General features: G+C 72.1%; 94 protein-coding genes (1 of these 94 running past the window's edge). 51 read left to right on the top strand and 43 right to left on the bottom strand.

The features are described 5' to 3' along the window. On the bottom strand, nt 1-884 hold the 5' portion of the coding sequence (locus ABGB21_RS21770) for an RNA-guided endonuclease TnpB family protein (RefSeq protein WP_347652506.1). The gene continues 325 nt to the left of window position 1, outside the view; 884 of the gene's 1209 nt are visible here — the first part of the coding sequence; its start codon is at nt 882-884; its stop codon lies off the left edge, out of view. 240 nt (nt 885-1124) lie between these two features. On the opposite strand from ABGB21_RS21770, the gene hpnH reads away from it, so the two are divergent. Further along, on the top strand, nt 1125-2129 hold the full coding sequence (hpnH, locus tag ABGB21_RS21765; RefSeq protein WP_347679243.1) for an adenosyl-hopene transferase HpnH: 1005 nt from the start codon (nt 1125-1127) through the stop codon (nt 2127-2129). Nucleotides 2130-2212: 83 nt separating this feature from the next. Here hpnH and ABGB21_RS21760 read toward each other — a convergent pair whose 3' ends face one another. The 3 genes from ABGB21_RS21760 to ABGB21_RS21750 form a co-directional block, all read right to left on the bottom strand. Next, nucleotides 2213-2974, bottom strand: coding sequence for an SDR family NAD(P)-dependent oxidoreductase (locus ABGB21_RS21760; protein WP_347652504.1), 762 nt, complete (start codon nt 2972-2974; stop codon nt 2213-2215). 125 nt (nt 2975-3099) lie between these two features. Then, nucleotides 3100-3939, bottom strand: coding sequence for a helix-turn-helix transcriptional regulator (locus tag ABGB21_RS21755; RefSeq protein ID WP_347652643.1), 840 nt, complete (start codon nt 3937-3939; stop codon nt 3100-3102). Nucleotides 3940-4304: 365 nt separating this feature from the next. Continuing rightward, the gene (locus ABGB21_RS21750) at nt 4305-4541 is read right to left on the bottom strand and encodes a DUF397 domain-containing protein (RefSeq protein ID WP_347652503.1); all 237 of its coding nucleotides are present in this window, start codon (nt 4539-4541) and stop codon (nt 4305-4307) included. A 466-nt stretch (nt 4542-5007) separates the two neighbouring features. Here ABGB21_RS21750 and ABGB21_RS21745 point away from each other — a divergent pair, with 466 nt between their 5' ends. Next, nucleotides 5008-5907 (top strand): GGDEF domain-containing protein, encoded by a 900-nt coding sequence (locus ABGB21_RS21745; RefSeq protein WP_347652502.1) that lies wholly within the window; start codon nt 5008-5010, stop codon nt 5905-5907. Nucleotide 5908: 1 nt separating this feature from the next. Further along, the gene (locus tag ABGB21_RS21740) at nt 5909-6190 is read left to right on the top strand and encodes a hypothetical protein (protein WP_347652501.1); all 282 of its coding nucleotides are present in this window, start codon (nt 5909-5911) and stop codon (nt 6188-6190) included. A gap of 69 nt (nt 6191-6259) precedes the next feature. Here ABGB21_RS21740 and ABGB21_RS21735 read toward each other — a convergent pair whose 3' ends face one another. Further along, the gene (locus tag ABGB21_RS21735) at nt 6260-6658 is read right to left on the bottom strand and encodes a hypothetical protein (RefSeq protein WP_347652500.1); all 399 of its coding nucleotides are present in this window, start codon (nt 6656-6658) and stop codon (nt 6260-6262) included. A gap of 218 nt (nt 6659-6876) precedes the next feature. On the opposite strand from ABGB21_RS21735, the gene ABGB21_RS21730 reads away from it, so the two are divergent. From ABGB21_RS21730 to ABGB21_RS21710, 5 genes are all read left to right on the top strand, one after another. After that, nucleotides 6877-7818, top strand: coding sequence for a hypothetical protein (locus tag ABGB21_RS21730; protein WP_347652499.1), 942 nt, complete (start codon nt 6877-6879; stop codon nt 7816-7818). A gap of 5 nt (nt 7819-7823) precedes the next feature. Next, nucleotides 7824-9410, top strand: a complete 1587-nt coding sequence (locus ABGB21_RS21725) for an asparagine synthase-related protein (RefSeq protein ID WP_347652498.1) — start codon at nt 7824-7826, stop codon at nt 9408-9410. A gap of 111 nt (nt 9411-9521) precedes the next feature. Continuing rightward, nucleotides 9522-10709, top strand: coding sequence for a hypothetical protein (locus ABGB21_RS21720; protein WP_347652497.1), 1188 nt, complete (start codon nt 9522-9524; stop codon nt 10707-10709). Nucleotides 10710-10955: 246 nt separating this feature from the next. Then, on the top strand, nt 10956-11549 hold the full coding sequence (locus tag ABGB21_RS21715) for a response regulator transcription factor (RefSeq protein ID WP_347652496.1): 594 nt from the start codon (nt 10956-10958) through the stop codon (nt 11547-11549). A gap of 142 nt (nt 11550-11691) precedes the next feature. After that, entirely contained in the window at nt 11692-12297 is a 606-nt protein-coding gene (locus tag ABGB21_RS21710) for a response regulator transcription factor (protein WP_347652495.1), read from the top strand. A gap of 31 nt (nt 12298-12328) precedes the next feature. Here ABGB21_RS21710 and ABGB21_RS21705 read toward each other — a convergent pair whose 3' ends face one another. The 6 genes from ABGB21_RS21705 to ABGB21_RS21680 form a co-directional block, all read right to left on the bottom strand. Next, the gene (locus tag ABGB21_RS21705) at nt 12329-13810 is read right to left on the bottom strand and encodes a carbamoyltransferase C-terminal domain-containing protein (RefSeq protein WP_347652494.1); all 1482 of its coding nucleotides are present in this window, start codon (nt 13808-13810) and stop codon (nt 12329-12331) included. A gap of 19 nt (nt 13811-13829) precedes the next feature. Then, nucleotides 13830-15689 (bottom strand): ABC transporter ATP-binding protein, encoded by a 1860-nt coding sequence (locus ABGB21_RS21700; RefSeq protein WP_347679241.1) that lies wholly within the window; start codon nt 15687-15689, stop codon nt 13830-13832. Then, on the bottom strand, nt 15686-17545 hold the full coding sequence (locus tag ABGB21_RS21695) for an ABC transporter ATP-binding protein (RefSeq protein ID WP_347652492.1): 1860 nt from the start codon (nt 17543-17545) through the stop codon (nt 15686-15688). Before ABGB21_RS21695 ends, ABGB21_RS21700 begins: the two co-directional genes overlap by 4 nt. Before the next feature lie 76 nt (nt 17546-17621). Beyond that, complete coding sequence (locus tag ABGB21_RS21690) at nt 17622-17747, bottom strand: SapB/AmfS family lanthipeptide (protein WP_347652491.1); 126 nt, start codon at nt 17745-17747, stop codon at nt 17622-17624. 29 nt (nt 17748-17776) lie between these two features. Continuing rightward, nucleotides 17777-20545, bottom strand: coding sequence for a class III lanthionine synthetase LanKC (gene lanKC / locus ABGB21_RS21685; protein ID WP_347679239.1), 2769 nt, complete (start codon nt 20543-20545; stop codon nt 17777-17779). Nucleotides 20546-21201: 656 nt separating this feature from the next. After that, nucleotides 21202-21408, bottom strand: coding sequence for a hypothetical protein (locus tag ABGB21_RS21680; protein WP_347652489.1), 207 nt, complete (start codon nt 21406-21408; stop codon nt 21202-21204). Between the two features lie 282 nt (nt 21409-21690). Between ABGB21_RS21680 and ABGB21_RS21675 the strand changes: the two genes are divergently transcribed. The 4 genes from ABGB21_RS21675 to ABGB21_RS21660 all read left to right on the top strand — a co-directional run bounded on the left by ABGB21_RS21675 (nt 21691) and on the right by ABGB21_RS21660 (nt 25237). Beyond that, nucleotides 21691-22530, top strand: a complete 840-nt coding sequence (locus ABGB21_RS21675; protein ID WP_347652488.1) for a methyltransferase domain-containing protein — start codon at nt 21691-21693, stop codon at nt 22528-22530. Between the two features lie 79 nt (nt 22531-22609). Next, nucleotides 22610-23617, top strand: a complete 1008-nt coding sequence (locus tag ABGB21_RS21670) for a hypothetical protein (protein ID WP_347652487.1) — start codon at nt 22610-22612, stop codon at nt 23615-23617. Next, entirely contained in the window at nt 23617-24270 is a 654-nt protein-coding gene (locus ABGB21_RS21665) for a hypothetical protein (RefSeq protein WP_347652486.1), read from the top strand. Before ABGB21_RS21670 ends, ABGB21_RS21665 begins: the two co-directional genes overlap by 1 nt. Before the next feature lie 43 nt (nt 24271-24313). Beyond that, nucleotides 24314-25237, top strand: coding sequence for an inositol monophosphatase family protein (locus ABGB21_RS21660; RefSeq protein WP_347652485.1), 924 nt, complete (start codon nt 24314-24316; stop codon nt 25235-25237). A 164-nt stretch (nt 25238-25401) separates the two neighbouring features. Here the strand turns inward: ABGB21_RS21660 and ABGB21_RS21655 are convergent, their stop codons facing one another. Next, nucleotides 25402-26703, bottom strand: coding sequence for an SLC13 family permease (locus ABGB21_RS21655; protein ID WP_347652484.1), 1302 nt, complete (start codon nt 26701-26703; stop codon nt 25402-25404). A 120-nt stretch (nt 26704-26823) separates the two neighbouring features. Between ABGB21_RS21655 and ABGB21_RS21650 the strand changes: the two genes are divergently transcribed. Together ABGB21_RS21650 and ABGB21_RS21645 are read left to right on the top strand one after the other, a co-directional pair. Next, nucleotides 26824-32661, top strand: a complete 5838-nt coding sequence (locus ABGB21_RS21650; protein WP_347652483.1) for a TIR domain-containing protein — start codon at nt 26824-26826, stop codon at nt 32659-32661. Nucleotides 32662-32814: 153 nt separating this feature from the next. Then, on the top strand, nt 32815-34005 hold the full coding sequence (locus ABGB21_RS21645; protein WP_347679237.1) for a glycosyltransferase family 4 protein: 1191 nt from the start codon (nt 32815-32817) through the stop codon (nt 34003-34005). 33 nt (nt 34006-34038) lie between these two features. Here the strand turns inward: ABGB21_RS21645 and ABGB21_RS21640 are convergent, their stop codons facing one another. Further along, entirely contained in the window at nt 34039-35301 is a 1263-nt protein-coding gene (locus ABGB21_RS21640; RefSeq protein ID WP_347652481.1) for a nucleotide sugar dehydrogenase, read from the bottom strand. 503 nt (nt 35302-35804) lie between these two features. On the opposite strand from ABGB21_RS21640, the gene ABGB21_RS21635 reads away from it, so the two are divergent. Together ABGB21_RS21635 and ABGB21_RS21630 are read left to right on the top strand one after the other, a co-directional pair. Continuing rightward, a complete protein-coding gene (locus ABGB21_RS21635; protein WP_347652480.1) occupies nt 35805-36116 on the top strand; it encodes a CU044_2847 family protein in 312 nt (103 codons plus the stop codon). Next, nucleotides 36106-40365, top strand: coding sequence for a trypsin-like peptidase domain-containing protein (locus tag ABGB21_RS21630; RefSeq protein ID WP_347679235.1), 4260 nt, complete (start codon nt 36106-36108; stop codon nt 40363-40365). Before ABGB21_RS21635 ends, ABGB21_RS21630 begins: the two co-directional genes overlap by 11 nt. A 37-nt stretch (nt 40366-40402) precedes the next feature. Here ABGB21_RS21630 and ABGB21_RS21625 read toward each other — a convergent pair whose 3' ends face one another. From ABGB21_RS21625 to ABGB21_RS21585, 9 genes are all read right to left on the bottom strand, one after another. After that, nucleotides 40403-41842 carry a serine/threonine-protein kinase gene (locus ABGB21_RS21625; RefSeq protein WP_347679233.1) on the bottom strand — a complete coding sequence of 480 codons (1440 nt, stop codon included), beginning with the start codon at nt 41840-41842 and terminating at the stop codon, nt 40403-40405. 153 nt (nt 41843-41995) lie between these two features. Further along, nucleotides 41996-43981: a hypothetical protein gene (locus ABGB21_RS21620; RefSeq protein WP_347652477.1), complete on the bottom strand. Its 1986-nt coding sequence runs from the start codon at nt 43979-43981 to the stop codon at nt 41996-41998. 60 nt (nt 43982-44041) lie between these two features. Continuing rightward, nucleotides 44042-46402 carry a polysaccharide lyase family protein gene (locus ABGB21_RS21615; RefSeq protein WP_347652476.1) on the bottom strand — a complete coding sequence of 787 codons (2361 nt, stop codon included), beginning with the start codon at nt 46400-46402 and terminating at the stop codon, nt 44042-44044. Between the two features lie 412 nt (nt 46403-46814). Continuing rightward, complete coding sequence (locus ABGB21_RS21610; RefSeq protein WP_347652475.1) at nt 46815-47903, bottom strand: ABC transporter ATP-binding protein; 1089 nt, start codon at nt 47901-47903, stop codon at nt 46815-46817. Nucleotides 47904-47963: 60 nt separating this feature from the next. Continuing rightward, nucleotides 47964-48815, bottom strand: a complete 852-nt coding sequence (locus ABGB21_RS21605; protein ID WP_347652474.1) for a carbohydrate ABC transporter permease — start codon at nt 48813-48815, stop codon at nt 47964-47966. Continuing rightward, nucleotides 48812-49720, bottom strand: a complete 909-nt coding sequence (locus ABGB21_RS21600; RefSeq protein ID WP_347679231.1) for a sugar ABC transporter permease — start codon at nt 49718-49720, stop codon at nt 48812-48814. The genes ABGB21_RS21605 and ABGB21_RS21600 overlap by 4 nt, the downstream gene beginning before the upstream one ends. Next, nucleotides 49717-51069, bottom strand: coding sequence for an ABC transporter substrate-binding protein (locus ABGB21_RS21595; RefSeq protein WP_347679229.1), 1353 nt, complete (start codon nt 51067-51069; stop codon nt 49717-49719). Before ABGB21_RS21595 ends, ABGB21_RS21600 begins: the two co-directional genes overlap by 4 nt. A gap of 198 nt (nt 51070-51267) precedes the next feature. Further along, the gene (locus ABGB21_RS21590; protein WP_347652471.1) at nt 51268-52155 is read right to left on the bottom strand and encodes an SRPBCC family protein; all 888 of its coding nucleotides are present in this window, start codon (nt 52153-52155) and stop codon (nt 51268-51270) included. Then, the gene (locus ABGB21_RS21585) at nt 52152-52502 is read right to left on the bottom strand and encodes a metalloregulator ArsR/SmtB family transcription factor (RefSeq protein ID WP_347652470.1); all 351 of its coding nucleotides are present in this window, start codon (nt 52500-52502) and stop codon (nt 52152-52154) included. Before ABGB21_RS21585 ends, ABGB21_RS21590 begins: the two co-directional genes overlap by 4 nt. Before the next feature lie 133 nt (nt 52503-52635). Between ABGB21_RS21585 and egtA the strand changes: the two genes are divergently transcribed. From egtA to ABGB21_RS21535, 10 genes are all read left to right on the top strand, one after another. Continuing rightward, nucleotides 52636-53868: an ergothioneine biosynthesis glutamate--cysteine ligase EgtA gene (gene egtA, locus ABGB21_RS21580; protein ID WP_347679227.1), complete on the top strand. Its 1233-nt coding sequence runs from the start codon at nt 52636-52638 to the stop codon at nt 53866-53868. After that, a complete protein-coding gene (gene egtB, locus ABGB21_RS21575; protein WP_347652468.1) occupies nt 53865-55241 on the top strand; it encodes an ergothioneine biosynthesis protein EgtB in 1377 nt (458 codons plus the stop codon). The genes egtA and egtB overlap by 4 nt, the downstream gene beginning before the upstream one ends. Beyond that, nucleotides 55242-56006 carry an ergothioneine biosynthesis protein EgtC gene (egtC, locus tag ABGB21_RS21570; protein WP_347652467.1) on the top strand — a complete coding sequence of 255 codons (765 nt, stop codon included), beginning with the start codon at nt 55242-55244 and terminating at the stop codon, nt 56004-56006. After that, nucleotides 56003-56974 carry an L-histidine N(alpha)-methyltransferase gene (gene egtD, locus ABGB21_RS21565; protein WP_347652466.1) on the top strand — a complete coding sequence of 324 codons (972 nt, stop codon included), beginning with the start codon at nt 56003-56005 and terminating at the stop codon, nt 56972-56974. Before egtC ends, egtD begins: the two co-directional genes overlap by 4 nt. A 239-nt stretch (nt 56975-57213) precedes the next feature. Further along, the gene (locus ABGB21_RS21560; RefSeq protein WP_347652465.1) at nt 57214-57801 is read left to right on the top strand and encodes a TMEM165/GDT1 family protein; all 588 of its coding nucleotides are present in this window, start codon (nt 57214-57216) and stop codon (nt 57799-57801) included. A gap of 138 nt (nt 57802-57939) precedes the next feature. Further along, entirely contained in the window at nt 57940-58155 is a 216-nt protein-coding gene (locus ABGB21_RS21555) for a hypothetical protein (protein WP_347652464.1), read from the top strand. A gap of 301 nt (nt 58156-58456) precedes the next feature. Beyond that, nucleotides 58457-59944, top strand: coding sequence for a polysaccharide biosynthesis tyrosine autokinase (locus ABGB21_RS21550; protein ID WP_347679225.1), 1488 nt, complete (start codon nt 58457-58459; stop codon nt 59942-59944). A 39-nt stretch (nt 59945-59983) separates the two neighbouring features. Next, nucleotides 59984-61228 (top strand): glycosyltransferase family 4 protein, encoded by a 1245-nt coding sequence (locus ABGB21_RS21545; RefSeq protein ID WP_347679223.1) that lies wholly within the window; start codon nt 59984-59986, stop codon nt 61226-61228. A 276-nt stretch (nt 61229-61504) separates the two neighbouring features. Next, nucleotides 61505-63295, top strand: coding sequence for a DUF4012 domain-containing protein (locus ABGB21_RS21540; RefSeq protein ID WP_347679221.1), 1791 nt, complete (start codon nt 61505-61507; stop codon nt 63293-63295). 69 nt (nt 63296-63364) lie between these two features. Continuing rightward, nucleotides 63365-64009 (top strand): hypothetical protein, encoded by a 645-nt coding sequence (locus tag ABGB21_RS21535; protein WP_347679219.1) that lies wholly within the window; start codon nt 63365-63367, stop codon nt 64007-64009. 158 nt (nt 64010-64167) lie between these two features. Here ABGB21_RS21535 and ABGB21_RS21530 read toward each other — a convergent pair whose 3' ends face one another. Further along, entirely contained in the window at nt 64168-64665 is a 498-nt protein-coding gene (locus ABGB21_RS21530; RefSeq protein ID WP_347657273.1) for a MerR family transcriptional regulator, read from the bottom strand. A 27-nt stretch (nt 64666-64692) separates the two neighbouring features. Between ABGB21_RS21530 and ABGB21_RS21525 the strand changes: the two genes are divergently transcribed. Then, nucleotides 64693-65247: a class I SAM-dependent methyltransferase gene (locus ABGB21_RS21525; RefSeq protein ID WP_347657274.1), complete on the top strand. Its 555-nt coding sequence runs from the start codon at nt 64693-64695 to the stop codon at nt 65245-65247. A 74-nt stretch (nt 65248-65321) separates the two neighbouring features. On the opposite strand, the gene ABGB21_RS21520 is transcribed toward ABGB21_RS21525, so the two are convergent. Next, the gene (locus ABGB21_RS21520; protein ID WP_347679217.1) at nt 65322-66191 is read right to left on the bottom strand and encodes an LLM class flavin-dependent oxidoreductase; all 870 of its coding nucleotides are present in this window, start codon (nt 66189-66191) and stop codon (nt 65322-65324) included. Nucleotides 66192-66262: 71 nt separating this feature from the next. On the opposite strand from ABGB21_RS21520, the gene ABGB21_RS21515 reads away from it, so the two are divergent. Then, nucleotides 66263-67240: a pirin family protein gene (locus ABGB21_RS21515; protein ID WP_347657276.1), complete on the top strand. Its 978-nt coding sequence runs from the start codon at nt 66263-66265 to the stop codon at nt 67238-67240. Nucleotides 67241-67307: 67 nt separating this feature from the next. Next, nucleotides 67308-67973: a hypothetical protein gene (locus tag ABGB21_RS21510; protein ID WP_347657277.1), complete on the top strand. Its 666-nt coding sequence runs from the start codon at nt 67308-67310 to the stop codon at nt 67971-67973. Between the two features lie 276 nt (nt 67974-68249). On the opposite strand, the gene ABGB21_RS21505 is transcribed toward ABGB21_RS21510, so the two are convergent. Continuing rightward, on the bottom strand, nt 68250-68855 hold the full coding sequence (locus ABGB21_RS21505; RefSeq protein WP_347657278.1) for a DUF1345 domain-containing protein: 606 nt from the start codon (nt 68853-68855) through the stop codon (nt 68250-68252). A gap of 54 nt (nt 68856-68909) precedes the next feature. After that, nucleotides 68910-69182 (bottom strand): DUF2795 domain-containing protein, encoded by a 273-nt coding sequence (locus ABGB21_RS21500; protein ID WP_347657279.1) that lies wholly within the window; start codon nt 69180-69182, stop codon nt 68910-68912. 126 nt (nt 69183-69308) lie between these two features. Between ABGB21_RS21500 and ABGB21_RS21495 the strand changes: the two genes are divergently transcribed. Then, nucleotides 69309-70220: a sulfotransferase domain-containing protein gene (locus tag ABGB21_RS21495; RefSeq protein ID WP_347657280.1), complete on the top strand. Its 912-nt coding sequence runs from the start codon at nt 69309-69311 to the stop codon at nt 70218-70220. 76 nt (nt 70221-70296) lie between these two features. Here the strand turns inward: ABGB21_RS21495 and ABGB21_RS21490 are convergent, their stop codons facing one another. Then, entirely contained in the window at nt 70297-71475 is a 1179-nt protein-coding gene (locus ABGB21_RS21490) for a CaiB/BaiF CoA-transferase family protein (protein WP_347657281.1), read from the bottom strand. A gap of 148 nt (nt 71476-71623) precedes the next feature. Here ABGB21_RS21490 and ABGB21_RS21485 point away from each other — a divergent pair, with 148 nt between their 5' ends. The 4 genes from ABGB21_RS21485 to ABGB21_RS21470 all read left to right on the top strand — a co-directional run bounded on the left by ABGB21_RS21485 (nt 71624) and on the right by ABGB21_RS21470 (nt 75449). Continuing rightward, nucleotides 71624-73603, top strand: coding sequence for a glycosyltransferase (locus ABGB21_RS21485; RefSeq protein WP_347657282.1), 1980 nt, complete (start codon nt 71624-71626; stop codon nt 73601-73603). Between the two features lie 77 nt (nt 73604-73680). Continuing rightward, complete coding sequence (locus ABGB21_RS21480) at nt 73681-74280, top strand: molybdopterin-dependent oxidoreductase (RefSeq protein WP_347657283.1); 600 nt, start codon at nt 73681-73683, stop codon at nt 74278-74280. After that, complete coding sequence (locus ABGB21_RS21475) at nt 74250-75014, top strand: ferredoxin reductase (protein WP_347657284.1); 765 nt, start codon at nt 74250-74252, stop codon at nt 75012-75014. The genes ABGB21_RS21480 and ABGB21_RS21475 overlap by 31 nt, the downstream gene beginning before the upstream one ends. A 135-nt stretch (nt 75015-75149) precedes the next feature. After that, on the top strand, nt 75150-75449 hold the full coding sequence (locus ABGB21_RS21470; protein WP_347657327.1) for a DUF6510 family protein: 300 nt from the start codon (nt 75150-75152) through the stop codon (nt 75447-75449). On the opposite strand, the gene ABGB21_RS21465 is transcribed toward ABGB21_RS21470, so the two are convergent. Next, nucleotides 75415-76872, bottom strand: coding sequence for an MFS transporter (locus tag ABGB21_RS21465; RefSeq protein WP_347679215.1), 1458 nt, complete (start codon nt 76870-76872; stop codon nt 75415-75417). The two genes, ABGB21_RS21470 and ABGB21_RS21465, sit on opposite strands and share 35 nt — an antisense overlap. A 333-nt stretch (nt 76873-77205) precedes the next feature. On the opposite strand from ABGB21_RS21465, the gene ABGB21_RS21460 reads away from it, so the two are divergent. Further along, entirely contained in the window at nt 77206-77958 is a 753-nt protein-coding gene (locus ABGB21_RS21460; RefSeq protein ID WP_347657286.1) for a class I SAM-dependent methyltransferase, read from the top strand. Between the two features lie 85 nt (nt 77959-78043). On the opposite strand, the gene ABGB21_RS21455 is transcribed toward ABGB21_RS21460, so the two are convergent. Beyond that, the gene (locus ABGB21_RS21455) at nt 78044-78970 is read right to left on the bottom strand and encodes a 2-hydroxyacid dehydrogenase (RefSeq protein ID WP_347657287.1); all 927 of its coding nucleotides are present in this window, start codon (nt 78968-78970) and stop codon (nt 78044-78046) included. Between the two features lie 316 nt (nt 78971-79286). Here ABGB21_RS21455 and ABGB21_RS21450 point away from each other — a divergent pair, with 316 nt between their 5' ends. Beyond that, nucleotides 79287-79628, top strand: a complete 342-nt coding sequence (locus tag ABGB21_RS21450) for a hypothetical protein (protein WP_347679214.1) — start codon at nt 79287-79289, stop codon at nt 79626-79628. Nucleotides 79629-79818: 190 nt separating this feature from the next. Next, nucleotides 79819-81981, top strand: a complete 2163-nt coding sequence (locus tag ABGB21_RS21445) for an alpha-glucuronidase (protein ID WP_347679213.1) — start codon at nt 79819-79821, stop codon at nt 81979-81981. A 61-nt stretch (nt 81982-82042) separates the two neighbouring features. Here ABGB21_RS21445 and ABGB21_RS21440 read toward each other — a convergent pair whose 3' ends face one another. The 7 genes from ABGB21_RS21440 to ABGB21_RS21410 form a co-directional block, all read right to left on the bottom strand. Beyond that, complete coding sequence (locus ABGB21_RS21440) at nt 82043-84082, bottom strand: beta-galactosidase (RefSeq protein ID WP_347679212.1); 2040 nt, start codon at nt 84080-84082, stop codon at nt 82043-82045. Next, the gene (locus tag ABGB21_RS21435) at nt 84079-84768 is read right to left on the bottom strand and encodes a DUF624 domain-containing protein (RefSeq protein WP_347657291.1); all 690 of its coding nucleotides are present in this window, start codon (nt 84766-84768) and stop codon (nt 84079-84081) included. Before ABGB21_RS21435 ends, ABGB21_RS21440 begins: the two co-directional genes overlap by 4 nt. Further along, nucleotides 84765-86363: a xylan 1,4-beta-xylosidase gene (locus ABGB21_RS21430; protein WP_347657292.1), complete on the bottom strand. Its 1599-nt coding sequence runs from the start codon at nt 86361-86363 to the stop codon at nt 84765-84767. The genes ABGB21_RS21435 and ABGB21_RS21430 overlap by 4 nt, the downstream gene beginning before the upstream one ends. Nucleotides 86364-86489: 126 nt before the next feature. Continuing rightward, complete coding sequence (locus ABGB21_RS21425) at nt 86490-88127, bottom strand: extracellular solute-binding protein (RefSeq protein WP_347657293.1); 1638 nt, start codon at nt 88125-88127, stop codon at nt 86490-86492. A gap of 57 nt (nt 88128-88184) precedes the next feature. Then, the gene (locus ABGB21_RS21420; RefSeq protein ID WP_347657294.1) at nt 88185-89150 is read right to left on the bottom strand and encodes a carbohydrate ABC transporter permease; all 966 of its coding nucleotides are present in this window, start codon (nt 89148-89150) and stop codon (nt 88185-88187) included. Further along, nucleotides 89147-90145 carry an ABC transporter permease subunit gene (locus ABGB21_RS21415; protein ID WP_347657295.1) on the bottom strand — a complete coding sequence of 333 codons (999 nt, stop codon included), beginning with the start codon at nt 90143-90145 and terminating at the stop codon, nt 89147-89149. The genes ABGB21_RS21420 and ABGB21_RS21415 overlap by 4 nt, the downstream gene beginning before the upstream one ends. After that, nucleotides 90142-92565 carry a glycoside hydrolase family 3 N-terminal domain-containing protein gene (locus tag ABGB21_RS21410; protein WP_347657296.1) on the bottom strand — a complete coding sequence of 808 codons (2424 nt, stop codon included), beginning with the start codon at nt 92563-92565 and terminating at the stop codon, nt 90142-90144. Before ABGB21_RS21410 ends, ABGB21_RS21415 begins: the two co-directional genes overlap by 4 nt. 290 nt (nt 92566-92855) lie before the next feature. On the opposite strand from ABGB21_RS21410, the gene ABGB21_RS21405 reads away from it, so the two are divergent. After that, nucleotides 92856-93893 carry a LacI family DNA-binding transcriptional regulator gene (locus tag ABGB21_RS21405; RefSeq protein ID WP_347657297.1) on the top strand — a complete coding sequence of 346 codons (1038 nt, stop codon included), beginning with the start codon at nt 92856-92858 and terminating at the stop codon, nt 93891-93893. Nucleotides 93894-93952: 59 nt separating this feature from the next. Here the strand turns inward: ABGB21_RS21405 and ABGB21_RS21400 are convergent, their stop codons facing one another. From ABGB21_RS21400 to ABGB21_RS21390, 3 genes are all read right to left on the bottom strand, one after another. After that, nucleotides 93953-95050 (bottom strand): hypothetical protein, encoded by a 1098-nt coding sequence (locus ABGB21_RS21400; RefSeq protein WP_347657298.1) that lies wholly within the window; start codon nt 95048-95050, stop codon nt 93953-93955. 190 nt (nt 95051-95240) lie between these two features. Continuing rightward, a complete protein-coding gene (locus tag ABGB21_RS21395; protein WP_347657299.1) occupies nt 95241-96062 on the bottom strand; it encodes an SAM-dependent methyltransferase in 822 nt (273 codons plus the stop codon). Nucleotides 96063-96131: 69 nt separating this feature from the next. Then, nucleotides 96132-97016 (bottom strand): helix-turn-helix transcriptional regulator, encoded by an 885-nt coding sequence (locus tag ABGB21_RS21390; protein WP_347657300.1) that lies wholly within the window; start codon nt 97014-97016, stop codon nt 96132-96134. A gap of 152 nt (nt 97017-97168) precedes the next feature. Between ABGB21_RS21390 and ABGB21_RS21385 the strand changes: the two genes are divergently transcribed. Together ABGB21_RS21385 and ABGB21_RS21380 are read left to right on the top strand one after the other, a co-directional pair. Then, on the top strand, nt 97169-98260 hold the full coding sequence (locus tag ABGB21_RS21385) for a winged helix DNA-binding domain-containing protein (protein WP_347657301.1): 1092 nt from the start codon (nt 97169-97171) through the stop codon (nt 98258-98260). Between the two features lie 93 nt (nt 98261-98353). Next, nucleotides 98354-99724, top strand: a complete 1371-nt coding sequence (locus ABGB21_RS21380) for an MFS transporter (RefSeq protein WP_347657302.1) — start codon at nt 98354-98356, stop codon at nt 99722-99724. A gap of 11 nt (nt 99725-99735) precedes the next feature. Here the strand turns inward: ABGB21_RS21380 and ABGB21_RS21375 are convergent, their stop codons facing one another. After that, nucleotides 99736-100404 (bottom strand): GntR family transcriptional regulator, encoded by a 669-nt coding sequence (locus tag ABGB21_RS21375; protein ID WP_347679211.1) that lies wholly within the window; start codon nt 100402-100404, stop codon nt 99736-99738. 175 nt (nt 100405-100579) lie between these two features. Here ABGB21_RS21375 and ABGB21_RS21370 point away from each other — a divergent pair, with 175 nt between their 5' ends. The 8 genes from ABGB21_RS21370 to ABGB21_RS21335 all read left to right on the top strand — a co-directional run bounded on the left by ABGB21_RS21370 (nt 100580) and on the right by ABGB21_RS21335 (nt 108286). Continuing rightward, nucleotides 100580-101665, top strand: coding sequence for a mandelate racemase/muconate lactonizing enzyme family protein (locus ABGB21_RS21370; protein ID WP_347679210.1), 1086 nt, complete (start codon nt 100580-100582; stop codon nt 101663-101665). Further along, nucleotides 101662-101799: a hypothetical protein gene (locus tag ABGB21_RS21365; protein ID WP_347657305.1), complete on the top strand. Its 138-nt coding sequence runs from the start codon at nt 101662-101664 to the stop codon at nt 101797-101799. The genes ABGB21_RS21370 and ABGB21_RS21365 overlap by 4 nt, the downstream gene beginning before the upstream one ends. Then, entirely contained in the window at nt 101796-102812 is a 1017-nt protein-coding gene (locus ABGB21_RS21360) for an aldo/keto reductase (protein WP_347679209.1), read from the top strand. Before ABGB21_RS21365 ends, ABGB21_RS21360 begins: the two co-directional genes overlap by 4 nt. Next, entirely contained in the window at nt 102809-103642 is an 834-nt protein-coding gene (locus tag ABGB21_RS21355; protein ID WP_347679208.1) for an amidohydrolase family protein, read from the top strand. Before ABGB21_RS21360 ends, ABGB21_RS21355 begins: the two co-directional genes overlap by 4 nt. Then, nucleotides 103639-104511 carry a fumarylacetoacetate hydrolase family protein gene (locus ABGB21_RS21350; RefSeq protein ID WP_347657308.1) on the top strand — a complete coding sequence of 291 codons (873 nt, stop codon included), beginning with the start codon at nt 103639-103641 and terminating at the stop codon, nt 104509-104511. Before ABGB21_RS21355 ends, ABGB21_RS21350 begins: the two co-directional genes overlap by 4 nt. Further along, the gene (locus ABGB21_RS21345; protein WP_347679207.1) at nt 104508-105803 is read left to right on the top strand and encodes an L-fuconate dehydratase; all 1296 of its coding nucleotides are present in this window, start codon (nt 104508-104510) and stop codon (nt 105801-105803) included. Before ABGB21_RS21350 ends, ABGB21_RS21345 begins: the two co-directional genes overlap by 4 nt. Beyond that, nucleotides 105794-107470 (top strand): aldehyde ferredoxin oxidoreductase N-terminal domain-containing protein, encoded by a 1677-nt coding sequence (locus ABGB21_RS21340; protein ID WP_347679205.1) that lies wholly within the window; start codon nt 105794-105796, stop codon nt 107468-107470. The genes ABGB21_RS21345 and ABGB21_RS21340 overlap by 10 nt, the downstream gene beginning before the upstream one ends. Nucleotides 107471-107536: 66 nt before the next feature. Further along, entirely contained in the window at nt 107537-108286 is a 750-nt protein-coding gene (locus tag ABGB21_RS21335) for an SDR family oxidoreductase (RefSeq protein WP_347657311.1), read from the top strand. Between the two features lie 50 nt (nt 108287-108336). Here ABGB21_RS21335 and ABGB21_RS21330 read toward each other — a convergent pair whose 3' ends face one another. Further along, the gene (locus ABGB21_RS21330; RefSeq protein ID WP_347679203.1) at nt 108337-109116 is read right to left on the bottom strand and encodes a glucose 1-dehydrogenase; all 780 of its coding nucleotides are present in this window, start codon (nt 109114-109116) and stop codon (nt 108337-108339) included. After that, nucleotides 109113-110918, bottom strand: coding sequence for a glycoside hydrolase family 15 protein (locus ABGB21_RS21325; protein WP_347679201.1), 1806 nt, complete (start codon nt 110916-110918; stop codon nt 109113-109115). Before ABGB21_RS21325 ends, ABGB21_RS21330 begins: the two co-directional genes overlap by 4 nt. A gap of 150 nt (nt 110919-111068) precedes the next feature. On the opposite strand from ABGB21_RS21325, the gene ABGB21_RS21320 reads away from it, so the two are divergent. Continuing rightward, complete coding sequence (locus ABGB21_RS21320; protein WP_347657314.1) at nt 111069-111449, top strand: hypothetical protein; 381 nt, start codon at nt 111069-111071, stop codon at nt 111447-111449. A gap of 47 nt (nt 111450-111496) precedes the next feature. Then, entirely contained in the window at nt 111497-112729 is a 1233-nt protein-coding gene (locus tag ABGB21_RS21315; RefSeq protein WP_347679199.1) for an alpha/beta hydrolase, read from the top strand. A 102-nt stretch (nt 112730-112831) separates the two neighbouring features. On the opposite strand, the gene ABGB21_RS21310 is transcribed toward ABGB21_RS21315, so the two are convergent. Beyond that, complete coding sequence (locus ABGB21_RS21310; RefSeq protein ID WP_347679197.1) at nt 112832-114352, bottom strand: MFS transporter; 1521 nt, start codon at nt 114350-114352, stop codon at nt 112832-112834. Nucleotides 114353-114455: 103 nt separating this feature from the next. On the opposite strand from ABGB21_RS21310, the gene ABGB21_RS21305 reads away from it, so the two are divergent. Further along, complete coding sequence (locus ABGB21_RS21305; RefSeq protein ID WP_347657317.1) at nt 114456-115217, top strand: TetR/AcrR family transcriptional regulator; 762 nt, start codon at nt 114456-114458, stop codon at nt 115215-115217. The last annotated feature ends 126 nt before the right edge of the window (nt 115218-115343 follow it).

Genomic DNA, 115343 nt, shown 5'->3' with positions numbered 1-115343 from the left:
CGCCAGGCCGCGTCGCTGATGGCGCGGGCCAGGCTCCGATTCTTGACCATGTTGCGGACGGTCAGGTCCTCGATCACGAGCGTTTGGTTTTCACGCACGAGCCGAGTGGTCAGTTTGTGGAGCGTGTCGCGGCGCCGGTCGGTGATCCGGGCGTGCACTCGGGCGACCTTGAGTCGGGCTTTGGCCCGGTTCGCCGAGCCCTTCTCCTTCTTCGCCATCGCACGCTGGGCGCGGGCCAGGGCGGCGCGGTCACGGCGCTCGTGACGCGGGTTGGTGATTTTCTCCCCGGTGGAGAGGGTGAGCAGCGAGTCGAGGCCGGCGTCGATGCCGACCGCACCCGAGGCGGGGGTCTGGTCGATCACGTCGTCGCAGAGCAGGGACACGAACCATCGGCCGGCCGGGTCCTGGCTGACGGTGACCGTGGACGGCGACGCGTTCTGCGGCAGCGGCCGGGACCACACGACGTCCAGCGGTGTGGTCATCTTGGCGAGGGTGAGCCGGCCGTCGCGCCAGCGGAATCCGCTGGTGGTGTATTCCGCCGACCGGCGCGACCTCTTCCTGCTCTTGAACGTCGGGTATGTGGCGCGTCTGGCGAAGAAGTTGGTGAACGCGGCCTGCAGGTGCCGCAGAGCCTGCTGCAACGGCACCGAGGACACGTCGTTGAGGAACGCCAGCTCCTCGGTCTTCTTCCACCCGGTCAGCAGGGCCGACGTGGTGTTGTAGTTGATGCGTTCCTGGCGCAGCGTCCACGCCTCGGTGCGGGCCGCGAGCGCCATGTTGTAGACCAGCCGGACACACCCGAACGTGCGGGCAAGCTCCGCCGCCTGCTCCTCGCTCGGGTAGAAACGGTACTTGAAAGCCCGTTTCACCGTCTTCGTGGCCACAACTCACAAGATAGCAAGCTAGTTGGTGACCCTTGCGGTGCCGCGCGGATAGACACGATCCGCCCTGGCGGCAGATCAGCCTTTCCTGTCCTGCTCCGCAAGAGTTCCGTCTCCTCACCGGACCGAAAGGCCGGAGTATCCACGGAAGGAAGCCGATGACGGGGAGCGTTCAGCGAGGCGGTGCGACGGGTGGCGGTTCCGCCACCCGTACGGGGGCGCGAGCGGGAGCGGGGTGCTGACATGGGAATGCCACTGCGACAGAGCATGCGGATCGGCCGGTACCTGGTCGGGCAGAAGATTCGTCGACGGGCGCACTTCCCGTTGCTGCTCGAACTCGAGCCGCTGTTCGCCTGCAACCTCGCCTGCGCCGGCTGCGGCAAGATCCAGCACCCGGCGGACGTGCTGAAACGCCGGATGCCGGTGGAACAGGCCGTCGCGGCGGTCGAGGAGTGCGGTGCGCCGATGGTCTCCATCGCCGGCGGTGAGCCGCTGATGCACCCGGACATCGACAAGATGGTCGACGAGCTGGTCAAGCGCCGCAAGTACGTCTTCCTCTGCACCAACGCGGCGTTGCTGCGCAAGAAGCTGGACAAGTTCACCCCGTCCCGCTACTTCTCGTTCGCCGTGCACATCGACGGTCTGAAGGAGCGGCACGACGCCTCGGTCTGCAAGGACGGCGTCTTCGACGAGGCGGTCGAGGCGGTCAAGGAGGCGAAGCGTCGGGGGTTCCGGGTCACCAGCAACACGACCTTCTTCTCCACCGACACCCCGCAGACGGTGATCGAGGTGCTCGACTACCTCAACAACGAACTCGCCGTCGACCAGATGATGCTCTCCCCGGCGTACGCCTACGACAAGGCGCCGGACCAGGAGCACTTCCTCGGGGTGACGGAGACCCGGGCGATGTTCCGCAAGGCGTTCGCCGACGGGCGTCGGAAGAAGTGGCGGCTGAACCACTCGCCGCTCTTCCTCGACTTCCTCGAGGGCAAGGTCGACTTCCCGTGCACCGCGTGGGCGATTCCCTCGTACTCGCTGTTCGGCTGGCAGCGGCCCTGCTATCTGCTGGGCGACGGCTACGTGAAGACGTACCGGGAGTTGATCGAGACCACCGACTGGTCGTCGTACGGCCGGGGCAGGGACTCGCGCTGCGCCAACTGCATGGCGCACTGCGGGTACGAGCCGACCGCGGTGCTGGCCACCATGTCCTCGCTGCGTGAGTCGATCCGGGCCATCCGCGCCAACTGAGCTGTCGGGGAAGGGCCTCTCGGCTGTCCGGGGCCCTTCAAGACAGTCCACCCGTAGCGGTCGGCGAGGCCCGCCCCGGCAGGTCAGCCGTAGCGTTCGGCGAGCCGGCGGTAGGTGCCGGGCAGGGTCGCCCGGACCATGATCGGTAGGTACATCCAGCGCGGCAGGCACACCTCGTGCCGGCCGGTGAACATCCCGGTCAGCAGGGCTGCGGCCGCCTGGTCCGGGGTGACCGGTCGGGGCCGCCGTCGCGGGTACGGACGCCCACGCCGGTCGAAGAACGGCGTGTCGACCACCGCCGGTACCAGTTCGGTGACCACGATGCCCCGACCCGTCGTCTCCTTGCGGAGGCTGTCGGCGAAGACACTCAGTCCGGCCTTCGTCCCCGCGTACACCGCTTCCTCGCGTACGCCGAGCCGGCCGGCGATGGAACCGACGAAACCGAGATGCCCGGCACCCCGGGACAGCATGCCGGGCAGGATGGCGCGGGAGAGCAGCATCGGGGCGGTCAGGTTGGCCGCGACCAGGGCCCGGATCTGACCGTCGGTCATCCCGGTCAGCGGACCGGCCCAGCCCTGACCGGCGTTGTTGACCAGGATGTCCACCCGTCCCGCGACGTCGAGCACCCGGTCGGCGAGGGCCGCGGTCAGTTCCGGGTCGGTGAGGTCGCACGGGATCGCCGTACCTGCGGCGGCGTCGGCGACGGCGGCGAGCCGGTCGGGGTCGCGGCCGGTGACGAAGACCCGCGCTCCGGCGGCGGCCAGCCGGGTCGCCGCCGCCGCGCCGATGCCGGAGGAAGCCCCGGTGACCAGGGCGACTGTGCCGTCGAGTCGACGTGCTCCCATACCGGTAGTGTGGCGCATCCGGTGCCGGTGAACCGGCCGCAGCGCCGAACCGTCCGGCGATCCCGGCGGCGGGATGGGGTCGTGCCACGGCGCCGTGTTCCGCCGGCGGGCCCGGCCAACCGGGTTCAGCCGGTCGTGGCGTCGAGGTCGTCCAGCACGCCGCGCAGGAAGTCCGGGGCCTTGGTCGGTGGATCGGCCTCGACGCAGAGCCGTTCCATCGCCGCGGCGTAGTAGTCCACGTCGTCGCGTTTGTCGAGGTAGAGCGCGCTGGTGAGTTGTTCCATGTAGACCACGTCCGGCAGTTCCTGGTCCGGGAACCGCAGCAGGCTGAACGCGCCGCCGGCGCCGGCGTGTCCGCCGGCCCGGAACGGGATGACCTGCACGGTGACGTTGGGCAGCCGGCTGGCCTCGATCAGGTACTCGACCTGTCCCCGCATCACGTCGAGGCCACCGATCGGCCGGCGCAGCGCCGCCTCGTCCACCACCACCCACAGGTGCGGCGCGTCGGGGCGGTGCAGGATCTTCTGCCGGTCCATCCGGAGGTTGACCCGGCGTTCGATCTCCTCCGTCGGGGACCCGTCGTGGGCGAGCAGGACGACGGCCCGGGCGTAGTCCCGGGTCTGCAGCAGACCCGGGACGTACTGGACCTCGTATGTCCGGATCAGGGTGGCGGCGGCCTCCAGGCCGAGGTACGACTGGAACCAGTGGGGCAGTACGTCTCCGTACCGGTGCCACCACCCGGGATTGTTGGCCTGCCGGGCCAGGGCGAGCAGCGCGGCGCGTTCGTCCTCGTCGGTCACCTGGTAGAGGGTCAGCAGGTCCGCGACGTCGCGCTCTTTGAATCCCACCCGGCCCAGCTCCATCCGGCTGATCTTGGATCCGGACGCCCTGATCTCCCAGCCCGCGTCGTCGCGGCTGACGCCGGTGGCCTCACGCAGCTTGCGCAGCTGGCTGCCGAGCAGGATGCGGAGCACGGTCGGCCCGCCGGCGGCGCCGCCCTCGAGGGCCGACCCGGTGGAAAGGGCCGTTTCGCCGTCGGACGCCGCCTCTCCGCCGTGGGCCGATCCACGTCCGGACCGTGCAATCGTCACGTGCCGCCTCCGCATGCTCGACGCAGCCCGCCGAGGCTGGGCCAAGTCCGTCGGTAAGCATGCCATGGCCGGAGGGTGAGGAGGAAAGACCCCGGGGCTGATTTCCACCCGTCCGATCGGTCGGCCGGAGGCGGTGGTCGAACCGACCGGGAAGGATCGGGTCCGGGTTGCCGGTGTGGCGCCGCTCCGCGTCGGCGTTCGCCGGTCGGGACGTGCCGCCGTGGACGGCGGTGTGCCTGCTACGGGATCAGGTGGTCGAAGTCGCCGTCCCGGGCGCCGAGGATGAAGGCCACGATCTCGTCCGTGGTGTAGATCAGTGCGGGCCCGTCGGGGTCCCGCGAGTTCCGGATCGCCACGCCGGCACCGCCGGGCAGCTGGGCCATCTCGACACAGTTGCCGCTCGGATTGCTCCGGCGGCTCTTCTGCCAGGTCACGGTCGGCAGCTCGTGGGTGGACATGCCGTTGTAGGTGTTCATCGCCAGTCTTTCTGGAGGATCCCGGAAGGGCGGTGGGGAAGGCGTCGCGAAGCCTGGTGTGGTGCCGATTCCTCCCCGTGACGCGTCCTGAGTCATGACGGTGAACCGTCGACAGTCGCGCGTGCATGACCATCTGCACGTGCATCCGCTCTTGCGTCTGCACCTGACAGCGAGCATGATAGCGCCTGTACGGGTGTGTCCGTTTGTTCACTTTTGGTGACGGGGGCGGGGGACCATTGCTGGCGAGTCGGGGAAGTCGGAACGGGGTCGTCGATTCCCACCTGCGCTGCGGCCTGCGGCGATGGGCGTCAGCGCACCGCAACGGTCCGGTTTCCGCGCGTGCCGGGAGGGGCGAACTTCGATCACTGATAGTGATCAACGACCGGGTGTCGGTGGCCACCGGACACGGGTTCGGCGGTCCGTACGACGCGTCGCCGAGCCGGACCGTGTGAGGGGAACGGCCACTGTGGACCCGCTCACCCTCGCGGCCGGCGCCGCCGCGGTCGCCGGATTCGGCGCCGCCTGGGGCATGCGCAGCCGGGTCCGCACCGTGCAGGCCGAGGTGGCACGGCTCCGTGAGGAACTGCAGGCGGAGCGGCACGCCGCGACCCACGACCCACTCACCGGACTGCCCAACCGGCGAGCGTTCTATCAGCTCGGTGGCGCGCTGATGGCCGACCCCCGGCGACCTCCGCTGGTCGCGGTGCTGCTCGACGTCGACGACTTCAAACAGATCAACGACCGGTTCGGACACGCCGTCGGTGACCAGGTACTGATCGCCGTGGCCTGGCGGTTCGCGGCGTACGCCGGCAACACCACGGCGTACCCGGGGAACGGCACGGGTCACCCGGGGCGGGCCACGGCCCATGCCGGGCGCGGCGCGGCCTGCGTCGGCTCCGGCGCGGGCCAGGTGGGAAACGGTCCGGCGTACGTCGGCAGGAGCCTGGTGGCCCGGCTCGGCGGCGACGAGTTCGCGGGTCTGCTGGTCGGTGTGCAGGGTGACGGACGCTGGCTGGGTCAGACGGCGCGACGACTCGCCGAGCTCGTCTCCGCGCCGATCCAGCTGGCGGAGCGGGATCTCCGGGTGACCGCGTCGATCGGGGTGGCGCCGGTGCACGGTCGCGCGCAGCTCGCCGACGTGCTCGATCTGGCCGACGCCGCGATGTACCGGGTGAAGACCGAACGGGCCCGGATCGCCGGCGGCAGGCGGGGCCCGCGTCCCGTCGCCCCGCCGGCGCCCGGGCACGACCCGGCCATGATCCGGACCGGTCTCCCGGACCGCCCGGAGGACCGAATGCCGGACCTGCCCGGTCCACACCGGGAACTGATCGAGACGACACCGGCCGCCGAATCAGGAGGACAGTGAGATGCCAGTCCCCACCGTGGATCCGCACCGACGCGATCCCGCCGAGATCGATCCCACCGCCAGCTACCGACCCACCGACCCGGTCTGGGTCTACCGGGCGGGCACCTGGCGGGCCGGAGTGGTCGAGGCCGCGTCGGCGCTCGCCGCCACGGTCACCTACCGTCCGAACAGCGCCCGGGGCACCGGTGTCGACACCCTGACCGCGCAGTACATGATCCGCCGGGCCGACCCGGATCCGCTGCTCGACGCCGGGCCGAACCTCAGGATCCCCGCCCGGCGCTGAGCGGGCGGCAGCGGTTCCATCGGCGCCGGGAGCTCCATCGGCCGCGGGTCGGCGTGGCTACGGAGGTTGTCACCGGCGTTGCCGCCCAAGGTACGCGCCGAGTCCGGCCACCAGTCCGGTCCCGAGCGCGGAGCCGACGGCGACCAGGACGGCGCCGACCGGCCACAGCCCGTCGGAGTTCCGGGCGGTGACGGCGCTGACGACGAACGACGCGGTCAGGGCGGCCGGCACCACCAGGGTGGCCAGCCAGGGGTGGCCACGCCGGCCGGCCTCGAAGGTGAGTACGGCGAGGACCACGCCGAGGCCGAGAAGCTGCCACGCCTGGTACGGGCCGGTCTCGGCCCCGGTCGCCGGGTCGACGTCGCGTTCCCGGTCCCAGCCGAGGAGCGCCCAGTAGGCGGCGAGGGTGACACCGCCCAGGAGGACAGTCCAGAGTGGTAGGGAGCCCGGGCTCCGAGGTTCGGTCATGCTGTCGACCCTCCCGCGATCGGACCTGTCGGGCACGAGTATCCCTACTCACCTCCGGTACCGCAGGTCCGGACCGGCGGGAGATCCCTCCGGCCGTACCCCTCGCCCGACAATACGAATGCCGCTAATCGGAATAATCCGCGTTTTGTGACTTACCCGGTGTTACCGTGCCAATCAGCGGCGCTGTCTGCACCACATCGAAGCCGGGGGAGTCGGACATGCCTAGCCACGAGGTCGCCCGGGACGGCGATTCCCGGACGGTGACCGACGGGAGGCGGCCCGACGAAGCCGTCCACGTCTCCCTGTCGGAACTGGTCAGATACCGGGCGGCGGTGGCGGACCTGCTCCTGGAGGTGGCGACCCACCCCGGACGTGACGATCTGCCCAAGCTGGAGACCGTGCTGACCGAGCGGCTGGCCGGCCCGGAGATCAGCGCGGTGCTCCGCCGCCTGCCGGGTGGCGCCCTCGACGCCGAGGCGCGACTTCGACTCGAGGTCCGCGACTACCGACCGAACAACCGAGGGCCGGCCCGCGACCTGACCGCGCTGATCCGGATCTACCTGCTCAGCCGGATCGACGTGATGTGGTGGGGGCACCTGCCCGGATACCGGACGGACGTGGAGTTGCGCGACTCGCCGGAGTTGATCGACCTCGAGTCGTTGCGGCGGGGCGGTCTGCTCCGGTTCCGGTACCGCAGGCAGAGCGACCATCCGCTGATCCGGACGACCCGTGCGGTGGAGCGTCGGATCTGGCCGCACCGCCGACCGCCGGGTGCCGGCCTCCGGTCCACCTGCACCCGACCGGAGGCGGTGGCGCTGCTGAACCAGCTCGCGGTCGACCTGGCCGGGCGACGTACCGGCCCCACCCCGCCGCTGTGGGTGACCAGCCTGGCCCGCAGCCTCGAACACCAGCACCGGCTCCGGGCGCTGGGGTACGCCGCGATGCTGCCCAGCGGTCACTGCCTGGGGTACGCGATGGACGTGGAGATGGCCTGGTTCCGCCGGTTCGACGCGCACGGCGTACTCGCCGCCCTGCTGCGCGAACGCCAGGGCTGGGGGGACGTCAACGTGATCGACGAGGGGCAGTCCTGGCACATCTGCGTCAGCCCGCGCGCGGCCATCCGGTTGCGCCGTGACTTCCTGACCGCACTCGGGGGTTGATCGACATGTCCGGCATCGCGATTGTCCTCGGCCCCGGCGCCGACCGGGCCGGTTTCCACCGCATGCTGGCGAGCCTGGCGCCGCGCGGCGACCTCGCGGAGACCCGGCTCCAGCCCGACCTGTTGGCCGGCGTGCAGCGGCTGCGGATCGTCGACCGGGAACGCGCCCGACAACCGTGGTGCTCGGCCGACGGTCGTTGGCTGCTTTGCTACAACGGCGAGGTCTACAACCACCGGGACCTCGCCGTCGAGTTGACCCGACTCGGCCACCGGCTGCGTACCGAGAGCGACACCGAGGTGGTGCTGGAGGCCTTTCTGGCGTGGGGTCCGGCCGCGATCGGGCGGCTGCGTGGCGACTTCGCCCTGGTCGTCGCGGACACCGTCACCGGGCGGGTCTACCTGGCCCGGGACCCGCTCGGGGTCAAACCGCTCTACTGGTCGCGCCACCTGCGCCGGCTGCACCTGGCCTCGGAGGTCAAGGCGCTGGTACCGCTCGGCGCGACGATCCACGAGGTGCCACCGGGACACCACGGCTGGGCCGACGCCGAGCGTGGTCCGGACCTGGTGCCGTACGTGGATCTCGGCATGTTCGGGGCCGGTCGACCGGCGATCACCGACGCCGTCGAGGCGGCCCGACTGCTCCGTGCCGCGCTGCGGGACAGCGTCCAGGCCCGGGTCGCGACCGACCTCACCGTGGGCGTGAACCTGTCGGGCGGTCTGGACAGCGCGCTCACCCTGCTGCTCGCCCGCCAGCTGCATCCCGACTGCGTGGCGTTCACCGTCGGTGCCCCGGACAGCGAGGACCTGAGGTACGCCCGTCGGCTCGCCGCCGAGCTGGGGGTGCACCATGAGGTGATCGAGGTACGGCCCCGCGACATCGGTCGCGACGAGGTCCGGGAGGCGATCCGGATCTCCGAACTGACCGGGTACGGGGACATCATCAACGCCGTCGTCTCCGTGCCGCTGTTCCGTCGGATTCGCGACCTCGGGGTCCGGGTGGTCCTCACCGGCGACGGCGCCGCCCAACTCCTCGGCGGCTATCCGACCTACCACCAGGTCAACCCGGAGGCGGCCGGGCGGCTTTTCCGGCACCGGATCGGGAACCTCGGTCGGACCGAGCTGCAGCGGGTCGACCGGGTCGGCCTCGCACACGGGGTGGAGGCGCGGCTGCCGTTCCTCGACCCGGCCGTGCTCGACGTCGCGGCCCGGCTGTCGAGAGAGCTGAAGATCCGGCACGGCCAGGAGAAGTGGATCCTCCGGTACGCCTTCGCCGATCTGTTGCCGGACTATCTGCGCGACCGGCCGGGAAGGCCGATGTCGTACGCCTCGGGACTGCACGAGCGAATCCGCCTCCACCGACCGTCCTTCGCCCGGCACTACCGCTCGTTCGGATACGACCTGTGGGCGCCGATGCGCCGGGACTTCGACACGGTGCTCGTCCGGTGCGGTCACGACCTGGACCGGGCGTTGGCGGAGGACCGGGTCGGCCCGCACTATTCGATGTTCGAACGTGCCCGGGATCTTGCCGACGCCGCGCGGTGGAACGTCGCGCCGGTCGTCCGCCGACTGACCGGTTCGGCCGGCCGGGGCTGAGCGGTTCCGTCGTCCTTCCCGCGAGCCGCGACCAGGCTCACCACATGCGGCGTGATAGACACGGCGTTACGCTTTCGTACCTGTCCGCCTCATCGAAGGGTCTCTCTCGACATGGCAGCGGTGTCAGCAGCGCGGCGTCTGGCGGCGCGGTTCGGGCGGGCCGGTGGTCCGGTCGCCCGGATGCTGGCCCGGCTCGTCATGCTGGCCGGCTGCGCGGTGGTCGGTTTCCTCGCCTTGGCCATGCTGGACGGGTCCGCGTCCGCCGACGACCGTTCCCACCGGGACGGTCGGAACGGACTGCTCGACCGGGTGGTCGACGCGGAGCCCCGGCTCACCCGCCGGCTGTCGGACCAGCTACCGCCGCCGACCGTGGACCGCAGACCTCCGGTACGCGTCCCGGACCGTGCCCGTGTCCCGGGGCCGGGGCCGACCCTCGACCGCAGGTCGCCGGTACGGACACCGGAGCGGAAGCCGTCGGCACCGGCACCCGATCGGACCCCCTCCGTACCGACACCCGATCGGACCCTCTCCGTACCGGCGCCCGACCGGGTGCCGGCGGTACGGACAACCGACCGGGCACCGGCCGGACGACTTCCGGTGCGGGACGTGCCGGTAAGAGTCCCGGATGGGGATCTGACCAGCTTACTGCTGGACACCGGCGCCACCCTGGTGTTCGCCGTCCGGTCCGTGGACGACGTCGTGGCCGCGCCGGCGAGCGCCGTACCACCGCTGCCGGCGGCGGTGCCGAGGCTGCTGACGGCGGTGCCGAGGCTGCTGACGGTGGTGCCGACCGCGGCGACGGTGGTGGATCCCGTGGTTTCCGGTGCGACCGGCGTGGTCGGCAGGCTGCTGCCCGGCCTACCGACGACGGCTGCCGGCCCCGGACTGCGTCGCCACGACGTGATGCTGCTCCAGCGGGCCGGTCCTGTCGGTCCCGAGAGCCCATGCCCTGACGCGGTGGTGCCGCTCGGACCGGCGGCCGGGACCGGACCGGACCCGGCGCCGCCGGCTGGGCCGACCTGGCGGCTCGCGGCCGAGGCGGACGTTCCGGGCCCGGCCGCCACGCCCCGTCGTCCGGCCGGGGACCCCGCACCCGTCACCCCCGTTCCGCCACGCCGGCCGGACGGTGTCGGCCCCAGCGGTCAGCGGGTCGGTCAGGCGGGCGGCGGGGCCGGTCAGGCGGTGACGCTGCCGGCGGGGGCCGGCTGTTGTACCCCGCCTCGCGCGGATCCGACACCCCCGCACATCGACGCGTACGGCGCCGGTCGCTGGCCCGCCGTACCCGCGCTGCCCGGCTGACCCGGCCGCTGACCGCCCTCGGCGTCCGGGGCTGTCATCCCTCCGTCGAGTCCTTCCGGTGACCCGGAGGGTGTACGGAGTTCTTCCACCGATCGCACGGCGTCGGCCGTCGGCGCATCCGACGGCCCGGTCGACGGTGGCGCGTTCGTCGAGCTCGTGATCAGTACCACCCGGACGCACCGGGTGGATACCGAGGTTGTCGCAAGGCTTGGGTACCCAGATCGGAGTGACCTCATGATCCGCGTGGTGATCGTGGAGGAAATGGGTCTGTTGCGGGGCGCGTTACGCGCGATGTTGTCGAGTGAGGAGGACCTGGAGGTGGTGGCGGACCTCCACGAGTCGGGTGACCTGGTGGCACTGGCCCGTACGCGCCGACCGGACGTGGTCGTGGCCGACCTGGACCTGCCGGGGGTCGACATGCTGGCGGTGCTGGCGCGGCTCGCCGTGGAGGCGCCGGACAGTGCGGTGCTGACGTTGAGCGCCCAACTGACCTCGGAGGTGTTGCAGCGGGCGCTGCGGGCGGGCGCGCGGGGAGTCGTCGACAAGAACGTGCCCCCGGGCGAGCTGACCCGGCTGGTCCGCGCTGTCGCGGCCGGTGAGCGGGTGGTCGACCCCGGCGCCGCGGTGGCCGCGCTGATGCCCGTCGAGGGTCCGTTGACCGAGCGGGAACTCGAGGTGTTGCGGATCGTCGCGGAAGGACTGCCGTTGAAGGAGATCGCCCGTCGGTTGTTCCTCGCTCACGGCACGGTACGGAACCACCTGTCGGTGATCATGCGTAAGACGGGGACGCGGAACCGCCTGGAGGCGGTCCGACAGGCGCAGCGCGCCGGCTGGCTCTGACCGCCGACGCCACGCTGTCGGGTGCCGCCGACCGGGCCGGTCCGGGCCGGATCGACGGCGCGCGGCTGCTCCAACAGGCGCGTCCCAGGTACTCGTGTTTGAATGTTTACGCGTAGTGATCTCGTGATGACAAGTGGCAGGGGTGAACGTGATTCGGACGCTGCTCGCGTTGAACGGCGCTCTCATCCGTGGCGCGCTGGCCTTCGTACTGACCACTCAGGAGGACATCGAAGTCGTCGCCGAGGTGGAGCGGGCCGAGGACATCGCCCCGGCACTGCGGGCGCAGCGTCCCGACGTGGCGGTCGCGGACGTCAAACTCTTCGGCGCCGGTGTGCTCTCCGGACGGAACGTGGCCGCCGAGCCGCCACCGGTGCTGGTGCTCGTCGATCCGCGCCGGCCCCGGATGCTCGGGGAGGCGCTGCGGGCGCAGTGTCAGCGGCTCGGTTTCCTCGGCAGCGACGTCGCACCGCAACGACTTGTCGACGCGGTACGGCAGCTCGCGAACGGCGGCTCCGTCGTCGACGCCGACCTGGTCGTGGCGGCGTTGAACCGGGACAACCCGCTGACGCCACGCGAACTGGAGGTACTGGAGATCGCCGCCGAGGGGTGGCCGGTTCGGGAGATCGCCAGCAAACTCTCCCTGTCGCCGGGAACCGTCCGCAACCATCTCTGCAGGATCGGGGGCAAGACCGGGGCCCGGACCCGGATCGAGGCGGTCCGGATCGCCCGGGAGCGGGGCTGGGTCTGATCCGTGCCGGGAGCGGGCCCGCCCGACCTGCCTACAGCACCGGTACGCCGGTCCGGTCGGCGAACCAGCGGGCCTGTTCCCGGTCGTTGACCAGCGGCTCGCCCTTCAGGTTGAGACTGGTGTTGAGCAGCATCGGGCAGCCGGTGCGCCGCTCGAACTCCCCGAGCAGGTCGTACAGGCCGGGGTGCTGATCGCGGGTCACCGTCTGGACCCGGCTCGTACCGTCGACGTGCACGATGCCGGGAAACGCCCGCGGGTCGCGGCACCGGGCGGTGAACTGCATGTACGGCGACGACCGCACCGGCATGTCGAAGTAGCGGTCGGCGAGTTCCTGCCGGATCACCGGTGCGAACGGCCGGAAGGGTTCCCGTCCCTTCACCCGGTTGACCCGGTCCCGGCTGTCCCCGGGGCGCGGGTCGGCCAGCAGTGACCGGTTGCCCAGCGCGCGGGGGCCGAACTCGGCCCGGCCGCGGGCCACCCCGACCGGCCCGCCGGCGTCCAGTGCCGTGGCCAGTTCCGCGACCGGGTAGTCCCCGGGGATCAGGGTGCCGAGGTACGGCCCGGACCAGCGGAGCTGGCGGCCGAGGAGCGCGGCGGCCGCGCCGAGACTGGAACCGGCGTCACCGGGGTTCGGCATCAGGGTCACCCGGTCGAAGCCGGAGTGCCGGGCCAGCACCTCGTTGACGACGCAGTTGAGCCCCAGCCCGCCCATCACGGTCAGCGTGTCGCCCGGCACCCGGTTCCGCAGCCAGCGGGCCGCCGTGAGCAGGACCTCCTCCGTCACCACCTGGATGCTCGCGGCCAGGTCCGCCGGGTCGGCGGAGGGCTGCCAGTCTCCGATGCCCCGGTGCACGTTGCGACGCAGCCGGAAGGTGGGCGGGGTCAGCGCGATCAGTTCCTCCTTGATCCGGTCGACGTGACGGGGCCGACCGAGCGCGGCCAGGCCCATCACGATGAACTCCTCCTCGTTCGGGGTGAAACCGCAGCGCCGGGTGAAGGCGCTGTAGAGCAGGCCGAGACTGTGCGGGTAGCGGCAGCGGGCGTACACCTGGTGACGGCCGTCGCGGAACTCGCCGAGGGTCAGCGTCTCGAACTCGCCGATCGCGTCGGCGGTGAGTACGGCGGTCCGCGCCGTCCCGCTGGTGAAGTGACCGGCGGCGGCGTGCGCGTGATGGTGTCCGACGTGGTGGACCGGCACGCCGCGCAGTTCGGGCAGGCCGAGTCGGGCCAGGTAGCGCCGGGGCAGGTCGGTGCGGGACACCGCGTGGCGGAGCTGCCCGGCCCGGAGGTGTCGGAGCTTTTTGCGCAGCGGACGTTCGTACCAGGCGACCACGTCCGGACGTCCCCAGGAGAGGGCCTCGGCGAGCAGGCCGGGGGCGAGCTCCGGGTCGTTCTTGCGGCGAGAGTAGCGTTCGGCGTGCCCGGCGAAGAGGATCTCGTCGTCCCGGACGACGCAGGCCGCGGCGTCGTGGGAGAGGGCGCTGAGCCCGAGCACCTGGGTCAGTCTGCTCACCACCGATACCCGGCGACAATTATCGAAGAGAGTCTATCTGCTCCGGGTCGGCCCGGGAACCGTCGATTCGAGCCGTCGACTCCGTTGCCGGTCCCGAGTGCGGTGGCGCCGCGTCCGTCGGCCCCGCCGGAGCGCCCCGCCAGTGACCGACCAACTCCCGGTAGGTCGCCGAGCCGGCGAGCAGTTCGTCGTGCCGTCCCGACCTCGGACGGCCGCCGTCCAGCACCAGGATCCGTCGGGCCCGCAGCGCGGAGCTGATCCGGTGCGCGACCACCACCAGCGCACCGGGCCGGGCCGCGAAGGCGAGCTCCACTCTCGCCTCGGCGGCCGGATCCAGGTGGCAGGTCGCCTCGTCGAGAATCACCAGGGGGGCGGGGGAGAGGTAGGCGCGGGCCGCCGCGACCAACTGCCGCTCACCGGCCGACAGCGTGCCGGGGTCGAGCGTCGCGGCCAGGCCGCCGACCCGGTGCACCAACGGCCCCAACCCCAGCCGGTCCACCACGGCCGACAGGTCGGCGTCCGGTGCGTCCGGACACAGGTAGCGGAGGTTGTCCCGCAGGGTGCCGGTGAAGACGTACGCCTCCTGCGGGATGAGCACCCGACGTGCGGCCAGGCCGGCCGGACCGCTGCCGTCGACCGGTGACCCGCCCAGCCGGACCGTGCCGTGTTGCGGCCGGAGCAGCCCGGCGAGCACCGCGGCGAGGGTGGACTTCCCGGCGCCGCTCGGCCCCACCACAACCAGGTGGTCCCCGTCGGACAGGGTCAGGTCGAGGTCGTCGAGCACCGGCCGGGCGTGCGTGCCGTACCGGAAACCGACCCCGACGAGTTCGGCGTGCGGCGTCGGACCTGTCCCCGGCGATCCGATCGGTGCCACCGCCGGTGGCGCGTCGTCGGCCTCCCCCGCCAGGCCGGGGGACGTCGGCGGGCCCGGTCGTGCCGTCGCGGCGAGGATCCGGTCCAGGGTCACCGCATACCGCAGTCCGCCTCCGGCGATCCCCTGGACCAGCGCGTGCAGCGCCGGTTGCAGGCCGGTCGCGACGTACACCAGGGCGCCGAGCACGGCGCCGGCGGTGAGTCCGGACCGGACCAGCCACGGCGCGGCGAGCAGCAGGACCGCCAGCGGTAGCCAACCACCGACGGCCAGGCTCAGGCTGCGCAGCGCGGCCATCCTGGCCAGCGCCCGCTCGGCCGCCTCCTGCCGGTCCACCTGCCGGCCCACCCGCTCGGCGACAACCTCCTGCCCGCCGCAGGCGGTCACGTCCCGGTGGCCGGTCAACGCGGCGCCGGCCTCGGTGCCGAGCAGTTCGTCCGCCCGGACGTACGCCCGCTGCCGACCGATCATCGCGGGCAGGGTGGCGGCGAACAGCAGCAGACCGACGGCCAGCGGCACGGCGACCACCGCCGCGACGAGCGGGGTCAGCGAGAGCAGCCCGAGCAGCGCCGCACCGGCGGTGAAGAGGAAACCCCGGACCACCATGACCAGACCGGCGAAGGTGTCCCGGACGATCTCCACCTGGTGGGTCAACCGGGCCACCGCGGCGGTGTCCGGGCGGGCCCCGGCGCTGGTCGAGTGGTACAGCGCACCACTGACCACCCGGTGCGCCAGGTCGTCGCGGACCGGTTCGACGATGTCACCGAGGCAGGCGTACGCCCGGAGGGTGCCGACCGCGCCGACCCCGATCGCGGCGGCGAGCAGCGCGAGCCAGGCCAGTCCGACGCCGGGCCGACCCGCCAGGAAACCGTGGTCCACGGCGCGGGCGGTCAGTTGACCGGCGAGCAGCGCCGGCAGCGCCTCGGCGGCCGACCACGCCGCGAGCCGGCCGAGCGGGCGGCGTCGACGGCGCAACGCCCCGGTGGTGAACCGGAGAACTCCACTCACCGGATCACCTCCACCGTCCCACCCGTTGTCCCGGACGCCGCCGGCTCCGGGCGGTCCGCTGACAGTTGCGTGGTCGGCCGGTCAGATGCCGGCTCCGGGCCGGGGCGCTCCGGCGCCGGGCCGGGCTGGAAGACGGCCCGGTAGGCCGGGTCCTGCCACAGCTCCCGGTGCCGACCGACGCCGCGCAACCGTCCACCGTCGAGCCAGGCCACCAGGTCGGCGGCGGCGGCGGTGGCCGCCCGGTGGGTCACCACCAGCCGGGTACGACGATCCCGCTGCGCCGTGACGGCCCGGGTTATCCGGTGCTCGGTGGCGGTGTCCAGACTCGACGTCGCGTCGTCCAGGATGAGCAGCCGGTCGGCGAGCAGAGCACGGGCCAGACCCAGCCGTTGCGCCTCACCGCCGGACATCGGCGTGTCGACGAGCCGGGTGGCGTACCCGTCGGGCAGTCGCTCGACGAAGTCGTGGATGGCGGCGGCCCGGGCCACGCCGGTGAGCCGTGCCGTCGGCGCCGGGGGCCGCGGTCCGGCCGGGTGTCCGTGCTCGGGTCCGTCCGGGTGTCGGTCCCCGGGGCCGGCCGCGCCGAGGAGGATGACGTCGGCGACGGTGTCACCGATCAGGACCGGACGTTCGAAGCCGTACCCGACGGCGCGGCGGAGTACCCGGCGGCGCAGCCGACGCAGCGGCACCCCGTCGAGCAGCACCTCGCCGGCGTCCGGGTCACGTAGCCGTCCGGCGACCGCGGCCAGGGTGGACTTGCCCGCGCCGGAGGGACCCACCACGGCCACCGTGGCACCGGGCGGCACCCGGAGGTCGACGGCGTCCAGCACCGGTCGGCCGTCGTCCGTACAAACCGTCACACCGTTCAACAGCAACGCGCCGGGCCCGGGCGGCAGGGTCGCGGTACCGTACGCCAGCACCGGTTCGGTGAGCACCGTCGCGACCCGGTGCGCGCCCGCCCTGGTGCGGATCAGCCGGTTCAGCGTGGCGACCACCGCGCCGAGCCCGGCACCGAGCGCGGCGTACTGCAGCGCCGCGAAGAGCTGTCCCGGGGTGAGTCGGCCCTGCGCCACCGACCAGCCGCCGACCGCGACGACCGCGAGCTGCAGCAGCGGTGCGATCGCCGCCGTCCGGGCGGAGGCCCGGGCCAGCGCCGCCCAGGTACGGGTGCCGTGCCGGCCCAGTTCGGGCAGCGGTGTCAGGATCCGGTCGATCTCGACGTCGACGGCGCCGGCGGCGGCGATGGTACGGGCGCCGTGCAACGCCTCCGACAGTCGTCCGGCGATCCGCCCCTGCGTCCCGAGATAACCGGCCGCCGCGGCGGACGCGTCGGTGAGGAAGGTCCGCAGCCCGAGGGCGAGCACCAGCAGCCCGGCGACAAACGTCGCGGCGAGACGCCAGTCGAGCAGGGCGAGCGCGATGACGCTGCCCAGCGAGGGGAGTGCGGCGGTGAGGCCGAGGACGACGGTGGCCCCGACCTGGCCGGCATCGGCGGCCTGCCCGACGAGCCGTCCGATCAGGTCGCCGACCGGGTGCCGGGCGGCGGCGCGCGGGTCGAGGGCGAGCAGGTGTCGGAGGAGGTGGTGGCGCAGTCGGGCGGTGGCCCGGGCGGTGCCCGTACCGGCGGCCAGGTTGCTCAGCGTGTCGGTGGCGACGAGCACCACCACCAGGCCGCAGGCGACCAGCGGCCATGAGGGGTCGGTCTCGCCGAGCGCGGCGTCCACGGCCAATCCGAGCGCCGCGGGGAGTAGCAGTTCGGCCCCCGCACCGAGGAGCGCGACGATCGCGAGGATGCCGGTCCAGCCGCCCCCGTACCGGATCGCCCGGCGGAGCAGCCGGTCGCCGTCGTTGGGCATCGCATCACGCTCCCGGTCACAGGGGGTTGCCCTGGGTGGGCACGTTCACCCACCCAGGGCCCCGGACGCACACTGCTCAGTTGCAGGTCGTCACGGACAGCGAGCTGTCGCCGCAGAGCAGCAGGCTCGCGCGGCTGCCGCCGCCACCGCCGCCACCGGTGCGGTCGGTCAGCTCCATGCCCTGAAGGTCGAGAAGCGCCATGGTGTACACCTCCCCTCGAGGTATCGGTTTCATCGTGCCCCCCGCTCGCGCGGGGGGAGCTGGGTCGCGCCGGTGAGCGGCGCGAGGAACGGCAGCGTCGTCGAACGGCCGCCCCGGGCCGCCCCGGTGGCGAGCAGGACGCCCGCCGTGCCGGTGGCGAGGTCCATCGACAGCCGCAGCAGCTGCTCGCCGGGGAAGGCCAGGAACCCCCGGTACGGCATCGCGTGCCAGGCCAACCGGGACACCTGGCGGTGCAGCTCGGCCCGGTCGGCGGCCGTGGTGCGATCGGTGTCGGCACCTGTCGTGCCGGTCCCGCGGGTGTTGCCCGATGGGGTGCCGGCCAGGGTGTCCGCCCCGGTTCCGGGGTCCGCACCGTCGACCCGGGCGGCCAGGTAGGCGATGATGCCGGCCCGTCCGGCGAACAGGCCGGACTGGGCGTAGAAGGGCGCCCGGGCCGCCTGCCGGATGGCGTCGGCCGAGGCCACCAGGTCGGGTTCCGGGCGGTGCCGCAGGTACTGGTCGAGGACGATGCCGATGCCGACACTGCCGTGGGCCAGGTACGGCATCGTCCGCCAGCCCTCGTTGACCTCCAGCGCGCCGTCCGGGCGCAGTACGCACCGGCGCAGGTCGTGCCGGAGCGCGGCACCGGCCCGGTCGAGCAGCGTACGGTCACCGGTCAGCTCGTACAGTCGGACGAACATCAGGGCGGGGCCGCTGCGTCCCCGGGTCAGGCCGGCGCACGGGTGCTGCCCACCGCTGATCTCCGGCCCGGTCACCGGGCCGACGCTGTCCGGGTCGTCACCGTCCGGTCCGGCCGGTGACACCGGCTCGCCCAGCCGTTCGGCGACCAGTTCGGCGGCGCGCCACGCGGCGTCCCGCAGCCCCGGTTCACCGGTGCGTCCGGCGAACTCGGCGAGGTTGAGCGCGATGCCGGACAGTCCGCTGACCAGGTCCGGCCCGAGTTCCTGCCAGGGTTCCCGCAGGCAGATCTCGAGTACGTCGAGGGCCTCCTGTCGCCGGCCGAGACCGTCCAGGGCGTACGCGACCCCGTGCAGTCCGTCCCAGAACCCGCAGCGGGTGCCGGAGGTCGGGTTGAGGGCCCGGGTCACCAGCCAGTCCACGTGTCGTTCGTCGGGCTGCCCCGCCCCGGTGACCCGCAACGCGTGCAGTACGCCCGCGGCGCCGTACCCGAGGTTGAGTCCGCCGGTGCGGAACTGGTCGATGTCGCCGGGGAAGAGCCGGTCGTCGCGGTCGGGCGTGGCACTGGCCAGGATCGCCCCGGCGATCCGGTTCCGCAGCTCGGGCCAGCTCTCCTCGCCGGCGCCGAACGGTTCCGCGCCGGGCACCGGCCGGGCGACCGGCCCGCGGGAGACCGCCGAGCTGGAGACCGCGGCGCCGCTGATCTCCTCGACCGCCCGGTCCAGGAAGTCGCGCGGGACGGGGAAGTGCGCCGAGATGATGTCGGCGAAGTGGGCGGCCTTGGTCGGGGCGAGCCGGACCAGCGGGGTCAGCGGCAGGAACAGCGCGAGCCGCAGGCAGGCGAGGGCGTACCGGTCCACGGCGGACCCGGTCCGGTCGCGGGGAGCGGCGAAGCCCTGGTTTCGCAGGGCGGGTCGGGTCGCCTCGCCGACCGGCGCGGCGACCTCGAAGTCGACCAGGGTCACCCGGTCGTCCGGCCCCACCATGATGTTGAACAGGTGCAGGTCGCCGTAGACGACGTCGTGCGCGGTGATCGCGTCGACGATCCGTTCGACCTGTTCGTGGATCCGTATCGCCCAGTCGGTGTAATCGGCGAGTTGCCGGTCCGTGGCGTCGGGGTCCACCAGCGGGTACCGCTCGACCAGCAGCTTGTTCAGCGCGCGGCCGTCGATGTACTCGAGGGCGAGGAAGTGGTGGTCGCCGAGGGTGAACTGGTCGTGCACCCGGGCCACCTGGGGTACGTCGGCGAGTCGGCGCAGCATCTCCGCCTCGCGGTGCAGCCGGGTCACCGCGTCCCTGCCGTCGGCGTCCAGGCCGGCGTGCGGGCGGGCCTCCTTGAGCACGACCTGGGTGTCGGTCCGCAGGTCGCGGCCGACGTAGAGGCCGCCGCCGTTCGAGAAGTGGATGACCCGTTCGATCCGGTACGGCAGGTCGGTGGTGGAGACGGCACCGCGGGCGGCGACGTGCGGCTCGAGGAAGGCGGGCGGCTCCACCCAGTCGGGTACGTGGAACACCGGGTCGCGACGGTCCGGCACCAGTGTGCCGGTGTTGTCCTCGATCGCCGGTACCACCTGACCGTCGTCGGAGAGGCAGTAGCGCGCCGCGAAGCCACCGTAGCGGACGTAGACCGGGCCGGCGCCGTAGCGCAGGTCGCTGAGGATGTACGGGCCGACCTCGCCGTCGAGTCGCTCGGCGAGTTCCTTGCAGGCCAGCTCGAGTTCGGCCTCGTCCCGGGGGTAGACGGTGACGAACTTGCCACTGGAGCCGCGACGGGCGTACTTCGAGTTGCGCAGCAGCAGCATCCGGGGGCCGCGGAGGAACTTGAACGAGAGGCCGCGAGGTACGCAGTAGTCCCAGACGCTCTCCAGCACCCGCTCGGCGTTGGCCAGACCGGCCGAGACGTGGATCTTCCAGCCCTGCTGCGGCAGCGATCCGTCCTCGGGTCCGTAGATGAACCAGTCGTCGCTCGGCTCGCGGCGCCAGCCCGTCGGTACGGGCCGGTCGGCCACGGCGAAATCGTCGGTGACGGCGGTGGTGGTGCTGAGGGAGTCGTAGAACAGCGGGTCGACCGCGCAGTAGGCGTCGTATCGTTCGTCCATTGTCCCGGCTCCTCGGTTGCTACCTGGGGACCTCTGTTTCATCGACGCATCCGAGTCTCCTTGGCGGCTCCGAGTTGTTACTAGTGTGTTAAGTCATCCTCCGGCGTGCGTCCCGCACGGGTACTTATGACAAATGTCAGGGCGAGCGATTGATTGATGTCGACCTATATAGACATGTCCGGAAAGTGTGCCTGACGCCGAGTCGTGCGACTGTTCTTCCGTCATCCGCGGGTCGGGGTGCGCCGGGTCCACGAATGTGAATATGAATGGCCCTACGAGGGCCTTCCGCTGGGATGGTGAAGTATGGGCGAACTGCCCTGCGGCCTGCGGGATAAGCCGTACCCGACCGGGTGCGAGGCGCCCGGCAGGACGAGGTGGCGGTGATCGTCCACATCGTCAGGAAATGACGAGGCGAATAGCCCTCGGATTTGTTCGGTGGCCTCCGACGAGACCGGTGTGCCGGCTCACGTCCGATGTCGAACATCCTTCACCGGCTGGCCGCCCGGTCGATATCGGCCGTTCATCCGAGCGGTATGCGCAGTTCGGTCAGCGGCCCCGACAAACACGAACACCCCCGCTGTCCGGGTACCGGTTCCAACGGAATCGGTACGGACCGCGGGGGTGGGCGCGGCGGGCCGGCAGGTGCGGCCCCGCGTTCACTGTGAGGGCTGCGGCACCTCGCACTCGATCTCCGGGTTGAGGCCGACGTAGTTCAGCGGTCCCGCGATGATGGTCACCACCGTGGTGCCCGCCTCGGCGCAGTTGTTGTTGTCCCGGTCGAAGTAACCGCGCTGCCCGGCGGCGATGGCTCCGATGATCAGCCAGATCACCACGATCACGCCGCCTATCGATCCGTAGCGCACGATGGCCTCCTCGCAGGGGAACGGGATCGACAGCCGGTGGCCCCGCCGACTGTCGACGGCCCTGATACCCGGTGCGGTGGGCCCGGCAAACGTGGTGCTGGTCGGCAGGGTGGCGGTCGACCGAGCGTCCGGACCCGGGTCGGCACGGCAGGTCGACCGACTCGCCGTGCCGGTGCCACGCCACCGGGGCGGATCCGCCGCCCCGGCCGGCCCGCGTGTTTCCATGTGGACCAGGAGGCGTACCGGAGGGGTCGGCGCCGGCGGGAGGACGGGGGAGGACCGATGCGGGAGTCAGCGCCCCGACCCACCCCGCCGACCGCCGAGGCCGACGGGCGGCTCGTCAACCGGCACCGCTACGGCGACGGCGGCGCGGTGCACCGGTACGTCGCCGACCCGTACCACCGGGTCCGTCGGGAACTCGCGATCCGGATGCTGCTCGACGGGCTCCGGTCGGATGACGACGTCGGCGTCGCGCCGGCCCCGGACGCCACGCCGAACCGGGACGCCCGGAACGGCCGACCGGTGAGCCGGACGCCGAGCACCCGGGTCACCGGCCGCCCGGTGCTCGAACTCGGGTGCGGGCCGGTGAGCATGCTGGCCGACGTACCGGATCCGCCCTGGCCGGCGGTGGTCGCGGACCTGGCCCTCGACGTGGTCGTGGCGGCCCGCCGACCTGCCGTCGGCGCGCTCTGCCTGGACGCCACCCGCCCCTTCCCGCTGCGGACCGGCACGCTGGCCGGCGTGCTGATGGGGGAGCTGATCGAGCACGTCTACGACCCGCTCGCGTTGCTGCGGGAGTGTCGCCGGGTGCTCGCCCCGACCGGGCTGCTGGTGCTGACCACACCGAACCTGGCGGCGTTGCAGGACCGGCTCACGTTCCTCTTCGGCCGGGCGCCCCGACAGGTCAACCCGGCCCACCCCTACCTCTGGATGCACATCCGCCCGTTCACCGTGTCGCTGCTGGGCGACGTGCTGCGGCGGGCGGGGCTGGAACCGGTCCGGGTCCGGTCCAACTACGTCGGCTGGCGGATGCGCGGCGGGCGGTGGGTGAAGTCGCGCACCCTGGCCCGGCTGCTGCCGGGACTCGGCGGCTCGCTGGTGGTGGCCGCCCGACCCCGGTGAAATACCACCATCCATAATGGTTCGTTACCGATTGACCTGCGACTATCATGAGTGGATCGTCGTCGGGCGGGGAGTGACAATGGCGCGCCTTCTCAGCTGGGTCGCCAGCAACCTCGATGCCTTCTTCGGACTGGCCATCGCGCTGACCGTGGCCATCCTCGGAATCATCGACGACGTGCCGCAGGACGTGGTCAACAGCGTGATCCTGTTGATCCTCGCCCTGCTCGCCCAGGCCCTGCTCCGGGAGCGGTGGCGGCGGGACACCGCGGAGAAGGCGAGCCGCCGGATGCTGGCCGAGAGCAACACCCGGCTGGATCAGCTGCTGCCGCACCTGGCCCAGATCACCGCGGACGACGGCGTACTGGCCCGGGCCCGGTCGGCGATCAACAGCGCCTCGATGGTCCGGGTGCTCAACGGCGCGGAGGTCGGCGCGGCGCACGCCGAGGCCCGGGCCCAGACCGACCGGTGGCGGTTCCGGGGCGGCACCGGCACCTACACCCGCGCGGTCACCCTGCCCGAGTGCATCGAGCACGCCCGACGGCGCAACGGCACCCTCGACTTCGGCATCGAGATCATCGACCCGACGGACGAGCAGGTCTGCGAGCGGTACGCGCAGTTCCGGCGCAGTCTCTCGGCACGTCCCGACGCCACCGGAGAGCGGTGGACGGTGGACCGGACCCGCAAGGAGTCCTATGCCACCGTGCTCGCCGCCTGCTGGCACCAGCAGCGGTCCGGACTGCTCAACATCGACGTACGACTGTCCGGTCGGATGAGCACGTTCCGCTACGACCTGTCGTCCAGTTGCGTCATCATCACGCAGGAAAATCCGCAGACTCCGGCACTTCGCATCGATCGGCGGGAAATCTACTACCACCGTTATAGCATCGAGCTGCAGTACAGCCGCGAGCAGAGCCGTCGGGTCCCGATCGAACAGGCGAGGCAGGTGCAGCTGGACGACGAGCCGTCGGTCGAACAGACCCGCAGGCTCTTCGTGGCGCTCGGTCTGCCCCTCCCGCGCGCCTTCGGTGACCGGGAGGTCTCGGACATCATCGTGAAGGCGATCCAGGCGAGGAACCCCTACGAGTGATGAACTATCCCGAGCTCTACCAGGAGATCGGCCGTGGCACCGGCAGCCGGCGGGTGCACGCCTGGGTGATCGACGTGCTGACCGAGATCGCGGACGGTCGCCGTCAGCTGCGGGCCGTCCGCCATCCGCTCGGGTTCATCTGCCTGCCGATCGACCGCAGCGGCGACGACGGTGTCTGCGTCCACCTCTGGGCGGCGGACCGCCCCGCCACGGCACCGGTCACCTCGGGCATGCACTCGCACAGCTGGGACCTGCTCAGCCAGGTGCTCTACGGCGAGGTGCGCAACGAGATCATCGAGGTGACCGAGTCCGCCGTCGCGCCCACCCACCGGGTGCACGAGGTACGCAGCCGGGGTGACCTGGACGAGATACGGCCGACGCCACGACTGGTCCGGGCCCGGCTCGGCGCCGTGGAGCGGCACGCCGCCGGAGCCACGTACGCGTTGTCGGCCGGTAGCTTCCACACCTCCGAGGTGCCCGACGGCGCGGAGGCGGTCACCGTCGCGCTCGGCCGGACCGCACCCGGAACCCACGACCTCAGCCTGGGCCCACTGCACGGGCGGGTCGAACAGAGCCGACGGGTGCGCTGTGACGCGGTGGAGACCGCGCGGGCGGCCCGGGGGATCGCCGAACGGGTGGCGGCGCACGCATGACAGGTGACGAGCGGTAGACCCGCGGCGAGGCTGGAGGAGTCCGATGGCGCGTACCAGGACCAGGACGGGGACCCCACCCGATCTCCGGGAGGCCCGACGGTTCGCCGTCGAGGCGGCCACCGCCGCCGGGCACCTGCTCCGGGAAGGGGTACGCGGCGAGCTGAACGTCCGCGCCAAGGGCCCCGGCGACGTGGTGACCGACCTCGACTTCGCCGCCGAGCGGCTGCTCGTCGAACGGATCCGGGAACGCTTCCCGGCGCACGAGATCTTCGCCGAGGAGGGCGGCCGGTACGCGGCGGCCGAGGACACCTGGACCTGGCTGGTCGATCCGCTCGACGGGACCAACAACGTCGCCATCGGGTTGCCCGCGTACGTGGTCGGGCTCGCGCTCTGCGCGGACCGGGTGCCGGTGCTCGGGGTGGTGCACGACCCGGTCTCCGGGCGTACCTGGTCGGCTGTGCGCGGCCACGGTGTGGTGGTGCACCCCGGAACGACGGCGGACCTCGCGGCGGCCCCGGTACCGCTGCGGGTGCCGCACCGGCCCGTGCCGGCGGCGCCGGTGCTGGCCTGGACCCAGGGCCACGACGTACGCCGGGACGACAGCACGCTGCGGGCGTTGAAGGTGGTGCTGGACAGCACCGCCCGGCGGGTCCTGCAGCTCTGGGCGCCGCTGCTCTCCTGGGTGATGCTGGCCCGGGGCGACATCGACGGCATCATCGGCTACCGGCCGGAGGCGGTCGACCTACCGGCCGGTGTGCTGCTCGCCACCGAGTCGGGGATGGCGGTCCGTGCCCTCGACGGCGGCGAGTTCGACCCCCGGATCGGCGTCCCGGCCGAGCGGCGCAGTTTTGTGGCCGGCCCGCCGGAGAGCATCGACCGGCTGGTCAAGCTCGTCACCGCCGCCCAGTGGATCGAGCCGGAGATGCGCCGGCTCACCCCGGTCGACCCCGCCACCGTCGGCTGGTGATGTCGGAGGGAGTTGCTAACTTCCGCAGGTGACCTACCAGAACGTGCACCCGGTCCGGACCGTCCGCGCGTCGCGCCGGCACCGACGGACTGGACGACGGTCGGCAGACCTCGGCGCGGATGACCCTTTCCGGTCGTCCGGCCCGGGCCGGTGGCGCCGGCGTCTCAGGAGACGAGTAGCAGGGCGCCGACCGTGGCCGTCGTGCAGCAGACCGCGAGCACCAGGCCGGTGGCCATGAACCGGCCCAGTGGCACCCGTACGCCGTACGCGGCGCAGCGCTCGTACCAGATCAGGGTCGCCAGCGAGGCCCACGGGGTGGCCAGCGGCCCGACGTTCGTCCCGACCAGCAGGGCGAGCAGCTGGGTGTGGTTCGCCTCCGGGATCGCCGCCTCACCGGCGACGTACGCCGGCAGGTTGTTGACCACGTTGGAGAGCGTGGCCCCGGTGGCGCCGGCCCGGAACGCGCCCAGCGCACCCGGGTCGGCCCCGACCAGGGCGGTGACCAGTTCCTCCAGGCCGTACCGGCCGACCGTCTGCAGCACCAGGAAGAGGCCGGTGACAAAAACCAGCAACCGCCACGGGACCAGGGCCGGAGTGAGCCGCTCCCGGGCCCGGAACAGGAAGCCGACCAGCACGATACCGGCGGCGACCGCCGAGGCGAGCCCGATCTCGACCCCGAACAGGATGCCGGCGACAAAAAGCAGGCAGGCGGTGAGCGCCGTCCGGTAGAGGACCGGGTCGGCGGGAGCCTGCGGAGCCGGTGGTGTGAACCGGTCGGCACCGCGCCGGCCCCGCCGCCAGTACCAGCCCCAGAGCGCGACCATGGTGACGGCGATCGCCACCAGTTGCGGCAGCCACATCCGGGCGGCGAACGAGACCGGTTCCAGGTTCACCCGACCGGCGGCGAGAATGTTGGTCAGGTTCGACACCGGCAGCAGCAGGCTGGCGGTGTTCGCGAGCCAGACCGTGGTCATCGCCAGCGGCACCGCCGGGATGCCGAGCCGGACGGCGAGCGCGAGCATCACCGGGGTGAGCAGGACCGCGGTGGTGTCGAGGTTCAACGCGATCGTGGTGACCGAGGCGAAGAGTACACAGAGCAGGAACAGCGCGGGATAGCTGCCGCGCGCGGCGGCGGCCAACCGGGCGGCGATCACGTCGAAGACGCCGGCGGTCGCGGTCAACTCGGCGACGATCACGATCGTGCCGAGGAAGAGCAGGATCGGCATGATCCGGGCCATCGTGGCGTCGGCCTCGGTGGTCGGCAGCAGACCGGTCAGGACGGCGAGCACTCCGGCGACCAACAGCCCGACCGCGATCCAGTCGAGCACCCCCAGCCGCCGCCACCAGGGCCGACGTGTCGGATCGGGGACCGGCGGGGCAGGGGCGTCGGGCCGGCTCGGCGCGACGGAGTCGTCGGGTCTGCCCGGCGCGACGGAGGAGGACGGGCCGTCCTGGTCAATGCCCACAGGCCAGGATCTTAGACACCACGACGGGTCGCCCGGCGGGGCCGCAGGTGGCGTCGTCCGGCCCGGCCGCCGGCGTCGCGGGTACGCCGGAAAGCTCCCCGTCCCCGGCATACTGTCCGGATGGTAGGTCGCGTGCCGTCAGCCCGGGCCGAACGGCCCATCGACTTCTTCATCAGCTACTCGCCGGCGGACGAGCGCTGGGCGACCTGGCTCGCCTGGGAGTTCGAGGCGGCCGGCTACCGCACCATGTTGCAGGCCTGGGACTTCGTACCGGGCACCAACTTCATCGACTTCATGGACCGGGGCGTCCGGGAGGCGTCCGTCGTGGTCGCCATCCTCTCCGAGCGCTACCTGCGGTCGACCTACGGCAAGCTGGAGTGGCAGGCGGCACTCCGGGCCGACCCCACCGGCGTCGGCCACAAGCTGGTCACCGTCCGGATCGAGGACTGTCCGCTGGACGGACTGCTCGCCACCATCACGTACGTCGACCTGGTCGGTGTCGTCGACCCCGTCGAGGCCCGCAACCGGGTCCTCGGCCGGATCCGCCAGGCGCTCGACGGACGGGCGAAACCGGTCGAGGACCCGGGCTTCCCGGGGCGGCCCGGCAGCTCCGGCGTCGGGGTGTTGGAGCAGGTGGCGGCCGGGGCGAGGCGGGGGCACATCCGGTCCCGGCGGACCCCGATCAACCCGCCACCGTTTCCTCCCACGGTGAGCGCCGGACCGGGCACCCGTACGGCGGTGACCGTGCTGCAGGTCGCCGGGCCCCGGTTCGGCCGGGGACTGATCGAGCCGGGCGCACCGGTGACCCCGGGCGAGCTGCAGGAGAACATCATGGGGGAGCTCACCCTCCTGATGAACGACGGGGTGCCCCGGCCCGACCTGATCGTCGTCGCCGGCAACCTCACCGAGTCCGGCAGCGCCCGGGAGTTCGAGGACGCGTTGAGCTTCCTCACCGGCCTGCGGGTGCTGGTCGGGCTGGAGCCGCACCGGCTGGTGGTGGTTCCCGGCCCCCGCGACATCACCCGGGCGGCGAGCCGCGCCTACTTCGCCACCTGCGAGGCCGACGACGTCGACCCGCAGCCGCCGTACTGGCCGAAGTGGCGGCACTACGCCCGGCTCTTCGACGAGGTCTACCAAGGGCTGGACGAGCCGATCTTCGACAGCGAGCAGCCGTGGACCCTGTACGCGGTACCGGACCTGCAGGTCGTGGTGGCCGGGCTGAACTCCACGATGGCCGACAGCCACCGGGACGAGGACCACTACGGACACCTCGGTGAGGCCCAGGCCAGCTGGTTCGCGCAGTGGTTGCGGCCGTACCAGCAGACCGGGTGGCTGCGGCTCGGGGTGATGGCGCACACCCCGGGCGACGTCGACCCGTACCCGGTCGCGCCCGGCGCCGTCGCCGAGACCGCGCTGCGCGACGGCACCACCTTCGGCCGGCTCGTCGCGCCGATGCTGAACCTGCTGGTCTCCGGCGCCACGGCCCCGGGCAACACCGACGACCGGGACCTGCCGCTCGCCCCGGCGGTCACCGGCGGACGGGCCCAGGTGCTCCGGATCGGCGCGACCGGCCTGACCCGCTGGGTGCTCGGCCGGGACGACCGGTACGACGCCGGTGAGGAGATCCCCCGGCGTTGGTCGAGGGTCGAGGCGACCTTCGGCACCACCGGGCCGACCCAGGTGCCGGGTCAGCGTGGTTCGGGTCCCGGCGAGGCGACCGGGGTCGGTGCGGCCGGTCCGGAGTTGGCACCCGACCGGGGTGGATACCGGGTGGACGACCCCGACCAGGTCGTCGACCCGGTCGAGGAGCTGCTCGACCGGATCACCGAGGTCTGTGAGGCCCGGCACGACCGGGTGCTGATCCGGCGCATCGACGGGCGGCGCGCCGAGGGCGAGCGGCCGCACCTGTTCGTCACCTACCGCGAGGACGGCGTGGTCCGGCAGCAGCGGATCGGGGTGACTCTCGGGCCACCCGGCCCGGCCGAGATCGACGAGTTCGCCCGTCGGGTGCACGCCGCCAACCCGGAGATCGGCTCGGAACTCGTCTACGAGGGACCGCGGTTGCCCCGCGCCCAGTACGACGAGGCGCTGCGCCGGGGCGTACGGGTGGTGAACCTGACCGAGTTCCAGGGCCTGCTCGACCTGCGCGACTACGTCGCGGCGCAGACCGCGCGCCTGCAGGCCGACCAGCTCTACCCGCCGCAGTTGTACGTCCCCCAGCGCTACCGCCACCTGGTCGGCGGGGAGCAGGGGGTGCAGGAGGACGTGGTCGAGGAGCTGCTGGACCTGGTGACCGAGCCGGACGGCCGGTTCGTCCTGGTCCTCGGCGACTTCGGCCGGGGCAAGACGTTCGCGTTGCGCGAGGTGGCCCGTCGGCTGCCGACCGCCGCACCGGACCTGATCCCGATCCTGGTGGAGCTGCGCGCGCTGGACAAGGCACACTCGGTCGACGGTCTGGTCGCCGCCCACCTGGCCAACCACGGCGAGCAGGTGATCGACCTCAAGGCGTTCCGGTTCATGCTCCGGCAGGGCCGGATCGTGCTGCTCTTCGACGGCTTCGACGAACTTGTCGCCCGGGTCACCTACGACCGGGCCGCCGACCACCTGGAGGCGCTGCTGCACGCCGCCGACGGGGCGGCGAAGGTGGTGGTGAGCAGCCGTACCCAGCACTTCAAGACGACCTCCCAGGTCTTCACGGCGCTCGGAGAGCGGGTCGGGCTGCTGCCGCACCGTCGGGTGCTCACCATCGAGGACTTCACCCCGGGGCAGATCCGTACCTACCTACGGCACCGGTACGGCGGCGACGAGCAGGCCGCCCAGGAGCGGATGGACCTGCTGCGGGGGGTGCAGGACCTGTTGGGACTCTCCCGGAACCCACGGATGCTGGGTTTCATCGCCAACCTGGACAACCGGCGACTCGCCGCGGTGGCCGGGGCGAGCGCGTTCAGCGCGGCGGCGCTCTACCGGGAGATCCTGGCGTCCTGGTTGGAGTTCGAGGAGCGGCGCACCCGGGACGTGCCGGGGGTGCCGGTCAACCTCGGCCGCGGCGAACTCTGGACCGCGGTGACCCGGCTGGCGTTGCGGCTGTGGGAGAGCGGCGAGTCGTACCTGCGGCTGGCCGAGATCGCCGAGGTCGCCGAGACGCTGACCGACCTGGCCGACTTCCGGCTCTCCCGACAGCAGGCGGCGCACGCGGTGGGGGCGGGCAGTCTGCTGGTCCGTACCGACGAGGGGCTGTTCGGTTTCATCCACGCCTCGGTGGTGGAGTGGCTGGTGGCCAACGACCTGGCCGACCGGCTGAACCGGGGCGAGTTCCCGAACGCCCTGACCCGGCGTCCGCTCTCCCAGCTCACCGTCGACTTCCTCGCCGATCTCGCCGACGCGGCGCGCTGTGAACGGTGGACGGCGACGGTGCTCGCCGACGAGTCGGCGGGTGAGACGGTCCGGGCGAACGCGTTGCGGCTCAGCGCCCGGCTACGGCTGCCGGCCCGGGCCGACCTGCGGGGCGCGGTGCTGCGCGGTGAGGACCTCTCGCACCGGGACCTGGCCGGTGCCGACCTGAGCGAGGCGGACCTCGGCGAGGCCCGACTGGTCTCCACCAACCTGCGCGGGGCGAACCTGCGGGGTGCCCGGCTGGCCGGCGCGCGGCTGGACCAGACCAACCTGGCCGAGGCCGACCTGCGCGGCGCCGACCTCGGCGGGGCCCGGCTGCTCCGGGCCGACCTGCGGCAGGCGGCGGTACGGGGTGGCCGGTGGCACCGGGCGGCCCTGATCGACGTGGCGGCCGATCCGGCGCTGCTGCTCGCCCCGGAACTGCGCGGTGCGGTCGTCGCGCCCGGTCGGCCGGTGGTGCCCGGGCTGGCCCCGCCGGCGGTCGGGGTCGGATACGGCTTCGAGGTGGGCCGGATCCCGGACCCGGCGGCGTACAGTCCGGACGGTGCGACGCTGGCGGTCGGCACCGACGACGGCGGGGTGCTGATCTGCGACACCGCCGCCGGCCTGCCGGTGCGGACCCTGCAGGGGCACCGGAGCCGGGTCTACCTGGTCGACTACGACCTCGCCGGACACCAGCTGGTGACCGCGTCGGCCGACCTGACGATCCGGCTCTGGGACGCGGACCACGGCGACCTGCGGCACGTCCTGGAGGGGTTCCGGGACTGGGTCTGGCCGGTGACCGTGGACCCGGGCCGGGGCAGGCTGGCCGCCGGTGACGCCGCCGGGGTGGTCCGGATCTTCGACACCGCGACCGGCGAGCTCCGCCACGAGTGGCCCGGACACGCGTCGCCTGTCTGGACCGCCGCGTTCAGCCCGGACGGGACGTTGCTGGTGGTGGGGGACAGTGTCGGCACCGTGCGGGGCTGGGATACCGGCACCGGCGAACTCCGCTACGAGCACCGGGACGCGGAGGTCGGATACCGGTTGCGGATCGGTCCGGACGGCACGTCGCTGGCGGTCGCCGGGCAGGGCGGCCGGGTCCGGATCCGGGACGCGGCGACCGGCGCGGAACGGCTGGTGCTGCGGGGCCACGAGGCGGACGTCTACGCGGTGGACTTCGCCGCGGACGGTGGCCTGCTGGCCACCGGGGATACTTCCGGCCTGGTACGCCTCTGGGAACCGGCGACCGGGCGGCCGGTCCGGTCCCTGGCCCGGCAGGGCGGTGCCATCTACAGCGTACGGTTCAGTGGTGACGGTGCCACCCTGGCGGTCGCCTCCAGCGACGGCGGGGTGCGGCTGTGGGACGTGGCCTCCGGCCAGTTGCGGCACGAGCTGAGCCGGCACCGGGGTTCGGTCTGGCCGGTCTCCTTCCACCCCTCCGGCGAGCAGTTGGTGACCAGCAGCAACGACGGCACGACCCGGTTGTGGGACGTGGCCTCCGGCCAGTGCCAGCACACCCTGCGTGGGCACGGACGTCGGGTCACGTCGGTCGCCTTCCGGGAGGACGGGTCGACGTTGGCCAGTTGCGGCAACGACGGCGTGGTCCGGCTCTGGGACCCGCGCGGCGGGCGCTGCGTCCGGGAACTCGCGGGTACCGCGGACCGGCTCATCTCGGCCGTCTTCTGCCCGGGCTCGCCGCTGCTGGCCGCGGCCAGCGGTGACGGCGGTGTCCATCTGTGGAACGTGGAGACCGGGTTCGACGAGCGGGAACTCGACGTCGACACCGACCATGTCTGGGCGGAGGCGTTCAGCCCGGACGGTGACGTGATGGCCACCGCCAACGACGACGACACGGTACGGCTCTGGTACCGGACCACGGGCCGGCACATCGGCACGCTCACCCCGCACCGGGGTCGGGTCCGGTCGGTGGCGTTCAGCCCGGACGGTGCGACGATCGCGACCGGCTGCGACGACCGGCTGGTCCGGCTCTGGGACACCGCCACGGGCACCTGTCGGCTGGTCCTGGAGCACCACACCGACCGGGTGTACGCGGTGGTGTTCAGCCCGGACGGCCGGCTGCTGGCCAGTGCGAGCAACGACGGTACGGCCGCGGTCTGGGACACCGGGACCGGGACCCGGCTGCGGGTGCTCACCGCGCACACCGGTCGGCTCTGGACGGCCGCGTTCAGTCCGGACGGGACCCTGCTCGCGACGGCCGGCGACGACCTGGTGATCCGGCTCTGGGATCCGCGTACCGGGCGGCGGCACGGCATCCTGGCCGGGCACAGCCGGCGGGTCTGGTCGGTGGCGTTCAGTCCGGACAGCACCCTGTTGGCCAGTGGCGGCGACGACGGCACGGTACGGCTGTGGGACGTGGTCGACCCCGAGCACGCGCAGCCCCGGCTGACCCTGCTCGGCCTGAAGGACGGCTGGGCGGCCCTGAGCCCGGACGGCCGGTACAAGTTGGAAGGTGACAGCGTCGGACAGTTCTGGCACGCCGTCGGCACCTGCCGGTTCGAGGTCGGCGAACTCGACGCGTACCTGACCCAGGTACGCCGACTGCCCTCCGAGGCACCTTTCTAGACGCTCGTCGTCACGGTCAGTAGTTTCCGCTGATCACATCCGGAAATGTGTCCATAGGCGGTATAACGGACCAAGAGTGAATTTCGGGCATCTCTCCTGGTTGGTGGGAACCACCGCCGACCGGGGATGCCGGGACTCGCGAAAGGTCTGAGAATGCGACCACTTCGGGTGCTGCGGATCATCTCCCGGATGACCGTCGGGGAAGCCGCCCCGCAGGTCGGTGCCCTGCTGCGCGGCCTCGACCCGGACCGCTTCGAGCAGCGGCTCTACGCCGGTCCGGTCGAGCCGGGCGAGCCCGACTACCGACGGCTCCGGGCCGCCGACGTACCGGTCCGGCTGCTGCCGGAACTCCGCCGTACGGCCCGGCCGACCGACCGGCTGCGGGCACTGTCCGCCCTGGTCACGGCGATGCGCGAGTTCCGGCCGGACCTGGTGCACAGCCACGATCCGCTCAGCGGCGCCCTGGCCCGGGCTGCCGCCCTGGCGTGCCGGGTGCCGATCCGGGTGCACAGCTACCACGACCATCCGCTGGCCGGGCGTCGGTCACCGACCACCCGGTACGCCACCGGCCTCGAGTGGGCGCTCGCCCGGACGACGTCCGCCCTCGTCGCGGTGAACACCCAGGTCCGCGACGAGCTTCTGGCCGCCCGGATCGGCCGCCCCGACCAGTACACCGTCATGCCGCCGGGAGCCAGCCTGTCGCCCGTACCGGACCGGGTCGAGGCCCGCCGTCGGCTGGGACTGGCGGGGACCGGACCGGTGGTCGCCTCGGTGGGGGCGGTCACCGCGGTCAAACGACCCGACCGGGTGCTCACCGTGGCCCGCGCGGTCCGCCGACGGGTGCCGGACGCCCGCTTCCTGTTCTGCGGCGAGGGCGACCACCTCGCCGAGACCGTCGCCGCCGCCGAGGCCGACAACCTGGCGGTGACCTTCCTGCCCTGGCGGTCGGACGTCGAGACGGTCTACGCCGCGGCCGACGTCGTGCTGCTGACCTCGGACCACGAGGGCACCCCGCTGGCCGTGATCGAAGCCGCCCAGGCCGGCCGGCCGGTGGTCGCCACCGACGTCGGCGGGGTGGCCGAGGTGGTCCGGCACGAACGGACCGGGCTGCTCTGCGACCGCTGGGACCTCGACGGCCTGTGCCGTGCGGTGCTGCGGCTGCTCGGTGACGCCGAACTGCGGGGGCGGATGGGGCGGGCGGCGGCGGCCGACACCCGGGAGGCGTTCGGAACTCCCCGCCTGGTGGCCGCCACCCGGGACCTCTACCACCGGCTCGCCCTGGCCCGGGGCGGATGGGCCCCGGAGTACGTGGAGCCCGTACCCACGCTGGCCCGCTGCCGCTGAACGGCCTACTGCCGGTGGTGGTGACGCGGTGGGTCAGAGACGTTCCACGTCCGGCCCGGTGCACCGGTTGCGGCTGTCGAAGACGTACCGGGCGGTCCGGGTGACCATGTCGTAGTCGAGACCGTCGTGATCGGTCACCACCACCACCGCGTCGGCGGCCCGGACCTCCGCCTCGGTCAGCTCGACGACGGTGACCCCGGCCGGGACGGTGCCCGGATCGGCGTACGGCTCCACCGCCCTGATCCGCGCTCCCAGGGCGAGCAGTCGGTTGGTCACGTCGACCGCGGGGGAGTCCCGGAGGTCCCCGGTGTTCCGCTTGTAGGCCAGCCCGATCACCAGCAGGTTCGCGTCCCGGATCGCCCGCCCCCGGGCGTTCAGGCCGGCCATCACCCGCTGCGTCACGTACTCGGGCATCGCGTGGTTGATGTCCCCGGCCAGCTCGATGAACCGGAACTGCCGGCCGAGCCGACGTTTCACCTGCCAGGACAGATAGCACGGGTCGATCGGCAGGCAGTGCCCGCCGGTGCCCGGCCCCGGGGTGAAGGACATGAAGCCGAACGGCTTGGTCGCCGCGGCCCCGATCGCCTGCCAGACGTCGATGCCGAGTGCGTGGCTGAACACCGCGAGCTCGTTCACCAGTGCGATGTTGACCTGGCGGAAGGTGTTCTCGATCAGCTTGGTCAGCTCGGCGACCCGGGTCGAGTCGACCGGCACGGTCCGCTCCACGATCCGGCGGTAGAACGTGTCGACCCGGCTCAGTGCCGCCGCGTCGAGACCGGAGACCACCTTCGGGGTGTTCTCCAGGCGCCAGGTCCGGTTGCCCGGGTCGATCCGTTCCGGACTGTAGCCGAGATGGAAGTCGCCCGGGCTGCGCAGCCCGCTGCCCTGTTCCAGCACCGGCCGGAGCAGCTCCTCGGTGGTGCCCGGGTACGTCGTCGACTCCAGGATGACCGTGCAGCCGGGGCGGACGTACGGGCCCAGCGCTGTTCCGGCCTGCTCCACGTAGCTGAGGTCGGGTACGCCGTCCCGCAGCGGCGTCGGCACGCTGATCACACAGACGTCGAAGTCCTTCGCGTCGGCGTAGTTGCCGGTCGGCAGGTACCGCCCGGTGGCCAGGGCGGCGGTGAGCCGGGCGTCGGTGATGTCCTCGACGAAGGAGTGCCCGCTGCCGAGCTGCCGGATCCGGCTGGCGTCGACGTCCAGTCCGACCACCTCGAGTCCGGCCTCCACGGCGGACACCGCGAGCGGAAGGCCGACGTACCCCTGGCCGATGACAACGAGCTTTTCCCTGCTCATCTGGGCTCCCACGGTGGGCGACAACGTGGTGCACACCATAGGATGATTTATCAGTGATCACATTGGAAACGCGGATAAAGGGAACTATCTCGCGTTATCAGGTCAGCGGACGCCGTGCCGGGTCGGCGACCGCCCCTCTTGATGGGCGGTCGTCATCGAATCCCACCGCGTAGGCAGCATGGCGGCAAGCTGGTTGGCGACGCTCCGGAACCGGCCCCGCCGCCACTCGCCCCCGGTCCTTTCCACGTGGTCCCGCCCACCCGGTCCTGGGCCGTCGTACCGGGGTAGCAAGCCGGTGGCCGAGCGGCTTGGCCTGGGCGACCTCGGGGACGTCGTTTTCGATCAGCCAGGTTTTGTGGCTGTGGCGCGGGTTGTGCGCTATCGGTATGGTGCGGCCGTAGTCGTCACGTCACAAGGGCGATCGGGTTCGAGGATCGTGGCATTGGCCTGGGGAGGCGTCGTTGACTGGTCGTTCGGTGGTAGTTCCCGTCTCCGTGGCGGGTGTGGAGCTTCAGGTCGAGGTGGCCCGTCCGGTTGGTTCAGAGGAGACCGGGCGCGGGGAGATGGTGCGCGACGCCGTGACGGACGCGTTCGATCGCGCCCAGGACGCTATTGTCGCGGTGGCGAAGTCGACCGTGGGCACCATCGCACAACTGGGTAAGCAGTCGTTGCGGCCCGACGAGGTTGAGGTCAAGTTCGGATTGAAGTTTTCGGCGCAAGGCAGCGTGATCGTCGCGGGTGTGTCGAGCGAGGCGACTCTGGAGGTGGCACTGACGTACCGCGCTGCGGCGGAGCACAACCTCGATGATGCCTGACGAAAGGGTTCCGGGGTTCCTTGGCCGGGTTCTCGATGTGGCGGGCCGCCCCGAAGGCACATGTTTTCAGGTAGCGCCCGGCGTGTTCGTCACGGCCTGGCATGTGCTGCGGAACATAGGCGTGGGCACGGCAGACACCGGAGATATCGGTGGCGTGGTGCAGGTGGATCCGTTGGCTGGTGGGCACGGCTTCGCGGCGCGGATCGTCAACGTCGACCGGGTGCACGACCTCGCCGTGTTGCGCGCGGAAGGCAGGCTTCCTGCGGTCGCACCGGGCGTGGCGGCCACGGATGCCGTCGAGCTTCGGGCCGAGGTGGTGGTCACCGGCTCGGTGGATCTGCCGGACTTTCAGGAGTATCGCTTCCTGGACGCGCCAGGGCATTGGGCGGGTGGTACGACCCGGGACGGGGTACGGCTGGGTCGGTTGACGGCTAGCGCGGTGATGCGGGGGATGTCGGGTGCCCCGGTGCGGGGTGCCGATGGCACGGTCGTGGGTGTCGTGTCGGCCCGGTACAACACCAATGACAACTGGGGCCGGGACACGGTCTGGGTCGCGCGAACGGAAGACCTGGCACCCCTGCTGCGCGATGTCGGTGTCGAGCCGCGGCCGAGCGAGAAGGCCGAGTACGTCGAACCGCCCGTACCAGGTATTTGCCCTTATCCCGGCTTGTCCGCGTTCACCGCGGGGCAGGCCGAGTGGTTTTTCGGCCGCGAGGAGCTGACCGCGAAGCTGGTCGATCGACTGGTCGTGGCCAGGGATCGGGGATTGCCCTTGCTCGTGGTAGGCGTATCCGGCTCGGGCAAGTCGTCCTTGTTGCAGGCCGGTCTCGTGCCGGCGTTGTCGCGCGGCGACCTCCCGATTCCCGGTTCGGCAGATTGGCCACGGATCCGGCTGACGCCCGGTTCGAGGCCGCTGACCGAATTGGTCAGCCACATGGCGGTTCTGGCGGGCAGTTCCGTCGGAGCCTTGGTGGACGAGGTACGGGACGCCCCGATCAGGTTCGCGGCGCTGGCCCGCCAGGCGGCGCTCGCGGACGCGGGTAGGAAGGGACTCGACCGTGCCGGGCCGGTGGTGTTGATCGTCGACCAGTTCGAGGAGATCTTCACGCTCTGCGGCGACGCCACCGAACGGGCTGCGTTCATCGCGGCCCTGCGGGCGGCGGCCGACAGCGTCGCCGGCGACGAGACCACCCCGAGCGCGCTGGTGCTCGCCAGCCTGCGAACAGATTTCTTCTCCGCCTGCGCCGAGGAACCGGGCCTGGCCGAGATCCTTCAGGACAACCAGTTTCTTGTCGGTCCGATGACGATCGCCGAACTGCGGAGCGTCGTGGAAGGACCCGCAGTCGTCGTCGGTCTCGACATCGAGCGGGGCTTGGTCGATCGGGTACTCGAGGACGTCGTCGACGCCGCCGGTCACCAACCGGGTACCCTGCCGTTGCTCGCGTACGCGCTGGAGGCCACCTGGAACAAGCGGCGCGGCAACACCATGGCCCTGGCCAGCTACCAGGAATCCGGTGGCGTTCGGGGCGCGATCAGCGAGGCGGCGGAGAGGCTGTTCACCTCGTTGTCCGAGCCGGAGCAGAAGATCGCCCGGCGGATGTTGCTGACGATGGTGGCTGTTGGTAACGGTGTCGATGACACCCGTCGAAGGGTGCCGAAGTCGGAACTGACCGGTGGTGGCGACGACTCGGTGACCGTGCTCAACCGGTTGGTCGCCACCCGGCTGGTAGCCCTGGACAAGGACACCGTCGAGATCGCCCACGAAGCCCTGTTGCGTGCCTGGCCACGGTTGACCACCTGGCTCAGCGAGGACCGGGCAGGTCTCATCGTGCACCGCAGGCTCACCGATGCGACCAACGACTGGCTGAGCCTGGATCGGGACGGTGGCAGCCTGATTCGGGGTGCTCGGCTGGCCGACACCCGGGCGTGGCTGGCCGAACGCGACGACCGCCTGACCGGCCTCTCGAACGTGGAACGTGAGTTCGTCGCGGCGAGCGAGGGTGCGGAGGAATCCGCGCGCGAAACCGTCCGGCGCAACAACCGGCGACTGCGTCGTGGGGTGGTGGCGCTCGCGTTCCTGCTCGTCGCAGCCCTGGTCGCGGGCGGGCTGGCGCTGTGGCAACAGCGGGTGGCGGACGAGCAACGGTACCGGGCCGAGCAGCAGCGAGCCGTCGCGCTGTCCCGGCTGCACTCGTCGGAGGCGCTGGCCACCCGCGACAGCGACCCGCGCCGATCGCTGTTGCTGGCGATTGCGGCATGGCAGGCCGCGCCGACCGAGGAGTCGCGCGGCGCCATCCTGAGTGCACAGGGAATTCCCTACCGGGGCGTGCTCGGCCCCGTCGCGGCCCGGCTGTTCGACACGGCTCTCAGTCCGGACGGCACGCTCGCCGCGTTGGCGGCATCCGACGGCTCAGTGACGCTGTGGGATACCGAAAGTCGCCGACAGGTCGCCGAGTTGACCGGCGCGGACGGCAACCTGCCAATCGTCGAGTTCAGCCCGGACGGCAACATACTCGGCACCGCCCACGCCAGTGAACGAGCCGAGCATCGGCTGCGGTTGTGGGACGTACGCACCCGCGAACTCATTCGCAGCCTGCCCGGCGACGCCGTCAATATGGCGTTCAGCCGGGACGGGACCTCCATGGCAACCGCATCCCGGAGCGAACCCAGCATCGTGTTGTGGGATGTGGCGAGCGGACGGCGGGTGCGTACCTACGACAAGGGCAGCGGCACCGCGTTCGGAGTCGCGTTGAGCCCGGATGGCTCGCTGCTCGCGGCGGGTGGCGGCGACAACAGCGTCCGGGTCTGGCAGACCGCCACCGGACGCCGGGTGGCGGTTCTGAACGGCCACGAGAAATACGTGACGAGCACGAGTTTCAGTCCGAGCGGCCGGCTGTTGGCCAGTGGCAGCGCCGACGGCACGGTGCGGTTGTGGGACGTACGCGCCGGCCGGGCCGCCAGCGTTCCGATACTGCGCCCACCCGGCGGAAACGAGTTCGTCAAGGAGGCGGTGTTCAGCCCGGACGGGCGACACGTGATCGCCGGTATGAACCGAAGCAGAAGCGTTCAGTGGTGGAGGGTTGTCGACGGTGCCGCCGTCCGCTCGTTCGTCGGACACACCGAAGGCGTGGTGTCGGTCGGGTTCAGTCGGGACGGACATACGGTGCTCAGCGGCAGCCTCGACCGGTCGGCGATTCTGTGGCGGGCGCAGACCAGGGTTATCGACCAGTCCCACGCACCCACTGCCGTGGCGTTCAGTCCGGACCGACGTCTGCTGGCCTTCACGAGAGGCAGCGTGGTGACGCTCTGGGACCTGGCCAAACAGTCCGTGGTCCGTGAGCTGAACACCGGCGTGGTCACTTCGCTTTCCTTCAAACCGGACAGCGCCGCGCTGGCGACGGCGGGCGCCGACGGAACCGTACGCCTGTGGAATCTCGCGACCGGACAGGCGGGTAGGCCCGGCGCCACCGGAGATGGCACGGTGCCCTACGCCGTCCAGTACAGTCCGGACGGCAGGGTCTTGGCGGCGTTCGGTGGCCCGTCCCTGGACGCGATAAATTCGGGCGACGTCACGATTCTACGTCTTCGGCTGGTGCTATGGGATCTCGCCAGCCCCAACTCGCCACCGGTGCTGATAACGTACGAACCCGACGACGTGTCGCACGACCCCTATCCGGGAGGCAATATCGACTTTTCCCCGGATGGGAGTTTGCTCGCCGTACCGTTGAGCAACGGGACGATCGAGCTGCGCGCCCCGCGTACCGGTGATCTCGTCGACACCCTGAATGGCCGTCACGGATTTGCCAGTGCGGTGGCGTTCAACCAGGACGGTACGCTCCTGGCCAGCGGTGGTAACGACCGGAAGCTGCGGCTGTGGGACGTCGCCAGCAGAAAAGAGGTCGGCGGTGCGTTGAGCGGGCATGGCGGCGCCATCAGGGGAGTTGACTTCCTGCCGGACGGCGACACACTTGCCTCGGTCAGTGACTATGACGTCTCGCTGCGTCTGTGGGAGGTGTCGACACAGCGATTCTTGGCGGCGGTACGCACCTCCACCTCTTCGAACGCTCTTGCCGTGCAACCCGACACCGGTCTGATCGCCGTTGCCGGCGTGTATTCGCAGATCAATATTGTGGATCCCGACCCCGACCGAGTGGTGTCCGACGTCTGCGCCGCACTGCATGGCACGCAGACGGTTGCCGAAGCGTGGAAAGCCATCGGCAACGATCCGGACCAGGCCCCACGGTGCTGAGCTGTGGTGCGTGGCTGGAGGCCCGGGTTCCTGAGCGCTAGCCCTGGTTCGGATTGACCTCACCACTGGGCGGATCGGCGGGACCGCCGGTCGTCGGTGCTGGCGTGGTCGGCTCGGCCGGCGTCGTCGGCGCCACGGTCGGATCGGTCCCGGGCCCGGGGTCCGGGCTGGACGGGCTCGCGCTCGGCGTCGGAGTGGGGCTCTTCGAGCGGGTCGGCCGGCCCGGTTGATTGTTCTGGCCCTCCGACTCCGCGCTCCTGGTCTCCTCCGGTTGGCTCGGCTGCGTACTGGGGCCCGCCGTGACCGTCGGCGACGTCGGCAGGTTCGTCGCCGGGGCGCCGTCGGGCCACTGGATCGCGATCAGGGCGGTGACCGCCGCCGCGACGATCCCCACCGCAGCGGCGACCCCGGCCAGGGTCAGCGGGCCGACGCCGGACCGCTCCGGTCGACCGTCGTCGCCGGACGCCACCACCACCGGATTGTCGGCCAGGGTGTGCGATGGCCGCCCGGTTCGTCCGGCGGGCGCCCCACCGGCGCCGTCCGGCGCCGCACCGGCGATGGCCACAACCGGTGCCTTGTCCGCCTCGGCGTCGTCCCCGCCGGCACCGCCGACGACGGCCAGCGCGGCGGCGTCGGCCTCGGTCACGGACGGGTGGCGGGCCGCCGCCCGGGCCGCCCGGGCGAAGGCCGCGGCGCTCGGATAACGGTCGGCCGGCTCCTTGGACAGTGCCCGACCGATCAGGGCGGTGACCGCCTCCGGCACGGTGTCGGGCAGCGGTGGCGGCTGCTCGTGCAGGTGCTTCACCGCCACCTGCAGCGGGGTGTCGCCGGTGAACGGTGGGCTGCCGGCGACACACTGGTAGGCGACCGCCCCCAGGGCGTAGATGTCGGTGGCCGCCGAGACCGGCCGCCCGGAGGCCTGCTCGGGCGCCATGTAGAGGGCGGTGCCGGGTACCGCGTTCGAACTGGTGATGCTGGTTATCTCCACCGAGCGGGCCACTCCGAAGTCGAGCAGCCGGACCGTGCCGTCGGCCTGCACCAGCAGGTTGCTCGGCTTGACGTCCCGGTGCACGATCCCGCGCAGATGCGCCGCGTGCAACGCCTGGGCGACCTGACCGACCACCCGCAGCGTCTCGACGAGTCCCAGCCGTCCGGCGGCCCGGATCCGCTCGGAGAGCGGTTCGCCGTCGACGTACTCCATGACCAGGTAGTCGGCCCGGCCGGTCGGCTGGTCGTCATTGCCGTAGTCGTAGACCTGCACGATTCCGGGGTGCCGGAGCGCGGCCAGCATCCGCGCCTCGGCCCGGAACCGGGCGATGAAACCGGGGTCGGCGAGCAGCGCCGGCAGCAACACCTTGACCGCCACCCGGCGACCCAGCACGACGTCCGTGCCGCGCCACACGTCACCCATCCCGCCGGTGGCGACCCGCTCGTCGAGACGGTATCGGCCGCCCAACACGACTCCCGATTCCAGCACGTGCACACCGTACCCAGCAGTCGCTTCCGGTACGCAATCGTGCCGGCCGGGTGGCCACCGGGTGACCGGCCGGTGTCGGTACGGGGTCCGCCCGGGGTCGTCCCGCGCGGACCCGGACCGTACCGACGGTGGGCGTCACCTCGCCCGGCGCAGCTACCCGGCGGTGATGCTGGTGAAGGTGTACGTGGCGGCGCCGATCCGCAGGGTGGTGACGACCGGCGCGTCGGCGTGGCGGGAACTGGTGTGCCGGACCCGGAGCTGCTGCCCGTTCTCGACCACACCCGGCCTGCTGCTCCAGCCCCCTCGGGTCTGGTACTCGCCGTTGACGACGCTGACCGGTGTCGGCCCGGCCAGGCCCGTCACCGTCCACTTCCCGCTGCTCACCGTCTTTCCCCGTTTGACGTCGGTCGCGTCGGGGAACGGCGCGACGTCGAAGACCTTCCGGCACATCTCGACGAACGCGGGCCAGCCCGGGGCGTCGACATGGCCGGCGTTCTGCCGCCGGTAGCCGATGTACCCGTCGGTGAACGCCTGGTCGAACGGCGGGGTGCCACCGATCGACTCGCCCGGGCCCGAGGTGAACTCCGTGCCCGGCGGGACGACCAGTCCGTCGACGCCGACCAGGTTGTAGACCGCGGTGGCGTGGACGCCGGCCAGGTACATGCCCCGGGGGTCGGCCCAGGCGTCGTTGTTGTTGCCGCCGGTGATGTACACCACGCGCGGCGCGGCCAACGCCACCATCGAGTGTCCGTCGACACTCATCAGTTCCAACCTGCGGGGCTTGTAGGTGCCTTTTTTCGCCAGGCCGACGCCAGGGTTCTCCGGATCGTCGACCAGCGGACCCATCCACCTGAAGTAGTTGCCCGCCATCCAGTGGTACTCCAGGCTCTCGCCGGCGTTGTCCGGGTAGTCGCCCTCCACCTCGAGGTCCTGCCCCCAGTGCCGGCGGTTCATCCGGGCGCCGAGGGAACCGGACGAGCTCGCGTACGCCGCCTTGATCCGGGGGTCGTACGCGGCGGCGACGGTGGCGGCCTTGCCGTACCGCGAGTGCCCCTGCACCCCGATCCGGTTCGCGTCGACACCGACGTATCCGGTCGGCGCCGCGAAGAAGTCGATCAGACGGCTGATACCCCAGCTCCAGGCGGCCAACGTGCCCCAGTCGCCGGGCTTGCGCCAGTTCCCCTTGTTGACCAGCCCGATGAGGTAGCTGGAGAGGTTGGCCCCGCCCCGGTCCGGCTGGAGCTGGGCGTTGGCGAACCCGAAGATGCCCCACCCCTCGGGTCCGAGGTTCGACCACCGCCCCGTGCCACCGAAGACGACCACCACGGGGACCGTGGCCCGGGCCTCGTACGCCGCCCGGGGTATCCGGAGCGTGCCGAAGATCCGTGGCGCGTTCCGCACCTGCGGGTAGCCGGACGTGTCGAGGTTGCCGGTCACCGTCCGCTCGGCGTACGCGACGCCGTCCGCCTCGCCGTAGCTGACCTCGCCGAGTTCCCAGGTGATCCTCGGCCAGCGTCGGCGGTCCGGGATCCTGCCGTACAGCTCCTCCCGGGCCGCCTGGAGGATCTCCGGACGGCGTTTGTCCCACCAGTCGTCGGCGGTACGTACCGGGGTGCCGTTCTTCGTTGTCAGCAGGTCGATCGGGGTGTACTCCCAGCCGTCGACCTCGGGGTTGTCGCCGGTTCCGACGCCGATCGCACCGTCACCGGTCGCGTCGTCGTAGCTTGTCCAGAGCCCGAACAGCGCCCCCCGTCGCATGGGGTGCCCGCAGGAGTCGAACCAGAGCCGGTCCTCGGGTTTCCCGGTCACGTTCGGAGGACGGTTCGGGTCGTCGAGCCACGAGGAGCGCAGGGTCGGCAGCGTGATACCGAGTTGGCAGAGCATCTGGTCCCGGTCCTGGACGGTACTGGTCGACGCGGTCGGGAGAGCCCCGAACCGGCGCACGCACGCGTCCGCGGCGGCCCCGCCCCGCCTGTCGGGGCTCGCCGCGGCGGGTGTCGGGCCGGCCGCGTGCGCGACCGCCACGCCCAGCGGTGAGACCCCGACGGCCCGCAGCAGGGTCCGTCTCGAGGTGCCCCGGGTGCCGTCGGTGTCCGCACCGGCGTTGTGGCGTCGGTCCGGCTGTTCCGGATTCTCCATTGGTTCACTCCTGTCGGATCGGGTGGTGGTGTCCGGTCGGCGCGCGGCACACGGGGACGGTCAGCGTCCGGTGAAGACGGTGCGGGCCCGCCCGCCGTTCGCGCTGACCCGGACCTCGAACCTGCGCCGGGAGAGGGTCGGGGCTCCGGTGAAGTCCACCCGAACCTGGAACGTCGCGGAGCCGCCGGGCGGGATGCTGGCCGCGACCGGGACCGGGAACCGCTCCGGATCCCGGCTCGTGACGACGTGGCCGGACCTGCCGGCCTTGCCCGGTCCGGTAGGCGCGAAGCCGTCCAGGCGTACGTCGTTGGCGGCCCCGCCGCCGGTGTTGGTCACCTCGACCGTCCAGACCGTCGTGCCCGGGCGGCCGCGGTCTCCACGGTCGACGTCGACCACCCGACCGGTCAGCCGGGCCCGGCCGGGCGCGGTGTCCTCGTCGACCTCCAGCAGCAGCGTGTCCCAGCCCAATCCGTTGCCGTCCCGGGTACCCGCGCCGCGGGTGAACGTGATCGTGTTCCTCCCGACCACCAACATCGACGCCGGGAAGGAGAGCGTGCCGAGCCGGGGGTAGCCGCTACGGTCGGCCTGGCGGGCGATCGTCGAGTCGTTGTTGTTCGGCAGCGAACCCGTGATCCCGCTGGTGGCACCGTTGACCGCCACGGTGGGGCGGCCGCTGCGCTGCATGGAACTGGAGAGCGTGAGGTACGCGGTGCCGCTGTACGCCCGGTCCAGGTCGAACGCGACCGTCCAAGTGCCCGCGTTGGTCTGGGCGTAGTACCAGTCCTGCGGCTCCCAGCTCTCCCCGATGGTGAAGGTCAGGTCGCCCGGTATCCGGGCCGGTTTGTCGAAGTTGCGCGGGTTGGCGAACGTCTCCGGGTCGGTGGCGAGCGCGAACTCGCCGCCCATCCGGTCGGCGGAGCCGATCTGCCAGAGGAAGGTGGTGTGGTTGGTCGGCGCCCACTCGATGTCGCCGAGGTCCTGCTTTCGTCCGCCCACCGTGATTCCGGTGAGTTTGAGCTGGTCGGTCACCGAGCCGCCGGCGGCGAAGACGTAGAGGGTGTACGTGCCGGGCGTGCGGGTGCCCGGCTGCCAGGCCGGCGGGATCCCGGGCAGACTGAAGGTGCCGTCGTCGGCCGTCTTCACGAAGTAGGTCGGTTCGTGGATGGTGTAGACGTCGGTCACGTCCTGGGTGGAGAGCAGGAGCCAGTGCCCGCCGGCGGGTCGGCCGTCGGCGATGCGCAGCCGACCGGTGACCGTGGTGCGTTCGCTGGGCGGCGGATAGAAGGGGTCGGCGATCCAGGACGAGCCGGCCCGGTTCTCCCTGATCTCCGCCTGGGCGGTCCGGGCCGCCTCGGCGATCATCGTGTCCGGGTCGTCCGGGTCGCCGGTGTTGACGAACGTGTACCAGGGCCCGTACAGCCGCTGATATCCGGGGAAGAGCGGGTACGCCGGCAGCCCGTAGTGGTTCGCGCCGAAGTAGTTGCAGATGATCGCGTCCTGGTGGATGGCCAGGTCCTGGTGGTTGGGCCCGACGCCGTAGAAGGCGCACAGCGTCTGGTCGGTCACCCCGCCGAGCGGGGTGAACCAGGCGCCGAAGCCGTGTCCGTAGTGCCCGAACATCGGGTTCTCGTGGTGGTACAGGCTCCATTCGTATTTCGTGTAACGGCTGCCCGGTGGCAGGTTGCCGGAGTTGCTCTCCGGCGACGGCAGGTTCGGGTTGTTGATGCCGTCGATCGGCTGGGTCTCGCCGCCCTGGGTTGCCAGGTAGGCGTACGTCGGCTGCTGGCCCTTGCCGCGCTCCCAGTTGAACGCGTGGTCGAGGATGGCCCGGTCCCATCGCGTGTTCATCCGGACCTCGTTGATCGACTGTGCGACCACTGCGGTGAGGATGTTGTATCCGTAGAGGCCCCGCTTGCCGCGCCGCATGATCAGGTGGTGTTCGTGGCGCAGCTGCGGGCTGGTGTTGTCCACGAACGCCACCTCGACCAGGTCCCTACTGACCCGCAGCACCCGCACCTCGGTGCAGACCAGTCGGCTGGCCCCGCCGGCCGCGTCGACGTAGAACGAGTGCTGCCGGTCCGGGTCGAACGGTGCGGTGCCGTTGAGGTTGTGCGCCAGCTCCACCCCGTCCACCACGACCGAGGTCGCGGTGATCGAGACGTCGGTCCAGCCGGTGAGGATGCCGCCGGCGGCGTCGTCCCGGCCGAACGTGAACCGGATCAGTCCGTTGTCGAGCACCAGCGCGTCGAGGTCGCCCGGGAAGGGGTACGTGCCGGGCGCCGCCGGCGCGCCGTTGATCAGGATTTGAACGTCGGGCGACTTCGGCGCCGCCGAGGCGGCGTCCCGGCCCAGCAGAACGGGTGCCGCGGCGGCGGCACCCACCAGGCCGAGGGCGGTGCGACGGGACATCTCTGCGGCCATGTGACTGACTCTCCTGTTCTCCGTGCCGGGCGTCGGTGGTACGGGAGCCGGCGGTGGCGGGTGAGCGGAATCTTCCTGTCGAAACGGGTGCGCGGGATCCTCCGGGCGGATCTCCGGGGCGGCACGCGCGTCGGCGTCGTCGACGGCCGTACCGGTACGGCCGTCGGATGTCGCGAGGCTGGCGGAGCTGCGATGTGAACGATTCAGCCGGCGGCGCGCGCGGCACCGTCGTCCGGAGAGGTGGGTCTCTGAACGGCTCTTCGAGGCAGGAGAACGATGGCAGGTGGCGGTGCCGGCGCTGCAGCCGCCGTCGACAGGAAAGCGCTTGCTTGAATCGATTCAGGTTTCAAGATTGTTGCGGCCGGGGACACGGCCTGTCAAGGGTCGCCCCGCTAGTCCGACAGCCGGCCCGCTAGTCCGACAGCCGGACCGCCGACGAGTCGGGCCGGTAGAACCGCATCATCGCCGGGTCGACGGCCAACCACACCGGACTTCCCGGGCAGATCCGGAAGGTCGGCGGCGTCTGCACCTTGACTCGCCGACCCGCCAGGTCGACGGTGAGCAGGATGGTCGCCCCGGTCGGCTCGACCACCTCCACCCTGGCCGCCAACCGGTCCGGTCCGTCGGCGTCGAACACCTCGATGTTCTCCGCCCGGACGCCGATCGTGACCTCGCCGTCCGGATGCTCCGCGAGCCCGGACGGGGCCGCGGTGCGCTGGTCGCCGATCCGCAACGCCGGCCGGTCACCGGACCGGTCGAGCCGGGCCGGCAGGAAGTTCATCGGTGGTGCCCCGAGGAAACCGCCGACGAACTGGTCGGCGGGGGCGTCGTACACCTCCAGCGGAGGGCCCACCTGGGCGACCCGTCCCTCCCGCAGCACCGCGACCCGGTCCCCGAGGGAGAGCGCCTCGGCCTGGTCGTGGGTCACGTAGACGGTCGTGGTGCCGAGCTGGCCGACGATGCGCTTCAACTCGGTACGGAACTCCATCCGCAGCAGCGCGTCCAGGTTGGACAACGGCTCGTCCATCAGCAGCACGTCGGCGTCGACCACGATCGCCCGGGCCACCGCCACCCGCTGCCGCTGGCCGCCGGAGAGCTGCGCCGGATAGCGGTCGAGGTAGTCGGTGAGGTGCAGCAGTTCGGCGGCCTCGGCGACCCGCCGGCTGATCTCCGCCTTCGGCGTCCTGCGCATGGACAGCCCGAAACCGATGTTCTGCCGGACCCGCAGGTGCGGAAAGATGGCGTACGACTGGAAGACCATCGACAGACCACGCTCGCGGGCCGGCAGGTCGGTCACGTCCCGGCCGCCGATCTGCACCGTCCCCGAGTCCGGCGTCTCCAGCCCGGCGATCATCCGGAGCAGCGTGGTCTTGCCGCAACCGCTCGGGCCGACCAGCACCAGGAACTCCCGGTCGCGCACCTCGAGGCTGATGTCGTCGGTGGCGCGGGTCCTGGTCCCCGGGTACGTCTTCACCAGGTTCCGCAGCACGATCTGGGCCAACGTCCGTCCTTTCCTCGGTGCCGTCCGAACCGTCGCCGGGCCGTCGCCCCGGCCGGTCGGTCAGCGGATCGTGGTCCCCCACATGTTCAACAGGTAGCGGCGCATGAAGGCGATGAACACCAGGGCCGGCACGACCAGCGCGAACCCGCCGGCGAACCGGAACGCCAGCGGTGAGTCGGCGAGCGTCGACAGCACCTGGGCCGGCAGGGTACGGCGGCCCAGGGTCAGCACCGCCGCGCCGAGCACCTCGTTCCAGGAGGTGACGAAGGTGAAGATGGCGGCGGCGGCGATCCCGGGCAGTGCCTGGGGGAGCACCACCCGGGCGAACGCCCTCGGCGCGGTGGCGCCGAAGACCATCGCCGCCTCCTCGTGCTCGACCGGTACCGCGACGAAGATCGCCGAGGTGATCAGCACCGTGGTCGGCAGCGCCAACGCGGTGTGCAACAGGGCCACCGCGTACGTGGTGTCGTACAGCCCGGTGGCCAGGAAGACCCGGGCCAGCGGAACGGAGAGCACGACGATCGGCAGAGCCCGGGTGAGCAGCAGGAACAACTGGTACGGCTGCCGTCCCCGGAAGGCGTACCGGGCCACCGCGTACCCGGCCGGCACCCCGAGGGCCAACGACAGGACGAGACTGAGCAGTCCCACCTCCACCGAGTTCTGGAAGCCGGCGAGCACCCCGGTGGTGTCCAGGAAGACCCGCATGGTCTCCACCGACGGGTCGGTCGGGACCAGCGGCAGCGGAAACGTGTTCAGCGACTGCCGGCTGGAGAACGCGGCCAGCGCGATCAGGTAGATCGGCAGCCCCATGAAGAGGGTCACCGCGACACAGGCGACGTGCACCACCACGGTCCGGCGCCGGGCGGACCGGGCGCGCCGTACCCGCGGAGCCGACGGCGGCCCGCCGCTCACCGCAGGCCCCCGGTGGTCGGGTCGCGCAGCACCCGCAGGTAGACAACCGCGGTGCCGATCGACATCAGCAGGATCACCAGTGCGATCGCCGCTGCCACTCCCTCGTTCTGCAGCGTCACGTACCACTGGTACGTCTCGCCGACCAGCAGCGGAAAGCTCCGACCGGTGAGCGCCTGGGCGACGGCGAAGGTCTGCAGCCCGAGAATGGTCCGCAGGATCAGCGCCACCTGCAGACTCGGCCGCAGCTGCGGCAGGATCACGTACCGGAGCCGCTGCCAGTACGTGGCGCCGAACACCGCCGCCGCCTCGTCGTAGTCCCGGGGCACGTTCTGCAGCCCGGCCACCACGATCACCAGCACCAGGGAGGTGGCCCGCCACAACTCGGCCAGGAGCACCGCGACGAACATGGTCGTCTGGTTGTCGTAGGACAGCCACGCGTACCCGTCGCCGAGCCCGAGCCGGGCCAGCAGCGAGTTGAGGTAGCCCCGGTCGGCGAAGATGGCCAGCCAGACCAGCCCGGCGGCGAGGTCGCTGATCGCCAGCGGCACGCACCAGACGTAGAAGTAGAACGACGACAGCCTCGGACGTTCCCGCAGCAGCAACGCCATGGCCAGGGCGAACCCGAACTGCAGCGGGATGAGGACGACGATCAGCAGTGCGGTGTTGCGGGTGGCGTCCCAGAAGTACGGGTCGTCGACCATCCGGCGCAGGTGGGCGAGGGTCGTGCCGTCCTGGTCGGTGAACGCCTGCGCCACCCCGACCACGATCGGCCAGAGGAAGAGCGCCGCCAGGAAGAGCACGGAGGGGGCGACCAGCAGCACCGGCGTCGGGATCCGGGAACGCCGTCGACGGCGGGTCGACCCGGGTACGGAAGGCGGAGCCGGCGCCTCCGGGACGTCGGTCACCGCACCCGGCACGACTGCCCCGCGGTGACCAAATCGGGGCGCCAGCACGGCACCTTGACCTCGTCCAGGATCCGGTTCAGTTCCCGGGCCTGCCGGTCCAGCACCTGCTGCACCGGGCGGCGGTCCAGGCAGATCTCCTTGAAGCAGTTCTTGAAAATCTGCGACACCTCGCCGTCCCGGGCGCCGAGCCCGACCGGCGGCAGCGCCAGCACGGCGCCCTCGGCCTCCTGCTGGCGGCGTACCGCCTCGGCCTCCAAGGCGATCGCCGGCGGCAGGTCGGCCGGCAGGGTGGTGTCGACGACCGGGAAGAAGGCGTTACGGCGCAGCACCTCGAGCTGCACCTCCGGGGTGGTGAGCGTCTCGATCACCTGACGGGCCCGGTCCGCCTCGGGCGCGCCCTTCGGAATCGCCAGCCCGGCGACGACGAGCAGGTAGCCGAGTCCCTTCGGGCCGCGGGGCGCCGGTGCCATCACCCAGTCGTCCGGCCGGTCGGCCGGGGCGGCGACGAGCCGGGCGACGTGGTCCCAGGCGATCAGCACCTCACCGCGCTGCAGCGGCTCCTGCATGTTGTCGAAGTTGGTCGACGCCGGGGCTGTCTCGGCCCAGAGCGCCGTCATGTACCGCCAGGCCTCGACCGCCTCGGGGCTACGGAACGTGGTCATCTGGCCGCCGGTGAAGCTCGGCAGCAGGTAGCCCTGGAAGAACCGGTGGTAGAGGCCCTTCGGGCCGCACGGCAGGCCGAGCACCGGTCGGCCGCCGTTGCCCCGCCGGGCGTCGGTGACCCAGGTCAGGAACTGGTCGTAGGTCAGGTTCTGCACGTCGGCGCCGCTCGGCAGCCACTCCAGGGCCCGCTTGTGCACCGCGAGCACGTACGACGCCTGCATCCACGGCAGGTAGGCGGTGGCCCCGCCGCCGAGTCGGCCCAGTTCGGCGATCTCCGGCGGGAACCGCCGGTCGGCGAGCCTGCTGGCCAGGTCGTCCAGGTTGACCAGTCGGTCGGCGTGCGGGGCGAGGTCGCCGTGCAGTCCACCGGCGAGGCTGACCTGGACCCGGTTCGCCGTCACCTGCGAGGTGATGGTGGAGGCGAAGACGTTCGGCTCCACCGGGTTGTACGCGACGCCGCCGCCGGTGACCCGCTCCCGGAGGATCTGTTCGAAGCGCTGGCGTTCCTCGACCGGGGTGAACTGGGTGGAGATGAAGGTGATCGCGCCCTCGGCGTCCGAGCCGGTGGTCGAGGCGCCGCCGCAGGCGGTCAGCAGCGGGGCGGCCCCGGCGGCCAGACCCAGGCCGAGTAGTCGACGTCGGTCGAGAGTGAACTCCCTGGTGGCCGACCCTTCGCGTGGTGCCATCGTGCCTCCCCGTGGTGGTGGCGGCCGGCCCGGTGAGCTGCTGCGGCACCGGGGCCGGCTCGAGCGGAGTGTCACAAGTGCACATATTCGCAAGCATCGTGTCAAGTCGAGTGCCCCGGTCAGCTCCGCCGTCCACCACGCCGCCCGGCCCGTTGTCTTCCCGCGTCCTCCCCCTCCGCCGTCCCGACTCGCCCGTGGTCAGTCGTCGGCCCGGTCCGCCGCCTCGGCCAGCCGACGGGCGAGTGATCCGATCCGGGCCCGCCACCCGGTGAGGGCCGCCGCCCGGTCGGCGACCGCCTCCGCCGGGCCGGTCTGGGTGAGGAGCAGGCGGGCCCCGTGTCCGGTGCCGGGAGTCAGTTCCCACCGGACCCGGCCCTCCGGCCGGTCTGTCGCCGGCCACGCGTACTCCAGCAGGGTGGGGGCGTCCAACGCGGTGATCACCCCGGTCGGGAACTCCGCCGTGGTGAATCCGGGCGGGGGCGGAGCGCCGAGGGCGATCGCGCGGCCGCCGTCGGCGGTGGTCAGAACGGCCCAGACCCGGTCCGCCGGCTGGGTCAGTTGCCGGGCGAAACGTACCCGCCAACCCTCCGAGACAGCCTCGGCAACCCCCTCGTCCAGCCCGAACGCCTCGGCGTACGACTCGTGTAGCAGCCCCGAGGGGCGGCCGGCCGGGCCGGTGGGCCGGCCGTCGGCGAGCCGCTCCAGTTCGTCCAGGCAGGTCCGCCAGCCGGCGGCGTAACTCGCGGCGGCGGGTCGGTCGTCGAAGGTGTGGCTGAACACGAGTAGGCAACCGGAGGCGTCCGGGAGCAGTTCGATCCGGAACAGTTCGGTGTCCCAGCTGAAGGCGAAGAGCCGGGGCGGCTCGTACGCGGTGACCGACCCCACCGACTCGGCCGCAGGATCCTTCCCGAAGCCGAAGGCGATCCGACCGCCCGGTCGCGGCTCCAGCCGTACCTCGGCGGGGAACCACCGACGCAGATGCTCCGGCTCGGTCACCGCCGCCCAGACCTTTGCCGGAGGGTGTGCCAGCCGTCGTTCGATGCGGAGCACCTGCCGTCCGTCCGTGGTCTCCAACCGCTCGTTCACTGTTCCTCCTCCGGCCCGGAGTGCCCGGCCTGGTCTATGGTCTCCGGCATGGTGTCGAGGTGTCGTTCGAGGGCGTCGAGTCGACCCGCCCACATCCACCGGTACGGCGCCAGCCAGGCGTCGAGCTCGGCGAGCGGCTCGGGGCAGAGCTCGTACCAGCGGCGCTGGGCGTCGGGGCGGACCCGGACGAGTCCCGCGTCGCGGAGCACCCGCAGGTGTTTCGAGGTGCCGGGCTGGGTGATACCGAGCTGTTCGGTCAGTTCGGTGACCGACCGTGGGCGCTCCCGGAGCAGGTCCAGGATCCGGCGGCGGATCGGCTCGGCGATGACCTCGAACGGTGTGGGCACGACCCCGAACATACCTAGCCGGTAATATTCCTGCAAGGTCATATACGCGGTGTCGAGCTCCGGTGTGCTCCGTGCGGATCCGGGTAAGGAGAAGCGGCCGTCGGGAGCGGAGGCTCGGGAGGAGGTGCGGGCGATGGTGTCGTCGGATCTGGAAAGCGGCACCGTCCTGCGGACCGTCGCGGACGCCGAGGGGTACGTCGCCCGGATCTGTTTCAAGACCGGACCACCCACTCTGACCGGCGTCGAACTCGAGTGGACCCTGCACGACGCCGCCGAACCGACCCGCCCGGTCACCCCGGACCGGCTCCGGGCCGCGCTCGGCCCGCACGCCCCGACCACCCTCGCGCCGGACGCTCCGGCGGCCCCACTACCCGGCTCCGGCACCGTCAGCGTCGAGCCCGGCGGTCAGGTGGAGATCTCCACCGCCCCCCGTCGGTCGCTCCGCGACCTGCACGACCACACCTCCGCCGACATCCGGCACCTCACCGGGCTGCTTGCCGCCGCCGGCCTGGTCCTCGGCCGGACCGGGATCGACCCCTACCGGCCCCCGACCCCGGTCGTCGACACCCCCCGCTACCGGGCCATGCGGTGCGCCTTCGACCGGCTCGGCGCGGCCGGCCGGACGATGATGTACAGCACCGCCGGGCTGCAGGTCTGCCTCGATGCTGGCACCGCCGACCAGGTGGTCGACCGGTGGGTCGTGGCGCACGCGGTCGGGCCGCCGTTGCTCGCGACCTTCGCCACGGCCCGCCGGCACCAGCGTCGGGAGACCGGCTGGGCGTCCGCCCGGATGGCCGCATGGCTCTGCATCGACCCGGCCCGGACCCGCCCGGTCTGGTCGCCGGCCGCGGCCCCGGGCGACCCGGCCGCCGCGTGGGCCCGGTACGCCCTGGCCGCGCCGCTGCTCTGTGTCCGCCGGGACGGCGACGACTGGACCGCGCCGTCCGGAGTCAGTTTCCGGGACTGGCTGGTCGGCGCGCTGCCCCGGCCACCGACCACCGCCGACCTGGACTACCACCTGAGCACGCTCTTCCCGCCGGTACGCCCGCGCGGCTACCTCGAACTGCGGTATCTCGACACCCAACCGGACGGCGAGTGGATCGCACCGGTCGCGCTGCTCACCGCACTGCTCGAGGACGACCGGACCCGCGACGCCGCCCGGGCCCTGGCCGAGTCGACCGCCGACCGGTGGACCGAGGCGGCCCGGCGCGGGTTGCGTGACCCGGCGCTGGCCCGGGTCGCCGACGAGGTGCTCGACCTGGGACTGCGGGCGTTGGACCGGACCGGTCTGCCGGTGCCGGTGCGGACGGAGATCGAGGCGATCGTGGCGCGCCGGCTGGCCGCCGGGCGGGAGGAACGAGGATGAGTCACACCGAGGAGCGCACCGGCGTCGCGGAACTGACCGGCTCGGGCGAACGGCTGCGCGGACGGATCCACGCGGAACTGACCCGGGCCCGGCGGCGCAGCCAACTGCTCACCGACGCGGTCGACGAGCACGACCTGGTACGCCAACACTCGCCGATCATGTCGCCGCTGGTCTGGGACCTGGCCCACGTCGGCAACCAGGAGGAACTGTGGCTGGTCCGGGACGTCGGCGGCCGGGACCCGGTCCGCGGCGACATCGACGACCTGTACGACGCCTTCAAACACCCCCGCCGGGAGCGTCCGGCGCTGCCGCTGCTCGGACCGGTCGAGGCCCGCTCCTACGTGGCGACCGTCCGGGACAAGGTCCTCGACCTGCTGGCCGGGGTCCGGTTCGGGGACCGTCGGCTGCTCGCCGACGGGTTCGCGTTCGGCATGATCGCCCAACACGAGCAGCAGCACGACGAGACGATGCTCGCCACCCACCAGCTGCGGGTCGGACCGCCGGTGCTGACCGCGCCGCCGCCACCACGGGCGACGGTGCCGGTCGCCGGTGAGGTGCTGGTCCCGGCCGGCGCGTTCCTGATGGGCACCTCGACCGACCCGTGGGCCCTGGACAACGAACGTCCGGCACACCGGGTGGAACTGCCCGCGTACGTCATCGACGCGGCGCCGGTGACCAACGCGGCGTACCTCGCGTTCGTCGCCGACGGCGGGTACGCCGACCCGCGCTGGTGGAGCGAGGCCGGATGGCGGCACCGGTGCGAGGCCGGACTGGTCGCGCCGATGCACTGGCGGCGCGACGGTACGGACTGGGGCTGCCAGCGGTTCGGCCGGTTCTCGCCGCTGATCCCGGACGAGCCGGTGGTGCACGTCAGTTACCACGAGGCCGAGGCGTACGCGGCCTGGGCGGGGAAGCGGCTGCCGACCGAGGCCGAGTGGGAGAAGGCGGCCCGGTGGGACCCGGACACCGGCCGGTCCCGCCGCTATCCCTGGGGCGACGAGGAGCCGACGGCGGAGCACGCGAACCTCGGACAGCGACACCTGGCGCCGGCGCCGGTCGGGGCGTACCCGGCCGGGGCGTCGCCGCTCGGTGTGCACCAGTTGATCGGGGACGTCTGGGAGTGGACGTCCACCCCGTTCCACGGCTACCCGGGCTTCGCGGCGTTCCCGTACCGGGAGTACTCGGAGGTCTTCTTCGGCGAGACGTACCAGGTGCTCCGGGGTGGCTCGTTCGGCACCGACCCGGTGGCCTGCCGGGGCACCTTCCGCAACTGGGACCTGCCGGTCCGCCGGCAGATCTTCAGCGGTTTCCGGTGCGCCCGGGACGCTACCGGCGAGGAGGCGTACGCCGACGACCTGGGCCGGACCCGCTGAATGTGCCGGCACCTCGGCTATCTCGGGCCGCCGGTCCCGTTGGCCGCGCTGCTGTTCGACCCGCCGTACTCGCTGGCCCGGCAGTCGTGGGCGCCGCGCGACATGCGCGGTGGCGGCACGGTCAACGCCGACGGCTTCGGGGTCGGCTGGTACGGCAGCGACCCGGTGCCGCTGCGCTACCGCCGGGACCGTCCGATCTGGTCCGATCCGGCGCTGCCGGCGTTGGCCGCGGCGACCGTCTCCGGCGCGGTGCTGGCGGCGGTCCGGTCGGCCACCGTCGGGATGCCGGTGACCGAGACCGCCGCCGCGCCGTTCGCCGACCACGCCTGGCTGTTCAGCCTGAACGGGGTGGTCGCCGGCTGGCCGGACTCGGTGACCGGGCTGGCCGGCCGGCTGCCGGTCCGGGACCTGCTCCTGCTCGACGCCCCGACCGACGCCGCCCTGGTGTGGGCACTGCTGCGGCACCGGCTGCGGGCCGGGGCGCCGCCGGCCGACGCGGTCACCGAGACGGTCGGCGAGCTGGCCGCCGCCGCGCCCGGCTCCCGGCTCAACCTGCTGCTCACCGACGGACGCCAGGTGGTGGCCAGCGCGGCCGGCCACGCGCTGTCGGTACGCGCCGGCGGGGGATCGGTGCTGGTCTGCTCCGAACCGTTGGACGACGACCCGGGCTGGCGGCCGGTCCCGGACGGCCACCTGGTGCTGGCCACCGCCGACCGGTGCGAGATCCGACCACAGGACTGGTTGATCGAGAGGGGAAGAGGTTGACCGCCGAACCGCTGGAAATCCATCTGACCGACGAGGACCTCGACCGGGCGCTGCGGGCCGACGTCCGGGCCGGGCTGACCGCGGTACCGAAGTGGCTGCCGCCGAAGTGGTTCTACGACGCCCGGGGCAGCGAACTGTTCGAGCGGATCACCCGACTGCCGGAGTACTACCCGACCCGGACCGAACGCGCGGTGCTGGCCGAGCACGCCGGGCAGATCGCCGGGACCACCTCGGTCAAGACGCTGATCGAACTCGGTTCGGGCTCCTCGGAGAAGACCCGGCTGCTGCTCGACGCGCTGACCGCCGGGGGTGACCTCGGCACCTTCGTTCCGTTGGACGTCTCGGTCAGCGCCCTGCGCCAGTCGACCGCGCGGATCGCCGCCGACTATCCGGGACTGCGGGTCCGGGGCATCGTCGGCGACTTCACCCGGCATCTGGACCGGCTGCCGACCGGCGGCCGGCGGCTGGTGGCCTTCCTCGGCGGCACGATCGGCAACCTGCCGCCGGGCGAACGGGCGACGTTCCTGCGGTCCATGCGGGCGGCCCTGGAACCGGGCGACTGGCTGCTGCTCGGCACCGACCTGGTCAAGGACCCCGGGGTGCTCGTACCGGCGTACGACGACGCCGCCGGGGTGACCGCCGAGTTCAACCGGAACGTGCTGCGGGTGCTCAACCGCGAACTGGACGCCGACTTCGACCCGCAGGCGTTCGCCCATGTCGCGATCTGGGACCCGGACCAGCGGTGGATCGAGATGCGGCTGCGGGCCCGCTCCGCGCAGCGGGTCCGGATCCGGGACCTCGACCTCGACGTCGACTTCGCCGAGGGCGAGGAACTGCGGACCGAGATCTCGGCGAAGTTCCGCCCCGAGGACGTGGACACCGAAGTGACCGCCGCCGGCCTCGCGACCCGGGACCGGTGGACCGACCGGAACGGGTGGTTCGCGCTCTCCCTGGCCCAGGCGGTGTGACGAGGCGGCGCGCCCGCGGTGACCCGGCCCACCGCCGCGCCGGATCCCGGTCGGGGTCCGGTAGGCTGTCCGGCAGCGAAGGGGAGTAGCTCCCAACGTCGTGGTCGACACACTGGCGCGTACTGCGCGCCCGGCCACGCGGCCTCACTCCGGTGGGGCGGGCGAGACCTTCGACTCAGGCAGTGATGCCGGGTCGAGGTCGCCGTACCCCTGTCCCGGCACGACCGGGAAAGGGAGTCATGGAAGATTTCAGCGCCGCTCTGGCGATCAGTTTCGGGGTCATCTTCGTCGCCGAACTCGGCGACAAGTCCCAGTTGATGGCCCTCACCTTCGCCACCCGTTTCAAGGCGCTCCCCGTACTGATCGGCATCACCGTGGCGACCTCGGTGGTGCACCTGGCCTCGGTGGCGCTCGGGGTGGGGCTCGGCGCGGCCCTGCCCACCGACTGGATCGCGCTCCTCGCCGGGCTGGCCTTCCTCGGCTTCGCGGCCTGGACGTTGCGCGGTGACAAGCTCACCGAGGAGGAACGCCGCAAGGCGAACCGGACCACCCGGTCCGCGATCATCGCCGTCGGGGTCGCGTTCTTCCTCGCCGAACTCGGGGACAAGACCATGCTCGCCACGGTCACCCTGGCCACCCAGCACGGCTGGTTCGGCACCTGGCTCGGGTCCACCGTCGGCATGGTCGCCGCCGACGCGTTGGCCATCGCGGTCGGCCGGATCCTCGGCCGCCGTCTTCCGGAGCGGGCCATCCGGTACGGCGCGAGCGTGCTCTTCGCGATCTGTGGGCTCTGGCTGCTGCTGGACGCCGTCCGACAGCTCACCTGAGCTGTCGGCGGGCCGCTTCGGGGTCCCGGCACACCCGGTGGCACTCCCACCGGGTGTGTGTCGCCCGCCGACCGGGTACGCCGTACGGTCCGGGACGGACGTTTCGCCCGTTGCCGGCCAGAACGGAGGACTACCGCGATGACCAGGCACGATGAGCCCAACGAGTACGGCTTCGCCGGTGATGCGACGGCACCCCAACCGGAGCCGCCGCACGAGCGGGACGAGGTGAAGGAGGAGGCCGAGGAGGCCGCGGTGCCGGGCTCGGACCTGTCCCGTGAGTTCCGCGAGGCGCTCGCAGACTCCGCACTCGATGACGACGACGAGGAGCCCGGTCAGGGTCGTCCGGGACGCTGACCCTGCACCATGATCCGGCCGGTACGCGCTCCCGTCGGGCGACCGGCCGGATCATCGCATCTCACCGGAGCTCGCGTCCGGCCGTGACCAGGCATCGGAGACCGTGATCCGCTCATTGCCTCCCGTTACTTGTTGGTGCCGGTTGGGCCGAGTGTGGCTACTGAGGGCGTTCAATCATCTACATTCGGTAGGAAACGTCGAGCGACAAGTGTGAACTTTTCATACTGTCGCATTTTTTCGGAGCACTAGAGGTCTTTGGCACCCCACAACCGGTTGGTGCTGAGACGGGAGGCCTGGCCTGATGGAGCTGCACAACTACCTGCGCGCGCTGCGCCAACGCTGGTGGGTGGTACTCGCGACGGTGATGGTCGCGCTCGGGGTCGCCGGATTCCTGACGGTGCGCGCCACTCCGCAGTACGCCTCCTCGGTGACCTTCTTCGTCACCTCACCCGGCCAGGGGATGAGCGACGCGTACCAGGGTGGGCTCTTCCTCCAGCAGCGGGTGAAGTCGTACGTCGACCTGCTGACCAGCGACCGGCTGGCGCAGACCATCGCGGCGGAGGAGCGGGTCGGGTTGACCGCCGACGAGGTCCGGTCGCGGGTCACCGCGCGGGTCGAGGCGGACACCGTGCTGCTCTCCGCGACGGTCGTCGACAGCGACCAGGCCAGGGCGCTGCGGTTGACCGAGGCGTTGGCGGCGCACTTCGTGAAACTCGTGCAGACCATCGAGACCCCGCCCGGAGCCAAGGACGCGCCGATCAAGATCGAGGTGGTCGGCGGCCCCCAGGCCGGTACCGAACCGGTCTCCCCGCGTCCGATGCGCAACCTGGTCCTGGCCGGCCTCCTGGGGCTGGTCCTCGGGGCCGGCCTCGCGGTGTTGCGCGGGCTGACCGACACCACCGTCCGGGACGGCGAGGCCCTCCAGGAGGCGACCTCGGTACCGCTGCTCGGCAGCATCCCGTACGACGGACACGCCCGGTCGAACCCGCTGATCGTCGGTGCCGCGGCCCAGACGGCCCGGGCCGAGGCGATGCGCAAACTGCGGACGAACCTCCGGTTCGTCGACGCCCAGGAGCCGGCCCGGGTCATCGCGGTCACCAGTGCGGTCCAGGCCGAGGGGAAGTCCACGCTGGCCTGCAACCTGGCGATCACCCTGGCCGAGGCGGGCTGGCAGGTCCTGCTGGTCGACGCCGACCTGCGCCGTCCCCGGGTGGCGGGTTACCTCGGCATCCCCTCCGGCGCCGGCCTCACCGACGTCCTGATCGGCGAGGTCGCGGTGGAGGACGTGCTGCAGCCCTGGGGCGACCGGTCCCTGCTCGTCCTGCCCGGCGGATCCGTCCCGCCGAACCCGAGTGAACTGCTCGGCTCCAAGGCGATGGCGGACCTGCTGCTGTCGCTGCGGGAACTGACCGACATCGTCATCATCGACACACCGCCGCTGCTCGCCTTCACCGACGGGGTGGTGGTCGCGGTACAGGCCGACGGGGCGCTGTTGGTCTCCCGGGGCGGCAAGACCCCACGGGCGCAGAGCGCCGCCGCCGCGCGGGCGCTGCACTCCGTCTCCGCCCGGGTCCTCGGCTGCGTACTGAACATGTCGAAGGAGAACAAGATCGACGTGGAGCAGTACCGCGCGTACCGGCGTGGGGCACCGACGGAGAACCTGCTCGGGACGCGGGACGCCGCCCGGGACGCGGCCAGGAACGGCTCCGATTCCGCCCGGATCCCCCCGAACGGCACCGGCTTCGGACTGCCGGTGGACACCGAAGAGCTCAGTCGGGTGTCGCGATGAGGCGCGGCACCGGCTGCGGAGGTGAGCGGGGGATGAGTGATGAGGATCGGAGTCATCTCGTACTGGTATCCGCCCGAGCCGGCGTTCGTACCCGGGTGCCTGGCCGAGGAGTTGGCCGCGCGGGGGCACGAGGTCCGGGTCCTGACCGGTTTTCCGAACCATCCGACCGGGCAGGTCTATCCCGGGTACCGGCAACGGTGGCGGCACCAGGCCGAGGACGGCGGGGTCACCGTCCGTCGGGTGCCGAGCTACGTCAGCCATGACGGTACGGCCGCCCGGCGGGTGGCCCGACAGGTGACGTACGCGATGAGCAGCGCGCTCACCGCACCCGGTTATCTGGCCGGGGTGGACGCGGTGTACGTGCACTTCCCGCCGGCCGGTGCCTACGCGGCGGCCGCCCTGCTCCGGCTGCTGCGGCGGATTCCGACCGTGCTGCACGTCCAGGACGTCTGGCCGGAGGCGGTCGGCGCCGGTTCCCCGGACGGCCGGGCCGGAGCCGGCGGGATGATGTCCGGGCTGCTCGGCCGGACGATGCGGGCCATCTACCGGTCCGCCGCCGGCATCGCGGTGATCGCGCCGTCGATGCGGGACGTGGTCATCGAGCGGGGCGCCGACCCGGACCGGGTGCGGGTGGTCCTCAACTGGACCGACGAGCGGCTGTTCCGACCTGTGGGGCCGACCCCGTCGGCCCGGCGGGCGATCGGCCACCGGGGGCGTACCACGATCATGCACGCCGGGACGATCGGGCCGTTCCAGCGGGTGGACACCGCGGTCCGGGCGGCGGCCGCGCTGGACGGTCGGCTCGACGTGGACCTGGTGCTGGTCGGCTCCGGTCCGGAGGAGCGGCAGAGCCGGCGGCTCGCCGAGGAACTCGGCGCCGGCAACGTCCGCTTCCTCGGCTGGCGTCCGCCGACGGAGATGGCGGAACTGTACGCCGCCGCCGAATACCAGCTGGTGCTGTTGCGCGATCTGCCGGCGTTGCACGGTGCCGTGCCGTCGAAGCTGCAGGCGGCGCTCTCGGCCGGTGCGCCGGTGGTGGCCTCCGCCGGTGGTGACACGGCGGACCTGGTCGAACGGGCCCGGGCTGGCCTCTCCTGCCCGCCCGAGGACTGGCAGGCGCTCGCCGACCGCTTCGCGTTGGCGGCGATGATCCCGAGCGCGGCGCGGGAGGAGATGGCCCGGCGGGCCCGGGACAGTTACCTGGCCCGGATGTCCCTGCGGACCGGCGTCGACCAGATGGAACAGCTGCTCGCCGAGGCGGCGGCGAGTCGGGGCCGCCGGTAGGTCCGCAGCCGGGGCCGACGGCCCCGGCTGCGTAGCGCACCACGGCGGGCGGTGGTGACCGCGTGGCCGCTGCGCGTGCGGCGTCGCCCCGACCTGAAACCCGGGTCGGGGCGACGTCATGTTCATTTCATCCCGATCGCGAGTTTTATTCAAGAAGCGACGAATGCGAGCGGTAAATCGTTAGAAGTACCAGTAGTGGACTCATCAGGGTGCTATAGAGATATGGGACAGTAATGGTGATGTGTCCGATTTCGTCTTGGGCAGAGGAGAGCGGTGGTGGCAGTGGGAGACCTCTCCCCGGGCCGGCGGAGCAGACGCCGCCGGAAGGGCCGGCCGAACCTGCGCCGGCTCCTGCTCACCACCCTGGTGGTCAGCTGCCTGCTCGCGCTCTCGGTCGGCTGGGTGGGGCTGCGGGGCTGGCAGGCGCGGGGACACCTGGAGAACGCGGCCGACCTCGCCCAGGAGCTGAGCCGGCAGGTGCTGGACGGAGAGACGGTCCAGGCACGCCGTACCCTCGCCGCCCTGCAACAGCAGACCGCCGCCGCCCGGTCGCGTACCGACGACCTGGGCTGGCGGGCGGCCGCCCACACGCCGTACGGCGGCCAGACCCTGGTCGCGGTCCGCGGCCTGGCAGAGGGTATCGACGAGCTGGCCCGACGGGCCTTCCCGCCGCTGGTGGAACTCGACTTCGAGGTGCTGCTGCCCCGGACCGGCCGGATCGACCTCGCCGCGCTCCGCGCCGTCCTGCCCACGGTCGCCCAGGTCGACACCGCCGTGCAGGAGGTCCGGGAACGCCTGTCGGAGCTGCCGGCCGACGGGCTGTCCGCCCCGGTCGCGGACGCGGTCCGGCAGACCCGGGCGGAACTGGACCGGCTGGTCGGCTTCACCGGCGCGGTACGCCGCAGTGGTGCCCTGCTGCCGGCACTGCTCGGCGGCACCGGGCCCCGGACCTACCTGATGGTCTTCCAGAACCTGGCAGAACCACGATCGACCGGTGGGATCTTCGGCGCCTACGCGGTCCTGCGGGCCAGCGGCGGCGAGGTGAAGATCCTCAAACAGGGGCCCACCAGTCACCTGGAGATGTTCGAACGCCCGGTACTGCAACTCTCCCGGGAGCAACGGGCCCTCTACACCGACCTGCTCGGGATCTACCCTGCCGACGTCAACCTGACCCCGCACTTTCCCACCGCGGCCAAGCTCTACCGGGAGATGTACCGGCGCAGCGTCGGCGGCACCGTCGACGGTGTGGTCGCCACCGACCCGGTCGCGCTCTCCTACCTGCTCCGCGCCATCGGACCGGTACCGGTCTCCGGGCACCCGACCCTGACCGCCGGCACCGCGGTCCGCAGCCTGCTCTCCGACGCCTACCGGCGCCTCGACCAACCGATCCACCAGGACGGTTACTTCGCCGCCTCGGCCCGGGCCGTCTTCGACGCGCTGTTGACGCGGCCGGTCAACCCCCGGGCGGTGGCGCAGGCGGTCGGCGACGCCGCCGCCGAACGTCGGATCCTGTTCTGGAGCGCCCGGCCGGAGGAGCAGAAGGAGATCGTCGCCAGTCGACTGGCCGGGGTGCTGCCCGACCGGGAGACGGTGAACAACGTCGGGGTGTTCCTCAACGACGGGGGCGGCTCCAAGCTCGGCTACTACCTGAAGCGCGGCGCCGAGCTGACCGTCGGCGACTGCCGCCCCGACGGCCGGCGGGAACTGCACCTGCGGCTCACCCTGCAGTCGACCGCGCCCTCGTCCGGCCTCAGTAGTTCGGTACGCGGCCTGGCGCTGGCCGGTGACCCGTACACCGCCCGGCTAGTGATCTACGTCTTCAGCCCGCTCCGCGGCTCACCGTTGACGGCGCGGCTGGACGGCAGACCGGAACCGATGGGGGGTGGCATCGAGCGTGGCCGGAGGGTCGCCGTACTCGGTGTCGACATCGGCGCCGGACGTACCCGCGTACTGGAGATCAGCCTGCTGACCCAGGCGAACGCCAGCGGCGCGGCCGAGTTGTGGCTCACCCCCGGCACGACGCCATGGACCACCCACGTCAGTCCCGCACCCGCGTGCGGCCAGTAGGTCCACACGCATCCACCACGTCATGCGATCCCAGATGACGGCAAGAGATCAGTAGAGAGAGGATCCACCATGCGGCTATCCCGCATCATCGGCTCGGCCGTGGCGACGCTCGCCACGGTGGGCGCGTTCGCCATCGCGGGGGCGCCCGCACAGGCCCAACCGCTACCACAACCGCCCTACCCGCCACAGGCGCCGGCGCTGACCGTCAGCGACTCGACGGTCGAGGCGGGCGAGGCCTTCACCGTGTTCGGCTCGGGATTCGGCGGTAACGAGCAGGTCCGGCTCGACTTCGCCACCTCGCCGCTCGCCCTGCCCGCACCCGGTGCCCAGCCGGCCGGCGCGGGCTCGGGTGGCGTCGGCGCGATGGACCCGCTCGTCCGCCAGGCGGCCCAGACCGTGTACACCGACCCGACCCGCATCACGGTCCGGGCCAACGCCACCGGCGAGTTCTCGGTCCGGGTCAGGTTCACCCGCCAGCTCACCGTGGTGATCACCGCCACCGGGCTGACCACCGGCCGGGTGGACACCACCACCGTCACCATCGTCACCGCGCAGCCGGGGCTGCCGGTGACCGGTAGCGAGACCGGTTCCCAGATCACCCTGGGTGCGACCCTGCTGATCGCCGGTGCGCTGCTCGTCCTGATCGCCGTCGCGTGGCGGCGCAAGGGCCGGCGTACCGGCGGCCGGTCCCGGCAACTGACCTCGGTCGGCTGACCCCGGTGACCGGGTCGGGCAGCACGCCGACCCGGTCACCGCGACCGGCGCCCGCCCGGCGCGGCACTCGGCCGGCGGGCGCCGGTCCGTGCGGGCACACCCGGCAGGCGCCACCGTGAACGGTCGGGCGGTTCCGGTCCCCGCCCGACCGTCAACGGTCACCCGCCGGTCGCCTGCCGGCTGCTCCGTCCGTCCACTCCCCGTTCCGGGCCACCGGTCGCCTCCCGCCCGCGCGGACAGTCCGCGTCGAGCCGGTGCACCAGGTGCTGGAAGTCGGGGCAGTCGAGGAAGTCCTCCGTCGGACAGGCCAGGGCGTGGTCGAGCAGGTCGCGCGAGGCGGTGGCCCGGACGATCTGGCGGTCCAGTTCGTCCCGGTGGTGCCGCAGCACGGCGCGTCGAGCGGTGGCGTCCTCGGTGGTGAACATGACCCTGAGCCGATCCAACCCGATCCCCACCTGCCGGGCGTGCACGATGATCGCGACCCGGGTCAACTGGGCGGGGCCGTACCGCCGCCGGCCGTTGACCCGGCGGTCCGGTTGCAGCAACCCGACCGCCTCCCAGTGCCGCAGGACGTGGGTGGCGAGTCCGAAGTGGCCGGCGAGCTCCCCGATGCTCATCTCGGCGCCGACCGGCTCGTGCCGTGGGCTTGACTTCATGTTGACATTAACATGCACAGTTGAGCCATGGTCAAGCGAGACAACGCCCGCGCGGCGTGGAACCGGCGGGCCGCGAGCTACGACAGCCGGGGCGACCGGGCGGAACGCCTGGCGATCGGGAACAGCCGGGAGTGGATCTGCGCCCGCGCCCGGGGGCGGACCCTCGAGGTCGCGATCGGCACCGGACGCAACATCGAACGCTATGACGACACGGTCGAGTTGGTCGGCGTCGACCTCAGCCCCGGAATGCTCGCGGTGGCCCGACGCCGCGCCGCGGACCTGGGCCGGCCGGTGGAACTGCGCGAGGCGGAGGCGGAGCGGCTGCCGTTCCCGGACGTCAGCTTCGACACCGTCGTCTGCACGATGGCGGTCTGCGCGGTGGCCGACCGGGCGGCGGCGATCGCCGAGATGTACCGGGTACTCCGGCCGGGGGGAACGCTTCTCCTCGTCGACCACGCGGAACGGCGCTGGCTCCGGGGGAGGCCCGCCGACCTGGCCGTACGCCAGGGATTCGTACCCCAGACCCGGGAACGGCTCCGGCTCGGCCTGATCGAGCGGCTGGCCGCCCGTCGGCCCGGCTGACCCGAGGGCTCGCTCCGGCCGGCCCGGGGGCTGGGTCCGGCCGACCGGGGGCGGGCCAACACGCCGGTGGCGACTCAGCCGGGCAGCGCCGCCCGCACCGCCGGTACCACCTCCTCGGCGAAGATCCGGGACTGCCGTTCCCGGTCGCCGCCGGGCCAGAAGACGAAGGTGTTCATCCGGTGCTCGAGGTGCAGCGTGGTCAACGTCTCCACCCACCGTCGTACCGGACCGTGGAAGGTGTCCCGGTCCTCGGCGGTGACCAGCCCCATCACGTTGTACAGCCGGACGAGCCGGTCGGGGTCCCGGCCGGCGGCCCGGGCTGCCTCGTCGATGAGCGGATGGAGTTCCGTCAGCCGGTCCGGCGGAACGTACGGGGCGGAGACCGACCAGCCGTCCGCCTTCGCCCCCACCAGCCGTACCGCCCGGGGCCCGACCACACCGAGCCAGATCCCGATCCCGTGTGCCGGTCGGGGACCCGGCTGGACGCCCGCCAGCGCGTAGTGTCGGCCCTGGTGGGCGAAGGGCTCGCCGGCCCAGCTCGCCCGGATGATGTCGATCGCCTCGGACAGCGCCGCCCGGCCCTCACCGGGGGTGCGGCGGGGCCCGCCCATCCCGGCGATGGCGTCGACGAAGCCGCCGGCGCCCAACCCCAGCTCGAACCGGCCCCCACTGACCACGTCGAGGCTGGCGGCCTGCTTGGCCAGCATCGCCGGCGGGCGCAGCGGCAGGTTGGCCACGTTCGGGAAGAGCCGGACCCGACGGGTCCGGCTGGCCAGCCAGGTCAGCACCGTGAACGTGTCGAGGAATCCGGAGTTGTACGGGTGGTCCTGCACGCCGACGTACTCGAGACCGTTGTCGTCGGCGATCCTCGCGATCCGTTCGGCGATGGCCAGGCCACCGACGTTCGGGTCCGCGTTCAGGCCGAACCGCACCGCGTGATCCATGCTCACCAGTCTGGCACCGGACGCGCCCGCTCGGCGCCTCCGGCACGTGGTGCCCGCGTACCCTCGGACGGGTGAGCAGCACCGAACCCATGCCCGGGCAGACCGTCCCGCCCGCGGCGACCGCCGTGGCCGAGCCGACCAACGTCCTGCTGCCGGGCCACGACGTACCGCTCGGGCGGTACACCACCGTGCGTCGGCTACTCCCGCACCGCTCGCGCCGGACCATCGGGGCCTGGTGCTTCGTCGACCACTTCGGCCCGGACGACGTCGCCAACCGGCCCGGCATGGGTATCGGCCCGCACCCGCACACCGGACTGCAGACCGTCACCTGGCTGGTGCACGGGGAGATCCGACACCTGGACAGCCTCGGCAGCGACCAGCTGATCCGGCCGGGCCAGCTCAACGTGATGACCTCGGGGCGCGGCATCGCCCACGCCGAGTACTCCCCACCCGACCATCCGCCCACCCTGCACGGACTGCAGCTCTGGGTGGCGCTGCCGGACGGCGCCCGGTCCGGACCGCCCGGGTTCGCCCACCACGCCGACCTGCCGGTGCTCGACGACGGGGACGTCTCGGTCACCGTGCTGGTCGGTGAGCTCGGCGGAGCCCGGTCGGGGGCGGTGGTGCACACGCCGTTGCTCGGTGCCCAGCTCTGGCTGCCGCACGGCGGCACCGCCCGGACCCCGTTGCAGGGTGACTTCGAGCACGGGGTGCTGGTGATGTCGGGTACGGCCGAGGTCGCCGGCGTCCCGCTCGCCCCCGGCTCGCTGCTCTGTCTCGGAACCGGTCGCCGGGAACTCGAGATCCGCGCGGACGGCCCGGCCCGGCTGATGCTGCTGGGCGGGGAGCCCTTCGACGAGCCGCTGGTGATGTGGTGGAACTTCGTCGGCCGTTCGCACGAGGAGATCCTCGAGGCCCGGACGGAGTGGATGGCCGGTGGTTCCCGGTTCGGCAAGGTACACGGGGACGACAGCGCCCCGTTGCCGGCCCCGACGATGCCGACCACCCGGCTCAAGAGCCGGGACCGGCACGGTCGCACGGTCGGGTGACGCCGCCCGCCGTCCACCCACCGGCTCCGTGCTGCTTTGCCGTGCGCCGTGATGGGTAGTCGCCGGCATGGCAACCACTGTGACCACGAGCGTCGAGGAACGCAGACGGCTGGCCCGTCGGCTGGCGGGCCGGGGCCGGGGCTTCGCCGAGGAGTACGGCATCCGGGTCACCAACAACCCGGCAAGCCTCTTCCAGGTGCTCTGCCTGGCGATCCTGCTCCGCCGTACCGGCGACGTCCGGCGCGCCGTCGCACCGGCGCTGGCCCTGTACGGCCGCGGATGGGAGAGCCCGGCCCGGATGCTCCGTTCCCGGCCCGAGGCGCGGGCCGCCGTACTGCGGGAACACGGTCGCGCTACGGACGCGGACCGGGTCGCCGGCACGCTGGGGGACCTGGCCGGCGTCCTGGTCGCCCGTTACCAGGGTGACCTGCGTCGACTCCGCGTCGCGGCCGGGTACCGGCCCGACCGGGAACGGGCCCTGCTCGGCGAGTTGCCCGGGGTCGACGGCGAGGTGACCGACCTGTTCCTGCGCGAGGTCCAGGCGCTGTGGCGGGAGACCGCACCGGTCGCCGACCGGCGGGCTCTCGCCGCCGCCCGGCGGCTCGGCCTGGGCCGGTCGGCGGCCGACCTGGCGAGCCTCGCCGGGGGCGGTGAGTCGGAGCGGCTGGCCTGGCTGGTCGGCGCGTTGGCCAGGATCGACCTGGAGGACACATACGACAAAATCCCTTGTTAGGGGAGAAAGTGCCGTGGGTTCCCCCACAGTTTCCGGAAATTTGGCCGGACGGCCGATGGTGACTCGTAGGATGAGGCGACGGTGATCGCTCATCCGGTTCGGGGAGCGGCCGTTGCCCGGTGACCGCGTCCGGTTCGGACGTGTCGACGCCGGGGCACTGTCGGACGTGGTGCCCTGCCCGCGCCGCCGCGCGGAGGCGGGCGGGGCGCCTCGTCCGGTGCCGTCCCGCGGTGCGACGCCCGCCGGTCCGACCCCCGTGGACCCGACCGACACCGGTCAGTGCGCGAGTCCGGCGAGCAGGTTGATGGTCGCAGCGATGATCACCGCTCCGAACAGGTACGACACCAGGGCGTGCGCGAGCACCGTGGCACGTACCGGACGTGACGTCAGATCGGTGTCCGCCACCTGGAAGGTCATCCCGACGGTGAACGAGAGGTACGCGAAGTCCGCGAACGTCGGCGGTTCCGTCTGGTGGAAGTTTACCCCGCCGTCCTCCCCGGTGTAGTACAGCCGGGCGTACCGGGCGGTGAAGACCGTGTGCACCACGGTCCAGGAGAGCAGCACACTGACGATGCCGACTCCGATGTTCAGGTCCCGGTCCACTCCGCGCACCGACTGGTCGGTGGCGAGCAGGATGCCGATGGCGAGCAGGCTGGCCAGGCCGGCGGTGATCAGCACGACGTCGCGGACCGGTCGGCTCGGGTCCTCCCGGACGGCCAGTTCGGCGGTCTCCTGCCAGGTCCGTCGCGACAGTAGCAGCCAGGCCCAGACCAGGTAGGTGACGGCTGCGGCGTCCCAGCCGATCAGCGGACCCATCACCGGGGAGTGCAGCAGCGTCAGGGGAAGCCCGACGAGAAGCCCGACGACGGTGATGACGGCCACCTGCGTCGAGGCTCGAGGCGGCTGGCGGCGGCTGCGCCCCATGCGTACGCCGGGTCAGATCTGACGCATGTGCCGTGCGACCCGCTGGTGCGTACGGTTGCGGGTCTTCGCGGCCAACTCGGCGGGGGACGCGTCCGGGGCCAGGTCGGTGGCGGCCGAACGGGCCACCTCCTCGGTGTTCCGGTAGTCCACCGGTGGCATCGCCCGCAACGCCTGCAGCACCTCCCGGGGCGCGCCCGCGCGCTCGGCCTCCCGGACGATGTCCTCCTTCGGGGCCGGGAAGTCCATCGACTGCAGGTACCGCAGTACGTCCGCGTTGGTCACCATGGGATTCCGCTCCTCGCCGGTCGTCTCCGCTCCACCGGGCGGCCGGATACCCGTAACCGCGCCGGTCACGCCTGCCGACCGGGGTATGTCGGTGGGCGGCGGCGGCGGGACCGTTATCCTGCCCGGATGCCCAGCCACCCCGTCCGGTACCGCTCAGACGACGAGGACAGTGCCCGCTGGCTCGGCTTCCCGCACCGGCCTGGTGACATCGTGATCAGTACCCGGTCCAAGAGCGGCACCACCTGGATGCAGATGATCTGCGCCCTGCTGGTGTTCCAGGAGCCGGAGCCGCCGGCACCGCTCGCGGAACTCTCGCCCTGGCTGGACTGGCTGATCGTCCCCCGGAACGAGGTCTTCGCCCGGCTCGCCGCGCAACCGCACCGTCGGTTCGTCAAGACCCACACCCCGCTGGACGGTCTCCCGCTGGACCCGACGGTCACGTACATCGTGGTCGCCCGGGACCCGCTCGACATGGCGGTCTCGCTGTACCACCAGAGCGGCAACCTCGACCGGGAGCGGATCCGGCAACTCACCGGAGCGCCGGCCCCGGCCACCCCACCGGGTGTCCGGCCACCGCTGCGGGAGTGGCTGCTGCGCTGGATCGACCGCGAGGTCGAACCGGCCGAGGCCCTCGACTCGCTGCCGGGCGTGCTCTGGCACCTCTCCGACGCCTGGGCGCGGCGCGACCAGCCCCACATCCTGCTCGTGCACTACGCGGACCTGGTCGCCGACCTCGACGGGCAGATGCGCCGGATCGCCGACCGGCTCGGTATCGGGGTGCCGGACCGGCGGTGGCCCCGGCTGGTCGAGGCGGCGACCTTCGACCGGATGCGGGCCCGCGCCGACCGACTCGCCCCCGATCCGGCCGGGGTCCTGAAGGACCGCGGGGCGTTCTTCCGACGCGGCGGGTCGGGCGCGGGCCGCGAACTGCTCAGTGCCGACGAACTCGCCCACTACCGGGCCCGGGTGGCCCGGCTGGGGCCACCCGAGCTGATCGCCTGGCTGCACGGCGAGCGGGGGCCGGGCGTCATCCGTTGACCCGTGCCGATCTCGGTGCGGGGCCCGGGGCGGTCCGGCGTGGGTCAGACCACCGTGTCGGCGTCCCGGACCCGGATCAGGCCACCGTGCCGGCGTCCCGGAGCCGGCGGATCCGCGTGGTGTCCAGCCCCAGCTCCGCGGCCAGCAGTTCGTCGGTGTGCTCACCGGGTTGCGGCGGAGGCCGGAGGATCGCCCCGGGGGTACGACTGAACCGCGGTGCCGGCGCCGGCTGTGCCGCACCGGCGTGCTCGACGAAGACCCGGCGGGCCGCCAGGTGCGGATGCTCCGGTGCCTCCCGCCAGTCCAGCACCGGCACCACACAGGCGTCGGTGTGCTCCAGCAGCGCGGCCCAGTCGTCCCGGCTCCGGGTCCGGAACAGCCGGGCCCAGGCCCGGCGCAGCGCCGGCCAGTTCGCCGGGTCGTCCCGGTCGAGCGCCTCGTCCGGCGGCAACGGAAACCCGGTGAGCCGGACCAGTTCGGCGTAGAACCGTGGTTCGACCGCGCCGACCGCCAGGTATGCGCCGTCGGCGCACTCGTAGGTGTCGTAGTACGGCGCACCGCCGTCGAACATGTTGACCCCACGGTCGTCCTGCCAGCGGCCCATCCCGCGCAGTGCGTGGATCATCGTGGACAGCAGTGAGACGCCGTCCACCATGGCCGCGTCCACCACCTGCCCGGCCCCGCCGCCACGTACCTCGTACAGTGCGCAGACCACACCGAGGGCCAGCAGCATCCCGCCGCCGCCGAAGTCGCCGACCAGGTTCATCGGCGGCACCGGTCGCTCGCCGGCGCGGCCGATCCCGTGCAACACGCCGGTCAGGGCCAGGTAGTTGATGTCGTGTCCGGCGTGCCCGGCGTTCGGGCCGTCCTGTCCCCAGCCGGTCATCCGCCCGTAGACCAGCCGGGGGTTGACCGCCAGACACTCCGTCGGCCCCAGGCCGAGCCGTTCGGTGACCCCCGGCCGGAAACCCTCGACGAGGACGTCGGCGGTACGGGTCAGCTCGAGCACCAGCCGCCGTCCGTCCGGTTTCCGCAGGTCGACCGCGAGTGAGCGGCGTCCCCGGTTGAGCAGGTCGGGATGGGGGGTGCCGAACCGTTCCGGGCGTACCTCGGTGACCCGGTCGATCCGGATCACGTCCGCGCCGAGGTCGGCCAGGACCATCGCGGCGAACGGAGCCGGTCCGATGCCGGCGAGTTCGATGACGCGGAGACCACGGAGCGGGCCGGTCGCGGGTGCCGGCCGGGTGTCGGTCATCGCCGAACGATAGGACACTCGGGCCGGAGTTGGCGGGTACGACAACCGGCAGGGCCTATCGTCGGCGGGGGAGTCACCAACCGTGGTCAACAGCGGACAGAGCGCTGTCTTGCTGTGTGTCGGCAGGCGCCGATGGACGGTGGCACCGGTGGCGGAGCGGCAGGAGCGGAGCGAGATGCGTACCGGCGAGCAGGTGGAGCCAGGGGCGACCGTACCGGGGGCGGGCCCGGCGTCCGGGGGACCGGACATCGCAGCGCCCGCGCCGGGTTCCCGTGCCCGACCGGAGCGGCACTGGTGGTGGCGCCTGGTCGGTGCGCCGCCACCGACCCGGGCCGAACGCCTCGGCCGGTGGGTCGGACTGCGGGTGCTCCGGCTTCCCGGCCGGGGCCGGTTGCTGGTCCTCGCCGGCTCGGTCGACCGGCTCCGGGACCTGCTCACCCTGCCGGTCTCGGCGACGTCGACCCGGCGTACGACGATCGTGGTGGCGTACTGGCGGGCGCCCCGGCGCGGCTGGTCACTCGGCATCGGCCCGCTCGACCACCTCCGTCGGCACCGGGTCACGCTGCCCTACCGCGGGCGTGGCCCGGCCAGCGTCGCCGTCCGGCTCTCCCGGCCGACGCGGCTGCGCGACGTGCTGCGGGCGGCGCTGCCCGCGCTCACCCCCGACCGGCCGCTGCCCACCCCGGCCAGCGCGGAGCTGACCTGCTGGGACACCCTGCCCGACTACCTGCCCGGCCGGCCGGTCGCGGTCCTGACCGGCAACCGGCTGCCGGTCGACACCGAGATCCGCGCCCACGACCTGGTGCTGTGGACCGACTCGCCGCCGCCCGCCGATCCGCCGCCGCCCGCCGACGGAACCGACGGAACCGACGGGCTCACGCTGCCGCCGCCCGCCGCGCCGTCGTACGCCGCGGGGTGGGTCACCGGCCGGCACGGGCCACGGCCCGGCACCGGCCCGGCGACGGTGCTGGTGGACGCGCGCCGGGTCAACCCCCGGGGCCGCCGGGCCGACTCCTACCGGTCGGACGCCCCCCGGATACGGCTGGACTTCGCCGCACGGCCGCCGGGGCGACGACGCCCGGGTGTCGGGCCGGTGGACGGACCCGGGCTGACCGCCGCCGACCTCGCCACCCTCCGGCGGGTCGGCGTCGTCGACTGCGCCACCGTGCCGGACACCGACCCGGTCGCGGTGGCGGCGCTGCTGGTCCAGGTGGCGATGACCGGGGCGACGCTGTCCGCGCCGGCCCTGCCGGAGCGGGTCGCCGCGCTGCTCACCCCGGAACTGCGGGAGATCGTCGGTACGCCGGTGCCGGAGGACGGTCCACTGGCCCGGGAGGCCCGCAGTGTCCGGCAGCGTCGGGCGGCCCTGCGCGGGCACGCCACCGGGTTCGCGCTACCGCGACTCGCCGCCGCCCCGTTTCCCGGGCTGCCCCACCCCCCGTCGGTGAGCGCGATCCTGGCCACCCGCCGCCCCGACCTGCTTCCGGCGGCGGTACGCACGATCGTCGGGCAGACCTACCCGAACCTGGAACTGCTGCTCTGCCTGCACGGTTGTGCACTGCCCGAGCCGGTACGCGCCCTGCTCGCCGCCGGCGGACGGCCGTACGAGGTCGTCGAGGTGCCGGCGACGGTCAGTTTCGGCGCGGCGTTGGGCGCCGCCACCGGTCGGGCCCGGGGCAGCCTGGTCACCAAGTTCGACGACGACGACAGCTACGGCGCCGAGCACGTCTGGGACCTGGTGCTGGCCCGGCACTACTCGGGCGCGACGGTGGTCGGCAAAGGTTCGGAGTTCGTCCACCTGGAGACGCTCGGCATCACGATCCGGCGTCCGTCCGGTGCCGCGGAGAGCGACGCGGAGGTGGTGGCCGGCGGAACCATGCTGATCGGCCGGGGGGATCTCGAAGCGGTCGGCGGTTGGCGGCCGGTGCCCCGTTCGGTCGACCTCGGACTGCTGCGGCGGGTCCGTCGGGACGGGGGCATCGTCTACCGCACCCATCCGCTCGGCTACGTCTACCACCGTCGGGCCGCCGGCCACACCTGGGATCCCGGCCAGGACTACTTCCTGGACAGCGCGTACGCCCGCTGGTCCGGCCTGCCCGCCGAACTGCTGGACGGACCCGTCTCCTGACCGGTCGCGGCCCCGTGTGGCGGGCAGGTACCGGGGTTCGGCTTCGGGGTCGGCGCGCGGGGTGGTAGGACTGTCGGGTGGGAATTGTCTCTCCGGGCTTCCAGGGACGGCGTCGTCCGAGCGAGCCGGCGCTGCCGCCGGGTCAGTACCTGACCGAGGACTTCCCGGTGCTCTCCGCCGGCCCCACCCCACGGGTGCCGCTGACGGACTGGGAGTTCGTGATCACCACGGAGACCGGTGCGGAGTACCGGTGGACCTGGGACGAGATGTGGTCGCTGCCGACGGAGACCCCGACGGTGGACATCCACTGCGTGACCCACTGGTCGAAGCTCGGCACCAGTTGGGAGGGGGTCTCGCTGGACACCCTGCTCGACGGGATCGAGACGGCCGCCGACTACGCGCTGGTGCACTCGTACGGCGGCTACACCACCAACCTGCCGTTGGACGACCTGCGTGACGGGCAGGCCTGGATCGTCCACCGCTACGACGGCGACGACCTGCCGTCCGAGCACGGCGGCCCGGCCCGGCTGCTCGTCCCGCACCTCTACTTCTGGAAGTCGGCCAAGTGGGTACGGGGTATCCGGCTCGGGCTGACCGACGAGCCCGGTTTCTGGGAGACCGCCGGCTACCACGATTACGGTGACCCATGGCGCGAACAGCGGTACCAGGGCGACTGACCAACCGGGCCACCTGGCGGGTGGCCCGGTTGGTCGACCGTCGCCAGGAGACGGAGACGGCCGCGACGCTGGTGCTGGAGGTGCCGGACTGGCCCGGACACCAGCCCGGCCAGCACGTCGACCTGCGGTTGACCGCCGACGACGGCTACCAGGCGGCGCGCAGCTACTCGATCTCGGCGCCGGTGGACGGTGACCGGGTCGAGGTGACGGTCCAGCGGGTGCCCGACGGCGAGGTGTCGCCGTACCTGGTGGACGTCTTCGCGGTCGGTGACCCGCTGGAGGTCCGGGGGCCGATCGGCGGCTACTTCGTCTGGCGGGTCACCGACAGCGCGCCGGTCCTGCTGGTCGGTGGCGGCTCCGGGATCGCGCCGCTGATGGCGATGGTCCGGGCCCGGCGGGCGGCCGGTAGCCGGGTGCCGTTCCGGCTGGTCTACTCGGTCCGTACCGAGCAGGACATCTACTTCGCCGACGAGTTGCGTCGACGGGTCCGGGACGACCAGGGGCTCGACGTGACCTACCTCTACACCCGCCAGGCGCCGGAGGGCTCGTCGGCGAGCCCGCACCGGATCGGCGTCGCCGACCTGAACACCCACGGCTGGCCACCCCAGCTCGAGCCCGCCTGTTACGTCTGCGGTCCGACCGGTTTCGTGGAGACCGTCGCGGACATCCTGGTCGCGCTCGGGCACGAGCCCCGCCGGATCCGCACCGAGCGGTTCGGCCCGACCGGGGGCTGACCGCCGGACCGACCACGGACGACCCGGAGCCGACGACGCCGACTGTCGGCCGCCTGTCCCGGGTCACACCGACCGCGTCGAGCCCGACTGTTTGGAGACGAGATGACCGACCAGTTCTATCCCGAGCAGCCGGCGATGGACTACCTGGACGGCAACATGCTGGCCGGACCGCTGGCCGAACTGTTCGCGGTGGACCTGAGTACGGCCACCGGCCGGTGCGCCTCGTGCGGGCGCACCGGTCCGGTGGCCGGCCTCCGGGTCTACGCGAACGCGCCCGGCGTGGTAGCCCGCTGCCCGTCCTGCCAGGAGGTCATCCTCCGGCTGGTCCGGACCCCGACCGCCGCCTGGCTGGACCTGCGCGGCGCGACCTTCCTGCAGGTGCCGATGCCGGCCGAGCCGGTCATGATGCCGGGGCCGAACCCGGTCGCGATGTGACCGTCGCCGCCTGATCCTGGTCGGCTGCCGTTTCCGGCCGTTCCCGCGCCGGCGCGGTCGACCGCCCCCACGCGGTCGGGTCCGTGACGCCCGTGGCCACCGGTTCGGTCGGGTCGCCGGTCGGGGCCGTCACGCCCGTGGCGGTCGGCGCGGTCCCGTCCGTGGCGGCGAGTCGGCCCCAGAAGGCGACGGTGAGCAGCCCCGTCGCCACCCCGGCGACCCAGAACGGGGCGGTGAGGCTGTCGGTCAGGGTGGCGAGGATCCCGCCGAGCAGGCTGCCCAGCGCCGCGCCGCCGAGGTCGAGCAGCCCGTAGACGCTGTTCACCCGCCCGCGCAGGTGGTCGGGGACCAGCCGGGCCCGCAGTCCCATCACCAGCGCGCCCCAGACCATGGTGTGCACCCCGAACAGCGCCAGCACCGCCGCGGCCAGCCACGGTTCCCGGGTCGCCGCCAGCACCAGGTGGGTGCCGGTCTCGATGATCAGACCGGCCCGGAGCAGCGCCGGAGTGCCGTACCGGCGGCGCAGCCGTGGCGCGAGCCCGGCGCCGAGCAGGCCGCCGGCCGCCGAGGCGGTCAGCAGCACCCCGAAGCCGACCTCGGACAGGCCGAGCCGGTCCCGGCAGTAGAGCACGAACACCGCGAACGCCGCGCAGAACACCAGGTTCATCAGGCCGAGGCAGACCGCCAGCATCCGCAACACGGCGGACGACCACAGCGCCCGGAGACCGGCCCGGACCTCGGCCGGCAGGCTCCGCCGGACCGCTGTGTCGCCGGCCGTCGACCGGTCGTCCGGCACCGGGCGCCATCGGAGTACGGCGAGCAGCAGCGCCGCGACCACGAAGGTCGTCGTGTTGAACCCGAACGGCACCGCCACCGCGACCACGAAGAGGTACGCCCCGAGCGGCTTGGCCACGAACTGGTTGCCGACCACGAACGTCGCCTGCAGCCATCCGTACGCCTGCTCGAGGCGCTCGTCCGGCACGACGGCGGGCAGCAGGGCCGTCGCGGCGGTGTCGGCGATCGTCTCGCCGGTGCCGAGCAGGAAGAAGGCCAGGTAGACGACGATCAGTAGGACGGAGGGGGCGGGGCCGGCCAGCACCGCCCCGACCAGCGCGGCGAGGACGCCGGCCCGACCCAGGTTGACCACCACCATCACCCGGCGGCGGTCGTACCGGTCGACCAGCACGCCGCCGATCAGGGCGAACAGCAGCCAGGGAAGTTGTTGGGCGACAACCGCCCCGGCGATCAGTGCCGGATCAGCGGTGAGCGAGGCGACCAGGAGGGGACCGGCCACCATGGTCACCCCGTCGCCGAGGTTGGAGACCGCGCTGGCGGCCCAGAGTTTGCCGAACTCCCGGCCCAGCGGGCGGGGTCGGTGGGTTCCGGACGCGTCGGAGCGCCCGGAGTCGACGTGCGAGAACACGGAGAACTCCTCGGAAGCGATGCGGCGGCGCCGGACGAGGGCGCCGGAGATCAGCCGCCCGGACGGGGCGGCCTGGTGGGATCGATCGCTTCGAGCCGGAGGTCGACGGGGCGCGTTACCGCCACGTACGCCGAGCGGACCGGCGTACGTCGAGGTGGCGGGATCAGCGGGCGGTGGACTTCCGCGCCGAAGCGGGTACCTGCACCGTGCCGAGGAGAGCCCTGTCCATGATCACCCTCCTGGTGTTCTACGTCGAATGACGGGAGCGTACCGGAAGGGTCCCGGCCCCGGAACCCGGTTGAGTCGGGCCCGGGCCGTCGCGAGACTCACCCGGTGGCTGATTTCGCGGAACTCGTCGCCGAGGGTATCGCCGTCCCGGTCGACGGGTGGGACTTCTCCTGGTTCGCCGGCCGGGCCACGGAGCAGCGGCCGTCCTGGGGCTACGCCCGGTTGATGGGTGAACGGATGGCGCTCGCCGACCGGGCGGTGGACCTGCAGACCGGCGGCGGTGAGGTGCTGGCCGGCATCCCGAAGCCGCCACCGGTACTGGTGGCCACCGAGGGCTGGCCACCGAACGTGGCGCTGGCCCGGCAGCGGCTCGCCCCCCTGGGCGGGATGGTGGTCGAGGTCGGGGAGGACGCCGACCTGCCGTTCGCCGACGGTGCGTTCGACCTGGTGGTGAGCCGCCACCCGGTGACCGTGCGCTGGGCCGAGGTGGCCCGGGTGCTGGCCCCCGGCGGCACCTATTTGTCCCAGCAGGTCGGTCCCGGGTCGGTACGGGAACTCACCGACTTCCTGATGGGACCGCAGCCGGTCGGGCGGGCCCGCGATCCGGAGCGGGCCCGGGTGGCCGCGACCGCGCTCGGACTGGACGTGGTGGACCTGCGGAGCGAGGCGCTGCGGATGGAGTTCTTCGACGTCGCCGCCGTGATCGTGTTCCTCCGCAAGGTGGTCTGGACGGTGCCGGGTTTCACCGTCGACGGTTACCGGGACCGGCTGCTGGACCTGCATCGGCGGATCGAATCCGACGGCCCGTTCGTGGCGTACTCGCGGCGGTACCTGTTCGGGGCCCGCAGGCGCGGCTGAGTCGACCCGGTGCCCCGGGCGCCGGGGCGGGGCGGTGCCGGGCGGGACGGTCGGCCCCGACCCGGCACCGCGTCCGACTTCCGGTTCAGTAGCCGTTCGCGACCTGGTTGTGCAGCGGTTCGCCGGCCAGGAACCGACGCAGCTGTGCAGCGGCGAGCCGGTACATGCGGGGCAGCAGTCCGTGCACCTGGGCGCCCACGTGGGGCGTGATCAGGACGTTCGGCAGCTGCCACAGCGGGTGCCCGGCCGGCAGCGGTTCGGGTTCGGTGACGTCCAGCACCGCAGAGATCCGGCCGGTGGCCAGTTCGGCGAGCAGCGCCGCCGGGTCGGCGACCGGGCCGCGGGCGGCGTTGACCAGCATGGCCCCGTCCCGCATCGCGGTCAGGAACCGGGCGTCGACCATGCCGCGGGTCTGGGCGGTGAGCGGGACCAGCAGGACCACGATGTCGGCGCTCGGCAGCAGTCGGGGCAGCTCGTCGACCCCGTGTACGCCCTCGGCGGGCCGGGCGGTCCGGGCGACCAGGGTCAGGTCCACCTCGAACGGGGCGAGTCGGGCGGCCAGGGCGGACCCGATCGAACCGGCGCCGACGATCAGGATCCGCCGGCCGGCGAGCTCGTCGGTCGGGGCGTACCGGTCGTTCGCCCAGATTCCCTGGTCCTGAGCCCGGACGAAGGACGGGATGGCCCGCAGTTGGGACAGGATCCCGGTGACCACCCATTCGGCGGTGGCCGAGTCGTGCACGCCCCGGGCGTCGCAGAGGGTCACCCCGGCCGGCAGGCGGTCGAGCCAGGCGTCCGCGCCGGCGCTCGGCAGCTGTACCACCCGCAGGTCGGGCAGTTCGGTGACCAGGTGGTGCATCGGGGTCTGGTCGAGGAACGTGGGCAGCCAGAACTGAACCCCGTCCGGTGCCGAGGGGAGCGCCTGCGGGTTGTCGGCGACCTCGACGAGAACACTGTCCGGGAGGTCGCCGAGCAGCGGTATGCCGGCTTTATGAGGAATCCACACCTTCATGTCGGGCAAGGCTAGTTGGCCAGCTGCCGTCGATGCCTGCCTGGTCGGTGAAATGTGCTGGTCAACGGCTTGTGAGGCCGGTCATAGCCGGCGGTTCCCGGCCGTTGCGAGGTGTTGGCACACTGTCGCGATGCCCGTGCTTCGATCCGTCGTCGACACAGTTGTCTCACCCTCCTACGGGGTGTTCTGTCTGCACTCGCGGGGCGAACACGAATATCGTGATCTTGCCGAGGCGGGGCGACGCGCTTTCAGGGACGGGATCGGGTTCGCGGCGAGCGCCGTCGGGGTTGCCGCAACGGAGGTGGGCTGGCCGAGAGTGTCCGTGGAGACCTGGTCACGGATGCCGCTGATCCTGCCGGACGAGCGGCCGTTCGACTACGCGCGGGAAGGCTTTGTCGTCTTTCCCGACGAGCGCTGGTGCATCATCGAGTCGTGCGACTCCGCGGTGCAGGTCGGCGTCGAGTTGCCGTCGGGGCCCGGTGAGTACGGGGTACGAGTGGTCGCGTACCACCACAACACGGTGCGCGACCGGTATGAGGAGGCGCGCGCCGGGTCCGCCGAGGAGTTCGCCGCCGCGCTGACCGAACTTCGGCAGCCGGATTCCGCCGCGCGGGAGTGGTACCGGATCCAGTTGTGGCCGGTGGGCCGGGGCCGTTAGCCACACCCCGGCGGCTGTTCTCCGTACATGCCAGCAGACCCCCGATGCACTAGAGTTCGATCATCGATTCGCAGGTCGCGCCGATTGGATCGCGCTCGACCGGTCCGGTGGACGACCGCCCGGACGGACCCCACCGCCGGGGCCGGACCATTCACCAGCGACAGCAGCGCGGAGCACCCCGGAGGGACCCGTGACCACCCCCCAGCTCACCGACATCCACCCGGCCTGGTTGCCGCCCGAGGTGTTCCGGGCCATCGGCTCGCGTCACACCCTCGTCCGGGGCGCCGGCCTGCTCGTCGAGACGGTCCGACAGGAGGTCGCCGACGCCGCCGCCCGCTACGGCGGCGCTCTGCGGCAGTCGACCGCCGGGACGGAGTCGGCCGACCCGTCGTACGACCTGGTCTTCGCGCTGACCACGGAACCCGGGCTGCCCGCCGGCGCGGACGCGGTCCAGGCCGAAGTGGCGGCCGGACCCGTGCCGCTCGGCGCCGACGGGTTCGCCCTGGCCCGCCGCGCCGGGGGCACCGTGGTCCTGGCCGACGCGCCGGCCGGGCTGCTGTACGGCCTCTTCGAGGTGGTCCGGCGGGGCGAGGCGGCGTTCGGGGCCGACCTTCCGGTCGAGCGGCACCGGCCGACGAATCGGCTGCGGATGCTCAACCACTGGGACAACATCACCGCGCACCCGGTGATGGGCCAGGTCGAACGCGGCTACTCGGGCGGCTCGATCTTCTGGCGGGACGGCGCCCTGACCCCCGACCTGGCCCGGGTACGGGCGTACGGGCGACTGCTCGCCGCCAGTGGCGTCAACGCGGTCACGGTGAACAACGTGAACGTGCACGTGGCCGAGGCGCGGCTGCTCACCGACCGGCTCGGTGACCTGGCGGCGATCGCCGACGAGCTGAGGCCGTACGGGATCCGGGTGCACCTGTCGGTCACCTTCACCGCGCCGGTCACGCTCGGCGGGCTGTCGACCGCCGACCCGCTCGACGAGCACGTCCGGGCCTGGTGGGCCAAGACCACCCGCCAGGTCTACGACACCATCGCCGACTTCGGCGGCTACGTGGTGAAGGCGGACTCGGAGGGACAGCCGGGCCCGTTCGGGTACGGTCGCAGCCACGCCGACGGGGCGAACGTGCTCGCCGAGGCGGTGGCGCCGTACGGGGGTGTGGTGCACTGGCGGGCCTTCGTCTACAACCACCGGCAGGACTGGCGGGACCGCTCGACCGACCGGGCCCGGGCGGCGTACGACCACTTCGCCCCGCTCGACGGACAGTTCCGGGACAACGTCATCCTGCAGGTGAAGTACGGTCCGATCGACTTCCAGACCCGCGAGCCGGTCTCACCGGTGATCGCCGCGATGCCGGCCACCCGGCTGGCGGTGGAGTTGCAGGTCACCCAGGAGTACACCGGCCAGCAGCGGCACGTCTGCTATCTCGGTCCACTCTGGTCGGAGGTGCTCGGTTTCGGGTTGTGGGGCGCGGACGGCCCGACCGTCGCCGACGTCGCCGCCGGCGCGACGGCGGAGGTCGCCGGCCGGCGGGTGGCGGTCACTGGCCAACCGACGACGGTCAGCGACCGGAGCCCGCGCGGCACCGGCCCGACCGGCGCCGGCGGGGGACTGGCCGCCGTCTCCAACGTCGGCGACGACCGGTTCTGGACCGGCCATCCGCTCGCCCAGGCGAACCTGTACGCCTTCGGTCGCCTCGCCTGGAACCCCCGACTGGACCCGCTGACGGTCCTCGACGAGTGGATCGACCTGACCTTCGTGCCGGCGGCGACCGGTGATCCCGACCGGCTGCGTCGTACGCTGCACGAGATCATGGACGACTCGTGGCGGACGTACGAGCGGTACACCGCCCCGCTCGGCGTCGGCTTCATGGTCCGTCCGGGCAACCACTACGGGCCGGACGTGGACGGCTACGAGTACACCCCGTGGGGCACCTACCACTTCGCCGACCGGGACGGCGTCGGGGTGGACCGGACCCGGGCCACCGGTACCGGCTTCACCGGCCAGTATCCGGCCCCCTGGTCCGACGTGTACGAGTCACCCGACACCTGCCCCGACGAGCTGCTGCTCTTCTTCCACCATGTGCCGTACGGACACGTGCTGCACAGTGGCGTCACCGTCATCCAGCACATCTACGACACCCACTTCGCCGGGGTGGACCAGGTGACCACGCTGCGGCGACGCTGGGCGGAGATCGCCGACCTGGTCGACCCGGCGGTGGCGGCCCGGGTGGCCGAGCGGCTCGACGAGCAGGTCCGGTCCGCCACCGAGTGGCGTGACCAGGTGAACACCTACTTCCACCGCAAGTCGGGGGTGCCGGACGCGCACGGCCGCCGGATCCACTGAGGACGGCCGGGACCCGGTGCGGCCGGTGCGGTGGCGTTGTCCGCCGCACCGGCGGGCGTGGTCACCCGTCGGCCGGCTCCTCGCGCACCACACGGACGCCGTACGGCTCCAGCCGGACCGGCTCGCCGGGCGTGACCCGGTCACCGGTCAGCAGGTCGAGTCCGGCCGGGGCCGGATCCACCTCGACCGGCTCGGACCGGTGGTTGAGCAGGAACCGCAGCCGGGTTCCGTCCGGGGCGACCCGGACCGTGCTCTCCACCTCCGGCACGTCGGCGTACGGCCCCAGCAGGTCGTGCCGGGACAGCACCTGGCGGACCACCCGGTCGACGCCGGCCCGGTCGAGGTGTGTGCCGACGTACCAGCCGTGGCCGGCGCCGAAACGGTTCCGGGTGACCGCCGGGGTGCCGGCGTAGAAGTCGGCCCCGTACCGGCCCACCACCTCCGCCCCCTGCGGGATCACCAGTTCGAAGACCAGCCGCGACTCGACCCCCACCTCGCTGTCGCCGACGGTCAGCCGTACCGGGTTCACCACCTCGGCCTCCCGGGCGTCCCACTCGTCGACCCGGATCCCCAGCAGCGCCCCGAGCGGCCCCGGTACGTCCGTCAGGAATGCCTGGTCGTGCACGTCGACCCGACCGGAGAGGAACGTGGTCAGCACCGAGCCGCCCCGGGCCGCCACCGCCTCGAGCCGCTGCGGCAGGTCGTCCTTGACCATGTGCAGTACCGGCGCGACGACCACGTCGTAGCGGGTCAGGTCGGCGGTCACCGGCAGCACGTCAACGTCCGCCCCCGCGTCCCAGAGCGCCCGGTAGTAGGCGTGCACCACCTGCTGGTAGCGGACCAGCCGGGACGGCCCGTCGGAGATCTCCACCGCCCACCAGCTGTCCCAGTCGAAGAGCAGCGCGACCCGGGCCGGGGTGCGGGCGCCGAGCGTCGTACCGCCGAGCCGGTCGAGTTCGGCACCGAGCGCGGCCACCTCCCGGAAGACCCGGGTGTCGTCACGGCCGGCGTGTCCGATCACCGCACCGTGGTACTTCTCGCAGGCGCCCCGGGAGGCCCGCATCTGGAAGAAGAGCACCGCGTCCGCGCCGTGTGCCACCGCCTGCCAGCTCCACAGCCGCATCACCCCGGGCCGTTTCAGCGGGTTCACGTCCCGGGACGCCGTGTAGCTCGGGGTCTGTTCCATCAGCCAGAACGGCTGGCCGTCCTTCAGCCCGCGCATCAGGTCGTGGGCCAGTGCCATCCAGGCCGGTGACCGGTCGTCCGGCGGATAGTTGTCCCAGGAGGCGAAGTCGAGGTGCGGAGCCCACCGGTGGTAGTCGATCGGCCGGTACATGCCCATCAGGTTCGTGGTCACCGGCAGGTCGCTCGCCTGGCGGATCGCCGCCTTCTCGTCGACGAAGTTGGCCAGCATCGCGTCGGACATGAACCGCAGGTAGTCCAGGGTGATGCCCTGGAAGGCGGTGTGGTTCGGCCCGCGCCAGTGCTCGGTCAACGCCGACGGCGGTTCGATCTCGTCCCAGTCGGTGAAGGTGTGCGACCAGAACGTGGTGTACCAGGCGGTGTTGAGCGCCTCCAGGGTGCCGTACCGGGACCGTAGCCAGTCCCGGAAGCCGGCGGCGCAGAGGTCGCAGTAGCAGGCGCCGCCGTACTCGTTGCCGACGTGCCAGGCGACGACCGCGGGGTGGCCGGCGTACCGGGCCGCGATCCGGCGGGCCAGTTCGGCGGAGAGCCGGCGGAACACCGGCGAACTGGGGCAGGAGTTGTGCCGTTGCCCGTACCGGTGCCGACGGCCCTCGAAGTCGACCCGGGTGACCTCCGGGAACGCCCGGGCCAGCCAGGCCGGGTGGGCGCCGGTCCCGGTCGCCAGGCAGATCTGCCGACCCTCGGCGCCGGCCCGCTCGACGATCCGGTCCAGGGTGGTGAAGTCGTAGACGTCGAGGGCGGGCTGGGTCCGGGCCCAGGTGAAGACGCCGAGCGTGACGGTGTCGATCCGGGCGGCGTCGAAGAGTCGGTAGTCCTGCCGCCACACCTCCTCGGGCCACTGCTCCGGGTTGTAGTCCCCGCCGAAGGGCACCTTCCGGGTACGCGGCAGGCTCACGCGGTGAACTCCTCACGGACTTTGTCGATCATCGGACGGGCGGTGCCGAGCAGCGCCAGGACGAGCACCGAGCCGAGCAGCACCAGCACCGCCTCGGAGCTGAACAGGGTGATCGCGGCCGCGGCGAGCAGGACACCGGCGTTGCCCAGCGTCACCCCGGGGGTACGGCCGAGGAAGTAGCCGGCCAGCCGGGCCACGTCCCTGGCCCGGAAGCTGAAGAGCGAGGTGATGACCAGCGCGTTGACCAGCCAGAGGGTGCTCAGCGCCGCGATCACCACCAGCGGCACCCGCCACCAGCCCGGCACCCCGGCGGCGTCGAGGTGGGCGAGGTTCACCGCGAGGATGGTCAGCCAGAGCAGCGCCGGCACCCAGAGCCGCAGCACCGGGCCGAGGTTGGCCCGGTAGCCGCGCCAGAACGCCGCCGCCGGCCGCAGGTCGGCCAGGTCCGGGCGGTGCCGGTGCACCGCGTACAGCGCGGCCGAGACCGCCGGTCCGACCGGCAGAACGCAGGCCGCGACCAGCGGGAGGTTGCTGGCGTGCCGGTCCAGCAGGACGAGCGGCACCAACCCGGGTACGGCGGTGAGCAGGATCAGCAGTTCGACCACGAGCAGGCAGTAGACCAGCGCGGCGGCCCGGGACAGTGGCCCGGTGCCGAACTGGCGTCGGGCTCCGGCCGCCGCGCTCATCCCCGCTCCTCCGCCGTGCCGTCGCCGTCCGGTCCGGTGTCGGCCGACATCCCGAACAGCCTGCGCTCGTCCCACCAGGACGGCGTCTCGTCGACCACCGGGGTGATCTCGACCAGGGTCACCTCGTGCCGGGTGAGGGTGAGATCGAGGTCGACGCGTCCGGCGACGACCGGCAGCCGGTGGTGCCGGCGACCCGGCTCGGCCGCCTCCCGCAGCGCGTCCAGCTGCCGCGGCCGCGGCGAGCGGGGCCGGCCCAGCTCGGCCCACGCCGTCCAGGCGTTGCCCTGCTCCTCGTCGACCGTGTGGCGCTGGACGAACGCCCAGCCCCGCGCCGGGTCCGACCCGCCGTCGAGGGAACCGGCCGGGTCCGCCACGGCCGGACCGACCGGAATCGACAGCCGCAGCTCGTGCCGGTCCACCGGGTCCCGGCCGGTGACGTCGACCGGCGCCCAGGCCAGCACGGTGACCCGACCGTCGCGGTCCCGGGTCACCAGGTGGTCCGACCCGCGCGCCAGGATCTCGTCGCCGAGTCGCGCCATGAAGGCGTACAGGTGGTAGGTGGGCTTCTTGACCTGTCGGTGGGTGAGCAGTCCGAAACCGCCGTGGAACAGCGCCGTCGGTATCCCCACCTCCTCGAACATGTCGCTGAACGTCCAGTACGAGAAGGAGTCGACCAGGTCACCCCCGGCGGCCAGCACCGGGGCCAGGTACGCGGCGTGGAAGGCGGTGTCGTGGATCGGGTTGTCCGGCCGGTACGACGAGTTGAACTCGGTGATGTGCACCGGCAATCCGGCCAGCGCGGTGTCCCGCAGCAGGTCCCGGGGCGTACCGAACTGCTCCAGCAGACTGCTCGCCGGCCGGAGCGTCTGGTGTACGCCGAACGGCACGTGCTGGGCCGGTCCCGAGCTGTAGGCGTGCTTGCTGACGAAGTCGACCGGCACGTCACGGGACGCGACGAAGTCGGCGAACCGTGGCAGCCACTCGTCGGCGCCGGGGGAGATCGCCGGACCGCCGACCTGGAGGCCGGCGTCGACGTCCTTGATCGCGTGCGCGGTCAGCTCGTACAGCCGGTGGTAGGCGGCCTCGTCGGCGCCGAGCCAGAAGTCCCGGAGGTTGGGTTCGTTCCACACCTCGATCGGCCAGCCGCGTACCTCGGCCAGGCCGTACCGGTCGACGAGGTGCGAGACGGTGGCCTTGACCAGCGCCACCCACTCGGTCTCCGACGACGGCGGGGTGACGTTGCCGCGCCACCAGAAGACGGTCTGCTCGCCGGAGGCGAGGGCAGCCGGCATGAACCCCAGCTCCACGAACGGGCGGATGCCGAGGTCGAGGTAGGCGTCGACCACCTGGTCGACGTAGGTGAAGGCGTGCTGGACCCGGCGCGAGCCCTGGTGTTCGTAGGGCCGGTACACCCCGACCCCGTCACTCAGCAGGCCGTGTCCCCGGATGTGCCGGAAGCCGATCTCCCGCTGGACCAGGGCCAGCGAGTCCTGGTAGTCGCGGCGCAGCGCCAGTTCGAAACGGCCCGTGCCGACGCAGGCCCGCCAGGCGTCGGTCAGCCGGCCGCAGGGGCGCGCCGGAACGGTGAAACGCATGTGTTGTCCTCTGCTCAGTGCCGTCGGGCCCGGCCGGTCGGCGGGTGCCGTACCGGGCGGGCCCGGGGGGGGTGCGGTCCGGTCACGCCCGGGGATCGGGCGGGACCGGACCGGGGTGCCGTGCGATCAGCCGTGGTCCTTCTTGAACCGCTCGTACGACTTGTTGACCAGGTCGATGTAGGCGTCCGCGTTCTTGCCCTTCACCTCGGCCACGTACGCGTCCCACTGGGCCAGGTCACGCTGGCCGAGGATGAACGCGAGCGTCTGCTGGGTGACGAAGTCCTTCAGCGGGGTCTCCCAGAGCGTCGCCTGCTCCCGCTCCTCGTCGGTGAGCGGGTGCGGCGGGTCGACCGGCAGCGTCTGCTTGGCCGCCATCGCCTGCTGGAACTCCAGCTCCTCGGCGGAGAAGGTGGACTGGAGCAGCTTGGTGGGTCCGCCGTAGGCGAACACGCCGTTGCCGAACCCGAAGTCCTTCTGCAGGTGCTTCGGCGCGCCCGGGTTCAGCGCGACGTAGTCGATGTCCTTGGCCAGCGTCCACTTGCCGGCGGTGTCCTTGGTGAACGTCGTCCCCTCGACACCCCACTTGGCGAACTCCTGGCCCGCGTCGGAGTAGTAGATCCAGTCCAGGAACTGCATCATCGCGACGAAGTTCTTGCTCTCCCGGGCCTTGCTGGAGATGGCGACACCGTTCTCCAGCCGGGTGCCCCGCTTGACATCGCCGGCCGGGCCGGCCGGCAGCGGGATCTTCACGATCTTCGCGTTCGGGTCGAGCTTGCTGACGTCCGGGCGGTACTCGTTGACCAGGGTCTGGGCGTTGGTGCCGATCACGAACGACTTACCGGAGGCCAGCTTCTGCCGGGCCTGGTCGTCGTCCTGGGTGAAGCTCTCCGGGTCGAGCAACCCCTCCTTGACCAGCTTGTTCAGGAACTCCACCATCGCCTTGTACTGCGGGGTGGTGCCGGTGAAGACGAACTTGCCGGCGGCCGCGTCCCAGGTGTAGTTCTGGTAGTCCCAGCCGCCCCGGGTGCCGAAGCCGACGCCCATGATGTTGAAGAGGTTGCCGCCCGGCGTCGGCTTGCTCCACCGGTCGGAGAACGGGTACTGGTTCGGGTACTTCGCCTTCATCGCCTTGAGGACGGTGTAGAACTCGTCCCAGCTCTTCGGGATCTGGAGGTTGAGTTCCTCCAGGATGTCCGTCCGGATCGCCAGCGAGTAGTCCGGCCAGACGTTCTCGTGCAGCCCGGGGAGGATGTAGAACTTACCGTCGGCCTGACGCAGCGTGTCGATGTCGGCCTTGAGGTTCCACTTCTCCATCTTGTCCTTGAAGTTGGGCATCAGGTCGATGTACTCGCTCACCGGCAGGAGCGCGCCCGACGCCACGAACGGGGCCTCCTGGCCCGGGTACGTCTTCGGAATGATCATCGGGGCCTCGCCGGCACCGATCATCAGGCCGCGCTTCTGCTCGTAGTCGCTCAGCGGGACCTCGACGGTGTCGATCGTGACGCCGGTGCGCTTGTTGAGCTCCGACCAGAACAGCCAGTCCTTGCGGTTCGGGTAGTTCGGGTGGTTGTTGTAGAGCATCGAGAAGGTCAGTGGCTCGGTCGCCTTGAACTGGGTGCCGACCCCGTACTCGGACATCGCGCCGACGCGGTTGTCGTCCAGGTTCTCGGCGTCGGAGTCCCCGTCACTGCCGCAGGCGGCCATGGCGAGGGTGAGCGCACCGGCAGCGACCAACGCTGCGTGGCGCCGGAATCTGTGGAACATCGGGTTTCCTTCCGGTGTGAGGTGCGGTGGGGGTGAACGGACTGGGAGGTTCCGGGGTCAGCCCTTGACCGCGCCGAGCATGACTCCGGAGACGAAGTACCGCTGGATGAAGGGGTAGATCATCAGGATCGGTACGACGGTGAGCACGATCGTCACCGACTGGATGCTGGCGGCGGTCTGAACCACGTCGGAGGTGCCGATGCCGCCGCCGGTGGACGTGGCACTGGTCGCCCCCGCGATCAGGTTGCGCAGGTAGACGGTGACCGGAAAGAGGTCCGACCGGTCCATGTAGAGGAACGCGCTGAACCACGAGTTCCAGAAGGAGACCGCGTAGAACAGCACCATCGTGGCGATCACCGCCTTGGAGAGCGGGATGACGATCCGCAGCAGGATCCCGTACGTGCTCAGCCCGTCGACCGCGGCGGCTTCCTCCAGCTCGACCGGCAGGCTCTCGAAGAACGCCTTCATGACCAGCAGGTTGAAGACGCTGATCGCGTTCGGCAGCACGATGGCCCAGATGGTGTTCCGCAGGCCGAGGTTGTTGATCAGTACGTAGTTCGGGATCAGGCCGCCGGTGAAGAACATGGTGAAGACCGCGATGCCGATCAACACGCCTCGACCCTTGAGCTGGGGCTTGGCGAGCACGTACGCGTAGCAGGTGGTCAGCACCATCGCGATCACCGTGGCGACCACGGTGTAGACCACGGTGTTCCGGTAGTTCGTCCAGAACATCGAGTCCGACATCACCAGCTGGTACGTCTCGAGGTTCCAGCCGCGCGGGATCAGGTTGACCTGACCGGAGCGGATGTAGAACTCGTCGCTGAACGAGCGGGCGACGATGTTGACGAACGGGTACAGCGTCACCACCACGACGAGGGTGAGGACGATGCTGTTGACCACCTGGAAGATCCGGTAGCCCCGGCTGGTCCGGATACCGCGGCGGCGCCGGGGCGCGGGCGGCGTGCCGACCGTCGGGTCGGGGGTTTCCCCGGACGGGGGGACGGTCGAGGGCTTGATGGTCACCACAGGCTCGCCCCCACTGTGCGACGGGAGATCGCGTTCGCCGTCAGGACCAGGGTCAGCCCGATGAGGGCCTCGAAGAGTCCGATCGCCGCCGCGTAACTGAGGTTGCTGGACTGCACACCCATCCGGTAGACGTACGTGGCGATCACGTCTCCCGTCGGGTACGTCAGCGGGTTGTAGAGCAGCAGGATCTTCTCGAACCCGACCGCCATGAAGGTGCCGACGTTGAGGATCAGCAGCGTCACCATCGTCGGCCGGATGCCGGGCAGCGTGACGTGCCAGGTCTGCCGCCACCGGTTGGCGCCGTCGATCCGGGCCGCCTCGTAGAGGTTGTCGTCGATCGTGGTGAGCGCGGCCAGGTAGAGGATGGTGCCCCAGCCGACGGTCTGCCAGACCTCGGAGGAGACGTAGATGGTCCGGAACCACTCGGGTTGCTGCAGGAACGGCACCGCCTCGCCGCCGACCGCCAGGATCAGCTGGTTCACCGTGCCGTCGACGGAGAGGATCTGCATCACCATTGCCGCGACGACCACGATCGACAGGAAGTGCGGCAGGTACGACACCGACTGCACGAACCGCTTGAGCCGCCGGGCGCGTACCTCGTTGAGCAGCAGGGCCAGCACGATCGGCAGCGGGAAGCAGATGACCAGGGTCAGCGCGCCGAGGACCAGGGTGTTGGTGAAGACGTTCCAGAACGTCGGGTCGCTGAGGAACATCTTGACGTAACGCAGGCCGACCCAGTACTCGCCGAAGATGCTGCCGCCGGGCTGGAACCGCCGGAACGCGATCACGCTGCCGAGCATCGGCAGGTAGCGGAAGATCAGGAAGAACAGCAGCGGCAGGACCGCCAGCGAGTAGAGCTGCCAGTCCCGGCGAAGTGCCTGTCCCCAGCCCCGGCGCCGGGGCCGGTCCGGGCGGCCGCGCCGGCGGCCCTCGGGTCGTACCTCGACGCCGAGTGTTTCCGGGGGTGGGGCGAGTGTTCTCGGTGTGCTCATTCTCGGGCCTCCGGGATGTGCGGGAGCGCGTCGTTGCGCTCGACGCGCACCAGCGACTGGAGTCGCCGCTGGTGACCGACCTCGCGTTCGACGCCGACCAGGCGCAGCGGCACGGTGGCGACCACGTCCGCGCTGGAGCGGCCGAACCGCAGCTCGACGTCGCCGGGCTCGACGATCGGCCGGCCGTGCAGGCCGGCGAAGGAGGTGACGTCGGCGGGGACCACGAAGGTCGCGTCGGCGGCCTCGCCCGGCTCGAGCGCGACCCGGGCGTAGCCGACCAGCCGGACCACCGGCCGGGTCGTCTGGGCGACCGGATCGTGCAGGTACAGCTGGACGACCTCGGTGCCGGCCCGGACCCCGCTGTTGCGGACGGTGATCCGTACCGTCACCTCGCCGTCGACGGCCCAGCCCGGCGGGACGCCGTCGGCCGGTCCGGGTGGCACCGGCCGACCGTCCGATCCGAGTACGACGGCGTCGCGCCACTCGAAGGTCGTGTAGCCGATCCCGTGCCCGAACGGGAAGGCGGGGGTCGGGTCGACGGACGACACCTCGGTCCGCCGGCCCAGCGGTGGGGCGAGGTAGGTGCCCGGCAGGCCGCCGGAGACCCGGGGCACACCCACCGGCAGCCGCCCCGACGGGTTGACGAGACCGGTGAGGACCTCGGCGATCGCCTGGCCGCCGAGTTGGCCGGGGAAGAACGCCTGGACGACGGCGGCGGCGGAGTCGACCTCCGGGCCGAGCGCGTACGGCCGACCGGCCAGCTGGACCAGGACGACCGGGGTGCCGGTGTGGAGTACCGCCCGGACCAGTTCGCCCTGGACGCCAGGCAGGTGCAGGTCGGTGGCGTCGCATCCCTCCCCGGAGGTGCCCCGGCCGAACAGGCCGGCCCGGTCGCCGACCGCGACGACGCAGACGTCGCTCTCGGCCGCCGCGGCGACCGCCGCCGCGATGCCCGAGGTGTCGTCGCCGGTGATGTCGCAGCCCGGCACGTGGTCGAGTTTCGGCACCAGCTGGCCGAGGGCCTCGCGCAGTGACCGGATCTCCACGCCGGTCCCGTGTTCGGGGTGGCGCACGCCGACGTGCAGCGGGAAGGAGTAGCAGCCGAGCATCGCCATCGGATCGTCGGCGAGCGGTCCGACCAGCGCGACCCGCTGGTCGGCAGCGAGCGGCAGCACCCCGTCGGTGTTGCGGAGCAGGATGACGGACTGTCGGGCCAGCCGCAGGGCGAGGTCCCGGCCGACCTCGTCGTCGAGCCGCAGCTGTCCGACGTCGTCGGGCAGTGGCTGCCAGTCCTCGTCGAGCAGGCCGAGTTCCGCCTTCTGGGCCAGTACCCGGTGCGCGGCCCGGTCGACCAGCGCCTCGTCGACGGCGCCGGAGCGGACCGCCTCGGCGAGCGGTGGCCCGTAGGTGTCCGCGGTGGGCAACTCCACGTCGATTCCGGCCCGCAGCGCGAGTCGGGCGGCATCCTCGGCTCCGCCCGCCACCCGGTGCGTGGTCTGCAGGAACCGGACCGCGAAGTAGTCGGAGACCACCACGCCGGTGAAACCCCACTCGTCGCGCAGCAGGTCGGTCAGCAGGGTCGGGTCGGCGGCCACCGGTACGCCGTCGATTTCGGCGTACGAGTTCATCACCGACCGTGCCCCGCCGAGCCGCAGCGCCATCTCGAACGGCGGCAGGATGACGTCGACCAGTTCCCGCCGACCCATCGGCACCGGAGCGTGGTTGCGGCCGCCCCGGGAGGCGGAGTATCCGGCGAGGTGCTTGAGGGTGGCGACGATTCCGGCGCCCTCCAGACCCCGGACGTACGCCGCGCCGAGGGTGCCGACCAGGTACGGGTCCTCGCCGATGGTCTCCTCGGTCCGGCCCCAACGGTAGTCCCGGGTCACGTCCAGCACCGGCGCCAGACCCTGGTGCACACCGGCGGCCCGCATCGACCGGCCGATCCGGGTCGCCATCGCCTCGACGAGTTCCGGGTCGAAGGATGCGCCCCAGCTCAGCGGTGCCGGGTACACGGTGGCCCGCCAGGCGGCGAAACCGGTGAGGCACTCCTCGTGCACCTGGGCGGGGATCCCGAACCGGCTGGCCGCGGCGATCTGCGCCTGGGAGGCGGCCAGCGCCCGCGCGCCGAGCGCCGGGTCGACCGGCGCGGTGCCGAACGGCCGGGTGAGCTGGCCGAGCCCGTGCCGGATCGCGTCGCTCCACTGTGGCACGTCGTCGGTCATGTCGGCCTGGTACGGGGCGACACCGCCACCGGAGGCGTCGGCGCCGACCCAGAGCCCGACCAGTTGGGCGAGTTTCTCCTCCAGCGACATCACCCGGACCAGCGCCTCGGCCCGTTCGGCAGGGGAGAGTGCCGAATCCCGCCACGGCGCGGTCGGCTCGGACGCGGGTCCGTCGTCCATGGGCAACTGAGTTGTCATGCCACCCTTCCAGTCCGAACATGGGCGTCGGCCCGTTCGGACGGCGGGCGGCACACGTCGGCGCGTCTTCGAAACTTTCGGTAATAACTGCGTTACCTGTGCCGGGCAACTTAAGCGCCACGCCGGGGTGTGTCAAGGCTCTCTGAACTGCTGTCCTGTTTGGTCGCATGGAGTATCGTCCCGGCAACGCTCCAGCCGGTCGTGGTGGTCCTCGCCGGCGCCGGCAAGCTTGAGCTACGCGGTGTTAGGGTTCGTTGCCGAAACTTTCGGACACGTTGTGTGAGGCCATGATGACAAATAATCGTGCGGTCGTCGGACCCGGTTCGGCAACGATCGCGACCATCGCCGACGAGGTCGGCGTCTCCACGACCACCGTCTCGAAAGTCCTCAACGGACGGTCTGACGTCGCGCCGGAGACCCGGGCCCGAGTCGAGGCCAGTCTCGAACGGCACCGGTACCGCCGTCGCGGCAAGCGGCAGCCCAGCCACGCCGAGCAGATCAACCTGGTCTTCCACGAGTTCGACTCGGTCTGGGCGATGGAGATCATCCGTGGGGTGGAGGAGGTGGCCACCGACGCCCGGGTCGACGTGGTGCTCTCCCAGCTCGGTGGCGCGCACCGACCGTCCACGCAGTGGCTGGACGGCATCCTGGCCCGCCGCCCCCTCGGCGTACTGCTGGTGCTCTGCAACCTGACCGAGCCGCAGCGGCAGCAGTTGGCACGACAGCGGATCCCGTTTGTTGTCATCGACACCGACAGCGCGACCTCGGCCTCGGTCCCCACCGTCGGCTCGAACAACTGGAACGGCGGGCAACTCGCCGCCCGGCACCTGCTGGACCTTGGACACCGGCGGATCGCGATCATCTCCGGACCGCAGGACGTGCTCTGCAGTCGGGCCCGGGCCGCCGGGTTCCAGTTCGCCCACGACGAGGCCGGGGTCGCCGTCGACCCGGGGCTGGTCCGGTGCGGCGCCTTCCGGGTGGCTACCGGCTATCAGCACGGCATGGAACTGCTGTCCCGGCCGGACCGCCCCACGGCGATCTTCGCCGGCTCCGACATGCAGGCCATGGGAGTGTTCCGGGCGGCCCGGCAGCTCGGCCTCGACGTGCCCCGGGACCTCTCCGTGGTGGGCTACGACAACATCCCGGTCGCCGCCTGGCTCGGACCCGCGCTGACCACGGTCAACCAGCCGGTGCGGCACATGGCCAGCACGGCCAGCCAGATGCTGCTCGACCTGGCCCGGGGTGTCGCCCTGCCGGCCAGCCGGGTGGACCTGGTGACCGAACTGGTGGTCCGGGAGAGCACCGCGCCCCCGGCCGAACCCCGCTGACCGACCGGGCCGCCCGGCACCTGCGCCGGGCGGCCCGCCGCCAGGGTGGGATTACCGGATCACTCCCGCGAGGTGACGGTGGAGAGGAAGTCGTGCGGTGCCGGCGAACCGGTGTTGTCGAAGCAGAGCACGTCCACCTCGGCGGTGCCGCCGACGTGCCGCCACGGCTGGGTCAGGTGGCAGTAGTTCGACCCGGGGCCGAACGCCGTCACCTGGGCGTGCGTCTCCGCGTACCCGAGGAACGGATACTTCACCAGGTAGCGGCCGGCCGGGGCGATCGCGCCGAAGGCGTTGAAGCCGAAGCCGCCGGCCGGGTAGTTCCAGTTCGTCTGGCCGCCGTGGGCCGAGGAGAGGTAGCCGACGTACTTCGGTGGGCCGAACGAACCGAAAACGGCCCGCTCCCGGTGGTAGGAGAGGGTGAACTCGCTCGCCGTCGCCGCGCCGGCCTGGTTGACGCAGCCGACGTAGGCGAGGACGTCGGACCCGATGCCACCCCAGCGCAGCACCTTGCACCGGCGAGGCCCGGCGTTCGGCTGCACCGCGGTCACCTGCAGGTTGCCGGCGATCCCGGCGAGCGTACCGACCCCGCCGAGCAGGACCTCGTAGATGCCGACTCCGAGCGGGGTGACGCTCACCCCGGCGCCGGTCGAGTTGTACGACTGCACGATCGCGGCCGGCCCCCACTGCACCGAGGCGTACGTCCCCTGGGCCGGCGGGATCACCCCGGTGCTGACCGTCCACAGTACCGTGAACGGGGTGTCGGACCGTTCGCCGCCGGGCTTGTGGCACTGCACGTCGACGATCTCGTCGGCGCCGGACTGGCCCCAGCGCACGATCTCGCAGTAGTTGCCGGTGCGGTTCACCGGGGTGACGTGCACGTTTCCTCGCGAGCCCGTGCCGACCTGCGGAAACCTCACCAGGAACCGGCCGGGTCCGACCTTCATCCCCTCGGCGGAGAGTCCGGGGAAGCTGGCTTTCCAGCTGCCCCACTGTCGGGTGGGGTCCAAAACGGTCCAGACCGGTACGGTCGGGTCGTCGACGTAGGCGAAGCCCCACCGTTCGGCGGTGGCGGCCCGGGCCGGGGCGGCGGGGACGAGCGCGGTGGCCGTGAGCGCGGCGGCCAGCGCGACGGCGAGCATGCGGGGACGGATACGCATGTGCCCTCCTATCGGCAGAAGTCGATGCGTTACCGCACAGTCTCCGTGACGTCGGCGGGCGGCGCTGTCGGGTAGTGGCAGTGGCACAGGCGTACGGGCGACTGTGGTCGCGATCCTGGACGCGATCCCACCGGGTGCCTGGTGTGACGGGTGGGCCGGGTCCGCGCCGGCGGCGGCCCACCGACCGGCGTCAGGGCTTGCGGCCCACACCGATCAGGTTGTCCAGGGTGGGGGGCAGGCCGGCCGGGCTGGGGTCGGGCCGCCACCGCGTGACGTCCACCAGGCCCGGTTCGACCAGCTCCAGCCCCTCGAAGTAGCTGGCGATCTCCTCCGGGCTGCGCATCGCGTACGGCGGATTGGCCGACTCGTTCCAGATCCGCATGACGTCGTTGAGCTCCGGGTTGGTGTTGGTGCCGTCGACGACCACCAGGTGGCTGCCGGAGGGCAGGCCGTCCATCAATGCGCGTACGGCGGACCGTGCCTCCTCGACGGTGGGCAGGTGGGCCAGGATTCCGGAGAGCATGAGCGCGACCGGCTCGTCGAGGTCGAGGGTCCGCCCCGCCTCGCGCAGGATCGTCTCGGCGTCCCGCAGGTCGGCGTCGATGTAGTCGGTGGCACCCTCGGGCCCGCTGGTCAGCAGCGCCTGGGCGTGTACGAGCACCAGCGGGTCGTAGTCGACGTAGACGATCCGGGCCTCCGGGACCACCGACTGGGCCACCTCGTGGGTGTTGTTGGTGGTCGGCAGTCCGGTGCCGACGTCGAGGAACTGCCGGATGCCGGCCTCGCCGGCCAGGTGGCGGACGGCCCGGTTGAGGACGGCCCGGTCGGCGCGGGCGATGTCGACGATGATCGGGAAGGCCTTCGCGATCTCGTCGCCGAGGGCGCGGTCGACGGCGTAGTTGTCCTTGCCGCCGAGCCAGTAGTTCCAGACCCGGGCAGTCTGCGGAACGGTGGTGTCGATCTTCGGTTCGGTCGCCGGTCCGTTGCCGGACGGGCGGATCTCCTCGGTCACCGGTCAAGCCCTTCGGTCTGCTGCCGTCCACTGTGGTCGGCCAAGGATACATCCGGTCGGCGGCACGTCTCATCCAAGGTCACGGATGATCCGGTCCAGGATCGGCACGGTCTCCCGCGCCGGTGCGGCCTCCACGAACAGGCGGTTCACCGCGTCGAAGTAGCAGTCCACGTCCTCCCGTCGGTCCAGGTACAACGCGCTGGTCAGCTGTTCGATGTAGACCAGGTCGGGCAGGTCCGGCTGGGCGAAGCGCAGGATGCTGAACGCGCCGCCGGCCGCGGCGTGTCCACCGGCGGCGAGCGGGACCACCTGCAGGGTCACGTTCGGCAGCTTCGTGACGGCGGCGACCAGCGCCTCGAGCTGGTCACGCATCACCCGGCGGCCGCCGACCGGGCGCCGTAGCGCGGCCTCGTCCACCACCGCCCACAGCTTCGGCGGGTCCGGGCGGGTCAGGATCTGCTGCCGCTCCAGACGCAGCCGTACCCGGCGGGCCACCTCCCGCTCCCGTGCGCCGCCGTGCCCGAGCCGTACCACCGCCCGGGCGTACTCCTCGGTCTGCAGCAGTCCTGGCACGAACTGGACCTCGTAGCTGCGGATCAGCGTGGCGGTCGCCTCCAGGCCCAGGTACCGCTGGAACCAGTTCGGGGTGACGTCGCGGTACGCGTCCCACCAGCCGGACGCGTTCGCCTCCCGGACCCGGGCCAGCAACGTCTCCCGCTGCTGCTCGTCCCGCACGTCGTAGAGGGACAACAGGTCACGGACGTCGCGCTCCTTGAACCGGACCCGGCCCAGCTCCATCCGGCTGATCTTCGACTCCGAGGCGCGGATCGGCTCGCCCGCCTCCGCCCTGGTCAGCCCCCGCTCCTCGCGCAGGCGCCGAAGCTGGGCGCCGACCAGTATCCGCACCGCTGTCGGGTCCTCGCCGGGCCCGTCCTGCCCTGGTGATCCGCGCACCACGCACCTCCGGATCTTTCCCGCCGTCCAGCATGCCACCGCCGGCCGGCGGAAACCACCGGCGGTCGATGGCAGGCGCCGGCCACGACGCCACCGCCGGCAGGACTCGGTGCCGACCCGGCCGGGCAGGCCCACTCACTAGGCTGGTGGCCATGGTTGACCGGCGTCAGGTGTCGAGGTTCCGGGTCCACGCCCAGCAACTCGACCGGGAGCACGGCACGCTCGACGACAGCGCCGTACTCGACCTCGGGGTGCAGGACACCGGGCCGGACGGCGCCCGGTGGGCGCTGGCCGTCCGAGGGGTCGAGGTGAGCGCGCTCGCCGAGCCGGACGTGATCCTGCTGTGGAGCGTCCGGGGCGCTCCGCACCTCTACCGGCGCGGCGACCTGGCCGAGGTGGCGACCGCGGTCGCGCCGTACTCGGACGCCGACGCGGGCCGGCGGATCTACGACGCGGCCAGGCCACTGAAGGCGGCCGGCATCGGCAACCTGGCCGCGCTCGACGAGGTGGCCGCCCACCTGCGGGACATCGTGACCGGGCCGATGGCCAAGGGCGACGTCTCCGGCCGGCTGTCCAGCCGGCTGCCCGAACCGTACCTGCGGTTCTGCCGCCCCTGCGACGCCACCCACGTCTACGAAATGCCGCTGCGGCTGGCCGCCGTACGGGCCGGACTGGAGTTGCGGCTCGACACCTCGCCTCCGGTGCTCTGCCCGATCGCCGGTTTCCGACCGGCCACCGCGGCGGGCGACCGGTTCGACCTGATCCGGGGATGTCTGCGACTGCTCGGCCCGGCCACCCCGAAGCAGGTGGCCGGTTACCTCGACGCCCCGGTCCGGGAGGTGAAGGAACGCTGGCCCGAGGACGTTGTCGAGGTGACGGTCGACGGCGAACCACGCTGGCTGCTCGGCCACGACCGGGCGGCGCTGGAGTCCGCCGAGGTCAGGGTGACCCGGCTGCTCGGCCCGTACGACCTCTTCCTGCAGGCCCGGGACCGGGAGACGCTGGTCACCGACCCGGCACGCGCCAAGGAACTGTGGCCGGTGCTGGGCCGCCCGGGCGCCGTCCTGGTCGACGGTGAACTGGTGGGCAGTTGGCGTCCCCGGAAGTCCGGCCGGACGTTCACCGTCACCGTCCAGCCGTGGCGCCGGCTCTCGACGGCCACCCGGAGCAGCGTCACCGAGCAGGCAGAACGCCTCGCCGCGTACCGGGGTGTCCCGCTCGCCGGCGTCGAGTTCGGCGGATGACGGCGTCGCCGGGGACCGGGCAGTGGACCGGGACCGGCGTGGTGTCGGCGGAGGTGGACCTCAACCACGGTCGAGCCCGTACGGTCAGGGGTCATGAGTCGGATTCCGGGGGACCGCCGGACCTTCTACCAGTTGCTCGGCAACACGCTGCTGGTGTCGGTCACCAACTACACCGTCTGGTTCGCGATCACCTTCTACGTCTACCTGCAGACCCGGTCGGTCTTCGCCACCGGCGTGATCTCCGGGATCTTCCTGGTGATGACGGCGTTGACCGGGATCTGGTTCGGCAGCCTCGTCGACCACTTCCCGAAGAAGACGGTGATGCAGGTGTCGGCGGTGGTGTCGCTCGCCCTGTACGCCGCAGCCCTCGCCGTCTACCTGGTCGTGCCGGACCGGTCGTTCACCGACCCGACCAGCGTCGGGCTCTGGACGCTCATCGTGCTGCTGATGTGCGGGGTCATCGCCGGCAACGTCCGGACCATCGCGCTGCCGACCCTGGTCACCGTGCTGATCGCCGAGGAGGGGCGGGACCGGGCCAACGGGCTCGTCGGCAGTACCTCCGGGGTCGGCTTCCTGGTCACCTCGGTGATCAGTGGCGTGCTGGTGGCGGTCGGCGGCATGCTCTGGGTGCTGGTCCTGGCGCTGGTGGTGCTCACGGTCGGTCTCCTGCACCTGGCCCTGGTGCCGGTGCCGGAGCGGGCACCGGAGCCGGTCGGCGGACCGGCGGGGGAGCCGGCGAACCCACCGAAGCGCCGCGTCGACCTGCGCGGCACCGTCCGGGTGGTCGCCGAGGTGCCGGGGCTGCGGGCGTTGATCCTCTTCGCCGCGTTCAACAACTTCCTCGGTGGTGTCTTCATGGCGCTGCTGGACGCCTACGGACTGTCGTTGATGTCGGTCCAGGCGTGGGGACTGCTCTGGGGGTTGCTGAGTACCGGTTTCATTGTCGGCGGGCTGCTCGTCGCCCGTACCGGCCTGAGTCGCAACCCGGTACGCCTGCTGCTGCTGGTCAACCTCGCGCTCTGGACGGTCACCCTGCTGTTCCCGCTGCGCTCCTCGATCGTCCTGCTCACCGCCGGCCTGTACGCGTACATGCTCCTGGTGCCGTACGCGGAGGCGGCTGAGCAGACGATCCTGCAGAAGGTGGTGCCGTACGAGCGGCAGGGGCGGGTCTTCGGCTTCGCCCAGAGTGTCGAACAGGCCGCCTCACCGTTGACCGCGTTCCTCATCTCGCCGCTCGCCCAGTTCGTCTTCATCCCGACGATGACCGACGGGGTCGGCGCCCGGACCATCGGCGGGTGGTTCGGCACCGGCGCCGAGCGGGGTCTCGCGCTGGTCTTCGTACTGACCGGGGTCGTCGGTCTGGCCGCGACCGGGCTGGCCCTCGCCAGCCGGCCGTACCGGCGGCTGAGTCGCCGGTACCTGAGTCGGCCGGCGGCCGTACCGGCGCCGGTCGAGGTGGGGTGAGCGCCGGCGGGTCACCCGAAGGCGGGCAGGTGCCGTTCCCGGGCCCGGAGCAGGTGGTCGCGCATCGCCGCCTCTGCCCGGTCCGGTTCGCCGGCCGCGATCGCCGCCGCGACGCGCTGGTGCTCGTCGCGGGTGGTGCCGGTCTGCCCGTACGGGAAGTAGCGGCGGTGCAGGTGCAGGTGGACGTGAAGCCGGTCGAGGCCGTCGCGGAGCAGGGGATTGCCGGACGCCTCGGCGATCAGGCCGTGGAAGCGGGCGTCGAGGGCGGTGAAGGCGGCGTGCCAGCCGTCCGGGCCGTCGGTCTCGGGCGGGGTCGGGGTGGCGGCCTCGGCGGTGATCGAGGCGCGCTGCGCGTCGCTGGCCCGTTCGGCGGCGAACCGGCTGCCCGCGCACTCGAGCAGCAGTCGCATCTCGAACATCTGGAAGAACTCGTCCCGGGTCAGCAGCGGGCTGACGGTGTAGCCGGCGAGCGGGCGTTTGCGGACCAGTCCGTCGGACTCCAGCCGGGCCAGCGCCTCGCGGACCGGGGTCGGTGAGACGGCCAGTTCCCGGGCGAGCGCGTCGATGTTGATCCGGTCGCCGGGGGCCAGGGTGTGCTCCAGGACCAGGCTCTTCAGCGTCTCGTAGACGTCGTCGCCGAGCGTGGAGCGCCGGAGCGGGACGGGTTCACGGCTGGTCAACGATCCTCCTTCCGGCGTGGTGCGTGCCCGCCGGCCGAGTCTTGACGCGGTGCCGACGAGGGGGTACACATTCTGGAAGATCCTATAGGATCTACGATCGGCTGGCGAGTACTCCACGTACCTGACCACGACCGACAGCCTGACCACGACCGACACCGCCGGTGAAGGAGCCGTGTTGCCCACGATCACCCACGCCGAGGCGTACCTGGTCGACCTGGCGGTCGAGACGGTACGGACCGACGCGGTCCAGTCGTTCCTCAAACAGGAGACCGTCTTCGTCGAGATCGGCACCGACGACGGTGGTGGCGGTACCGGCTACTCGTACACCATCGGCACCGGCGGTACGGCGGTGCTCGCGATGCTGCGCGACTACCTGCTGCCCCGGCTGGTCGGTGCGGACCCGCAGCGGGTCGAGGCGGTGTGGCAGGACCTGTTCGCCGCCACCCGCGCCACCACCGTCGGCGCGATCACGTCGTTGGCGCTGGCCGCCGTCGACACGGCGCTGTGGGACTGGCGGTGCCGGGCCGCCGGCCAGCCGCTGTGGCGCCTCGCCGGTGGCGCCAGGGACCGGATTCCGCTCTACGACACCGAGGGCGGCTGGCTGCACCTCGGCACCGACGAACTGGTCGCCGGTGCCACGCGCAGCCAGGCCGCCGGGTGGCGTGGCGTCAAGCTGAAGATCGGCCGGTCACCGGTGCAGGACGCGGATCGGCTGGCCGCCGTCCGGGCCGCCGTCGGACCCGACTTCGACCTGATGCTCGACGCCAACCAGTCGCTCACCGGGGCCGAGGCGGCCCGCCGGGCCCGGCTGCTCGAACCGTCCGACCCGTACTGGTTCGAGGAGCCGCTGCCCGCCGACGACGTGGCCGGGCACCAGGCACTCGCCGCGGCCACCACCATCCCGGTCGCGGTGGGGGAGTCGCTGTACTCCGTCACCCAGTTCCGGGAGTACCTGCACCGCCAGGCCGCCGGCATCGTCCAGGTCGACGTGGCCCGGATCGGCGGTATCACCCCCTGGCTGAAGGTCGCGCACCTGGCCGAGGCGTACCACGTACCAGTCTGCCCGCACTTCCTGATGGAACTGCACGTCAGCCTCTGCTGCGCGGTGCCCAACAGCCGCTACCTGGAACACATCCCACAACTACGGGCGATCACCCGCCAGGAGATCCGGATCGTCGACGGCGAGGCGGTGGCACCGGAGACCCCCGGGCTCGGCATCGACTGGGACCGGGACGCGATCGACGACCGGAGGGTCCGGTGAGGGCCGACCGGAGCTCGGTGCCGGACGTCACGCCACGCGGCGAATTCACCGACGACCACGGCCGGATGAGCCAGGCGGTCATCCGGCCGATCCACGCCGGGCCGGACCCGGCGGGGGAGGACGGAGCAGGATGAGACACACCGACCGGACCCGACTCGGCGACACCGGGGTCGAGGTGACCCGGCTCGGGCTCGGGCTGGCACCGCTCGGCGGCCTGTACCGCCGGGTCGGCGACGAGCAGGCGTACGCCACCCTGGAACGGGCCTGGGACGAGGGGCTGCGCTACTTCGACACCGCCCCGCTCTATGGCAGCGGGCTCTCCGAGCGTCGCACCGGGCGGGTGCTGTCCGGTAAGCCCCGCGACGAGTTCACCCTCTCCACCAAGGTCGGCCGGGTGCTGCGGCCGTCCGCCGACCCCGGCCCGCCCGAGGCCGGCAGCGGTGCGGCGGTCGACCACAACAGCACCATCTGGGCCGAGGCGGGCGACACCGGACCGGTCTGGGACTTCACCGCCGACGGGGTGCTGCGGTCGTACGCCGACAGCCTCGACCGGCTCGGCCTGGACCGGGCGGACGTGCTGCACGTCCACGACCCCGACGAGCACTACGGGCCGGCGGTCGCCGAAGCGCTGCCGGCCCTGGTCCGACTGCGGGACCAGGGCCGGATCGGCGCCGTCTCGGTCGGGATGAACCAGGCGGAGATGCTGGCCGACCTCGTCCGGACCGGGCACCTCGACAGTGTGCTGCTCGCCGGCCGCTACACATTGCTGGACCAGTCCGGCCTCGCCGAGCTGCTGCCGCTGGCCAGCGAGCGCGGGGTCTCGGTGATCGCCGCCGGGGTCTACAACTCCGGGCTACTCGCCGACCCGAGGCCCGGCGCCACCTACGACTACCTGCCCGCGCCGGAGCCGCTGCTCGCCCGGGCCCGGGCGATCGCCGCGGTCTGCGCCCGGTACGACGTGCCGCTGCGGGCCGCCGCGGTGCAGTTCCCGCTCGCCCACCCGGCGGTGGCGACGGTGCTGGTCGGCGTCCGCTCACCCGAGGAGGTGGCCGACGCCGTGACGATGTTCGGCCACGAGATCCCCGGACAGCTCTGGCGGGACCTGCGTCGGGCGGGCCTGCTGCCGGAGGAGGCACCGCTGCCGTGATCATCGACGCGCACCAGCACCTCTGGACCACCGACTACGCCTGGCTGGCCGACCCGGCACTGGCCCGGATCCGGCGCGACTACGGCGTCGGGGAGCTGCGCACCAACCTGCGGGCGGCGGGAGTGGACCGCACCGTACTGGTCGAGGCCGGCCGCTGCGAGGCGGCCGAGACCACGGAGTTCCTGGCGATCGCGGCGCAGACCCCGGAGATCGCCGGCGTGGTCGGCTGGGCGGCGCTCACCGATCCGGCGCTGGCCGAGGTGGTCGCCGGACACCGGACGGGTGTCGGCGGTCACCTGCTGGTCGGCATTCGGGACCAGGTCCAGGGCCAGCCCGACGACCACCTCGACCGGCCGGACGTCCGGGCCGGACTGCGTACCGTGGCGGCCGCCGGCCTTGTCAACGAGCTGGTGGTCCGGGCCGAGCAGCTGCCGTCGGTGGCCCGGGCCGCCGACGCGCTGCCGGAGAGCCGGTTCGTCCTCGACCACCTCGGCAAACCGCGGGTCCGGGCCGGCGCCGACGGGCTGGCCCGGTGGCGTGAGCTGGTCACCCCGGTCGCCGCCCTGCCCAACGTGGTGGCGAAGCTCTCCGGCCTGGTCGCCGAGGCGGACCGGGCCACCTGGACCGTCGCGGACCTGCGTCCGTTCGTGGCGACCGCGGTCGAACTCTTCGGCCCCGACCGGCTGATGTTCGGCTCGGACTGGCCGGTCTGCGAGGTCGCCGCCTCCTACGTCGAGGTTCTCGCCGCGATCGCGACCGTTCTCGGCGGCACGCCCGACGACATCTTCCACAGCACAGCTGTCCGCACCTATCAATTGGAGATCGAATGAGGTACCTGCGGGTGGGTCCGGCCGGAGCGGAGCGTCCGGTGGCCCAGGTGGACGGTCGGTACCACGACCTCTCCGGCGTCACCCGGGACATCGACGGCGCCTTCCTCGCGGCGGGCGGCCTGGCGGGGGTACGCGGCATGGCGCCGGACGCCGGTGCCGCCGACCTGGTGGCCGGGCTGCCCGGGCTCGACATCACCGGGCAGCGGATCGGCGCCCCGATCGCCCGGCCGGGGGTGGTGCTCTGTGTCGGGCTCAACTACGCCGCGCACGCCGCCGAGTCGGGGGCGCAGCCGCCGACCTCCCCGGTCATCTTCTACAAGGCGCCGAACACGGTGGTCGGCCCGTACGACGACGTGCTCGTCCCGCGCGGGTCGACCAAGACCGACTGGGAGGTGGAACTGGCCGTGGTGATCGGCCGTACCGCCCGCTATCTGGAGTCGCCGGAGGTGGCGCTGGCGCACGTCGCCGGGTACGCGGTCGCCAACGACGTCTCCGAGCGGGAGTTCCAGCTGGAGGTCTCCGGCGGCCAGTGGTCCAAGGGCAAGTCCTGCGAGACGTTCAACCCGCTCGGGCCGTGGCTGGTCACCCCGGACGAGGTCGGCGACCCGGGACAGCTCGGGCTGCGACTGTGGGTCAACGGCGAACCCCGGCAGGACTCCAGCACGGCGGACATGATCTTCGACGTGGCGTACCTGGTCTGGTACCTGTCGCAGTACACCGTGCTCGAACCGGGCGACCTGATCAACACCGGTACGCCGCAGGGCGTCGCCCTCTCCGGCCGGTACCCGTACCTGGTCGACGGCGACGTGGTCGAACTCGAGATCGACGGCCTCGGCCGGCAGCGTTCCGTCGTGCGGGCCGCCGAGTGAAGGTCACCGGGCTCGACACGTACGACATCCGTTTCCCCACCTCGCGGGAGCTGGACGGCTCCGACGCGATGAACCCCGACCCGGACTACTCGGCCGCCTACCTGGTACTGCGTACCGACGAGGGGACGGAGGGGCAGGGCTTCACCTTCACCATCGGCCGGGGCAACGAGGTCTGCCGGGCGGCGATCGAGGCGCTCGCCCCGCTGGTCGTCGGGCGGGACGTCGACGACCTCGGCGAGTTCGCCCGCCGGCTCACCGCCGACTCGCAGCTGCGCTGGCTCGGCCCGGAGAAGGGGGTCATCCACCTGGCCACCGCGGCCGTGGTCAACGCCGCCTGGGACCTGGCCGCCCGGGTCGCCGGCAAACCGGTGTGGCGGCTGCTCGCCGACCTGGAGCCGCGGCAGATCGTCGACCTGGTGGACTGGCGCTACCTGACCGACGCGCTCACCCCGGCCGAGGCGCTGGAACTGCTGGAGGCGGCCCGCCCCGGCCGCGAGCAGCGGATCGCCGAGCTCGAGCGGACCGGCTACCCGGCGTACACCACGTCGCCGGGCTGGCTCGGGTACGACGACAACAAGCTCGTCCGGCTCGCCAGGGAGGCGGTCGCGGACGGCTACCGGCAGATCAAACTCAAGGTCGGCGCCGACCTGGCCGACGACGTGCGCCGACTGGCCCTGGCCCGCCAGACGGTCGGACCGGCGATCCGGATCGCGGTCGACGCCAACCAGCGGTGGGACATCGCCGAAGCGGTCGAGTGGATGACCGCGCTGGCGCCGTACGACCCGTGGTGGATCGAGGAGCCGACCAGCCCGGACGACGTGCTCGGACACGCCGCGATCCGGCGCGCGCTGGCCGGCGCCGCCCCGGGCGGCCGACCGATCCGGGTCGCCACCGGCGAACACGTGCAGAACCGGATCGTTTTCAAGCAGCTGCTGCAGGCCGAGGCGGTCGACGTGGTCCAGATCGACGCGTGCCGGGTGGCCGGGGTCAACGAGAACATCGCGATCCTGCTGCTGGCCGCGAAGTACGGCGTACCGGTCTGCCCGCACGCCGGCGGTGTCGGCCTCTGCGAGCTGGTCCAGCACCTGTCCATGTTCGACTACGCGGCGGTCTCCGGCTCGCTGGAGAACCGCACCATCGAGTACGTCGACCACCTGCACGAGCACTTCGTCGACCCGGTGGTGATCGTGGACGGGGCGTACCGGGCGCCGACCGCACCCGGCTTCTCGGCCCGGATGCGGCCGGAGACGCTGGCCGAGTACCGCTACCCGGACGGGCCCGCGTGGTCCTGATCCACGTCGACCTCGGCGCCGGGCCCCCGGCTTCACCAGCCGGCACGGTCGGGCGGCACGGCGCCGGCGGGTCTGCCGGCGTCGCTTCGGCCGACGACGACCTCGGTGGGCCGGTCGCCGCGTTGCGGGTCCTGCACGACGCGGTGACCGGCCCGACCGAGCCGGCCGACGCGCCTGTCGCACTGGTCGCCGGCTCCGTCGCCGGTACGCCCGGCCCTGGGTTGGCCCGCTGTGCCGCGATCGGGCTCTCCCCGCTCTCCGGCGGCGTCGCCGAGACCCGGGCCGAGGGTCCGTTCGGGGCCGGACTGCGGGCCGCCGGGGTCACCGGGGTGGTGCTGCAGGGCCGGGCCGCCGGGCCGTCCGTGGTGGTGGTCGAGGCCGGCCGGGCCCGGCTCGAGCCGGCGGACCGGATCTGGGGGCTGGAGACCGGCCCCGCCACGGACGCGCTGCTGGACCGGTACGGCCCGGACGCGGCGGTCGCGGTCATCGGCCCGGCCGGTGAACACGGGGTCAGGTACGCCTCGATCGTCACCTGCCGGGACCATCCGCTGCCCCGGCTCGGTCTCGGCGCCGTGCTCGGCGGCAAACGGGTCAAGGCGGTGGTCTGCCGGCCCGGTACGCCGCCGCGGGTCGCCGACCCGGCGGCGCTGGCCCGGATCGGCGCCTGGTACGCCTCGGCCCAGTCGGACAACCCGCTGACTGCGTGGCAGCACGGCACACCCGGCTTCGGGGTCTGGACCGGCGACCCCGGGTACGCCCCGGTCGCCAACTTCGCCGACACCCGGACGGCGGGCGGGATCGGGGTGGCGCCGCCGGTGGAGCGGGTCGCGGCCTGTCCCGGCTGCCCCACCGACTGCATCAAGGTCTTCGCCGGCGCCGGGCTGCACCAGGAGGCGCTGGCGATGCTCGGGCCGAACCTCGGCCTGGCCGACCCGTGGCCGGTGCACGCCCGCTGCCTGCAGCTCGGGCTGGACCCGGTGTCACTCGGTGGCACCCTCGCCGCGGTCGGCACCCCTGCCAGCGAGGTCGCGGCGACGGTCGAGCGGATCGGCGCCGGCGCGGACCCGCTCGGCGAGGGCGCCGCCCGGGTCGCCCCGGGCTCGGCGATGACCAGCAAGGGGATCGAGCTGCCGCCGTTCGACCCCCGGGTGCAGCCGAACCTCGGCCTCGGTTACGCGGTGGCGCCGATCGGGCCCCGCTACGACATCATCGAACACGATCTCGACTTCGACCCGGAGCAGGGACTGCCGCACAGCTATCCCGAACTCGCCCGGCTCGGCGTACGGGCACCGCGGCCGCGCGGCGAACTCGACGTGACCCGTACCGCCCAGTTGATGCGGCTCTGGAGTGGGCTGGACGCGCTCGGGATCTGCCCGTACGCGGCCACCCCGACCCGGCCGTTGACCCTGGACCGGGTCGAGGAGCTGGTGCGGGCGGTGACCGGCGTACGACCCGACGTGCTGGCGCTCGGCGCGCGACGGCTGCGCCTGCAGCGGGCGGTGAACCGCCGGGTCGGTCTCGGGCTGGACGCGGACACCCTGCCCGACCGGTTCTTCACCGAGCCGGTCGCGGCCGGCCGGTACGCCGGAGCGGTGCTGGACCGGACCGCCTTCGGAGCGGCGGTGGCCCGGCTGCAGGACGAACTCGGCTTCACGGATCGGGCCTGACCGGTCCGGACGTGTGGGGTGCCCGGCCGATCCGGCGTGGGCGACGGAAATGAAGTGAGGTGGGGCATGGGTGACTTCGACGGCCTGGTGGCCGTGGTGACCGGTGGAGGCTCCGGCATCGGCGCGGCCTGCGTGGCGGCGTTCACCGCCGGTGGCGGCGAGGTCGGGGTGCTCGACCTCGACCCGGGGGAGCAGGGCGGTGACACGCTCGGGGTGGTCGCCGACGTCGCCGACCGGTCGTCGCTGGACGCGGCGATGGCCCGGGTCGCCGAGACGTTCGGCGGCATCGACATCCTGGTCAACAACGCCGGGATCAGCGCGGTCGGCGGCGTCGAGGCGAACGACGAGGCGGAGTGGCACCGGGTGCTCGACGTCAACGTCGTCGGGGTGGTCCGGACCACCGCGGCCGCGCTGCCGTACCTGCGGCGCAGCGCCCGGGCGGCGATCGTGAACATCTCCTCGATCGCGGCCACCGCCGGGCTGGTGCAGCGGGCCCTCTACTCGGCCTCCAAGGGCGCGGTGCACTCGCTCACCCGGGCGATGGCCGCCGACCTGGTGGGCGAGGGCATCCGGGTGAACAGCGTGGCACCGGGCACCGTGGACACCCCGTGGGTGGCCCGGCTGCTGGCCCGGGCGGCCGATCCGGCGGCGGAGAAGCGGCGGCTCGCCGCCCGGCAGCCCACCGGACGGCTGGTCAGCGCCGAGGAGGTCGCGGCCGCGGTGGCGTACCTGGCGAGTCCGGCCGCGGGGGCGACCACCGGCACCTCGCTCGCCGTCGACGGCGGCATGCACGGGCTGCGCCTGCCCCGGGTCTGACGGACGGGCCGGGATCGGCCGGGTGGTCCACCACCCGGCCGCCCGGCCGGTCAGGCGCCCTGGCCCTGGTTCTGCATCAGGCCACCGTCCATGAAGTACGTCGATCCGGTGACGTAGTCGGCGTCGTGGCTGGCCAGGAAGACGGCGAGCCGGCCGATCTCCTCGGGTTGGGCGGCCCGCTTCCACGGGATGCTCTGCACCTGCTCCTCGAGGTACTTCGGGTCGTCGATCGCCTTCTGGTTGAACGGGGTGAGGACCATCCCGGGTCCGATGTTGTTGACGTTGATCCGCATCGGGGCGAGTTCCAGGGCCAGGCTCTTGGCGAGGTTGAGCAGGGCGCCCTTGCTGGCGTCGTAGTCGGAGCCGCCGGCCCGAGCCACCTCCTGGTGGATCGAGGTGATGTTGATGATCTTGCCGTCGCCGCCCTGGTCCCGGCGGTGCTGGGCGAACCGCCGCGCGCAGAAGAACGCCCCGTAGACGTTGACCCGCATCGCCCGGTCCCAGGTTTCGGTATCGAGGTCGATCACCGGGATGCCGGAGGCGTCCACCCCCGCGTCGTTCACCAGGACGTCGAGCGCCCCGAACTCGGCGAGGGCCTCGTCGAACATCGCGCCGACCTGGTGCTCGTCGCTGATGTCGCCCTGTACGACGATGGCCCGCCGGCCGGAGCGCACCACCTGCTCCTGGGTGTGCTCGGCGCCGTCGTGGTCGGTCAGGTAGTGCACCACCACGTCCGCGCCCTCCTTGCCGAACTCGACCGCGGTGGCCTGTCCGATGCCGGAGTCCGATCCGGTGATGAGTGCGGTCATTCCGTTGAGCCGTCCGGTCATGGGAAGCCCTCCTCGGAGTAGGTCGCGCCGGTCGACGCGGTGCTGAGCTGCCAGGCCGCCAGGATCAGGCCGATGTGTGAGAACGCCTGCGGGAAGTTGCCGAGCTGTTCGCCGGTGTGCGCGTCGAGCTGTTCGGCGAAGAGCCCCAGGTCGTTGGCGCGGCTCGCAACGGTCTCGAACAGGCGCGCGGCGCGGTCCCGCTCGCCGGCCAGCGCCAGACACTGCACCAGCCAGAACGAGCAGAGGTGGAAGGTGGCCGGGTCGCCGTCCCAGCGGCGGACCAGTCCGCCGTGGCCGAGCCGTTGGTCGATCAGGTCGATGGTGGCCCGCATCCGGGGATCGGCGGCGGGCAGGAAACCGATGATCGGCATGACCAGGACGCTGGCGTCCAGCCGGTCAGACCCGAACGCGCCGGTGAAGGCGCCGACGCCGGCGTTCCAGCCCTGCCGCAGGATCACCTCCCGCACCTCGTCGCGCTGCCGGGCCCAGCGGGCCACCTCGTCGGCGTCGCCGAGCCGGCCGCCGAACCGGACCGCCCGGTCCAGCGCCACCCAGCAGTAGACCTTGGAGGAGAGGTAGTGGCGTTCGGCGTCCCGGGCCTCCCACATCCCGGCGTCCGGCTTGCGCCAGTCGGCCGCCGCCTGGTCGGCGAGGTCACGCAGCAGGTCCCGGATCGGGTCCGGCATCGGGGTGAGATGGTCCCGTAGCCGCCAGGCCGCGTCGAGCACCTCACCGGGTACGTCGAGTTGCCGTTGCCGCCACGCCTGGTTCCCCACCCGGACCGGCGCGCTGTCGGCGTAGCCGCGCAGTGTCTCCATCGTCTGCTCGTCCAGGTCCCGTTCGCCCTCGACACCGAACATGACCGGCACCCGGCTCGCGCCGACCCGGCCGACCGCCGAGGCGACCCAGTCGAAGAGCCGGCCGGCCTCGGTCGGGCAGGCGGCGACCCAGAGCGCCCGGAGGGTGAGGCAGAAGTCGCGCAGCCAGGCGTAGCGGTAGTCGTAGTTGCGGTCGCCGCCCAACTCCTCCGGCAGTGACGTGGTGGCCGCCGCCACCACCGCCCCACTCGGTTGGTAGGTGAGCCCCTGCAGCACCAGCGCGTTCCGTTGGACCAGGTCGGCGTGGTCGCCGTGGAACGGATGCTCGTCGGCCCAGGACCGCCAGCCCCGTACCGTCTCCGCGAGCGGGTCCGGGTGGTGCGGGTCCGGCACGGCCGGCGCCGTCCCGTACGTCGGGGCGTAGCCGAGGGTGAAGACCTCCCGTTGTCCGGCGTGGACCTCGAAGTCGAGGGCCACCTGGTCGGTGGCCGCGACCAGCGGCAGGGTGCCGGTCAGGGTCAGCGTCGTCGGCCCGGCGGTGACCCGCGGCGCACCGTTCTCGGGGACCAGGTAGGCGTCCCGCCGGGCGTACTCGAACCGGGGGCAGTAGGACATGGTCATCGGTACGGCGCCGGAGATTCCCTCGACGACCCGGACCAGGGCCCGGGGTGAGCGTCGCCCGATCTCGTGACCACGGGCGCCGGGCTCCAGCGCGAGCCCGTCGGTCACCGCCACCTCGCCCTGCCCGGTACGGAAGACGGTGCGCAGCACCAGCGTGCCCGGCAGATAGGCGCGGTGCACCTCGAACCGCCCGTGCGGACGTAGTGACCAGTGCCCGCCGTCCGGGTCGAGCAGTCGGGCGAACACCGACGGTGCGTCGAACCGTTCCGGAGACCACCAGTTGACCGATCCGTCCCGGTCCACCAGGGCCGCGCTGCGCCCGTCGGCGAGCAACCCGTGGTCGGCGATCCGGTCGTTGGCCACCTCCCGGTCTACCCGTATCGGCGGACGGCATTCGGTCGGCGACCCGGGTCGTCCGGTCCGCTGACGGGTGGGGTCCGCCGCCCGCAGTGACGCCGTCGGCCGACGGTCGCTCGTTGGAAGAATGGGACAGGCGGCGCGAGGTGGGTTTTTATGGACAGGACTACGCGTTTCGCGGTGATCGTGGCCTTCGCCGGGTCCGCCGCGCTCTCCGCCGTGATGGCGGCGACCCGGCGTGACCACGGGATCGGACTGGGGCCCGCCTGGGCCTGGATCCTCACCGCGCTGCAGGTGACCGCCCTCTACGCGGTGGGCCGGGGCCACGGCGTCGGCTGGCTGCTGGGCGCCGCCGTGCAGATCTGCTGGATCACCTACGCCGTGCTGACCACACAGTACGGGTTCGTCCCTGGCTGTGTGGTGTCCGCGATGGTCCAGGGTTACTCCTACCGGCGCCTCGTGCGGCCACCTCCGGTGGATCCGGGCGCGGTGCCCGAACCGGACCGTGCCGGGGAGGCGTCCGAGCGCGGCGGCTGATTGTCTACTGTCGGGGGAGCCGGTTCCCGAACGGGTGGGTGGAGACGATGGAAGATTTCCAGCTGCTGGCCGACGCCATCGCCCGGGCCTGGCCGGACGACCCGACGGACGTTCCGCCCGAGGTGGCGGCGATCGAACCCGAGCTGCTCGACGGACTCCGCGCCCTGGACGGTGCCGTCGGTGCGGCGGTCGCACTGCCGGAGACCCGACTCCTCGCCCTGCTCGACAGCGTTCCCCGGTTCCGGGACCGGGTGGACCGCGAGCGGGACTTCCTCTTCTACACGCTGTTCGAACGTGGTGCGCAGGTCGACGAAGGGTTGCGCCGGATCCGGCACAGCCAGGTCGAGATCGGGTACGTCACCGACCGCGCGCCCACCGGGGCCAGGGTCGCCGAACGCCGGTACGGCGGCCAGCGGGCCAACGACCTGAGCTACGGCGTGGCCCGGGTCGGCATCCCCGACGACCACCGGATGGGCCGACTGCCGCGGCCACGCAGTTGGCGGCTGTGGTTCCGTCCGGACCGGGAGAGCCACCTCGAACTGGACGGGACGACCGGGCTGACCGACGTACTGACCAGGCTCGGGACCCGGGCACCGGGACCGGACCTCCTGGTGTTCGTCCACGGCTACAACGTCGGTTTCCCCGACGCGGTACGCCGGACCGCCCAGCTCGCGTACGACCTCAACTTCACCGGCGTCCCGCTGCTGTACAGCTGGCCGTCGGTGGCGGAGACGCTGTCGTACTTCGTCGACGGGGAGAACGCCGCCGCCAGCCAGCGGCACTTCCGTACCTTCCTGCGGGTGGTGGCCGGCGAGGCGGGCGACGGGCGGGTGCACGTGGTGGCCCACAGCATGGGCAACCGGATCCTCAGCGAGGCGCTGACCGCCGTGGACAGTTGTCGGCTCGGGCACGTCGTCTTCGCCGCGCCCGACGTCGACGCCGGGGTCTTCGCCGACCGGGTCGCCGGGTTCACCGGTACCGCCGAGCGCTACACGCTCTACACCTCCGCCCGGGACCGGGCGCTGGCCGCCGCGCAACGGTTCGTTCGGCATCCGCGCGCCGGTCAGGCCGGGCCGGGAATGGTGGTCGTGAAGGGTGTCGACACCGTCGACGCCACCGACCTGGACACCGACTTCCTCAGCCACTCGTACGTGCTGGAGCACCGCTCGGTGGTCGCCGACCTGTACGCGCTGATCACGCACGGCCGGCCACCGGAGGAGCGGTTCGGCCTGGTGCCGATGATGGCCCCGAACGGTCCCTACTGGAAGTTCCGCCGCTGACGATTTCCCCGGGGCGGTCGGGGCGAGCGACGGGAGGCCGGGATGACAACCTGTCAGTGTGCCGGCTCCCGCACACCCATTTCCGGGCGCGACGACCGGTGGTCAGCGGGCCGCGGTCAGGTCCTCTTCGGCCGGTGCCGCCGGTGCCGCCGGTGCGGCCGGGGCCGGTTTCGGGCGCAGCACGGCCACCGCCACGATCGCGGCGGCGACGCCGCCCAGCACACCGACGACCGCGCCGGTCGACATCGCCTCCACAAAGGCATTCCTGGCCAGCCGGGCCAGGTCGCCGTCGCCGGTGAGGGCGGCGATCCGCAGTGCCTCGCCGATCGACTCCCGGGCCGGCCCGCTGACGTCCCGGGGCATCGCCGCCGTGTACGCGGCGGTCAGTACGCTGCCCAGCACGGCGACGCTGAGCGCCGCGCCGACCTGCTGCACGGTGTCGTTGACCGCGGAGCCGACGCCGGCGCGTTCGGGTGGCAGGGCCGCGAGCAGCGTGCCGACCGCGGCCGGTCCGGTGAGGCCGCTGCCCATGCCGATGACGACGAGCGCCACGGCCAGCCGCAGGTAACCGTCGGTCGGTCCGGTGGTGGCGAGCACCCCGAAGCCGGCGGCCATCAGCAGCAGCCCGGTGGCGATCGCCGTCCGGGCGCCGAACCGTCGGTCCACCAGCACCCCGATGCCGTTGAACGCGACCACGGTCACCAGCATCGGAATGAACGCCAGTCCCGCCCGCATCGGACCGTATCCGAGGACGAACTGCAGGTACTGGGTGAGCGCGAGCATCACGCCGCCGGCGGAGAAGGAGAGCAGCACGATCGAGAGGCTGGCGCCGCCGAAGTTGCGGTCGCGGAACAGCGCCATCGGCAGCATCGGCTCGGCGACCCGGCGCTCCCAGAGCGCGAACGCGGTGAGCAGGACGGCGGCGGCGACGAGCCCGCCGATGGTGCGGGGCGCGGACCACCCGTGCCCGGCCGACGAGATGACCGCCCAGACCAGGGCCGTCATGCCGAGGGTGGAGAGCAGCGCACCGAGCACGTCGGGCCGGCTGGCCGGTCCGCGTGACTCGGGAATGATCACGAGGGCGGCGACGACGCCGAGGACCGCGATCGGGATGTTCATCAGGAACACCGAGCCCCACCAGAAGTGTTCGAGCAACAGCCCGCCGACGGTCGGGCCGCCGAGCGCGCCGAGCATCAGCACGGAACTCCAGATCGCGATGGCCTTCTTGCGTTCGGACTCGTCGAAGACGGTGGTCAGGATGGAGAGCGTGCCGGGCATCAGGAACGCGGCACCGACCCCCATCAGACCCCGGGCGGCGATCAGCTGACCGGGGGTCTGGCAGAGCGTGGCGAGGCCGGACGCGCCTCCGAAGGCGACCAGGCCGATGACCAGGCCACGACGCCGTCCGTGCCGGTCGGAGAGGCTGCCCGCGGTGAGCAACAGGCCGGCGAAGACCAGGATGTACGAGTCGATGATCCACTGGATGTCCGAGCTGCTCGCCCCGAGGTCGCGGATCAGCGACGGGATGGCGATGTTGAGCACCATGTTGTCGATCACGACGACGAGCAGGCTCAGGCAGAGCACACCGAGGATCCACCATCGACGGGGGTGGGGAGTGGTCACGACGATCTCCGCTCGTACGGTGTTCGAGTTTTCTCGCACACCGTACAGGAATCTCGAACAGTGTACGAGGGTCGGTAGACTGATCTGGTAGAGAGGACGCCGGATGCCCCCGAAGTCGGACCACTTCACCAACTCGGTCTGGACCCGCCCGCCCCGTGGCCGGGGCGAGCAGCCCACGCTCAGCCGCGAGCAGATCGTCCGCGCCGCGATCGAGCTGCTCGACAGCGAGGGCGCCGGCGGGCTGAGCATGCGTCGGCTGGGCACCAAACTCGGCGCCGGCGCCACCTCCGTCTACTGGTACGTCGCGAACAAGGACGAGCTGCTCGAACTCGCCGTCGACGAGGTGATGGGGGAGGTGTACGTCCCCGAGGCGGGCGACACGGGCTGGCGGGTCGGCGCCTCGGTCCTCGCCGTCGGATTCCGTACCATGCTGCTGCGCCACCCCTGGGTGATCAGCCTGCTCGGGGTACGCCCGAACCTCGGACCGAACGCCCTGCGGGTCGGCGACCGGATGGTGGCGCTGCTCGAGGCGGCCGGCTTCGCCGATATGGAGGTGGCCCACGTCAGCTCGTTGCTGATGGCCCACGCCATCGGCTCGGCAACCACCGCGGCGGCGGTGCGGAACAGCATGGGGGGCCCCGACCGGTCGTTCGACGAGACGATCCGGACCCTGGAGCCGTACCTGGAGCGGGTCGGCGCCGACCACCCGAACTACGACCGGTGGCGACGTGGACTCGGTGCCGACGCGACGGACCTGGAACGGTCCTGGGACGAGGGCTTCACCTTCGGACTGGACCGACTGCTCGACGGCCTGGAGCTGTGGCTGACCCGGCAGCGGCGGGATCCGGGCCCTCCCGACGCCTAGACGAGTAGTTCCGAAGTCAGGGGTCGATGTCCAGGCATGAGGAGAGGGCATCCAAGATCATGTTGTGACGCAAGACCTGGACACCCTCTTGACCGCACTGTACGTGAAGATCGACGACAGCATCCG

Origin of the sequence: Plantactinospora sp. B24E8 (genome assembly GCF_039871735.1) — a bacterium.
In the GTDB taxonomy this organism is placed as follows: domain Bacteria; phylum Actinomycetota; class Actinomycetes; order Mycobacteriales; family Micromonosporaceae; genus Plantactinospora.
The sequence above is the reverse complement of the archived record's forward strand: the minus strand, read 5'-3'. Positions and strand labels throughout refer to the sequence as shown.

Bases quoted from the DNA above. Each gene is read 5' to 3' on its own strand.
- hpnH (WP_347679243.1), top strand. From the start codon at position 1,125: ATGGGAATGCCACTGCGACAGAGCATGCGGATCGGCCGGTACCTGGTC.
- ABGB21_RS21760 (WP_347652504.1), bottom strand. From the start codon at position 2,974: ATGGGAGCACGTCGACTCGACGGCACAGTCGCCCTGGTCACCGGGGCT.
- ABGB21_RS21750 (WP_347652503.1), bottom strand. From the start codon at position 4,541: ATGAACACCTACAACGGCATGTCCACCCACGAGCTGCCGACCGTGACC.
- ABGB21_RS21740 (WP_347652501.1), top strand. From the start codon at position 5,909: ATGCCAGTCCCCACCGTGGATCCGCACCGACGCGATCCCGCCGAGATC.
- ABGB21_RS21735 (WP_347652500.1), bottom strand. From the start codon at position 6,658: ATGACCGAACCTCGGAGCCCGGGCTCCCTACCACTCTGGACTGTCCTC.
- ABGB21_RS21730 (WP_347652499.1), top strand. From the start codon at position 6,877: ATGCCTAGCCACGAGGTCGCCCGGGACGGCGATTCCCGGACGGTGACC.
- ABGB21_RS21725 (WP_347652498.1), top strand. From the start codon at position 7,824: ATGTCCGGCATCGCGATTGTCCTCGGCCCCGGCGCCGACCGGGCCGGT.
- ABGB21_RS21720 (WP_347652497.1), top strand. From the start codon at position 9,522: ATGGCAGCGGTGTCAGCAGCGCGGCGTCTGGCGGCGCGGTTCGGGCGG.
- ABGB21_RS21695 (WP_347652492.1), bottom strand. From the start codon at position 17,545: ATGCCCAACGACGGCGACCGGCTGCTCCGCCGGGCGATCCGGTACGGG.
- ABGB21_RS21690 (WP_347652491.1), bottom strand. From the start codon at position 17,747: ATGGCGCTTCTCGACCTTCAGGGCATGGAGCTGACCGACCGCACCGGT.
- lanKC (WP_347679239.1), bottom strand. From the start codon at position 20,545: ATGGACGAACGATACGACGCCTACTGCGCGGTCGACCCGCTGTTCTAC.
- ABGB21_RS21675 (WP_347652488.1), top strand. From the start codon at position 21,691: ATGCGGGAGTCAGCGCCCCGACCCACCCCGCCGACCGCCGAGGCCGAC.
- ABGB21_RS21670 (WP_347652487.1), top strand. From the start codon at position 22,610: ATGGCGCGCCTTCTCAGCTGGGTCGCCAGCAACCTCGATGCCTTCTTC.
- ABGB21_RS21665 (WP_347652486.1), top strand. From the start codon at position 23,617: ATGAACTATCCCGAGCTCTACCAGGAGATCGGCCGTGGCACCGGCAGC.
- ABGB21_RS21660 (WP_347652485.1), top strand. From the start codon at position 24,314: ATGGCGCGTACCAGGACCAGGACGGGGACCCCACCCGATCTCCGGGAG.
- ABGB21_RS21650 (WP_347652483.1), top strand. From the start codon at position 26,824: ATGGTAGGTCGCGTGCCGTCAGCCCGGGCCGAACGGCCCATCGACTTC.
- ABGB21_RS21645 (WP_347679237.1), top strand. From the start codon at position 32,815: ATGCGACCACTTCGGGTGCTGCGGATCATCTCCCGGATGACCGTCGGG.
- ABGB21_RS21640 (WP_347652481.1), bottom strand. From the start codon at position 35,301: ATGAGCAGGGAAAAGCTCGTTGTCATCGGCCAGGGGTACGTCGGCCTT.
- ABGB21_RS21630 (WP_347679235.1), top strand. From the start codon at position 36,106: ATGATGCCTGACGAAAGGGTTCCGGGGTTCCTTGGCCGGGTTCTCGAT.
- ABGB21_RS21620 (WP_347652477.1), bottom strand. From the start codon at position 43,981: ATGGAGAATCCGGAACAGCCGGACCGACGCCACAACGCCGGTGCGGAC.
- ABGB21_RS21615 (WP_347652476.1), bottom strand. From the start codon at position 46,402: ATGGCCGCAGAGATGTCCCGTCGCACCGCCCTCGGCCTGGTGGGTGCC.
- ABGB21_RS21595 (WP_347679229.1), bottom strand. From the start codon at position 51,069: ATGGCACCACGCGAAGGGTCGGCCACCAGGGAGTTCACTCTCGACCGA.
- egtA (WP_347679227.1), top strand. From the start codon at position 52,636: ATGGTGTCGTCGGATCTGGAAAGCGGCACCGTCCTGCGGACCGTCGCG.
- egtB (WP_347652468.1), top strand. From the start codon at position 53,865: ATGAGTCACACCGAGGAGCGCACCGGCGTCGCGGAACTGACCGGCTCG.
- egtC (WP_347652467.1), top strand. From the start codon at position 55,242: ATGTGCCGGCACCTCGGCTATCTCGGGCCGCCGGTCCCGTTGGCCGCG.
- ABGB21_RS21560 (WP_347652465.1), top strand. From the start codon at position 57,214: ATGGAAGATTTCAGCGCCGCTCTGGCGATCAGTTTCGGGGTCATCTTC.
- ABGB21_RS21555 (WP_347652464.1), top strand. From the start codon at position 57,940: ATGACCAGGCACGATGAGCCCAACGAGTACGGCTTCGCCGGTGATGCG.
- ABGB21_RS21550 (WP_347679225.1), top strand. From the start codon at position 58,457: ATGGAGCTGCACAACTACCTGCGCGCGCTGCGCCAACGCTGGTGGGTG.
- ABGB21_RS21545 (WP_347679223.1), top strand. From the start codon at position 59,984: ATGAGGATCGGAGTCATCTCGTACTGGTATCCGCCCGAGCCGGCGTTC.
- ABGB21_RS21535 (WP_347679219.1), top strand. From the start codon at position 63,365: ATGCGGCTATCCCGCATCATCGGCTCGGCCGTGGCGACGCTCGCCACG.
- ABGB21_RS21530 (WP_347657273.1), bottom strand. From the start codon at position 64,665: ATGAAGTCAAGCCCACGGCACGAGCCGGTCGGCGCCGAGATGAGCATC.
- ABGB21_RS21525 (WP_347657274.1), top strand. From the start codon at position 64,693: ATGGTCAAGCGAGACAACGCCCGCGCGGCGTGGAACCGGCGGGCCGCG.
- ABGB21_RS21520 (WP_347679217.1), bottom strand. From the start codon at position 66,191: ATGGATCACGCGGTGCGGTTCGGCCTGAACGCGGACCCGAACGTCGGT.
- ABGB21_RS21510 (WP_347657277.1), top strand. From the start codon at position 67,308: ATGGCAACCACTGTGACCACGAGCGTCGAGGAACGCAGACGGCTGGCC.
- ABGB21_RS21500 (WP_347657279.1), bottom strand. From the start codon at position 69,182: ATGGTGACCAACGCGGACGTACTGCGGTACCTGCAGTCGATGGACTTC.
- ABGB21_RS21495 (WP_347657280.1), top strand. From the start codon at position 69,309: ATGCCCAGCCACCCCGTCCGGTACCGCTCAGACGACGAGGACAGTGCC.
- ABGB21_RS21490 (WP_347657281.1), bottom strand. From the start codon at position 71,475: ATGACCGACACCCGGCCGGCACCCGCGACCGGCCCGCTCCGTGGTCTC.
- ABGB21_RS21475 (WP_347657284.1), top strand. From the start codon at position 74,250: ATGGCGCGAACAGCGGTACCAGGGCGACTGACCAACCGGGCCACCTGG.
- ABGB21_RS21470 (WP_347657327.1), top strand. From the start codon at position 75,150: ATGGACTACCTGGACGGCAACATGCTGGCCGGACCGCTGGCCGAACTG.
- ABGB21_RS21455 (WP_347657287.1), bottom strand. From the start codon at position 78,970: ATGAAGGTGTGGATTCCTCATAAAGCCGGCATACCGCTGCTCGGCGAC.
- ABGB21_RS21435 (WP_347657291.1), bottom strand. From the start codon at position 84,768: ATGAGCGCGGCGGCCGGAGCCCGACGCCAGTTCGGCACCGGGCCACTG.
- ABGB21_RS21430 (WP_347657292.1), bottom strand. From the start codon at position 86,363: ATGCGTTTCACCGTTCCGGCGCGCCCCTGCGGCCGGCTGACCGACGCC.
- ABGB21_RS21425 (WP_347657293.1), bottom strand. From the start codon at position 88,127: ATGTTCCACAGATTCCGGCGCCACGCAGCGTTGGTCGCTGCCGGTGCG.
- ABGB21_RS21415 (WP_347657295.1), bottom strand. From the start codon at position 90,145: ATGAGCACACCGAGAACACTCGCCCCACCCCCGGAAACACTCGGCGTC.
- ABGB21_RS21410 (WP_347657296.1), bottom strand. From the start codon at position 92,565: ATGACAACTCAGTTGCCCATGGACGACGGACCCGCGTCCGAGCCGACC.
- ABGB21_RS21405 (WP_347657297.1), top strand. From the start codon at position 92,856: ATGACAAATAATCGTGCGGTCGTCGGACCCGGTTCGGCAACGATCGCG.
- ABGB21_RS21400 (WP_347657298.1), bottom strand. From the start codon at position 95,050: ATGCGTATCCGTCCCCGCATGCTCGCCGTCGCGCTGGCCGCCGCGCTC.
- ABGB21_RS21385 (WP_347657301.1), top strand. From the start codon at position 97,169: ATGGTTGACCGGCGTCAGGTGTCGAGGTTCCGGGTCCACGCCCAGCAA.
- ABGB21_RS21380 (WP_347657302.1), top strand. From the start codon at position 98,354: ATGAGTCGGATTCCGGGGGACCGCCGGACCTTCTACCAGTTGCTCGGC.
- ABGB21_RS21360 (WP_347679209.1), top strand. From the start codon at position 101,796: ATGAGACACACCGACCGGACCCGACTCGGCGACACCGGGGTCGAGGTG.
- ABGB21_RS21350 (WP_347657308.1), top strand. From the start codon at position 103,639: ATGAGGTACCTGCGGGTGGGTCCGGCCGGAGCGGAGCGTCCGGTGGCC.
- ABGB21_RS21335 (WP_347657311.1), top strand. From the start codon at position 107,537: ATGGGTGACTTCGACGGCCTGGTGGCCGTGGTGACCGGTGGAGGCTCC.
- ABGB21_RS21330 (WP_347679203.1), bottom strand. From the start codon at position 109,116: ATGACCGGACGGCTCAACGGAATGACCGCACTCATCACCGGATCGGAC.
- ABGB21_RS21320 (WP_347657314.1), top strand. From the start codon at position 111,069: ATGGACAGGACTACGCGTTTCGCGGTGATCGTGGCCTTCGCCGGGTCC.
- ABGB21_RS21315 (WP_347679199.1), top strand. From the start codon at position 111,497: ATGGAAGATTTCCAGCTGCTGGCCGACGCCATCGCCCGGGCCTGGCCG.
- ABGB21_RS21305 (WP_347657317.1), top strand. From the start codon at position 114,456: ATGCCCCCGAAGTCGGACCACTTCACCAACTCGGTCTGGACCCGCCCG.